We start from the raw sequence: 112351 nt of genomic DNA, 5'->3' as shown, positions 1-112351 counted from the left end.
TCATGTGGAACGGGTACACGGGCACTGAATGGAACGTGATGCTGGACGTCGCCCCCGAGAAGGGCCACCGCTTCGTGATGCAGACCTTCGCCGGCGGCATCCACAGCGGCACGGACTGGTACCTCAATGCCGCGGGACTGGTGATGGGCGAGACCACCGTGGGCCAGACGCCCTTCAACCCCGACGGCACGCCCCAGAGCAACCGCATCCGCAAGGCCGCCCAGTATGCCGGTGGCATCGACGAGGCCGCCGAAATCCTCTTCAGGCAGAACAACGGCCTCTACACCAACGACTGGACCATGGCCGACACCAAGACTGATGAAGGCGCCTGCTTCCTGCTGGGCACCGGGAAGACGCGGATGTGGCGCACCGGCGCCAAGGGCAAGGCGGCCGACACGCCCGGCCATCACCGCGAGTTCATCTGGGCCAACAACAACAACCGCGACCTGGAGGTGCGCGGTGAATACACCGGAAATCCCGACAATGCCCCCGCGGACCTGGCCTTCAACACCTGGAACCGCGACATCGCCTTCCAGGAGGCCTTCAAGACCTACGGCAAGGGCGGCTTCGACATCGACGCCTCCACGCGCCTCATGGCCAGCAGCCCCATCAACCGCCCCCACGCCTGCGACGGGAAGCTGACCACCTCAGAAATGGCCGAAAAGCTCGTGTTCATCGCCCACCAGGGCAAGACCACCCAACGTGAAAAAATGGTGGGCGGCCGCTGGATCGCGGATCTGCCGGGCGCCACGCCCCACCTGACCTATGGGTATACGGCGTTCAGTCCGATCTGGGTGACGGCCAAGCTCCAGGCCGCCAAAGCGGCCTGGAGTGACGGAAAGCCTTCGAAGGCTGCACCTTCGCCCGATGTGACGGGTGTGAAGGAGGCGTACAGCTTCACCCCGAAGGGACTTTGGACAGGGACTGTCAAGCCTGCCTCGGACGCGGACAACTGGTTCGTGAGCGCCTCCGCCGCGTACTGGCAGCAGCTGAAGCACCTGCCGCCTGTGCCCGCCAAGGCCTTCGAGGTGCAGTCCGCAGCCCTGGCGGACCTGGCCACCCGCCACCTCTGGCTGGACGCCAAGGAGGGCGTCAAGGCCCCGCTGGCCACCACGACGGACTACGACCGCTATGGCGCCTACCAGATCCCCCGCATCCGCGGCGTGTTCGCCTTGCACCAGCTGCGGCTGCACCTGGGCAATGCCGCCTTCGCCAAGGCCATGCAGGCAGCCCACAGGCGCTTCCAGGGCCAGACGGCCTCCACGGCTGAAATCCTGAAGGCCCTGTCCGAGGGCGCCGGAAGGGATGTTGCCCCCATCCTGAAACCCTGGCTCGAGCGCGCCGACCTTCCAGCACCCAAAGTCCGGGCCCGCGTCGAGAAGGCGGGCGAAGGCTATGCGGTGAAACTGGAAGTCGAACAGACGGACTTTGCCTATCCCTTCGTGGCCTTCGCGAGCCTGGAAACGGAGAAGGGCTCGAAGCTGGAACGGGTGGAGGTGACGGGCGCCAAGGCCGCTCTCACCTTCCGCAGCGAGGCGCGCCCCACGCGGTTGGTGTTCAACGCGGGGAACGACCTTCCCATGCCCCGGGCCAACTTCTGGGTGCCGGGCAACGTGCTGGATGACTGGAGTGCCACGCTGCTGGTGTTTGGCACGGCCCGCGAGGTGGAGGCCCAGCGCACCCTCGCCCTGAACTACCGCGAGGCCCTCGCGGACAACATGACGGAAGTGCTATTGCCCCTGAAGCCCGATGCGGAAGTGACCGATGCCGACCTGGCCACCCAGGATCTGCTGGTCTTCGGTGGCCCCGCCGAGAATGGCCTCACTGCCCGCTTACTGGCCGAGGGCAAGCTGCCCTTCGAAGGTGGGCCAGGCTGGTTCAAGTGGCAGGGCCGCACCTACGGACGGCCGGACGACGGTTTACTGGCGACCTTCCCCAACCCCTGGAACCCCAAGCGCATGCTGGTGCTCATGATCTCCAACAGCCGTGTCCAGGAATGGGCCATGACCAAGGCCATTCCCAGGGGGCTCCCCGGCTGGACCCTCTACCGCGGCGCTGACGTGAAGGAGAAGGGGCAGGCCCCGACCGAGGGGATGGTGGTGGACCTCAAGCCCTGAGGCTGTTCTTGCATAGGGTGCAGGTCGCCTGATGGGCGGCCCCACTGTGGTGGAAGGGGGTGCGCCCTGGCTTAGTTATCAGCAGCCGGGCGCACCCCTTCGATTCCGCTTTCTCCACGAGCCCGCCTCGGTGCTCTGGTTCATCGACCCTTCTGAGGCCGTCCTGCGCGTCGGGTTGATGCGTCAAATTGGAGGGGCATGCAATCCATTTTGATTGGATGAGCCGATTTATAGATAAATGATAATTTTGCAAACAATTAAATCCATTGGCCATAACTTGTGGCGTAGATCGTGCTCTAGATAACCAAGAGGAACTCTGAGTACTTCCATGTCAGCTGTGGGCATAAGGAGATCAGGGGATGAGGGGAGCGGATTTATCACATGTTTGCTCGAATTGCTTCGGCCAGAGTCAGCGGTGGAATTTCGCACCTCGTCCATCCGTACCCCGGCTTCATCGCCCCGCCCATTCCCTTGCCGGGATCTCGGGTAACCACGGTTAAGGGCCAGGAAATCATGTGGCGCGATTCGATTCGAAGGACCTTGGCGCTGTCCGCCGGCATTGCCCCGAGCTCCCACGGTGTGGCGGAGGCCACCCTCCGCCTCTGGGGCCAGATCGCGGTACGACTTGCCCCAGTCATCGGTGGAAAGGGCGTCGAGGCCCTCTTGGGTCGCTCATTACAGATCGCAAGTGCTACCTTCCCCTGGCTTTCAAAAGCTGGGGGGGCCGAGGACAGTGCCCACCCTCTGACGAACCTCAGAGCGAGCCTCGAGACCCTTGACCCTGAGGTCGGTACCGCAGGGAGTTTTACGTGGCTGGTGATCTTTACCGAACTGTTGGCAACGCTGATTGGAGAGTCCTTGACTGAACGCCTGTTGGAGCCGGTATGGACGCCACCAACACCTGCAGCTGAACAGGAGAACAACCCATGAGGAAAAGAGTGAATATCTCCCTGCTTGCCACTGGGGTCCCTGGTCTGGATTCGATCTTGGGTGGGGGTCTCCCGGAGTTCTCCTTCAATCTGATTGCCGGTTGCCCAGGATCCGGCAAAACGACGCTGGCCCACCAGATCATGTTCACTCTGGCGAAACCGGAGCGCCGGGCGTTGTTTTTCACTGTCCTTGGGGAACCGCCTCTGAAGATGCTTCGTTATCAACAGCAGTTCTCATTCTTCGATCCTAAAAAAATCGATAGATCGATCAAGTTCGTCAATTTGAATGACCATGTCGTGACGGGGCATTTCGACCAGGTCCTGGCACGCATCATGGAGGAGGTCCAAGCTTTCTCCCCAGGGTTTGTGTTCGTCGATTCCTTCCGTTCGCTCATGCTGGAGGCGAGCCACCACGCCAAGGAGACGCTCAGCCCGCTTCAGTTCATGCAGGAACTTGGGATCAAGCTGAGCGGATGGCAGGCGACGACCTTCCTGATCGGGGAATACACTCCCGACGAGGACGCCCACCCGGTCTTCTCGGTGGCCGATGGTCTGCTGTCACTGAATCAGAGCGTTTACCGGAACTCGATGGTGCGCAAGATCCAGATCCTGAAGATGCGTGGGCAGCAGACCAGCCCTGGGATTCATACCTTCCGCATCACCGGCGATGGCATCGAAGTCTTCCCAGCGGCCAGCATCCCCAGTGATAGCGAAACCTTGGGCCCCCCACCCGATCGCCGGCACTCCGAGCGGCGGCTGGCCATGGGCGTACCCGGCCTCGATGACATGCTGGGCGGCGGGTTGCCAGCCGGCTATTCGCTGCTGGTGGCGGGGCCGTCCGGGTCGGGGAAAACGGTCCTCGCCACGGCCTTCCTGGCCGAAGGCGTGCGCCGGGGCGAACCAGGCGTGATCGTGGCCTTCGAGCAGACCCCGAGCCAGTCGTGGACCCACACGATCGACGAGCTTGTCCGGGCCGGGAAGATCGGCCTGATCAACACCCGCCTGATGGATCTGTCCATCGACGAGATTGTCCAGCGCCTGATCGTCCTCATCCAAAAAATGAAAGCGACCCGAGTGGTGATCGACTCGCTGTCCGGGTTCGAATTGGCGGTGGCGCCGACTTTCCGGGAGGATTTCCGCGAATCGCTGTTCCGCATGATCACCGTCCTGTCCGGCCTTGGTGTGACAGTGCTGATGACTTCGGAGCTCGAAGACCGGTATACGGACCTGCGGTTCAGCTCCTATGGATCGGCGTTCCTCACCGACGCGATCATCGTCCAGCGCTACATCGAGATGAACAGCCGTCTGAAGCGCGTCATGGCTGTCGTCAAGGTGCGCGGGAGCCAGCACAGCGATCAGCTGCGCCAGTACGAGATCACAGATGAAGGCCTTGTGATCGGTGATCCGGTGGTCGAGTACGAACGGCTCCTCGGCGGCCAGCCAACCCCGACACTCGCCCGTCCACACGTAGGCAAATCACGATGAGCAACGGTGCCCGCGCCCGCCAGCCAGGCCTGGCTGAAACTCCGCCTGGGGTGGATGAACATATGCCAGGCCCGGCCCCACTTGCGGCGGATTCCATCGCCGAGCCTGGTGCGGTCAGTGACGAGCAGTTGCGAGAGGCGAATGAGCGCCTTGTCCTCGCGAGCGTCACTGCCCAGACCATGGCGGAGGCAGCGGAGCGGGCCGCTGATCAACTGCGGGAGGCGAATGAGAACCTCGTCGTCGCGACGGTCAATGCCCAAACCATGGCCCAGGTCGCCGCGGAAGCCGCAGCCCATATTTCCTACACTGCGAATCTCGAAGCCCAGCTCCTTGAGGCCCAGAAGTTGGAGACCCTCGGCGTGCTGGCTGGTGGTGTGGCCCACGACTTCAACAACCTCCTCACCGCCATTCTGGGCAATGCGAACCTGGGCACCATGTCCGCGGAGGAGGGTCGCGACGTAACACCCTACTTCGAGGCCATCGAAAAGGCGGCCATGCGGGCGGCCAGCCTCACTCGCCAACTGCTCGCCTACGCGGGGACCGGAAAACCCGTGATGGCCGAGGTCGACTTCGGCATTGTCGCCATGGAGGCGATCCAGGTCTTCACTGCCTCCCTGCCGCGGAACGTGGCCCTCCACAGCGACCTGGCAGAGGGGCTCCCGCTGGTGCACGGCGATGCCACCCAGATCTTCCAGGTCCTGATGAACCTGATCACCAATGCTGCCGAAGCATGCCCGGCAGGCGTGGTGGGCCGGATCACCATCCGGACTCGGGAAGAAACGGTGGACGAGGCAGCCCTCGGGACGGGCCACTGGGTACTGCCTTTGACGCCGGGCCGCTATGCCAGCTTGGAGGTGGCGGATACGGGCGAGGGGATGACGCCCGAGCTGGTGAAGCGGGCCTTCGAACCTTTCTTCACGACGAAATTCACGGGCCGCGGGTTGGGCCTGGCCGCCGTGATGGGAATCATCCGCAGCCATGGGGGTGGGCTTTGGGTGGGAAGCGAGCCCGACGGTGGCTCATCCTTCAAGATCTTCATGCCCGCCCTGGCGGGCTCCGCAGGGACTCCGCCCGCGGAGTCCCTGCCGCCGGTTTGGCGGGGGGAGGGCCAGATCCTGGTGGTTGATGATGAACTGACTGTGAGCACCGTGGCCCGGAGCATGGCGGAGCACTTCGGGTTCTCGGTCCTTGAAGCCAGAGATGGCCTGGAGGCTGTGGAACTCTTTCGCCTGCACCATGGGGAGCTGGCCATGGTGCTCATGGACCTCATCATGCCGGGCATGGATGGGCAGCAAGCCTTCCGGGAAATGCGGAAAATCGACCGCAGTGTCCCGGTGGTGCTCAGCAGCGGCTACAACGTTTCCAACACGGACCTGTTCGTCGAGGGGCTGGCCGGGCTCCTCAAGAAGCCTTATCGGCTCGCGGAGTTCCAGGAAGCTCTCCAGAGGGCCCTGGCGATGCGGCCTTCGCCAGGCTAGGGTCTGGGTTGAGCAGCCCTCAGATCGAGTAGCCCTGGCTATCCACTTCCAAGGCCTGGTGCCGGTCGGCCAGGTCGGCGAGGGTGGTGCCGCGGAGGACGGTACGGGCGGCTTCCGTGCTGCGGGACCAGAGTTCGCGGATGGCACGGGCGCCATAGGTCGCGTCGGCAGGTAGGCTGCCGGCGATGAAGCGGCCTTCGAGGGCCTCCAGCACGTCCAAGGCCGTGATGTGGCTGGGGTGCCGCGTCAGCTCGCAGCCGCCATTGGGGCCGCGCTGCACCTTCACCAGACCCGCGGTCTTGAGGCTGCCGAGCAGCACGCGGAGGAACTTGACGGGAAGGGCTTGGCGTTCGGCGATATCCGCCACCAGGACCGGGCCGCGGCCAGACTGGAGGGCCAGTTCCACCATGAGCAGCAACCCGTAACGTCCCTTGGCTGAACCCTTCAACATGGCGCCTCCCGACTCAGCTTAACGTAATACATAATAAAACAAATTAACAAACTTGACAATTAATCATTCCTTTCCATACTCTAGGATCCGGGCCGTGCCCGAAGGATGAAGGAGCTCTCCCTATGAGCCAGCCGACCCGTCCCACCGAACGTCCCAACCGCGTCGAGCACGCCTACGAGCTGGTGGGCTACACCCCGGTGGTGCGCTTGAACCGCCTGGTGCCCAAGGGCTCGGCCAAGGTCTACGTGAAGCTGGAGAGTGCCAATCCCGGCGGCAGCGTGAAGGATCGTATCGCCCTGAGCATGATCCAGGACGCCGAGGCCCGTGGCGTGTTGAAGCCCGGCATGACCTTGTTGGAGGCCACCAGCGGCAACACGGGCATCGGCCTGGCCTTCGTGGCGGCGGCCAAGGGCTACAAGATCACGCTGGTCATGCCTGACACCATGACGCAGGAGCGGCGCTCCCTGCTGAAGGCCTACGGCGCGCAGCTGGTGCTGACACCGGGTTCGGGCGGCATGAAGGTCGCCGTGGACAAGGCCCAGGAACTGGCGGATGGCGACCCCACCTTCTTCCTGGTGCGGCAGTTCGACAATCCGGCCAACCCCGCCGTCCACCGCCGCACCACGGCCCTGGAGATCCTCGAGCAAGTGCCTGAGCTGGACGCCTTCGTGGCGGGCGTAGGCACGGGCGGCACCGTGACGGGCGTGGGCGAGGTGCTGGCCGAGAAGAAGCCCGGAACCCTGGTGGTGGCTGTGGAACCCGAGACCTCGCCTCTGCTGAGCGAGGGGAAGGCCGGTCCGCACAAGCTTCAGGGCCTGGGGCCGAACTTCGTGCCGGGCATCCTTAACAAGAAGGCCTACCAGCGCGTCCGCCCGGTGGGCTACGACGACGCTATCGCCATTGCCCGCCGTCTGGCGCGCGAAGAAGGCCTGCTCACGGGCATCAGCACCGGCGCCATCGTATTCGCGGCATTGGAAGTGGCCAAGGAGCTGGGCGAAGGCAAGACCGTGGTGGCCGTGCTCTGCGATACCGGCGAGCGCTACCTCACGCATCCGCTCTTCGCCGAGATCGATGGACCGGCGATCTAGGATGGCGAAGCGCACAAAGTTGATTCCACAGGAGACCCGCCCGGGTCCCAGCTGTCCCATCGCTGCCGATCTCGTGGACGAAACCGCCGGGCGGATCGCCGCCTTCTTGTCGCTGGGCTTTCTGGCGCTCGTGGTCTGGCGTGGATGGGGCTGGGGTGTCCTGGCACTGGCTGGCGATTTCGCCCTCCGTGCCTCAGGTCGCCCGGCTTTCAGCCCGGTGGCGCGCACGGCGGGGGCCCTCCGCCGCCTGTCGGGTCTGTCCGCGCGAACGATCAACGCCGGTCCCAAACGCTTTGCGGCCTCGGTGGGTTTCCTGTTCTCCCTGGCCATCGGGCTGGTCTTGCTGGCCGGCCTCCGGACCCTGGGCGTGGGCTTGGCCATCGTCCTGGGCTTCTGCGCGGGGCTCGAGGCCTTCTTCGGGTTCTGCCTAGCCTGCCAGGTCCACCCCTGGCTGCCTTGGATTCGGGGCAGGGCGGTTCGGCCGCTCCCCGTCGGGATCGACGAACCAGCCATCTGAGGGAGACGGGCGGCCCGGTTCGCCTATCCTTGGGGATCTGCCTGAGGTGGCCATGAGGATCGTCGCGCTAGCTCTTGTCACGCTGCTGCTTCCGGCCCAGGCGATCCCGGGAGTGCCGGGGCGGGCCACAGCCTTCGAGCGGGCGGTGGTCCAGGAGATGAGCGATGTCCGCGTGCGGCCGAAGGCCTATGCGAAGCATCTACGGGAGCTGCGGCCCTATTTCGAGGGCAAGCTCTGGAAACGGCCTGGTCGAGTGCCATTACGCACAGAGGAAGGGGTGGCGGCGCTGGATGAAGCCATCGCCTTCCTGGAGTCCGCCCGACCGATGGGGCCCCTGCGCTTCAACGAAGGGCTGGCCCGAGCGGCCCGACTGCACGCCCAAGACATCGGCCCCCGCGGCTCGCTCGAACATGTGGGCTCGGATGGCGCCCGCCTTTCGGAGCGCTTGAACCGGCTGGGCCGGTGGCAGGGGCTGGTGGCGGAGAACATAAGCACGGGCGAGGAGGGCGCCCGCGAGGTGGTGCTGCAGTTGCTGATCGATGACGGCGTGGCCAGCCGTGGCCACCGGCACAACCTCTTCAACCCGGAACTGCATCAAGCAGGCGCCGGCTCCGCGCCGCACCGGGATTACCGGGTGGTGACAGTCATCGACTATGCGGACGGATTCGTGGCGAACCCGTAGGGGAGGCAGCATGGGGCGTGGCGGGACCCTCCTTACGCTGGCCGGACGGTGGCGAACGCTGGTGGTGGCTGGGCTCCTGGGGACCTGCCTGGAGGCGGGTCCGCCTTTCTTCACGGATGACCCGGAGCCGGTGGAACTCCACCACATGGAGCTCTACCTGAGCTGGATGGGGGCTCGGACGCCCGGTGGCGCGTCGGGCAGCCTGCCCCTGGTGGAGTTCAACGCGGGCATCCTGCCGGACACGCAGTTTCACCTCGTGGCGCCCCTCGCCTACGCCAAGCCCGCGGGCGAACCCGTGACCCGGGGCTATGGCGATACCGAGGTCGGACTCAAGGTCCGGCTCCTGCACGAAACTGAAGTTCTGCCCCAGGTGGGCATCTTCCCGCTGGTGGAGGTTCCGACGGGCTCGGCGGAGCGGGGCCTCGGCGCGGGGCACACCCAGGTGTATCTGCCGCTGTGGCTCCAGAAGAGCTGGGGGCCCTGGACCAGCTACGGCGGCTATGGCTGGTGGCGGAATCCGGGAGAAGGCCAGCGCAACTGGCACTACCTCGGCTGGCTCCTCCAGCGGGATCTGTCGGCGCGAGTCACCCTGGGTGGGGAGCTGTTTCGGCGCTCGGCGGCCACGCTGGATGGGGTGGCCTCGAGCGGGTTCAACGTCGGGGCCATCCTCAACCTGTCGGAGCGGGACCACATTCTGGTCAGCGCGGGCCGGAACCTGTCGGGCGACCGGGAGAGCCATGTCTACCTCGGTTACCAGATGACCCTGAGCCTGGAGGCGGTCTGGCCCCCGGCGTCCGGGCGCGGACCGGCCCGCCCATGAACGGTATTCTGCTAGCCTGGGAGCCAATCCTCGGGTGAATGATGGCTTTCCTTGCGCGGCTCGGCGCGCCGGTGCGCGGCTTCCTGGCGTTTCTGGGCGACCAGGCGCATCTGGTGCTGCGGACGCTCCGCGCCGGGTTTGCGCTTCGTTTGGATCAGCTGGCGGTGGTGGGCGGACAGACGAGCCTCCAGACCCGCTTCACGGGTTTGGACGCCTGGATCCTGGTCGCTGGGACGGCCCTGCTGCTGGGCGCCGTGACGCTGATCCAGGCCTTCAGTCAGCTCTCGGGATTGGGCGCGGAGAACTACATCGGCACGCTGATGGTCCTCATCATCCTGCGGGAACTGGGCCCGCTGCTCACCGCCGTGCTGGTCATCGGCCGCAGCTCCACCGCCATCGCCGCGGAACTGGGCGCCATGCAGCTCAATGGCGAAGTGGACGCGCTCGCGGCCCACGGGGTGAACCCCTACCAGTACCTGCTGCTGCCCCGGTGGCTCGGCGTGCTCGTGTCGGTCTTCGCCCTAGTCGTGTTCTTCGACGCGGCGGCCCTGGGCGGCGGTTTCCTCGTGGCGCGGCTGAAGTACGGCATCACCTGGGGATTCTTCATAGCCTCTGTGCGACAGGCTTTGTCGAATCTCGATTTCGCGGCGACCCTGCTGAAGGTCTTCTTCTTCTCTGGCGCCATCACCTTCCATGCCTGCCACTTCGGCCTCCGGGTCCAGCGCAGCCAGACGGAGATTCCACAGGCCGTCACCAAGACCGTGGTGTCCGCCCTGGTGGCGGTGTTCGCCCTCGACGGCCTCATCGCCGCGCTGCTGTACTTCTGATGATCCAAGCCCGTGGCCTTGCCTGCGCATCGCCCGAGGGGCGGCCCCTGCTGGAGGGCCTGGACCTGACCGTCAGGCCGGGCGGAAACCTGCTGGTGACGGGGTCCAGCGGCTCCGGCAAGAGCCGCCTGCTGAGGGTGCTTGCCGGCACTGAGCGTCCCCGCCGCGGGGAGGTCCGGATCGCAGGGATCGGCATCTGGCCCGGGGAGGGAGCTTTGTCCCTGGTGGGGCGGATCCGGATGGGCTTCGCCTTCGCGAGCGGTGGTCTGCTGTCGAACCTCAGCCTGGAGGACAACGTGGCCTTGCCGCTGCGGTTCCTGGGGCTGCCGAAATCCGAAGTCGCACGACGGACCGCAGGTGCTCTGGACCGGCTGGGGCTCGCATCGGTCGCGCGGCTTCGTCCCCATGCGGTGAGTGGCGCGGCGCGGAAGCACGCGAATCTGGCGCGCGTCCTGGCTCTCGAACCGGAGCTGATCCTGCTGGATGATCCCCTGGAAGGACTGGACACCGTCGACCGAGCCGTGGCCCTGGAGCTGATCGAAGGCTGGGTAGGGGATTCGCGTTGCACGCTTGTGCTGGCCTCGGAGGAGGTACAGGTCCTGTCTGAACTGGAAGTGGATCGCCTTCAGCTGGCCCCGGCACCCACGCTCATGGAGTCACCATGAACTTCGAGAAGCAGGACGCCCGCCTCGGGCTCTTTGTGCTCCTGGCCCTGGGCCTCTTCGTGGGGCTGCTGGCCTACAGGAACGCGGGCGCCGTGACCGAGAAGACCTATCCGCTGGTGGTCCGGCTCGACCGCATGGAGGGGCTGGTGGCGGGCACGGATGTGGAGCTGAAGGGCTATCGTGTGGGGACGGTGGAACGGGTGGACATGCGACGGGAGGATGCGGACTACCACTTTCTCGCCCTGCTGGCGGTGCGCTCGGATATCCAGCTGTGGCGTGGCTCCCGCGCGGTGGTGGCGCCCAAGGGAGTGGGCAGCGTGATTCTCGACCTGCGGCTGCCGCCGCCTGGCGCCCGCACGGTGCCCCTGGTGGCGGGCGACCAGATTCCCGGCGAGGAGGGGGTCTCCCTGGGCGGGGTGCTGGAGCGGGCGGACATTCTCCTGACCAACCTGAACGCCTCCCTGGGCGCGGTGCGCGAGCGCCTCCAGGCGAAGGGGCTGGGCGACCTCCTGGACCATCCCTCCGTGGCCCGGGCGCTGGGTTCGCTGGATGCCACCCTGCGCGAGTTCCAGGCCCTGGCCCGGGACGGCCGCGGCCTGGCCTCCCACGCGGACCGCAGCATGGGCGAGGCGGACAAGGCGCTGCTGGATCTGGATCGGAGTCTGGTCGTGACGCGGACCCTCCTCGAGAAGCGGGCGCCAGAACTCGATCAGGTCCTGGTGAACCTGGCGTCGGTCCTCCAACAGTCGGATGCCCTGCTGACCCGGTTCCGCGCCGAAGACCAGCCGGAGCTGGAGACCAGCCTCAAGGCGCTGCGGCGTTCCCTGGATTCCGTGGAGGAGCTGCTGCAGCTGTTGAAGCAGAAGCCCAGCCGAGCCGTGTGGGGCACGCCGGGGGAGGCGGAACGGACCAAGGCCAGGCAGGCGCTCGAAGCGGCCAAGGCAGCATCAGTACCGAAGTAAGTGGCCCTTCAGTAGATGGGCTATCAGCCTCCTGGTTCGAAATTTGCGACCTTGATTCAGGTTCAACTGAGCCCATCCTGAGGGTCTCTTTCCAGGGGGCCCCGTGGCTTGCGGAGCCCTTGTGGGTGTCCTACACGCGCTTCCCCACGGAGGCCCGAACCCCGTCCGGGCAGCGCCCGATCCATGAGGAGGATCCATGGGCAGCATCGCAACCATCCACAACGGCGTGAATGTGGATGCCCTCAACACCACCGTCTCGATGGTGAAGGCCAACCCCGCCCTCGCCAAATTCACCTTCCGATCCAGGGCCAAGTGGATCAACGGCGCCCACTCCCAGAGCACCTTTGATTCGCTCTATGGGGCTGGGATGGAGCACAAGCGGGCCACGCCGATGTTCCTGGAGGCCGATGAGCCCGAGGCCCTGCTGGGCACGGACCTGGCCCCCAATGCCGGCGAAGCGGCGCTGCACGCACTCAGTGCCTGCCTCAGCGTGACCTATGCCTACAACGCCACGGCCATGGGTCTGGACATCAGCAGCCTGAGCTTCGAGATGGAGACGGATTCCGATCTCCAGGGCTTCCTGGAATTGGACAAGAACATCCGGCCCGGACTGTCCCAGATTCGCGTGAAGGTGAATCTCGCCTGCAGTGGCACCCCAGCGCAGATCCAGGAGCTCCACGAGAAGGTGATCCGCACCTCGCCCCTGTACGACACCTTCAAGAATCCGGTGGACATCAAGATGACCCACTGAGATTGGATCCGGACCCCACCGCCCCTGGCCTTTCCCGAAGCATCTGTCTCAACCCCGCAAGGGAGTGGGGCTTCTGGATTACATGGGCGGCGGGGAATCCGGCGAGCAGAAGCTTCGGGTCGTTGTCCATGTAGCCAATGGCCACTAGGACCCGCAGGATGGGGTGGCGCTGGAGGATTCGCGGGAGGGTGTTACCACCGCGGAGCCTCGGCCTGCCGTGATCCAGGATCACGAGGTCCACCTGTAAACCTGCGTCCAGTCGGCGGAGGCCCCCACCAGCGCTGAGGGTCCGGGTCCTCCAGGGTGAGGTTGTGGAGAACAGTCACGATCCCGCCTTTGGAGGTCATGGGTGAGGGTGTGACCTGAGATGGATTGACCGATCAACGCGTCAGACCATCGGCATTGAGCGCGGAATTGGTGGAAGGGTCATGTCGACTCGTTCGCGGTGGGCGCATCTATGCCGCGGTCGATTCGGTGTGGAATTTTTTACCCTACCGATAACGACCTACCTTTATGAGGTTGACTTATTGAGCATTAGGTAGTGATTTTCGTCACGACCCTTGGGCTGGTTCGGTTAATCGTCCTATGAGTTTGAGAACATCGAATTGTAAATTTGCCCATGACATCCCAGGTACAGGGCGCGGGCGACAAATTCCTTTTTTAGGCAAGCCCCATCTTTGGAGCGTCGTTGAGGACCGATCCCTTGCTCATGCAGAAGGTGGCCCGGCGCGTGGTAATCGTGCTTTGCCTGGCGATCGTCGCATTGGCTGGTCTCGCGATTCTCGGGACGATCATAGAGGCACGGCAGCTCGCGGCTCTGGGCCGGGACAATGTTCCGATGTCGCCCTTGGGGGCTGGGCTGCTGCTGCTGCTGGCTGGCGCCATCCTGGTGGCGATGTCCCGGTTTGACCCTGCGCGAGCAAGGCGAGTGACCAGGGGGGTGGCCCTGGGTGTGTTTCTCTTGGGTCTCGGGGTGGTGGGCGGGTACCTCCTGGGCCGTCTTCCAGTCTTCGGGCGATGGGCCGCGCTAGGGAGGCAAACCTCTCTGCTCTCCGGTCTGGCCGTTTCCCTCGCTGCATTGTCCGCATTCACACGCTGGTCCGGCCCCAGGCCGCGCTGGCAAGCGCGGCAGTGGGCCGCGCTCCTGGCGCAGATACCCCTGGTGATCGGCACGGTGGTGCTGGTCAGTTATGCCTCGGGTGCCCCCTTGTTGTACGAGTCGGGGATCACGCCCATGTCCCTACCTTCTGCCTTCTGTTCGGTGGGGCTCGGTCTGGCGTTGATGATCGCTGCGGGATGCGACACCTGGCCTTTGGCGGTGTTTGGCTTCGTGCCTGGGAAGGGCCGCGACCCACAGCGCCATTGGTTCTCCACCGGTCCCCTCGCGCTGTTTCTGTTGCTCGGCGTGCTGGTGCTCAGCGGGGGTTCGTTCTTCCTGAGGGGTCAGCTCAAGACGACCCAGGCCCGCGTGCACTCCGAGCTTTCCACCATCGCGGAATTCAAGGCCCATCAGATCGAAGACTGGTTCGGGGAACGCCGCGCTGACGCTGACCGGATCTTCCGCGGGGCCATGATCCAGGGTGATCTGCGGCGGTTCCTGGCAGGAGCATCTCCAGCAACGGCAGAACCGCAGGTGCGCGCCTGGATGGAAGACCTGCAGAAGGGGACGTACCAGCAGATGGTTCTGTTCGACCGGCAGGGCCGGGTGCGGGTCGCGGTGCCTTCGGGAAGGGCTTTCAGCCCCGATGGCAGGGATGCCTCCGAACTCCAGGCCGCCCTCCGCGCCAAGGAAGTCCTGGTGCGCGATCTCCATCAAAACGCGGGGAAGACGGGTATTCAGCTGAGTCTGTGGGTCCCGATCGGGGCCAGCCCCGAGCCTTGCGCCCTGGCTGAGGGGGCGCTGTTGCTGAGGATGGACCCTCAGAATTTCCTCCTCCCCCTTGTCCAATCCTGGCCCACGGCCAGCCCCACGGCTGAGGCCCTGTTGGTCCGCCGGGAGGGTGGTGATGTCCTCTACCTGAGTGAGCTGCGGCATCGGGCCCAGCCAGCCATGAGCCTCCGGAGGCCTCTGGGGGCCGAACCCCTCATGCTTGCCCTCTTGTCCACGGGATCCCAGAAGAGCTTCGTGGCGGGCCTGGACTACCGTGGAGAGCCGGTGTTGGCCACCCTGCATCCCATCGAGGGCACGGCCTGGAGCATGGTCGCAAAGGTGGATGAGACTGAGGTGTACGGTCCCCTGCGCCAGCGGGTGTGGCTCGGTGGCATCGGTCTGCTCGGGGTGGTGGTCCTTGTCGCGGCAGGACTGGGCCTGATGGTGCGCCACCATGACGCGGAGATGATCCGCGAGCAACTCAACCTTTCTCAGCGCTTCGAATGGCTCATGCGCCAAGCCAACGACATCATCTTCCTGATGAATGAGGAAGGCTGGATCCAGGAGGCGAACGCTCAGGCCGTGGAGCACTACGGCTACACCCTTTCGGAATTGAAGGTGATGCAGATGGTGGATCTTCGTTCACCAGAGGCCCGGGATGAGGCACAGAAGCGGTTTGCCCTGTTGAGGACCATCGGCTCGATTCGGTTCGAGACTGTCCATCGCCGGAAAGATGGGTCGACGTTCCCGGTGGAGGTCAGCGCCAAGCTGGTTCACCTGGAAGGCGAGGCGATTGTGATCAGCTTCGTCCGGGATATCACCGAACAGCAGGCCCAGCAGCGTGAACTTCGGCGGATGACCCAGCTCTATGCGGCCTTGAGCCAGGTTAACCAGGCCATCGTCTGGACGGATTCACGGGAAGCCCTCTTCGCCAAGGTCTGTCGAGTGCTGGTGGAGTTTGGTCGATTCAGCATGGCTTGGGTGGGATGGAACGATCCTGCCACCCACCGGGTTGCCGTGGCCGCCCAGTACGGGGACACGATGGGCTATCTGGAGGCACTGGAGGTGCACAGCGACGACACACCCACCGGCCATGGACCCATGGGGACAGCGATCAGGGAAGGCCAGCCCAGTGTTCTCAACGACTACCTGAACCTGCCGGAATCAGACGCCTGGCGGGAAGCCGCGCTCCGATCCGGCTTCGCCTCCGCGGCGGCTTTCCCCATCCGGCAGGGCGGTGAGGTGGTCGGTGCCCTGGCGGTCTACGCCACCGAGAAGGATTTCTTCGGCACGCCGGAGGCAGCCCTTCTCATCGAGGCGGCCCTGGATGTGTCTTATGCCCTGGACCATCTGGTCAGTGAGGAGCGCCGTTGCGTAACCGAAGCGGCGCTGAAGGAGAGTGAACGGCTGCTGAGGGAGGCCCAGGAGGCCGGCGGGATCGGAACCTACACCTGGGACATCCAGCAGGATCAATGGACGAGCAGCCTTTACCTTGATCGGATCTTCGGTATCGGACCAGACCATCCCCGGACGGTGGCGGGATGGCTGAACCTCATCGCTCCGGAAGCCCGTGACCAGCTGCAGGCCTCCCTCGCCGGGGCCATCGAGCGCCGGGAGCGCTTCAACCTGGACTATCCCATCATCCGCTTCTCTGACGGGGCTCGCCGCTGGGTTCGTGACCAGGGGGAACTGCACTTGGACGCGAAAGGCCAGCCCGTGACCCTCGTTGGGGCCATCCTGGACATCACCGAGCAGAAGGAAGATGAGCTGGCCCTCCGCAAGGTCTCGGTGGCGGTAGAGCAGAGCCCGCTCTCGGTGGTGATCACGGATCGTAGCGGAACCATCGAGTACGTGAACCCGAGGTTCACCCAGGCAACCGGTTATACCTACGCCGAAGTTATCGGCGAGAATCCGCGGATCCTAAAATCGCCCTCCACCCCGCCGGAGGTCTACCGGCAGCTGTGGGACACCCTGACCCGGGGGGAGGTCTGGGTGGGCGAATTCGAGAATGTGAGAAAGGACGGCACACGCATCCATGAGCGGGCGACCATCGCTCCGGTGAGGGATGCCATCGGCACCGTGACCAGCTACATCGCTCTCGAGGAGGACATCACCGAGCAGAAACGGGCCGAAGAGAAACACCGGGCACTGGAGGCCCAGCTCCACCAGTCCCAGAAACTGGAAAGCCTTGGCAGTCTCGCCGGCGGCGTCGCTCACGACATGAACAACGTGCTGGGGGCGATCCTCGGGATGGCCTCGGCCCTGAAGGAATCCAGCGACCTTCCGGCTGCTTCGGCCAAGCGCTTGAACACCATCATCAATGCCTGCCTGCGAGGGCGCGGCGTGGTAAAGAGCCTCCTCTACTTCGCCCATAAGGACCTCCAGGAGGAGCAGCCGATCGATCTCAACCAGCTCGTCAGGGAGATGGGCCAGTTGCTGGCTCACACCACCCTGAAGCGCATCTCGCTTGATCTGGATCTCCAGGACTCGCTGGGAACCCTGCGCGGCGACGGGGGCGCCCTCAGCCATGCCCTCATGAACTTGTGCGTGAATGCTGTCGATGCCATGCCCAGTGGAGGGATTCTCCGCATCCAGACCAGGGCCACGGCCGACGGCGGGGTGGCCCTGCATGTGTCGGACACGGGCGAGGGCATGCGCCCGGAAGTGCTTGAAAGGGCCATGGAACCCTTCTTCACCACCAAGCCCCATGGGAAGGGCACCGGGCTTGGGCTGGCGATGGTCTATGCCACCATGAAGGCCCATGATGGAGTCTTCGAGTTGTGCAGCCAGGTGGGACAGGGAACAGAGGCGATACTCCAGTTTCCTGCTTCCCGGTTGGAACCCGGCGGTCAGGTCGAGAATGCTCCTCTGGTGCCCGTGGACCGTCAGGTCGGTTCGAAGATTCTGCTGGTGGATGACGATGAGCTGATCCGCGAGTCCATGACCTCCCTGCTCGAAATGCTCGGATATGAAGTGACACCGCTGCCTGGCGGAGCCTCTGCCCTGGGTCATCTTGAAGCGGGCCTGCCTGCAGACCTGGTGATCCTGGACATGAACATGCCCGGCATGACAGGCGGGGAGACGCTGCCGTACATCAAGGCGCTCCGCCCGGACCTGGCGGTCCTCATGGTCTCGGGCTACAGCGATCAGGACATCGCGCCGCTGATCAAGCAGTTTCCGCGTGTGTCCGGTCTCCAGAAACCGTACAGCATGGTGGAACTCCAGCAGAAGCTGGCCGGTTTCGGCCTTCGGCCTGTGGTGGAAACCTAGGACCTGCTTTCAAGGTGGATTGGATACAGTCCGTGGCCTACGGTGGCCGTGAAGGCCACGGGGCGGGGATCACATCCGGTCGAACGCGTCCTTTCCCGCCATCACGTTCCAGGGCAGGAGTTCGTAGTTCGCGAGACCGGCCTTGTAGAAGGGATCGCCCTCGCGCAGGACATCCAGGTCAGCGAGGGGGTTCTCGTCCTGCACCCGCACCAGCCAGGCGGCCCCGAAGCGGGGGTCGAAGGGGCCCGAAGCCAGGAGGATGCCCTGCGCCTTCAGGGTGCCGAGGTAGGCGCGATGGGCCTCGGTAACGGTTTCGACCTCGGCGAGCGGACGGCGGTAGCGGACGAGGATGAGAGCGTACATGGAGACTCCTCTGATTCAGACCTTCAATCGTGGACGATGCGCGTCCCCACGGTGGCAGGATCCTCGGTGGCCAGGGCCTCGGCCGTGGTGATGAGTACTTCGTGGCCGCCGTCTTCCAGGTAGGCCAGGGCGCTCTCGATTTTGGGGCCCATGCTGCCAGCCGGGAACTGGCCCTCGGTCAGGTGCTTTCGGGCTTCACTCGCCGTGATGCGGTCCATCCAGCGCTGGGTGGGCTTGCCGAAGTCGATGGCCACCTTGGCCACGCCCGTGAGGATGATGAAGAGGTCGGCCCCCAACTGGGCCGCCAGCAGGGCGCTGAGCCGGTCCTTGTCGATGACGGCCTCCACGCCCACCAGCAAGCCGCTGGCGTCGCGGATCACGGGGATGCCGCCCCCGCCGCCCGCGATGACCGAGCTGCCGGATTGGAGCAGGGTCTTGATGGCCTCGAGCTGGACGATCTCGATGGGTCTGGGCGAGGGCACCACCTTGCGCCAGCCGCGGCCCGAATCCTCTTTCATCTTCCAGCGCTTGGACCGCATCAGCTCCAGGGCGCGGAACTCGGGATAGAACGGTCCCACGGGCTTGGTGGGGTCCTGGAAGCCCTTGTCCTCCTTGTCCACCACCACCTCGGTGAGCACGGAGGTCACGGGCGCGTCGAGCTTCATGAAGCGCAGCCGGTTGATGAGCATGCGCTCCAGCATGTAGCCCATGGAGCCCTGGGTCATGGCGCCGCAGATATCTAGGCTGTAGGGCGGAATCTGGCCCGAGCCGGCCTCCTGCTGGATGAGCAGGTTGCCCACCTGGGGCCCATTGCCATGCACCACGCACAGCGCGTAGCCCTCCGCCACGACCCGCGCCAGCATCTCCGCCGTCTCCCGGGCGTTCTCCAGCTGCTCCTCTTGGAGCCCGCGCTCCTTCTCTTTTAGAAGCGCGTTTCCACCAATGGCCAGGAGTGCGATCTTTCGGGTCATGCAGTGCCCCGGGAAACGGGGATTCTAGCAAGGTGTTGAGCCGACGACCATCACAGTGGACGAACCATCAAGTCATGCACGAGCAACCGGTCCCGATCCACCTGCTCACCCACGCGGAAGGTGGCCTCCCCGGCGTCGCTGAACCCGGCCTTGGAATAGAACCGAATCGCGCGGGCATTCCGCTCCCAGACCTGGAGCCAGACCCCATCGTGGCCTGCCGCGGCAGCCTGGTCCAGGACAGCAGCCATGAGTTCCTGAGCGGCGCCTTGGCCATGCAGCATGGCATCCACATAGAATCGGGCCACTTCAAGCGCTTTGACGAAGTGGAAAGCGGGCTTTTCAAACTCTGGATCGCCGATCCGGAGCAGGGCATAGCCCAGCAGGGCGCCGTTGTGTTCGAGCACCAGGGTGCGACAGGCCGGATCGGCCAATTCCGCAGCCTGCTGGGTGGCCCCGAAGGTCTTCGCCAAGTGCAGCTCCAGATTCGAGGCAGGGATGAGCCCTGTGTACGTCTCACGCCAGAGGCGCTCCCCCAGGATCGCCAGATCCAGGGCATCGGCGGGAAGAGCGGCTCGGAGCACCATGCCTCCAGCTTACTAAAGTGGCGAAAACCCGCTACAATGCTCGTTTTGGCGAGCCCCCATGCACATCCAGGAACTGATCCTCCGCCTCCAGCGGTTCTGGGCCGACCGGGGCTGTCTCATTGGCCAGCCCTACGATCTGGAAAAGGGCGCGGGCACCATGAATCCGCTGACCTTCTTCGGTGCCCTGGGGAGCAAGCCTTGGAATGTAGCCTACGTGGAGCCCTCCCGCCGCCCGGCGGACGGCCGCTACGGCGAGAATCCCTTCCGCGTCTACAAGCACCTCCAGTTCCAGGTGATCCTCAAGCCCAGCCCGGCCAAGGTGCAGGACCTCTACATCGAGAGCCTCGAAGCGCTCGGGATCGACCTGTCGAAGCACGACCTCCGCTTCGAGGAAGACAACTGGGAATCCCCCACCCTCGGTGCCTGGGGCGTGGGCTGGCAGGTGGTGCTGGACGGCATGGAGATCAGCCAGTTCACCTACTTCCAGCAGGTGGGCGGCCTGGACTGCCGGCCCGTGAGTGCTGAGCTGACCTATGGCATCGAGCGCATCTGCATGTTCCTGGGCGGTTATGACAACATCTTCGACCTGGTGCATGGCGAGGTGAAGACGGACGACGGCGTCTTCCCCGTCACCTACGGCCAGATGCGCCAGCGTGAGGAATTCGAGCTGAGTGCGTACAGCTTCGAACACGCGGACATCGATCTGCACCGCACCCTCTTCGACGCTTTCGAGAAAGAGGGCTGGCGCCTGCTCAAGGACCACGGCCACTTCCTCAGCGCCTATGAGCAGGCCCTCAAGATGAGCCACACCTTCAACGTGCTGGACGCCCGCGGCGCCGTGAGCACCACCGAGCGCCCAGGCATCATCAAGCGCGTGCGCGACCTCTCCTGCGCCTGCGCTCGAGCCTACCTGGAGCACCAGGAGGGCGCCGCCGTGCCTGTGGAAGCCGCCGGGAAGGGAGGTGCGAAGTGAGCGGCACCAAAACCTTCCTGCTGGAACTGCACTGCGAGGAGATTCCGGCGCGGTTTCTCACGCCGTTGATCGAGGAATTTTCAGCGGCCTTTACCGCCTGGGCCAGTGATCAAGGTCTGGCCTCAGCCGGTCTTGAAGCCTTCTATTCCCCGCGCAAGCTGGCCTGGCGCGGGGCATCCCTTCCCGCCTCCCAGCCCGACCAGACCGATACGCAGGTGGGTCCGCCCCAGCGCATGTGTGTCGGGGAGGACGGCAAGCCCACCCTCCAGGGCCTGAAGTTCGCGGAGAAGTGGGGTGTCGATTTCAGCGCCGTGCGCTTCGAGCAGCCCGCCGGTAGGAAGGAACCTTGCGCAGTGGTGACGATCACCAAGCAGGGCCGTCCGACCGTGGACCTGCTGGCGGAAGCCCTGCCGGGGCTCATCGCCGGGCTGCATGTGCCCAAGGCCATGCGCTGGGGCACGTCCGAGTTCGAGTTCGTGCGCCCCATCCGCAACATCCTGTGCCTCTTCGGGGATCAGGTCGTGCCCATCACCGTGGATGGTGTGACGGCCACGAACACCACCTGGGGTCACCGGCTCTACCACCGCGAGCATCCCGAAGCGGTGAAGATCGCCACGACTGAAGCGTATGAGTCAGCGCTGGAGGCGGCCGGAATCGTAGTCAGTATGGAGGCCCGCCGTACCCGCATCGCCCAGCAGCTGGAGGTCCTGGCTGCTGAGGTGAAAGGCCACGTCGTCGCCGATGCCGAGCTGCTGGACACCCTCGCGGAGATCGTGGAGTTCCCCAAGATCGTGCGCGGCGAGTTCCCGGCGGATTTTCTGGAACTCCCGAAGGAGGTCCTGGTCACAAGCCTCCGCGAGCACCAGAAGAGTTTCTGCATTGAAGGCTTGGACGGGGCTCTATTGCCCTGCTTCCTCACCGCCGCCAACCGCACCGACGACCCCGCGGGTTTCGTGAAGGCTGGCAACGAATGGGTGCTGAAGGCCCGCCTCTACGACGCCCGGTTCTTCTTCGCGGAGGATCGCAAGCACCCCCTGGCGGATCGCCTGGAGAAGCTGCAGGCCCTGACCTTCCAGCGGGATCTCGGCAGCTACCACGCCAAGACGGGCCGTGTGGTGGCGCTGACGAAGAACCTGGCTACCCGGTTGTCAGACGACATGGACCATATCGACCGAGCCCTGGAAGCCGCCCGCATGGCCAAGTGCGACCTGCGCACGCTGATGGTGGGCGAGTTCCCAGAGCTTCAGGGCATCATGGGCGGCGAGTACCTCCGGTATGAAGGCGCCCACGAGGAAGTCTGGAAGGCCGTGAAGGAACACTACCGGCCTGTCGGCGCGGACGACGCCATTCCCGGCACCCCAACGGGTTGCCTCTTGTCCCTCTGTGACAAGCTCGACACGGTGGCCGGCTGCTTTGCGGTGGGCCTCATCCCCAGCGGGTCCAAGGATCCCCTCGCCCTCCGCCGGGCTGGCCAGGGCATCGTGCGCATCCTCTGGGAGCGCGGCTGGGCGTTCACCCCCGCCGATCTCATCGCCGCCGCCCTCCGCACCGTGGGAGCGAAAGCTACGAAACCCGAGGCCGAAACAACCGAAGCCCTGCTGGCCTTCTTCAAGGATCGTGTGGCCTACCAGCTGGAACTCGTCGGCTACGCAGGCTCCGTGCGCCGTTCCGCTCTGGCTGCGGGTTGGGAGGACCTGGTGGACCTCAAGGCGCGCTGCGAGGCCCTGTCCGCCTTTGCCGAGGATCCCCGCTTCGCCAGCCTGGCTCAGAGCGCCAAGCGCATCGGGAACATCCTGAAGGACGAAGCCCTCTCGACTGACTTCGATGGCAGCCTGCTGGCGCAGCCCGAGGAGAAGGTGCTGGCGACGTGCCTGAAGGAGTTGGAGTCCGCACCCGACCAGGCTTCGCTGCTCGCCGCGCTGGCGAATCTCGCCGAGCCCTTGGAGGCCTTCTTCAATGCCGTCATGGTGAAGTGCGAGGACCCGGCCCTCCGCGCCGCCCGCCTCAGCCTCCTCCATCGCCTCCGCCAGGCCTTCCTGCGCGTGGCCGATTTCAGTCTTTGGCAGTAGGGGCACCCATGCACCACGAACGCATCGCGATCATCGACTACGGCAGCCAGTACACGCGGCTCATCACGCGGCGGCTGCGCGAGCTGGGGGCTTTCGGGCTGGTCTACAACAGTGGGGCCACGGCGCAGGAGATCGCGGGATCGGACCTGAAGGGCGTGATCTTGTCAGGTGGGCCTAACTCGGTGCTGGAGGCGGGGGCGCCGGATCTGGATCCGGCCATTCTTGGCCTGGGCGTGCCCATCCTCGGCATCTGCTACGGCCAGCAGCTCCTGGCCCGGAACCTCGGTGGTCAGCTGCATCGCTCCGCGAGCCGGGAATATGGCAAGGCGGAGATCCAGGCCATGCCTGAGGGATCCATGCTCTTCGAGGGGCTGCCTCACATCCAGCAGGTGTGGATGAGCCATGGTGATCACGTGGAAGTCGCCCCGGCCGGCTTCACCGTCACGGCAACGACGCCCAGCGTGCCCGTGGCGGCCATGGAAGATCCCAAACGTGAGATCTACTGCCTCCAGTTCCACCCGGAAGTCACCCACAGCACTCAGGGCACGCCCCTGCTGCTGAACTTCCTCAAGCACTGCGGCATGGCGCTCGACTGGAACGCCGGCAACTTCATCGAGGAGAAGGTGAAGGTCATCCGGGGGCAGGTGGGGCAGGGCACGGTGGTGCTGGGGCTCAGCGGCGGTGTGGATTCCAGCGTGGCGGCCCTGCTGTTGCACAAGGCCATCGGCAAGCAGCTCACCTGCGTGTTCGTGGATCACGGCCTCATGCGCAAAGACGAGATGAAGCAGGTGCAGACCTACTTCGAGCCCTTCGAGCTCAATGTGATCTGGGTGGATGCCTCGGACGAATTCCTGGGGGCACTCAAGGACATTACCGATCCCGAACAGAAGCGGAAGATCATCGGCGGCAAGTTCATCGAAGTCTTCGAACGCGAAGCCAGCAAGGTGAAGGCAGACTTCCTTGGCCAGGGCACCACCTATCCGGACGTCATCGAATCCAGCGGCATCGGCGGCGCCATCCTGGTGAAGTCCCACCACAACGTGGGTGGCCTGCCCGAGCGCATGAAGCTCAAGCTGGTGGAACCCCTCCGCGAGTTGTTCAAGGATGAAGTCCGGGCCACGGGCCTGGCGCTCGGTCTGCCCGAGGAGATGAACCAGCGGCACCCTTTCCCGGGGCCTGGGCTGGCCGTGCGCCTCCCTGGCGCCATCACCCGCGAGCGGGCAACCATCCTGCAGAACGCCGATGCCATCTTCATGCAGGAACTGAAGGACAGCGGCTGGTACCGCAAGACCAGCCAGGCTTTTGCTGTGCTGCTGCCGGTCCAGACCGTGGGCATCATGGGCGATGAGCGCACCTTCGAGTGGATGTGCGCGCTCCGGGCCGTGACCAGCGAAGACTTCATGACCGCCGATTGGGCCCGCCTGCCCCACGAGCTGCTGGAGAAGATCGCCCAGCGCATTGTCCGCGAGGTCAAGGGCATCAACCGCGTGGTCTACGACATCACCTCGAAACCGCCCGCCACGATTGAATACGAATGAGTATTAACCGCAGATGACGCAGATTGCGCAGCTGGGGGAGGACATGGTGCAGGGGTTTATCTGCGCCCATCTGCGAGATCTCCGGTTTCAAAAACGTTCTTTTCTTTACAGGTTTCAATGGCGAAGCGACAGGAACCCGTCCGCAAGTCGGTGAAGGATGTCCTCGAGGATCTGTTGGCGGGGCACCGCGAGGCGGCCTTCAGCGGACCGGAATCCGCCCTGAAGTACCTGCGCCGCACGTTCGAAGGGCAGGCCAGCCTGCCGAACGCCGTGAAGGCCATCGCCTACGATCTGATGGCGGAGGCCCAGGCACAATGCGGATTGTGGGAAGAGTGCGCCGGCTCCGTGGCGTCAGTGCTCGGGTATCTGGGCGATCTCGAAGCGGCCTTCCCCCACGAGTACCGGCGGCTGCTGGAGGGCCTGACCTGCTTCGAGCGGGGCATCCAGGCCCACAGCGAGCTGGGGGACTTCCATGCGGCGCTGGAGCTTTGCGAACGAGCCATCGCGCTGGAATTGGGAGCCCACTACACAGCCAAGCGCGATTCCCTGGAGTGGGCCCGGTAGGGGGGGTAAAGGCCAGAGGTCCGTAGCCCAGGCAAGGAAGTTTCTTGGTTTTTTCTGGCCATGCGATCATCGATGGCGGCAGACATCCAACAGACACGCGATTGAAGTCCGATCCAGGGAAGGTCCATGGGCGAAGAAATCCAGGTGGTGCCTCAGCAGGTCAGCATCCTGATTGTGGATGACCTGCCCATCATCCGCCTCTCGCTTGAGCGGATTCTCACGAAGGCCGGCTATCGCTGCCGGGTGGCGGAGGACGTGCCGCGTGCCCTCAAGGCGTTGGAGGAAGAGCCATCGGACCTGGTGCTCAGCGACATCCAGATGCCGGGCGCCTCGGGACTTGACCTGGTGAAGGCGCTCCAGCCGCGCATCCCGGATATCTCTGTGATCATGGTGAGTTCCACGGAGGCGGCGGAGACGGCCATCGAGTGCCTCCAGCAGGGCGCCTTCGGCTACATCCTGAAGCCCTTCCAGCCCAGGGAGATCGTGGTACAGGTGAACGCGGCCCTGCGACGGCGCATGCTCGAGATCGCCTTCCGGGACCGCGAAGCCCAGCTGGCCCGAAAGGTCCGCGAACAGACCGAACAGATCCGCGCCTCTCGCGAGGAAGTGGCCCTCCGACTTATCTCCGCCAGCGAACATCGTGACCACGAAACAGGCACGCATGTCCGCCGCATCGGCCTTTACGCTGCGGAGATGGGGAAGCTGCTCGGCTGGGACCAGGAGGCCGTCGAAACCATCCGGTCCGCCGCACCCATGCACGATATCGGGAAGGTCGGGGTGCCGGATGCCATCCTCCAGAAACCCGGAACCCTCACCGAGGAGGAGTGGGTGACCATGCGACGGCATACGACCATGGGCGCCACCATCCTGAAGGGGTCGAAGGTGCCGTTCATCCAGATGGGGGCCCGCATCGCCTTCGGCCACCACGAAAAATGGGATGGCACGGGTTACCCGAAGGGCCTCAAGGGTGGGGCCATTCCTATCGAGGCCCGCATCACCACCTTGGTGGATGTGTTCGATGCGGCCAGCAGCCGGCGGCACTACAAGGACTCCTGGCCCGAGGACCAGGTTGTGGCACTCATCCAGAGGGGCCGGGGCGTCCATTTCGACCCCCACCTGGTGGATCTCTTCCTGGCGAATCTGGAACGCTTCACAGCAATCCTCGCCGCGAACCCCGATGAGGATCGCGACGAGGATCCCGGGATCTAGGCCTGTTGGGGTGGGGCTTGTTTCGGGGACCTTCCCTTGGTGATCGTGAACTCGCCCAGCATCATGGGCACCGCGGCCTTCAGCATCAGGGTGAAGACCAGGAAGCCAGTGGCGAAGATACCCGCTGCCACGGCAATCTCCGTCAACGAGGGGCGGTAGACGTAGATCTCTCCCAGCACGTCCGGGGTGAGGCCCGGGATGATGAGGCCCATGCCCTTCTCGATGTAGACACTGGCGTAGATGAGCACGCAGCCGATGTTCAGCGTCACCCAGTTGGTGCGGGTGCGCGGGACCAGGAACAGGATGAAAGCGGCCAGGCCGCAGAGGATCGAGGCCCAGGCGTAAGGCACCAGGGTGGTGTGGCCCTTGAGCCCGAAGAGCAGGTATTGGAAGTACACCATGTGCTCGGTGCCCGAGTACAGTTCCTTGAAGGCCTCGGCCGCGGTGAGGAAGAGGTTGAAGCCCATGGTGTAGGCCATGAGTTCCGCGATCTTGAAGATCGCCTCGTCCTTGATGCTCAGTTTGGTGGTCTTCCGCAGCACCTGCAGCAGGATGAGCAGGATGGCGGGGCCCGAGCAGAAGGCGGACGCCAGGAACCGGGGCGCGAGAATGGCAGAATTCCAGAAAGGCCGCGCCGCCAACCCGTTGTAAAGGTAGGCCGTGACGGTGTGGATGCTAACGGCCATCGGGATGGAGAGCAGCACCAGGGGCAGCACGAGCTTCTTCACGTAGTGCCGCTCGGTGTAGGCGCAGAAGAGCAGGTAGGTGACCACGAACCAGTTCAGCAGCAGGTAGAGGTTCAGCACGATCACGTCCCAAGCCAGCATGGACTGGGGCCAGTTGAGACGCCCCACCAGGGGGATGATGTGCCAGAACCGATCGGGTCGGCCGATGTCCACCATGACGAAGCCGAGGCACATGATGAGGGCGCTGATGGCCAGCATCTCGCCCAGGATGGTGATCTCCTTGATGGGCTCCCAGTCGTAGACGTAGGCGGGGATGACCAGCATGATGGCGGCGGCGGCGACGCCGACCAGGAAGGTGAAGTTGCCGATGTAAAAGCCCCAGGACACCTGGTCCCGCATCTTGGTGACGATGAGACCGTTATTGAGTTGGCCGATATAGGCGCCGGCCCCGATGGCGATGAGGAGCAGGAGGAAGCCGACCCAGGCGTAGTAGAGGCGCCCGCCCTTGGTGACCAGGCGGAGCGTGTCGGAGATGAATCCCGAAAAGTTTCTCAGCGTGAACATGGCCTCACACCCCGTAGAAGTAGAAGAAGTTGGGTTGGGTGTTCAGGTCTTCCTTGAACTTGAAGACGCGCTTGTTCTCGAGGATGTAGCGGATCTCGCTGTCCTTGTCGAGGAGGTTCCCGAACTTGCGGGAACCCGTGGGGCAGATCTCCACGCAGGCCGGGTACCGGCCGTTGCGGGTGCGCTGGATGCAGAAGGTGCACTTCTCCACCACGCCCTTGGGACGCGGACGGTTCCCCAGGTAGTGCGTCTTCGGGTTGACCTCGTCCGCGGGCAGGTTCGGTTCGCCCCAGTTGAAGTGCCGCGCCCCATAGGGGCAGGCGGCCATGCAGTAGCGGCAACCGATGCACCAGTTGTAGTCCACCACCACGATGCCGTCCTTCTCGCGCCAGGTGGCACCCACGGGGCAGACCTTCGTGCAGGGCGGCTTCTTGCACTGCTGGCACTGGACCGGCATGTAGAAGTGCCCTTCCTCGGGCACCTCCTCCGGGTTGTAATACTGGTCAGCATGCTGGAGGTTGACGCCCTCCTCCTTGTCCATCTGGAGCACGCGGATCCACTGGATCTGAGGATCCCTGGACTGGTTGTTCTCCTTCACGCAGGCATACACGCATCGGCGGCACCCGATGCAGCGGCTGAGGTCCAGGGCGTAGCCGAAGATCACACCCGGGATGGGCGGGGTGTTGGCGACCTTCACCTCCTTGCCGTACTTCGCCTTGTATTCCTTTTCCAAGCGGTCGATGACCGAGAGAACCTCGTCCTTCGACAGCTCCTTGAAGTTGTGCTGGAGGAACTCCTCCTTGCTGATCGTGCCGCAACCCGTGAGGGCAGCGGCCATGGCGGCTGTGGCCGCGCCGAGGAATTTGCGGCGGCTGCCGCCGGCAGACGAGGAGGCCTCACAGCCCCCAGAGGGGCACGGGGTTTTCTGGTCCGTCATCGGGCACCCCCTTTCCGGGCTTTGATCTGTTCGGGTGGCGTCGGCGCGGGCATGGGCTTCAGCGCCTTGAACCTTGGCGAGTGCGGGTTATGGCAGTTGACGCAGAGCAGATACTGCTTGAGTCCGTTCCAGTTGCCGGTGCGCTTGCCGTGGACGCCCACCCGCCAGTCGCGCAGCTTGTCCCCGTGGCACTGCCCACAGAGCAGGTAGGAGGCGGTGAACGAGACCTTTTCGCCGCTGGCGAGGTGGAGGCTGTCGCGGTTGTTGGCGTCGTGGCAGTCCAGACACCAGCGGCTCGCTGGCCCGTGGTTCAGGATGATATCCGTGTGCATGTCAGTCAGCACGCGACGCTTGAGGTTGGGCTTCATGCTCTTGCCGTCGTGGCAGGAGGTGCAGGGGAAGATGCCTTCGCTGAAGGGCGGCTTGGGTACCTGGATACCTTCCTGGGCGGGGGTGTCCACCTTGATTTCCGAGGGTTGGTTGGCGGCGGGTGGGCCCGCGAAGGCCGCCGGTCCAAGGAGGATCAGCAGACCTAGCGCCAGCGTGGACAGGGTCGGGAAGCGCATGGGTGGTTCCTTTCGTGGAACTGGGCCGCGGAGCGGCGGTGGAATCGAGCTGACACAGCTGGGCTGGTGGCGGTTCCTCATGGGCCGTCCTCCCCGTCTTCATCCGCTTCGCGGGTCGCCGGGTTGTTCAGCAGGCGCGGGGCCAGGATGAGCGTGGCCCCGAAGCCCATGAAGGCCAGGAAGAGGGTCAGGGGGCGCCCCACGGCCATGTCTTCGAACAGGAACTTGAGGGTGGTGACGGCCAGGAGGGGATAGACCATCCACCGCAGTTCCAGCACGGGCACCCGGCGCCCCAACCTGGCCAGGGCGATGGCGAGGGCGGACAGCACCAGGGTGCGAGCAAGCGCCAGACCACCGGCATCGGGCATTCTGCGGCCGCAACAGGCCCAGATCGCCAAGGCTCCGAGGCCCGCTGCCGCCAAGGCGCCCATCACTTGGATGGCCGGGCGCATCGGGACCGTGACGGGGTCTGGCGGCCGCCGGGCAAGGAAGAGTGCCAGAGTGGCAAACAGCGCGACCAGGCTGACCAGGCTTGCGGGAGAGGCTGGGGTCGTCGGAGCGGCAGGGGCCATGAACACATGGAGGGCCCAGGCACCTAGCCCGGAGGCCAGGGCGGAGGCCGTCAGGTAGATGGCGCTCTGGAAGACCAGGATTTTTCGACGCATGCGAAGGGCGGCCACCATGGCCGCCAGGCCCAGGATTCCGCTGAAGGTGGCGAACAGAGGCAATGGCAGGACGAAGGGGCCACCCAGCAGGAGGAAGACCAGCGCCAGGAAGGTGAAGAAATTGAAGTTCGCCCGGGTCTCCTCCTGGTCATCCACAAAGGGAAAGGCGGCGACATAGCAACCCATACCCGCCAAGGAAACCCCGGCGCCGAGAAGGGCCGTGCCCGAGCCGGAAGCCAAAGAGACACGCACGGCGCCTCCGAAACCCACCAGGAGGACCAGGGCGGTCTGAACGTACTCGAAGGCATTCACCACCCGGCGCCGCTGAAGCATCCTGACCGCGAAGCTGCCGATGTAAATCGCCACGAGGGCGAGGGCCAGGAACAGGGCCCGGTTCAGGGACAGGCTGCGGTAGACACCCTGGGCCCCTCCGGGCCAGGCGGCGAGGGTGGTGAGGATCAGGACGCCAGCATCGGCCGCCAGGGCCGTGGGCCAGCGGAGCCCGTGCCAGCGCCGCCCGTAGGTGAGCCACAGGGCGCCGGCGCCCAGCGCGAGAAACGTCGCAGCAAAGGGTTCGATGGCCCGCTGGGCCATCATCACGATGAAGCCGGAGCCCAGCGCTGCCAGGGTGGCCATCCAAAGAATGGCATGAAGATCCCGCCGCCAAGCCACGGCGGCATGCAGCGTTGCGGCGGCGACCAGGATGAGAGCCGCCAATCCCGGCGCCAGAATGCCGAAGTGGGTGGAGGATTCGACGATCAGCGGGTAGGCGATGAGGATGGAGGCGAGGGTGCGGAAGGAGGCATCCAGCGGGCGCTTGGCACGGTGTCCCAGGATGGCCCAGATGGCGGCATAGGCGAGCCCGCAGGCCACGCCTACCCCGTGCGGCAGAGTGCCGGCGTCCACCAGGGCCCGGATGAGGTAGGCCCCGCCAAGGATGAGGCAGACCCGGCCGATGAGGCCAAGGATCCGGGTGGGGCTGGGAAGGGCGGTGTCGACCAGGGGACCTTCTTCCACCTGGGGCCGGATCGGAGGTTCCATCGCGGGAGCCGGGATCACCTGGCTGGCGGCCTCCAGGGCTCTGACCCGGGCCTCCAGTCCCTGGACCAGTTCGGCCAGCGCTGCGAGGCGAGCTTCCACCCCGGCCGACGGGACTTCGCCCGACGAGGCCTTAACGGGTGGAACCTGCGCGGTGGACATTGACTTTCCTCCGGAGAGGTGGGACGGAATTTGAGTAAGGATTGGTTGGCTCCCATGCTCACCTCGTGGCTGGGAGCGTCAAGCGTGATGAATTCATTCCAAACGATTCATAAAGAAAACAATGAATGGTGTTATCACACATGGAACCGGGTTTGAAGGCGCCAATACAGAGAGTCCTGTGAAGAAACAGATCGCTGCACGCGTCGGGACCTTCCATGGCACTGGGAGAGCATGTGCCCGCCATCACAGAAGAGCCGGGCCTCCGTTAAGCTCGAAGCCGGAGTCTTCCATGACCACTGTCCGCTCCAGATGCTTCCTGCTCTGCCTGTTCCTGTCCGCGATGGGGCTCGCCGCCCAGGACACGACGGTGGTCCTGATCAGGCATGCGGAACGCCAGTCGATCTTTGACGGGGATTCTCCCCTGGCCGAGGCCGGCCGGCGGCGGGCTGACGGTCTGGTGCCCGTGTTGGCGGGCTATCATCCCGCGGCACTCTACACCTCGGAATTGAAGCGCACGCAGCAGACCCTCGCCCCCACCGCCTCGAAACTCGGCCTGGCCCCTTTGATCCGTCCGAAGGCTGGCAGCGAGGCGCTGGCAGCGGAGATCCTCCGGGATCTGCGCGGACACGTTGTTGTGGTTTGCTGGCACCACGACCTGATGAAGAAGGTCGTGCGCGCCTTGGGCGTGAAGGGGCCTGTGCCCTACTGGTCGCTGGACACCTACGACCGGATCTGGATCGTGACCATCCCGGCCCAGGGTGAGGCCCGGTTGGTGGTGAAGGTGCAGGAACTAACGCCAGCTCTCGCCGCGGCGTCCTGAAGCGGCCAGAACCTCTTCAGCGGCGCGGAGGCCATGATCCTGGGCCTCCTCGAAGAGAGCCAGGCCGCTGAGTTCCGTGTGGGCAAAGTGGATGCGGCCGAACGGCCGGGAGAGCGCCAGGAAGGTGGGATCCCACAACAGCCCCGGTGCCGGGCGCACCATGGCGTGGCCCCAGCGCATCACGTCGAGCCTTGTCACCAGGCCTTCCAGGTCGGGGTGGGCGGGGCGCAGATCGTCCATCACCATGCGCGCGCAGGCAGGCCAGTCCAGTGCGCGCAGGCGGGCCCGCTCGGCGTCGCAATCGGGGCCCGTGAACGGCCGGTACCAGGTCCAGACGCTGGGCCCGTAGTCGCGCAGGCTCTGGTGGGTTGCCGCCACGTAGCCCAGGGCCTCGCTGTCGCGCAACACGTTGTCCCAGGCCAGGGGGAAGGTGGGCTCCTGAGGACGTGCCCGCAAGGTGATGTTGGCCACCATCCACGGGGCGTTGCGGATGCGGACGGCTGCGGGCCGCGCCTCGGCCAGGCCCGCGATCACATGTTTCGCCACATGCTGTGGGCCGGCGAAGATCACATGCTGCGCCTTCCATCCCACCCGTTGCTGGTTCAGGTTGTCCCAGGCGGTGACAAGCAGGCTGTCCTTCTCTTCGCGGATGGCGGTGGCCATCACGCCGCAGTGCAGCCGGCCTTCGCTGGCCCGGCGCAGGTGATTGATGAGAAACCCGTTGCCCTCAGGCCAAGTGAGCAGGGGCCGGGAATCCTCACCAGGGCCCTGCTTCCGGGCTGCGAAGTAGAAGAGGCCCGCCCAGGCGCTGGTGGTGTCGAGCCGCGAGCCGTAGTCATCCCGGCAGGCGTAGTCCAGCAGCCAGCGCAGACGCTGCGAAGTGAAGCCTCGCTGATCCAGCCAGGCGGCGAAGGAGAGACGGTCCAGCGCCACCGGTTCCGGCTCACCCGAACAGCGGGAGCGTGGAATGCTGAAGGCCGGGCGGCCCTTCGCATCGCGGAAGGCGGCCCAGCGATCCACCTCGCGGAAAAAGGCGTGGTACTGGCGCTCATCTTCGGGGCTGGCGCCGGCCCGGAGGTAGAGGCCCTCCCACCACTGGCCAAAGGCGAAGATCCGCTCCTCCGGGGCTCGCACGGTGGCCTCCTCCGCGAAGAGGGGATCCCCCTTGGCGTCGAAGCCTTCCAAGACTCCGCACTCTTCCAGTAGGCGCAGTACCGCATGGTTGCCGCGATCTGGGACCGGCAGGTAGTGGGCGGCCCAGGGGAAGGCGCTCACATGATTGCGATCCGAGCGGGAGGTGCCGCCGGGTTCGCGCTCCAGTTCCAGCACGCGGAAGTCGTCCAGCCCGGCCCCCGCCAGCCGCCAGGCGGCGCTGAGGCCCGCCACTCCGCCGCCCACGATGAGCACGGAGACCGGTTCGAAGTGCTCTGGGTCAGCGAAGGCGCCCCCACGCAGCCAGTGGCCCAGGGCCAGATCCGGCCCGACCAGCTCACCCTGGAACGGGAACTCCGGTTTCCGCCGGCAGGCCAGGGCTGCCGCGGAAAGGGTGCCCGCGGCGAGGAAGTCGCGACGCTTCATGAATGGGCCTTGGGGCGAGCGCGCAGGAAAGAAAGAGGATTTGAAACCGCAGATGGCCTCAGATAAAGCAAAAGGGCTTGTTTTTCCATCTGCGTCATCTGCGGTTCCCATTTCTCACGACCACCGCCGCCACTCCCGGGCGTAGAGGTGAACGAGCACCTGGTTGTCGAGACGGTTCACTTCTGTTGGCACACGGTCCATGTCCCTTGGGAAGGCGAACATGGCGGCGGTGGCCTCATCCGACAGGTGGCGCAGCCCCGGCAGCACGTGCGTGGGGATGGCGAAATCACGCTTCGAGGCCAGGGCGAAGCCCCAGACGCCGAAGGAGGGCACGGCCAGGTGGTAGGGATGCACCTTGAAGCCTGCGGCCTCCATGGTGGTCGCGATGCACCAGAAGGATTCCCGCGCCATGAGGGGCGAGGTGCTCTGCACAGCAACCATGGCATCGTCGGTGAGACGGCGCTGGAGCAAACGGTAAAAGCGGGACGTGTAGAGCTTCCCCAAGGCGTAGGTGTTGGGGTCGGGGAAGTCCACGAAGGCGATGTCAAAGGGCGGGCCCGTGGTTTCCTGGAGCCAGACCATGGCGTCGGCGTTGATCACCTTCACGCGGGGATCTTCCAGGGCTGCACCGTTGAGCTCGCGCACCATGGGTTGGCGTAGGGCCATGTCGGTCATGGCCGGATCCAGATCCACCAAAACGATCTCCTGGACCGAGGCGTGCTTCAGTACCTCGCGCACGGCAAGCCCGTCGCCGCCACCACAGATGAGCACACGCTTCGCGTCCGGTCGCAGAGAGAAGGCGGGGTGCACCAGCGCTTCGTGGTAGCGGTATTCATCCGCGGACGAGAACTGCAGGTTGCCGTTGAGGAAGAGCTGGAAGCTGCCCCGGCCCCGGGTGAGCACGATGCGCTGGTAGGGGCTGTCCTTGGCGTAGACGATCTCGTCGGCGAAGACTTCCTCTTCCAGTACCAGTGTGAATTTTCCCGCGAACACCAGGCCCACGGCCAGCAGGGCCATGACGGCGAGGCAGCGCAGCCGGATCAGTCGGGTGGGACCCAGCTGCGAGGCCAGCAGGTAGGTGCACCACAGGCCCACGGTGGCGTTCAGCAGGCCGAAGAGGAGGCTGGTGCGCACCAGGCCCAGCTTGGGCATGAAGAGCAGGGGAAAGAGGATGGAGGCGAAGAGGGCGCCCATGTAGTCGAGGGTGAGCACGCCTGCGATGAGGTCCTTGAAGCGCACCTGGTTCTTGAGGATGCGCATGAGAATGGGGATCTCCAGGCCCACCAGCGTGCCCACCGCCATCACCACGCCGTACAGCACCACCCGGAAAGCGTGGGTGTGGGCGAAGGCCTGGAAGAGAATGGGTGCCGAAAAGCCGCCTACCAGGGCCACGCCCAGTTCCAGATCCACGAAGCGCCGCGCCAGGCCCCGCTGGATGAACTTCGAGAGGTACGACCCCAGGCCCATGGCGCTGAGGTACACCCCGATCACCGTGGAGAACTGCATGACCGAGTCGCCCAGCAGGTAGCTCGACAAGGTGCCGGCCACCAATTCGTAGATCAGCCCACAGCTGGCGATGAGCAGCACGCTGATGAACAGCAGCGGCGCCTTCAGCGTGGGCGTGGGTGATTCCAAAGATTCAGGCATGCTTGAGGTCCACGGAGAAGGGACTCATCGTCAAGGCGCCAAGCTGCCAAGACAGGCATGGGATCCGTCTTTCCTTGGTGTCTTGGCGGTGATCGGTTGTCCTTCGCAGGGACTGACCAGGCTCACCCATGGATCGCGGCGGCGATGATCAGGCTGATGCCCAGGATGATGCTGCCCAGCACGATGCCGAGGGCGATGTTCTGATCGTCCTCCATCTCCTTCCGGAGGGAGAAGGGCAGGATCTTCACAAGCACGAGCCAGACCACGCCGAGAATGACGAGGCCCAGGATGGAGAAGACGGCGGCGAGGAAGAGTTGGTGAAGCAGCTGGTTGGTGATCATCACTTGCCTCCGTGGAATCCGTTGTTGTGCAGGAAGGTGCGGTAGGCGCCTGGGGTCTGGCGCACGCTGGGCGGCAGATCGGCGCGGCGTCGGTTGCCGAAGAACTCCCGCCCGAGGAAGCCATTGGCGACCATCAAGCTGAAGCCGCCGCCGAGGAAGAGCAGGTAGAGGATCCGCATCAGTCGTCACTCCCCGAGGCGCCCACGTTCGGCGCGTACATGCTCTCCTGCCAACGGCGGCTTTCGAATGCCATCATCCGGAACAGCATGAGCAGAGGCACCAGGAGGATGGCCAGCAGGGCGAGCCCCGGGTACAGCCACCGCATCACCCCTTGGCGGAGCCGGACATCAATGACCCTGACGGGCGGCACCTTCCCATCCCATTGGGGAGCCAGGCGCAAGACATAGCTGCCGGCCGGAACGGCGCTGAGAAAGACGGTCTGGGCCTGATCGCCTTCGGACCAGGACTCGCCGCCATCGACGCCGTGATACCAACTCGACTCCACCAGGAAGAGTTCGGCCACACCCGTGGTCTCGCTCACGAGAGCCCCATCCAGACCAATCCAGCTATTGTTGACCGGGGCGCTGAGCGTGACGGCCAGGTTCTGGTGGCCGCCCTTGATCTCGATGGGATCCGAAAAGAAGACGGGTTCCTGGACCTCGGCGGCCAGACCGGCAGGAGCCTGGGCGGGCGCGGGCCTCCGTGCGGGAATGCCCCGGCGGGCTGAGTCCGCTTCTCCAGGTTGGAGCCGTGCCATGTTGTAGAGGTCCAGCTGCCGGTGGAACAGCTCTGTGTTGCGGTGGGTGATGGACTCCACCATCACCAGGACCAGCAGCAGGCCCAAGGCTCCCACGAGCCAGAGGGTGGATTTCGCCAGGGCGGTTCTGTGGGGATTGGGCTGGAAGGAGGCGATGCCGGCGGGCTCTGGAGCCGCGCCCTGGAGCTTGAAAGCAGACCAGACCTCGCCCGGTTCCAGATAGGTGGAGAGGCTCCAGTTCACCTCGCCGCCCCCGCCTGCATGGGCCTGGCGCTCTCGGGTGAAGCTGCGAGGCGGGGCCACAAACTCCGACACCTCAACCCGCTCACCCTGTTCGACAGCCCAGTAGAACTCACCCCACACACCCTCGACGACGACCTCCACATCCTGGAACCGTCGCCAGTTGTGGCCCTGGGCCCAGAGATTCTTCTGCCCGTCGCGCACCTGGGGGACTTCGCCCGGGGCCACGGCGACAGCCTGGCTCCAGTGGCCGTCACTTTGCACCAGCCACTGGAAGCCATGGTGGCTGTCCAGCAGCAGGTATTCGTTCCAGGGATAGTCCGTCCCTTCGACCTTGCAGCTGCGCCTCAGCTGACCGATGCAGGTGACGGGCTCGCCGAGCAGGGTGCCTGCCGCGCCCAGGGGGATCACCACGTCCTGGCGGGGCTGGTTCAGGCTCTTGAGGAAGGCGAGCTTGCCCCCTTCCGCCGAAAGCAGGCTGCCGCAGTTGGGACACCCCACGCGCAGAGTCTGGTCCGGCGCGTGAAGGGCCAAAGCCCCGCCGCACTTGGGGCAGTTGAGACTCTGAGTGCCCACCTTGGGTGGCTTCCGGGTGCCGCCCTGGATGCCGAGGTCAGCCAGCGAGACCTCGCGACCCAGGAAAAAGAGGGGTGGCTCCTCGCCATAATCCAGGGTTGCGAAGGCCCCGTCGCGGCCTGACAGGTCCGCGTAGCGGTAGGTGGCGCCGGGTTCCACCGCCCAGGGGATCTCGCCCTCGGCGCTGTGGAAGGCGGCTTCGCTGAGCTCGCCCACGGTCCAGAGGCCATCAGGCCCCAGGTCCGCGAGACCGCCCACCTGCAGCTCGGCGGGTGCCGGCAGCGTCCCATGGGGCGTCTGGGTGAAGGTCAGGTAGAAGCGGCCTTGGGCCTCTGCCAGCCAGCCCCAGCGGCCATCGTCCAGAGCCAGGTACCACTCGTCCCAGACGCCACCCAGGGGATGCTTCAGCTGCACCCGGCCCGCGAGGGTGAACGAGCGCCCGGTGTAGCGTCCCGTAGCCCCGAGGCCCAGCGGGGAGCCTGTATCCACCAGATCCCCCACTTTGCCGATGAGCTCGGGATCCCGGTCCCGGCGGGCGGCCAGGGCCTTGCAGTAGGAGCAGACAGCCACCATGGTCCCAGGCCGGAAGCTCAGGGAGGCACCGCAGCTGGGGCAGGAGGCGAGGGCGCTCATGGGGTCCCGGTGATTATGCAGGTCGGTCAGAGGTAGGGGAAGGTGCGGACCAGCCCATCCTGGAAGGTTTCTTCCGGTGTGAGAAGGCTCAGCACCAGGTGGCCGTCGCCGGGAAGATCGAAGAAGGAGCCCGGATGCACCAGCGTTGAGCCTTGCTCGAGCAGTCGCAGGGCGCAGACCTCATCCCCATCCACCGCAGCGCGACGGAGCAGGACGGACCAGCCGCCTTCCACCGGCAGCCGGGAAAGTCGGAGTTGGGCGGCCAGCGCGGCATCCAGGGTGGCGAGGTTGGCCCGCAGGCGGGTCAGCACTTGTTCGCGGATTCCAGGCGCCAGGGCCAGCAAAGTAGGGGCGGCGGCTTGCACGGGGGCGGACACGGACAGGTACTGGTCCGCGAGGAAGGCCAGGGCCTCCCGGTGCTCCGCTGCCTCGGGGCCGCGCACCGCGATCCAGCCGAGCTTGAGCTGAGGCAGGGCCGCCACCTTGCTGAGGCCTGACAGCAGGAAGACCGGGCAGGGCGGTTCAAGATCAAGCAAGGCGGTCGGCAGGCGGTCGGCGGGCGGTTCCAGGGCGTAGTCCGCGAAGACTTCATCCACGATGAGGGCCAGACCGCTCTTGGCGCAGAGGCTCGTGAGTCCTGTCCACTCGGTGGTCGACAGGAAATGTCCTGTGGGATTGTTGGGGTTCACCACCACGATGGCCCGGGTGCGTGGGCCTACCGCCGCTTCGAGGGCCCCTAGATCGAGGTGCCAGCGGTCGTGGAAGTACGAAGGCACAGGCGTGGCGTGCAGGCCCTCCAGGCGCGCCAGCCAGTCGAAGAGCGGATAGCTGGGGCTGGGCACCAGCACCTCGTCGCCGGGGTCGCCCAGCAGCTTGAAGAGCAGGCCGTAGCCCTCGCTGGTGGAGGCCGTGAGCAGCAGGTCATCGGCCCGAAGGTTGTGGCCGTGATAGGCCGCGATGGCTTCGCGGGCGCTCCGTGCGCCCTGCGGATCGGGATCGTAGCTGAGCACGGTGGGCCCAGACAGGGCCCCGCAAATCTCGGCCTCGGGATAGACAAACCCACAGCGAGTGGGGTTCGACCCGGTCAGGTCAAGCACCGCGCGCCCCTCCCGGCGCAGGCGCGCCAGCGCCGCCGTCAGGGCATTCGGCTCGAAGCCGTGTGGCAGGCGGGAGGACAGGCGCATTCGACAAGGGTAGACGAACTGCCGCCGGCGCTTGCCCCTCGGTGGATAATCGACCCATTCATCAGGAGGCTCCCATGGCTCAGACCCCCAAGGTCGCGGTGTTGCTGGCCGGCTGCGGCCACCTGGACGGCGCGGAGGTGCGCGAGGCGGTGCTCACGCTGCTGGCCCTGGACCAGCATGGCGCGGCCTTCCAGTGCATCGCGCCCAACGCGGACCAGCACCACGTCATCAACCACGTCACGGGCCAGCCCGTTCCGGGCGCCACCCGCAACGTCCTGGAGGAGTCCAGCCGCATCGCCCGGGTGGGCCAGTGCCTGGATCTCGCCCAGGCCAAGGCGGGCGACTACGACGCCCTGGTGATGCCCGGCGGCTACGGCGTGGCCAAGAACCACTGCAGCTTCGCCTTCAAGGGCGCCGAAGCCGATGTGCGGCCGGACGTGGCCGCCTTCGTGCGGGCCTTCTTCGACGCGAAGAAACCGGTGGGCGCCATCTGCATCGCTCCGGCCCTGGTGGCCCTGGCGCTCTCCCGCAGGGCTTCGGCGAACCTCACCCTGGGCAACGATGCGGGCTGTGCCGCGGCTGTCAACCAGCTGGGCCAGCATCACAAGGACACGCCCAATTCGCGGGAGATCGTCATCGACGAGGCTTGCAAGCTCGTCACCACGCCGGCCTACATGTTCGACGACGCGCGGCTGAGCGATGTGTGGGTGGGGATTGAGCGCTGCGTGGCCGAAGTGCTGAAGCGCTGCTGAAAAGGCCGGAGGCACCATGACCACCTTCCCGGCCGATCTGCTGGATGAGCGGACCCGAGGTCTGCGGGAGGAAGTCCGGGCCTTCGTCAAGGCCGTGCCCCGGGAGCTCCTGCTGGACATGGACGCGGAGCGGGTGCGGTATCCCAAGGATTTCCTCGTGGATGCCGGACGGCGGCGGATCCTCGGACTGCGGTTCCCGGAGGCTTACGGGGGCCGCGCGCTTCCCTGGACCGCCGAGCTGGCCGCCCTCGAGGAAGTCGGGGTCCTGGGCACGTCGCTCGGGTGCCTCTACTCGCTGGTGTCCATCGTGGGCGAGGCGCTGGTCCACTTCGGAACCGAGGAGCAGCGGCGCCGCTACCTGGCGCCCATGATCGCGGGACGGCTTGCGCCGGCGGAAGCCCTGACGGAGCCCCGGGGCGGATCGGACTTCTTCGGGGCCGCCACCCGCGCCGTCCGGGACGGGGATGCTTTCCTCCTCGAAGGCCAGAAGCGGTTCGTGGTGGGCGCCGAAGGGGCGGACTTCTTCCTGGTCTACGCCCGCACCTCGGAGGACGGCGATCCCCGCCAGTCCATCACGGCCTTCCTCGTGGACCGGGGCGAGGGCGTGACCGTGGAGCACGTCTACGGCCTCATGGGCACCCGGGGCGGCGGCACCGGCCGACTCCGGTTCCGGAACTGCCGGGTGCCTTTAGCCAATGTCCTCGGCGGCCAAGCGGGCATCGGGCAGGGTGCCGCGGTCTTCGACCAGATGATGATCCCCGAGCGCATGACCAGCGCGGGCGGCGCCCTGGGCATGGCCCGCGCGGGATTGGAGATCGCCGCGCGCTACGCGGCCAAGCGCAAGGCCTTCGGCCAGGAGATCCGGCGGTTCGAGGGCGTCTCCTTCAAGATTGCCGAGTCCCTCACGCAGCTCGAGGCGGCCCGCGCCCTGTGCCGGGAGACGGGCCGCGCCATCGACCACGGCGGCCTCGCCCCGGGGCGCGTCCGCCGCATGGTGTCCGAGTCCAAGAAGTTCGCCACGGACACAGCCTGGACCGTGGTGAACCACGCCATGCAGGTGCTGGGCGGCATCGGCTACACCAATGTCTACCCGCTGGAGCGCCTGCTCCGCGACATCCGGCTCATCCTCATCTGGACGGGCACCAACGAGATCATGGACCTCGTCATCCAGCACGAGTTCTACCGCGAGTTCCTCAAAGCGCCCCTGCCCGGCCGCGATGTGGAGGCGGATGCGGAAAACGCCGACGCGCCCGAAGAGAAGATCTTCGAGTGACCAAGCAACTGGCGCGAGCTCGAAGGCTGATTAGCTCCCCGATTCCCGCCGCGGATGCACCATCCGCCGCAGGGCGGGCGTCAGGATCCGGCTGGCGGCGAGGATGCGGGCCTCTTCATCCATGGCCTTGATCCAGGGGGCGGCATGACCCAGAGCCAGGCCTGAATCGGGAAGGGCGAGGCTGCGGTCCAGGGCCCGCAATACCTGGTCCGCCACGGGCCCGGTCTCGCGCCAGCGGGAGGCGGCCAGGGCCTCGGCCTGGGCAGGGCGGAGGGGCGGCTGGATGAGGGCCGTCAAGGCTTCCAGACCCAGCTTCGGATTCTGGAGGAAGGTGGCCAGCACCCGGGTGTCAGGGCTCCGCCATACCAGGGTCCAGAGTGGCCGGGGCGCGTGCAGGGCCAAGCTGCGGCGCTCACCCATGGTCATGATGGCCCAGAGCTGCTGCAGTTTTTCCGTGGCCTGCTGACGTGCCTGGGGATGCGCCCCCGCATCCACCGCCACCGCTGCCAGGGCCCGCCAGGGCAGACGGGCCATAAGCTCCGCCCGCAGGTGAGCCGTGGCCTTGGGATGCTGGGCGATCCAGCGCAACAGGAGCGGGCGCTTCCGCAACTCCGGTAGCGCTGCCGCAGATTCCAGCCAGCCACGGGGGGGGTCGGGATGCCGCAGCATCCGGAAAAACCGTGGCCATGGGATGTCAGGCGGCAGGGCCCATGGGACTGGGGAGGGGGGAGGCATGGCCCAAGTCTAAGGGAATTGAGTCCGGAGTCCGGAGTCTGGACTGAAGACAGAGGACTGTTTTGCGCCACACTATCCCCATGCCTCCTGAGTTCACCATCCTGGGTCGCGGCCGTGCCGGTCGCGCGCTGGCGGCGGCCTGGGGTTCGCGCGTGCAGTTGCTGGAACATGGCGCCCGGCCGGAGGGGCTGGTGCTCCTCGCCGTGCCGGACCGGGCGGTGGCCGACCTGGCTTCGGCCTTCCCCGGGCGCTGCGTGCACCTGGCCGGCAGCCTGCATCTGCCCGGCGTGCCATGCGCTCACCCCCTTACCAGCTTTGATGGTGTGGCCCGGGACTGGATGGACACGCCCTTGGCCCTCACCGGAGCGGTGCCCGATCTGTTACGTCGGGCCTTCGGTGATTTGGGCTTCGCAGCCTTCGACCTGCCCGCCGAGTTGAAGCCGCTTTACCACGCCGCGGCGGTGCTCACTTCGGGCCACGCCGCCACGCTATGGCTGGGGGCCGAGGCCCTTCTGCGCGCCAAGGGCGTGGCCTTGCCCGGCCGGGGCCTGCTTCCGCTGGCGGAGGCAACTCTGCGGAACGTAGCGGCCCGGGGCCCTTCTGGACGCACGGGACCCTTTGTCCGTGGTGACGAGGCCACCATCGCCAGGGACGCAGAAGTCCTGCCGGAACCTTGGCGCGAGATCTTCCTGAAACTGGGGCGAAGCCTCGATTGAAACCCTCGACCCTCTGCGGAGCGTCATGTCCCTGCTGCTCATCGTCTCGGTCATCTGGGCCCTGTCCTTCGGCCTCACGGCCCAGGTGAGCCATCTGGGAGCCCCTTTCGTGACGGCGGCCCGAAGCCTCTTGGCGGCCCTGGTGTTCCTGCCCTTCCTGGACGTAGAGGGGCTGTCCCGGCAGCAGGTGTTGGCCTTCGCTGGCATCGGTGCCCTGCAGTTCGGCCTCATGTACTTGTTCTACATCGCCTCCTTCCACTGGCTGCAGTCCTCGGAGGTGGCGCTGTTCACCATCTTCACGCCCCTGTTCGTGACGCTCACGGCGGATCTCATGCGAGGCAGGATTTCCTGGCTGTTCCTGGCCACCGCGGCCCTGGCGGTGGTGGGGACGGGCATCTGCGTCTGGTCAGGGCTGGGGCGGAGGGGGTTCCTCCTGGGGTTCCTGCTGATGCAGGGGGCGAACCTCTGCTTCGCCCTGGGCCAGGTCCTCTACCGGCGCTTGGCCCCGGCCTCCGGGAAGCGGGATCGCGACCTCATGGGTCTGCTCTACCTCGGTGCCTCCGTGGTGGCCGTGGCCATGGCGGCACCCTCCATCCCCTGGGCCAAGGTGCTCGCCATGACTCCGCGCCAATGGGCGGTGCTGGTCTACCTGGGTGTGGTGGCCTCGGGGCTGGGCTTCTTCCTTTTCAACGCAGGGGCCCGCCGGACGGATATCGGCACCCTGGCCATCTTCAACAACATGAAGATCCCCCTGGCCATCCTGGCCTCGGGTCTGGTGTTCCATGAAGTCGTGGATTGGCCGAGACTGGCCGCCGGCGGAGTGGTCATCGCCTGCGCCCTCGGATTGAACGGCCTCTCGGGAGCACAGCCATGACGACCTTCATGCCGCCGCTGGCCCTCCGGACTCAGACCCCGGTCGCCTGGGCCGAGGCGGCACTGGCGGATCCAGAGGCCCTGTTGTCGGACCACGCCCACTGCGAAAAGAAGGCGGCCCTCACGGCCCTGAATCTGGCCCGACACCTGGGCGACATGGCCCACGCCTCGGGTTTGCTGGCCAAGTTGGCGGACGAGGAACTGGACCACTACCGGCGCGTGCTGGAAGGCCTCCAGGGCTTCGGCTGGACCCTGCTTCCCGACCGGGGGAACCACTACGCGCAGGCCCTCCACCGTCTGGCTTCCAAGGGCCTGCTGGACCAGTTGCTGATCGCCGCGATCATCGAGGCCCGCAGCTGCGAGCGCCTCTGGCTGTTGGAGCAGGCCGCGCAGGTGCACCCGACCCTGGGATGCGCCCCCTGGCTGGCCTTCCTGCTGGAGCTTGAGCACTGCGAGGCGGGCCATGCCCAGATCTACCGGAGGTTGGCGGAGGAGCGGCACGGTCGCGAAGTCGCCCAGCAGCGCCTGGACTGGTGGCTGGACCGGGAAGCGGAGACGATCCGGGACCAGCCCTGGAAATCTGCGGTCCACTAGGTCTTTTGAATAGAGATCTGCCGTCCATTGGGTCTTCTGACCGCTGGTAGGCCATGGCATCCTGGAGTGTCCTCCGAGGCAGCCTATGTCCACTGTTCCTGACCATGGTCTCAAAGAGATGGTGCCGGTCTTCGGGCCCGACGTGCTCGGGGCCCATGCCGGCGCGAGCTTCCACCAGGCGTTGGCGCGCCTCAGCGAAGGGGGCGACCTCAAGGCCCGTCTGCTTCTGTCTGCGCTCTCCCACTTCGCGGCCAAGGGCTATGACGGCGTGCAGGTGAAGGAGGTGGCAGAGGAGGCCGGTGTTTCGAAGCCCACCCTCTATTACCACTTCGGCAGCAAGGAGGGCCTTTTCCGCCAGCTCTGCCTCGTGTCGCTCTCGGCCATGGCGGTGCGCATCCAGGCCCTGGTCGAGCCCTTCCTGGCGACCCCCATCCGAGGGGCGAAGGCCATCGATGAGGCCAGTGTGAAGCTGGTTCAGGCCTACCTCGACCTGCTCCTGGAGAGCCAGGAATTCACCGGGTTCATCCTGCGCTCCATTGCCGTGCCCTCACCGGATTCGGGCTTCCGCGACCTCATGCCCCTCGTGGAGAAGGGCTTGAGCCCGCTGGGGCTCTACATGAACCACGTCTTCGGCACGGGTCTGGAGCAGGCGCGCAAGGAGGTGCTGTTGTTCACCTCCCTGGTGGGTGCCCTCATTGAAGAGAAGCTCCGGGATCCGCAGTACCAGATCACGGGGGACGAGGTGCGATGGGTGGCTCGCCGCTGGCTCCACGGCGTGCAAGGCTGAGAGATTCAGGGAAAAACGCCATGGCCAAGCTCGCCCCGATCCGGGCCGTTCTCCGTCCGCTGGATCTGTCCCAGCATCTCTTCGAAGTGGAACTGACGCTTCCCGCGGAGGCCTTGACCTCCGGGGCGGTAGTCGCGATGGCCGCCTGGACCCCGGGGTCGTACTTGGTGCGCGACTATGCGCGCTTCGTGGACCGGGTGCGCATCCAGGACGGGCGAAAAGAACGCCCCCTGGAGAAACTGGACAAGCAGCGCTGGCAGGTGCCGGACTCCAAGCGGGACCTCACGCTCCGCTACCGCGTGTACGGGAACGACCTCACCGTGCGCACCAACCATGTGGATGCTGCCCACGCCCAGATCATCCCGGCGGCCACCTTCCTCTATTTGGAAGGCCAGCTGGACCGGCCTGTGGAAGTGCGCTTCGAGAACTTTCCCGCGGATTGGAAGGTGGCCTCCGCCCTGCCGTGGAAACAAGGCGCCCACCTGGCGAAGGACTTCGACACGCTCGTGGATTCACCCTTCGAGTTGGGCGCATTCCGGACCCGGAGCTTCAGGACTGGGGGGACGGTCTTTGGGTTGGTGTTCACCGGCCGGCATAACGGTGACGAGGGCCGCATGGCCGAAGCTACCCGGAAGATCGTCGAGGCCGCGGGTGCCATCTTTGGCGGCTTCCCCTTCAAGCGGTACGTCTTCTTCTTCACCTTCACCCCCAAGCTGCGCGGCGGCTTGGAGCACAAGGACTGCACCAGCCTCATCGCGGACAGCCACGCCTTCGACAAGCCCGATGGCTACCACGCCCTGTACCGCCTGGTGGCCCACGAGTTCTTCCACGCCTGGAACGTGAAGCGCCTGCACGATCCCGTACTGGGACCCTTCGACTACAGCCGCGAGAATCCCACGAAGATGCTCTGGTTCCACGAGGGGCTCACCTCCTATATGGAGCATGTGATCGCGCTGCGAGCCGGTGTGGTGCCCTGGAGTCATAGCTCGAAGGAGCTGGCCAAGTGCTGGAGCGAGCAGGTGCAGCGCCCCGGCCGCCTGGAGCAGAGCCTGGAGGAATCCAGCTGGGATGCCTGGATCCGCTTCTACAAGCAGCACGAGTTCAGCCCCAACAGCTCGGTCAGCTACTACGACAAGGGCGAGATGGTGGCCTGGCTCATGGATGCGGCCCTCCGCGAAGGCAGTCGGGGGAAGACCGGGCTGGTGGACCTCTTCGCACTGCTCTGGGCCCGGCATGGCGAGCACGGACTCACCGATGCGGATGTGCGTAGGGCCTTCCTGGACCTTTCAGGCCGGGATCCTGAGCCGTTCTGGGAGGCCTACCTCTCCGGTCGTGTGGAGCTGGACGCCACCCACCTGCGCCGGGCCTTCGGCCTGGCGATGGAAGCCACGGCGCCTTGGGAAGCGCTCGCTCCAGAAGAGGCGAAAGACCCTGCCATTCAGCGGCGGGCCAAGGCCTGGACGGGCCTGGTGATGGCTTCCAACGGCCCCACCATCCAGAACGTCATTCCGGACAGCCCTGCGGCCAAGGTAGGCCTCAGCTTCGGCATGGAGGTCGTTGCCGTGGACGGGTGGCGCACCACGACCGCCGCTGAAGTTCAGCGTGGCCTTGCGGAACCAGGCCCCGGCGGGAAGGTGATCGTGTTGGCCTCCGACCGTGGACGAGTCTTCGCGGTGGAAGTGCCGGTGGTCGAAAGTCCAGAACGCACCTACTGGCTGAAGGTGGATCCCCGGGCCGGGGCCGTGCAGAAGGCCGCCTTTGCCGCGTCCTATGGCCAGCCTTTCCCCTCCGCGCCAGGGCAGCGGGGCGGGCGCCGGTGAGGATCGCCGCGATTCTTGCCGCCCGCGACGAGGCGGATCATATCGGGCCGGTGCTGGGGGGATTGAAGTCCTTCGACCTCCATCGTGTGTTGGTGGTGGATGACGGTTCCACGGATCGCACAGGGGCTGTGGCCGCCTCCCATGGCGCCGAGGTGTTGCGTCTGGAACCCGGTCAGGGTGGCGGCAAGGGCCAGGCCATGCGGGCCGGGATCGCGCGCCTCCGCCCCGATGATTTTGACTTCTACCTGTTCCTGGACGCGGATGGCCAGCATGATCCGGCAGACCTGCAGCAGTTCCTTGATCACCTTGCCACTCACCCTGATGCCGACTTTGTCATCGGCTCCCGGTTCCAGGATCGGGCGAAGATCCCGGCCAAACGTTGGCGCACCAACGCGCTGGGCACCTGGACCCTGGGCCGCATCGCCGGCGTGACTTGGGAGGACAGCCAGAGCGGCTTCCGCCTGATCCGCAAGAAAGTGCTGGACCGGTTGGATCTCCGCTCGACCGGGTTCGCGATCGAGATGGAGATTGCCATGAAGGCTTCGGATTGGAAGCTGCGGTGGGCCCATGTGCCCATCCGGGCCATCTACCTTCCGGGGCCGCCGAGAAGCCATTTCAGAGGAGTGATGGATACCTGGCTCATCGCCTGGGAATCCCTGAAGTGCTAGCTGGCTTCAACCTGGTCAGGCCTTGTCGCTTGACGCTGCCCTGCAGCGCCAAGCTCGGTCTTGATCCGAGTTGACCTGGCAGATCGCCTGGGAATCACTCCGGTGCTGAGGTGGCCCGACTCAGGCTCCCCTGGCTGATCGCCGGGGAGCCTTTGATGGATTGGGTTGGCTTCAGCGGGCGGCTGTGGGCAGGGTTGGCGCGTGGGCCTGCAGCACCTGCGGTGCCTGGGCTCCGGTGGCGGGAGTGATGGCCCGGAGCAAAGCCTGGATCCGGGTCTGCATCTCCTGGTCGTCGACTTTGCCCACCCGGGCCAGATAGAGGGTGAACAGGTCCGGGCCTTCGGCAGGGGGCACACCCGGTTTGAGGAAGGCGGGGTGCACCGCTGCGATCCGGCTGGCGCCCTCCTCCTCGAAAGTGCGCTGAGTGTAGGGGTGGCGCTGCTTGGCGATCTCCTTCCACCGCTTCTGGTCGCTTTCCGGCATGCCCGGCGTGGGATGGATGTGCTTGAGCACGACGAAGTAGTTGTCCTCCTCGTCCTCCGAGATGCTCAGGCGGCGGAGATCCCAGGTGACATCCTGTCCCTTCCGGGAGAAGCCCATGTTCAGGATGAGGAAGGCCTTGGGTGACAGGTCGACCTGGGAAGGATCAAGGTTCAGTTTCGCCCAGAGGGCCTGGAGCCGAAGGGATTTGCCTTCTTTGAAATCGAAGGCCATGTCCCGGAGCGCGAAGGGGAGCTGGCTGCGGTGCTGGAGGTATTCCACCCAGTCGCTGAGCCTGCCGCCGTAGGGAACATAGGTGTAATCCAGGAACTTCTCCATGTCGTAGAGCCAGGGCATGAGGGCGGAGGAGTCCACGAACTTGACGGCCATCACCACACCCGAGGGGACGAGGGTGGTGTAGGTGAGGATGGTGCCGTCGTCATAGGGCGTGAACCAGATGGCCTGCTGCCAGGGCCGCCCAAAGCGATCCGTGTAAGGCTTGACTTGATAGGGCTCGCCGAACGAGGTCACTCGGATGTCCTGGCCGCCGACGGTGCGCGTGACCTGGGCGCCCTTGAGCAGGAGATCCATGGAGACCTTCGGTTTGCCCAGGAGGTCGCCGAGACTGACATTATCCGGGCGGCGGATCCTGAAGAGGTATACCCCGTTGGCCTGGGCGTACCGCAGGCGGCCGTTCTTCGGGAGTTCGTTGCTCTTGAATTCCAGACCGGAAAAACTCCAGGTCTTGGTGGTCTTATCGCGAAAGATGACTTCGGGATCAGCGCTGTTGGGGATGTCGCCGATGGCCGCTTCGCTGGCCTCGCCGCCGGGGAACAGTTCGGTACCGAGGCTCTTGAAGAGGTCGTCCATCGACTGCGTGTAGAACACCGACTCCCGGGCCGCGAGGACCTTGCGGAGGTCCGTGTAGGGGCGGGGCAGGGGCAGGCTGAACACCCGGTCGAGGGCCTTCGAGTTCTCCGGGAACAGCGCGAAGGCGAAGCTCATCTTGTTGAAGAAGGCCGCGGTATTGGCCTTCACGGCCTTGAGCTCCTCGGTGGGCAGGGAGTAGCAGATGTTGTCCTTCTTCCCCTGGACCAGACCCACCACACGGCCCTGCGGGTCCACCAGCGGACCGCCTGAATTCCCGGGGTTCACGCCGGCGCTGCTTTTCAGCAGGTTCCAGGCGCCGCTCATGGGTTCAGGCAGCGTGCCGATCACTTCGCCGGGACGGATCACGAGGCCCTCACCATAGGCATTGCCCACGGTGAACACGGTCTCGTTGACCTGAAAGCCAGGCCGAAGTTCGAGCCACCGGTCGAACGTCCGGCCCTTGACCGTGAACTTGATCACATCCCGCTGCTCATCGAGGGCAAGGATCTGGTCCACCTCCCAGACATGCTGCTTGGCGTCCCGGATGAAGCAGGTCTGGTAGCCCATGGAGGCGTGGACGGGCTGGAAGACATGGTGCGCGGTCACCAGTTCCGTCTTCGAAACGGCGAAGGCGGTGCCGATGGAGATGTAGCGGTCATTGCGGATGTTGAAGGGCACCAGGTCCCAGGGCAGGTCCTTCTCGTAGGAAACGGGGTCCTTGGCCGGATCAGGGCGGAGCACCACCACCTCGAAGCTGGCCTCGGTGACTCGAGCCTTGATGGCCGGGGCAAGCGAGGTCTCCTGGGCCCGGAGGGAGGGGCCGAGGAGCAGGATGGGAAGGAGGAACGAGGCGATGGATCTCATGGGGTATCCGTGAATGCGTGAGGATGGAGGGCAGGCCTTCATCCGCCCTGTGGGCGGGTTATCGGTGACTATGGACCTTGAATGTCCGCAGTGTATCCCAGTTGGGCTCAGCCAAATTCGCGGTACCTTGGGCGCATGGACAGTTTCGATTTTGAAAGTCTCCAACAAGCCGGCAGGTTGATGCTGGGTCGGGGCTTCTCTTGGATGACCCGATGAACCCCCTGGATTGGGATCTGGGCAACGTGTCTCCGGGCATGGCCTGGGGGGGGGTGGACGAAGCCGGCAGGGGCGCGTGGGCCGGCCCCGTGGTGGCTGCCTGCGCGGTGCTGGATGTGGAGACCGTGCGCCGATGGCGCCATGTGCTGAGGGGCGTCCGGGACAGCAAGCAGCTGACGCCAGAAAAGCGCGAAGTCCTGGCGGCAGAGTTGAAGGCCATCTTGCCGGCCTACGCCATCGCCGAAGTGGATTCCCTGGCCATCGACCGGGAGAACATCCTGGAGGCCACGATGATGGCCATGCGGCAAGCCGTGAAGGACCTGGCAGTCCGGCCGCGCATCCTGTTCATTGATGGCAACCGTGGGCCGAGGACGGGCCTGCTGGAGCGTCTGGTGGTGGACGGAGATGCCATCAGCTGCGCCATCGGGGCTGCCAGCATCCTGGCCAAGGCGCATCGGGACGCCCTCATGATCGCCATGGAGGAGCAGCATCCGGGCTATGGGTTCGGTCAGCACAAAGGCTACGGCACGGCCCTGCATCGCGCCCGGATCGCAGAACTGGGAGTCTCCTCCATCCACCGCATCAGCTACGCGCCGGTGGCCGCCCTTCAGCGGGTGGACGAGGACTTGCGCGAGGCACTGCACCACAGCCTGGACCGCTGCGGCAGCGTGGCGGAACTGCAGGCCTGGGTGGTCACCGATCTGCGGCCAGCTTACGGTCGCTTGAAGCTGGTGTGGGTGGAGACCCTGCGTCGTCGCTACGCGGACAGGCTGGCCCAGTTCGCGAACCAGGAAGGCCTCGCATGATCGAGGTTGCCCTGGCCTTGATCCGCGAGGAGGGGCGCTACTTCCTCCAGCGCCGGGGCGCGACGAATCCCGTGTTGCCAGGCCTCTGGGAATTCCCGGGCGGCAAGGTGGAACCTTCCGAGACACCTCTCGCAGCGCTTCGCCGGGAACTCCTGGAGGAAGTGGGCATGGACCTCGGGGAGGCCACAGCGCTGCCGGTATTGGAAGGTGCCGTGCGGCTCCACCCCTTCCTTTGTGAAGGGCCGGGGCGACCTCGCACGGAACTGGCCTGGGGTTGGTTCACGCTGAGGGAAATGGTCAAGCTGCCCATTCCGCCCGCCAATGCCGAGCTCATCCGCCACTTGAGCAGGCTCCCCTGACCGGGCGCCGGGAGACGATCTGATAGGCTGGACTCTTCCCCAGGCCCGGAGCTGTCATGTTGCGATTCCTTGTTCGGACCTTCCTGCTCACCTTCGCTGTGATGGCCCTGCAGGCCCAGCAGACCGAGGTGGTGCTGAGCGCCTCCAGCAGCGCGAAGCTGGTGTTGGGCATGGCTCCGCCCAAGTTGTCCGGCCTTGAAGAGGCTCAGGTGGCAACGGAGTTCACGGCGGTGCTCAGACGCGATCTGGACGAGACCGGGGTCTTCGCCGTACTCCAAGAGCGGCTGCCGGCCGACTCGGCCCCGGCCAAAGCCTGGAAGGAGGCCGGTGCCCAGTGGTTGCTGACCGTCCGGCTCACCCGAGGGGTGGCGGGCGACCTTCAACTCGAGGCTTCCGCTCTGGATACGGCCGCAGAAAAGGCCGTCTTCACCAAGCCCTACAAGGCCGACCGGATGGTGCCGCTCCGGCGCCTGGCCCATGCCCTCGCCGATGACCTGGTGGCCAGGCTCACCGGGGAGCGTGGCGTGGCCTCCAGTCGGGTGGTCTTCATCCGTCAGATGGCGCCGGGCGTGAAGGAACTGTTCCAGATCGACCGGGATGGCGCGAATCTGATCCAGCTTACTCGGCACGGCAGCCTGACCTTGTCGCCCACGGTGGCGGTGGATGGTCGCCTGGCTTACGTGACCTACAAGGGGGGGGCGCCCGAGATCTGGGGTCAGCGTCGACGGGACGGTCCCCACGAGAAGTTGTATCCCGCCACTGGCTCGGGGGGCATGATTTCCTCGCCAGCATGGTCTCCGGACGGCCGTCGCCTCGCGTTCGTCCAGGGCGATCGTCGCGGGAACAGCGACATCATGGTGCTGGACCTGGGAACCGGACGCGCACGGCGTTTGACCGATGGCAATGGCATCAATACCGAACCTAGCTGGAATCCCAACGGCACCCAGATCGCCTTCACATCGGATCGCGAGGGAGGGCCGCAGGTGTTTCTCATGCAGGACGACGGCTCCAACCTGCGCCGATTGACCAGCGAAGGCCAGTACAACGCCAGTCCGGCATGGAGTCCCAACGGTGCGATGATCGCTTATGTATCGCGCTTTGAGGGCAAATTCGATCTTTTTATCTATAAACTGGGCGAAGGAAAGGCCTATCAGATCACCACTGGCGTGAGCACTTCCGAATCGCCGTGCTGGTCGCCTGATGAACGGCGGCTTGTGTTTACAAGCAATCGCTTCGGTTCTATGCAAATCTTCACCACTGATCTCTCGGGCCGTCAGGTAGTACGCATGACGGAACTTCCAGGCTGCCAAAGCCCCAAGTGGACCCGAGCACGTTAAAAAATAAATGACAATTTCCTGAGTGTCATCCATCTATACTCAGGCTCATCCAGGAGGAACAATCCCATGAGATACGGAACCTACCTCGTCCCCGCTGCCATCGTGCTCACGCTCGGCAGCCTCGCTTGCAAGCCCCCCAAGACGGCGGAGCAGATCAAGCAGGAGACCCAGGCGGCCTTCAACGAGGGCTACCAGGCGTTCAAGGACGGCAAGGCCCGCGATACCAATCCATACCTGAGTGCCAAGGAAGCCAAGGAAAACCCGCACAAGATGCAGGGTTGGTACGACGGCTGGGATAAGGCCAAGGCCGACAAGGATGCCGCCGACAAGATCGCCGCCGACAAGGCTGCCGCCGACGAAGCCGCCCGCAAGGCCGCCGCTGATAAGGCCGCCGCCGACGAGGCTGCCCGCAAGGCTGCCGAGGTCGAGAAGGCCGCTGCCTATCAGAAGGCCGCTGAGGCTGCTCTCAAGACCATCCACTTCGACTTCGACAAGTCCGACATCAAGGAAGGCGATCGTCCCCTCCTGCAGGGTATCGCCGACTTCATGAAGGCTTATCCCGCTGCCAAGGTCGAGATCGAAGGCCACTGCGATGAACGCGGCACCAACGAATACAACTTGGCCCTCGGCAACCGCCGTGCCGCCGCCGCCCTGGCCTACCTGAAGACCCTGGGTGTGGACGAGGCCCGCTTTACCACCATCAGCTATGGCAAGGAAAAGCCCCTCTGCACCGAGGCCAAGGAAGCCTGCTGGAGCCAGAACCGCCGCGGCGAGTTCAAGCTCAAGTAAGCGTTCCAGAACACACGAAGCGGGGGCAGCTGCCCCCGCTTTTCGTTTAGGATAAACAGGAACTCCGGAGGCCCCATGAACGTCCGAACGCTGTTCCTTCCGGCCTTGATCGCACTGCTCGCCGTCGGGTGCAATTCCGAGGACCAGCTCCGCCGTGTGGAGCAGGAGGTGGGTGACCTCAAGCTCGAAGTCTTCAAGCTGCGCCAACAGGCCGAGGACGGGAACAAGCGCGCCGAGGCCGAGCAGAAGGCTGCCCAGGAGGCCCGGGACCAGGACCGCCGCTTCCAGGCAGATCTGCAGCAGAGCCTGCGCCAGGTGCAAGACACCACGAGAGTCCTGAACAACCGCCTGAACAGCCTGCCCAGGGGCGGAACGCGGATGGTCGCCGAGACCCAGCCGACCGCCCAGGCCTCCGAAGACGAGCGCGCCTTCAATGCGGCCGTGCTGGACTACAACCGCGGCAACTATCCTCTCGCTGCTGAAGGCCTCAACCACTTCCTGAGGGACTATCCCCAGAGCGCGAAGCGCCCGGATGCCCTCTTCTTCCTCGGTCTCTCCCACTACAACCAGAAGGCCTACGACAAGGCCCAGATGGCCTTTGACCGCATCATCAAGGACCACGCCGCTTCGCCCCAGTTCCTGCCCGCCAAGCTCAAGCGCGCCCAGTGCTTCCTCAAACAGGGACTGAAGCCTGCCGCCGTGAAGGCCTTCCGTGAACTGGTGGACGGCTTCTCGGGCAGTGCCGAGGCCCGCACGGCCCAGCAGGAATTGAGCGACCTGGGGCTCTGAGCGCATGAATCCAGAACGTTGGCGAGTTCCCGTCCGGATCGACTTCGCGGGCGGCACCCTCGATCTATGGCCCATCTACGCCATGATGGGTGGCTGCCTCACAGTGAACGCCGCCGTGGATCTTTGGATCGAGTTGGACTTGGTGCGCCAGGGCCCCGGCCACCGGTTCACCAGCCGGGATCTGGGGATCGATCTGGCCTTCGACGTTTGGCCCGCGGAGCCGCCCAAGGGGCTTTCCTGGGTTTGGCGGGTGCTTGACGCGTCGGGAGCGCCGCCGGCGGTGGTGACCCTTCACAGCCCCGTGCCCCAGGGTTCGGGCCTGGGGGTGTCCTCCTGCCTGGGTGTGGGCCTGCTGGGCAGTGTCTTGCATGAGGAGGCCGGTGAAGGTCTTGCAGGTAAGGTGCCGATTCTGCGGGACCTGGAAAGTTGTGAGCTTCAAACCCCTGCCGGCTGGCAGGACTACTATCCGGCGGCCCTGGGCGGGGCCCTGGCGCTCCACTGGGACGGCCCCGGGCCCCGCTGGGAGCACCTGGAGCCTCATCCTGGGCTCCTGGCCGACCTGGTGGTGTTCTACACAGGCAAGCCGCATCACTCCGGCATGACCAACTGGGAGGCCTACAAGCGGTTCGTCGAGGGCGACCTCCAGACCCGCCAGGCCTTGACCGATATCCGAGACATCGCCCGGGAGATGGCCCTAGCCCTGCCATCGGATCCCGCCGAAGTGGCCACCCTGCTGGAGCGTGAGGGCCAGGCCCGGGTAAGGCTCTCCCCGGCGGTGGAGACGGATGCCATGCGGGCCGTGCGGGAACGGGGCCACCGCGGCGGCTGGTACGCCGGCATGAAGCCCTGCGGCGCGGGCGGAGGCGGTTGCTGTCTCCTGGTGGTGAAGGATGGCCAGCGGGAAGCCGCGGAGGCGGCCCTGCGGGACATGGGCCTGCCGCCCCTGGATCTGCGGATTACGCCAAAGGGACTGCACAGACTCGGATGAGGGCGGTCGGATCCGGCGCCTCAATGGGCGTCTGTCCCGGGACGGCCAGCAGGTCACGCAGACGCTGATCCCTTCTCCCGAGGGGAAGGGCGGGGAGCTCAGTCCAGGGCACCCAGTGCAGGCCCACCGCCGCTTCGAAGCGTGCCTCGAGACGCAGATGCAGCGGGCTCACAACCTCGCGGCGATGGGTGTAGACCTGGGTCCAGCCGGGCCAGGCCGTGAGGGACTGGGCATTGGGAGCGACCGGCTGGGCCGGGATTGGATCCGCACTGAGTGCGGGCCAGCGCCAGAGGCCCGCGAGGAGGCCCTTGGCTGCGGGGGCATGCAGCAGCACGTGGCCCTCGGCCTCCATGGCCACCAGCCAGAGGGAAGAGACCTTCGGTTTCGCCCGTTTCGCCACAGGCGGAATCTCCGCCGTACGGTTGGAGAGGCAGGCGAGGCAGCGGTCCGCCAGGGGGCAGGCTCCGCAGTCGGGGGTGGGCGAACAGGTGGTGGCGCCCAGTTCCATGAGTGCCTGCGTCATGCGGGCGGGGCCGAGGATTTCGAGGGCTGGGGCGAGCCAGGTGCGCAGGTTCGCGGCCTGAACCTTGGGATCGCCCTCGATCACCAGCAGGCGCGCCAGCACGCGGAAGGCGTTGCCATCCAAAGCAGGGGCGGGCCATTGGAAGGCGATGGACCCCACGGCGGCGGCAGTGTACGGCCCCAGCCCCGGCAGATCGGCGAGTCCCTCGAGGTCACTGGGCCAGCCCTCGGCAGCGATGCGGCCAGCGGCGGCCTTCAGGAAGCGTGCGCGCCGATAGTAGCCGAGGCCCTCCCAGGCCTTGTGGACGCTGTCCTCGTCGGCCTCCACGAGAGTCTCGGGGCTGGGGAACCGTTCCATCCAGCGCGTGAAGTAGGGGATCACCGTGGCCACCTGGGTCTGCTGGAGCATCAGCTCGGACACCAACACCGCATAGGGATCCGGGTGGGGGACATCAAGGTCTCCGGCCCGCCAGGGCAGGTCCCGCCGTACGCTGTCGAACCAGGGCGCGAGAGGAGCGAGGAGATCGGAGGAAGCAGGCCAGGACATGGTTTGAAGCTATCAGCTATCAGCTATCAGTCACCGAGAGCTGACAACTGATGGCTGACAGCAAAAGAGCGCCGAAACCGGCGCTCTTTCGTTTGGTGCCCGCGAGCAGACTCGAACTGCTACGGCTTGTGGCCACCACCCCCTCAAGATGGCGTGTCTACCAATTTCACCACGCGGGCACGTGGAACAACCATCTTCACCCAAAGCGCGAATGCGGTCAATGCCCCGTTTCGCGCAGGGCGAGCCTACTTCTTCGCGGGAGCCGGGGTGGGTGCGTGAGCAGGCGCAGGAGCGGGTGCAGGTACGATCGGCGCCGGCACGGTGATGGTGGGCTTGTCGGAGATCTTCTCCAGCACGGAGCGGTTGCCACGGATGATCAGGACTTCGATGAGCAGCGTGGTGCCCAGGAAGCCGGCGGCCAGCCAATAGGTGGCCTTCGAGAGGAAGGGCGTGGCGCCCTGGGCGCCGAAAGCCGAGTTCGCGCCGCCGCCGCCGAAGGAGGCGCCGAGCCCCCCCTTGGTGCCGGGCTGCAGCAGGATCGTCCCGATGAGCAGGACACCGAAAAGGATCAGAAGCGCGAGGGCGAGGCCATTCATGGAAACTCCGAACCTCCTAGTCTTGCACAGGGCGGGGCCTACATCCAGAGCCCAGTGAGGCTGGGCGCCTGCAGGGCGCGATGCACGGCCTGGGCCCGTTCCACCAGGCGGATGAAGTCCGAAGGCAGCAGGGCCTGGGGGCCATCGCTCAGGGCCTTCTCGGGGTTGCAGTGGGTCTCGACCAGCAGGCCATCGGCGCCCGCGGCCACGCCCGCGAGGGCGCAGGGGATAACCAGGTCCCGCCGCCCCGTGGCGTGGCTGGGGTCGACCATGACCGGCAGATGAGTGAGGATCTTCGCCGCCGGGATCACGCTGACGTCCAGTGTGTTGCGGGCGTGATCGGACCAGGTCCGGATGCCCCGCTCGCAAAGCACCAGGTTCCGGTTGCCCTCGCCGAGCACGTACTCCGCGGCGTAGAGCCACTCCTCCAGAGTGGCCGAGGGACCCCGCTTGAGGAGCACGGGTTTTTCGCAGCGTCCGGCCCGGCGCAACAGAGCGAAGTTCTGCATGTTGCGGGCGCCGATCTGCACCATGTCGGCGCTGCGCTCTACATCGTCGAAGGTCTCGATTTCCGTGGCCTCGGTGACGATGCCGAGGCCGAACTCGGCGCGGGCCTCCTCCAGTAGCCGCAGGCCTTCCAGCCCCAAGCCCTGGAAGGCATAGGGACTGGTGCGTGGCTTGAATGCGCCAGCCCGCAACAGCTTCACGCCGGCCTCGGCCACGTAGCGGGCCACGGTGAAGAGCTGTTCCCGGCTTTCCACGCCGCAGGGCCCCCCCACCAGCACCAGGTCGGGCCCGCCGATCTTCACGCCGCGCACGTCCACCACCGTGCGCTCCGCGGCCGCGTCCGCGCTGGCCAGCTTGTAGGGGCTGGTGATGGGCACCACGCGCCGGACGCCCGCCATGGGTTCGATGCGGTCCGGCTTCAGCGCCTTGGAGGCGTTCGGCGCCACGATGCTGAGGGCCTCCGGGGTTTCGTTCACCTGGCTGCGGATGCCCGCGGATTCCAGGAGGGCCAGGACTTCGCCCACCTGGTCGCGGGTGGCGGAGGGTTCCATAAGAATGAGCATGCGGCCTCGCGAAGGAGCCTGATTCTACCGCTCAGAAAGGAAGGGCCGTCTGGACAGGGACCAGGCCCGCCCCCAGACTTGGGCCGGAGGTCACCATGCGGCGCACTCCCATCCTGCTCCTCGCCCCCCTGATGCTGGCACTGGCCTGTCAACGGCCAGAGGTGGAAGCCTTCCGGCAGCATCCCGGGCCCGTGAGCGTGTCGGTGAGCCTGCCCGCGGGCCTGGCCGATCGTGAGGGCTTCCAGAAGGAATACGCCTCGGCCCTGCGGGCCCGGCTGGCCACCCGGGTGGTGGTTGTTCCGGAAGGCGTGCAGCCACCAGTGGGGGCCGTGGAACTCCAGGTGGATATTCGGGATGTCTCCCCGGCGCCGGGCCAGCCCAGCCCCACCACCGTGGGGGTGGCTGTGGGAGCGACTGTGGGCGCCCTGAGCGCAGCTTCGGGCAACCGTGGCTGGAGCGTGGTGGATGGCCTGTTCTGGGGCCTGTGGGCCGGCTCCAACGCGGCCATGGCCCAGGAACACACTCGCGATCGGCTGGGCTACCGGCCTCAGGTGGTCCGGGCCCAGGTCCGGCTGGTCCAGCCCGGGAATCCGGAACCGCTCTGGACCGACGCCATCGAACCGTCAGAGGTGGTCGAGGCCATGGATCCCCTCCCCCCCGGATCGCGGGACGACGACGGCCGCATCCGTGAGGAGGAGGCCAAGGGCTTCGCCCGCGTCGTGGTACAGAAACTGTCTTCCGAGTTCCACTGGATGCGGCTCGCGGAGCAGCGCTTCTACCAGGAGCCCGCCGCAAAGCGGGACGAGCCGCCCCCGGCCAAGCCGGACCCGGAACCGAAGAAAGACTGATGGAAGCCCAGACCCTCCGCTGTTCCGGTTGCGGTGCTCCGGTACCTCCGGATGTGCCGCAATGTCCCTATTGCCAGGCCCAGCTGGCCACGGTGGCCTGTGCCGCCTGTTTCGCCCTGGTGCCATTGTCGGCCAGCCACTGTCCGGCCTGTGGGGCCGCCATGGCCCCGCGAGCCTCGGGCACAGCCGAAGGAGCCCCCTGTCCTGCCTGCGGGAGGCCCCTCGCCGCCAGCCGCGTGGGTGATCTTGAGACGCTGGCCTGCCTGGCCTGCGGCGGCCTATGGCTGGACCGGGCCATGTTCGAGCAGCTGGGTGCCAGCCGGGAGCGCCAGGGCGCCGTGCTGGGGGCTCTTCCGGCCCCTTGGGCCCCGCCCGTGACGGCGCTGGGGGCCGTGCAGTACCGCCCTTGTCCTGCCTGTGGGCAGCGCATGAACCGGGTGAACTACGCACGGCGATCAGGGGTGGTGCTGGATGTCTGCAAGGCCCACGGCCTTTGGTTCGACCGGGACGAGCTGCGCCGACTGCTGGGCTTCATCGCCGGTGGTGGCCTGGACCGCGCCCGGGAGCAGGAGCTCGCCGAGCTGAAGGAGGCGAAGCGCGCCACGGTCGAGATCACCGAACACCCAGCTTCTTCCTATGAATTCGGGCAGCAGCTGGGCGCACCCAATCACTGGCTCACGGCAGCGGGCTTGGTCGGGCTGGTCGTCGAAGTGGCGGATCACTTCCTGAGCCGTGACTGATCAGCCCGCCTGCTTCACCAGGGTGGCGAACTTCACGGGATCCAGGCTGGCGCCGCCCACTAGGCCGCCGGCCACCTCGGGAATGTCGAGCAGCTCGGGGAAGTTCTCGGGGGTGATGCTGCCGCCATAGAGGATGGGGACCGGACCGAAGGTCAGGTTCATGAGCGTGACGATCCTCGATTTGATGAAGGCGTGGGCTTGGCGGATCTGGCCCACGTCCGCACGCAGGCCGGTGCCGATGGCCCAGACCGGTTCGTAGGCCACCCAGAGGGGCGTGGGGCCGGTGCGGGCCAGAATGGAGAGCTGGCGGTCCAGGACCTCCAGGGTCCGGCCCTGCTGCCGCTCCTCAAGGGTCTCGCCCACGCAGAGCAGAGGAAGCAGGTTCCAGTCGCGGGCGGCCTTCACCTTCGCCACCAGAGCCTCGTCCGTTTCGCCGAAGAGCTGGCGGCGCTCGCTGTGGCCCAGGATCACGCCTGAACAGCCCGCGTCCTGGAGTTGAGCCATGGAGATCTCGCCCGTATAGGCGCCGTTCGGTTCCGCGTGGCCGTTCTGCCCGAACACGCGCACCTGGCGGCTTCGGAGGCTGTCGGCCACGGGGCGGATGAGGTGGAAGGGGGGCGCGATGGCGGCCGTCACCGAAGGCGATTGCGTGTAGTCCGCGAGGAAGGTTTCGCAAAAATCGCGGGCCTGGTCGGACAGGAAATTCATTTTCCAGTTGGCGACGACGAAGCGCATGAGGATCTCCTGGGTGGCGCAGGACCAGTCGACGGCGGGGTGGCCGGGGCAGGACCAGTGGGGGAGAAGTAGAGGCTATCAGCGATCCACCTGCCCGGCATGTCCTGCCTGGAGGCTGGTCAGCGTTGGAGGGCCGCGACGCCCGGCAGTTCGAGGCCACTGAGGAATTCCAGGCTGGCGCCGCCACCCGTGGAGACATGGCTCATCCGGGCGGCCACGCCGGCCTTGTTCACGGCTGCCACGCTGTCGCCGCCGCCCACCAGTACGAAGGCACCCCGGTCCGCGGCCTCGGCCAGTTCCTCGGCCATGCTCAGGGTGCCGGCCGCGTACGAGGCCATCTCGAAGACGCCCATGGGGCCGTTCCAGAGCAGCGTCTTCGCCGCGCGGATCTCGGCCGCGTAGGTGGCGACAGTTTCAGGGCCGATATCGAGCGCCATCCGGCCAGCGGGGATGTTCTGGTCCACCGTGATGGCGCAATCGGCGTCCTCCTTGAATTCGGAGGCGGCCAGATGATCCAGGGGCAGCAGCAGGCGAGTGCCCTTGATCCCAGCCTGCTTCAGCAGGTCCAGGGCCAGGTCCAGCTTGTCCTCCTCGCACAGGCTCTTCCCGATCTCGAAGCCCTGGGCCTTGAGGAAGGTGTAGCTCATGGCGCCACCGATGAGGATGGCGTCGGCCTTGCCGAGGAAGTTCTGGATGAGTTCGATCTTGTCGCTCACCTTGGCGCCGCCGAAGATCACCACCAGTGGCTTTTCCGGGTTCTCCGTGACTTTTCCGAGGGCCTTCAGCTCCTTCTCCATGAGGAAGCCCGCGGCCACGCGCTCCTTGGGGAAGTGGGCGACCATGCCGCTGACGGAGGCGTGGGCCCGATGCGCCGCGCCGAAGGCGTCGTTCACGTAGGTGTCCGCCAGCTTTGCCAGGCTGGTGGCGAAGTCATCGTTGTTCTTGGTCTCACCCTTCTCGAAGCGCAGGTTCTCCAGCAGGAGCACCTGGCCTGGTTTCAGGGCGGCGGCTTCGGCTTCCACGGCCGGGCCATTCACGTAGCTGGCCAGGCGGCAGTCGAAGCCCTGCTCCTTCAGCCAGGCAGCTACCGGCGCGGCGCTGAAGGCGACCTCGAAACCCTTGCCCTCGGGCCGGCCCAGATGGGAAGCCAATACCACCGAGGCCCCGCCATCCAGCAGGCACTTCAGGGTGGGAAGGGTCTCACGGATGCGGGTGGCATCCGTGATGCGGCCTTCTTTCAGCGGCACATTCAGATCAGCCCGGAGAAAGACCCGGTGGCCCTTGACGTTGAGATCCCGCACCGACTGGAAGCCCATGGCTGCTCCTTGCATTTGGAACCTTCCATTCTGACGGAGGATGGCCAGGGCGTCATCCAAACTGCTGACAGGGTTTCTCGAAGATGCCGATCCAACGGGGGCTGTCCTCGGTGAAGGCCTCCCCGGTGTAGGTGCCCATGACGCACCGCAGGCGCAGACCTGCGGTGGCAGCCATTTCCTGGAGGGCCGCGGGCTGATAGAGGCGGACGCTCTCCATGGCCTCGCGAGTCTCCCCGGTATCCAGCTGCGTGAGGGTCATGTGCTTCACGATGCGGTCCCCTTCGATGGCGCGGCGGCTCAGGACCCGCACCCCGGCGCGCTCCAGGGTGTCTTCGGGCACCAGGGTGCGTCTCACCTCCTCGGCGTTGAGGTAGTCCATCACCAGCACGCCGCCGGTGCGTAAGTGGCGCCCCAGATCCAGCATCAGCTCGCGATTCTGGTCATCAGAGAAGTAGCCAAAAGGTGTGAACCAGAGACAGATGCCGGAGAGCGAGTGCTCCTTCACGGGCAGGCGCCGCATGTCGCCCCGGAGCAGGCAGGCACGCAGGCTCGTAGGAGCCAGGCGGAGGAGTGCCGGGGAGAGGTCCATGCCGAAGGCCAGAGGATTACCCTGGCGCAGGATCTCAAGGTGGCGTCCCGCGCCGCAACCCAGATCCAGCACGGGACCCTGGCCCAGTTCCGGAGCCACCCGCAGAGCCTGGCTCACCGCCAGACGAGCCTCCTCCGCGTCCCGGTGGGCGTAGAGCAGGGCATAGTCTTCGTCGAACCACGCTTCGAACCAGTCGGTCAAGGCAGCGCCCTTTGAAAAACCCAGGGTATCCAATGGCGGAGGCCCGTGCCGCCAGAGAAGGTGAAAAGGCTGGGTGGGGTACAATGGGAACGGCAAAGGAAAACCATGCAACGCCCTGAACGCCTTGAAGACCAAGTCCACTTCCTCCTCTCGACAATCGTGCAGCGCGAGCTCCGGGATCCCGAGCTGGGTTTTGTGACGCTCACGGCCGTCCGTCTCTCACCGGACCGGAGTGTGGCCAAGGTGTACTTCACCGTGCTCCCCGCGAACGGCGGGGATCAGGAGGCCCAGGACGGCCTTACCCGCAAGGCCCTGGGGCGCGCGGCGGGCTTCCTGCGCAGTCAGCTGGCCTCGCGCCTCAAGATGAAGCGGGTACCAGAACTGCGCTTCTTCCCGGACGGCACCCTGGAAGACGGCAACCACATGGAGACCCTCCTCGCGGACATCGAGAAGGAGCGGGCCGCGCGGCCCGTGGACCCGGAAGCGGAAGAAACTTGAATGGTTGAATCCGGCATCCACCTCGTCCACAAGGCCGTGGGCCAGAGCAGCTTTGACGTGATCCGCGGCTTCAAGCGCCGGGCCTTCGAGGCAGGGCAGAAGAAGCTGGCCCTGGGCCATGGCGGCACACTGGACCCCTTTGCAGACGGCCTGCTGCTGGTGCTGGCGGGCCAGGCCACACGGCTGATGGAATTGATGCATCCGCTGCCGAAGACCTACGTGGCCGAGGTCGCCTGGGGCGTGGAAACCGATACCTGCGACCTGCACGGCAAGCCGGTTTCCGAGGCTTTTTCCACGGGCTTGACGCCGGAAGCCCTGGATGCCGCCCTGGCACCCTTTCTGGGCTGGACGGACCAGGTGCCCCCCGCCACCAGCGCCAAGAAGATCGACGGTGAGGCAGCCTACAAGAAGGCCCACCGTGGCGAAGAAGTCGTGATGAAGCCCTGCCGTGTCTTCCTGCTCTCCGCCCGCTGGATCGCCCACGATCTCACCCACGGTCGACCTCAGCGCAGCACCCTGGAACTCACCTGCCGGGGCGGCTTCTACGTGCGCAGCCTGGCCCGAGACCTGGGTCGGGCGATGGGCTACGGTGCCCACCTCACGGCCCTCCGCCGCACCGCCATCGGGCCCTGGGTCGATCCAGGCGAGGGCTCGGAGCGCCTGCTCACTGGTGCGGACCTGCTGCCGTGGTGCCCGGCGCGCCTGCTCTCGGATGAAGAAGCGGATCACCTGGCCCACGGCCGCGCCATCCCCACGGGCGAAGCCCGACCTGCCACTTGGGCCATGCCCGAGGGCTTCCCCGACCCCGGCGCGCCCCTTCGGGCCATCCACGGCGGCCGCCTCGTGGCCCTGCTCAAGCCCACCGAAGCAGGGCTGAGGACTTTCGCGAACCTGCGGGGCGGCCTGTAGCGAGGCGCAACTGCTGGGACAGGATTAACAGGATTGAAGGCTGGATTAACAGGATTAGTGCTTTTGAAATCCTGTTAATCCTTCAGTTCATCCTGTTAATCCTGTCCCCGTTTTCCCGTCTGAATTCAGTCCTGAACAGGCACCCGAGCCGCCAGCTCATCGAGGACGTTCAGCATGTGCTGACATTCCTCGCAGCTGGTGTGGGGGCTGCCGCAGGGGAAGCCGTCGCTCTGCATCCCCAGGCACCGGGGCTGCTGGATGAAGCGCACCAGGTCTTCGAAGAGGCCGGAGACCTTGGCACGGAGCGGGCTGTCCGGGATCTCCCGGAGGGCCATGACAATCTTCCATTCCTCGGCGCTGAGGGTGGTCTGGATGGCGATATCCGTCATGGCTGCCTCCTGGGGAGATGCCGGGCGTTACTTTTCGAGCGCTTCCACGGACTTGATGCCCCAGGCGAAAGCTTCTTCGTTGAGGGGGATCAGGGCGCACTTGTCCTTCAGGGCCGTGCGGATCGAGCCGAGCAGAGTGTCCTTGGGGAAGATGTTCGTGGCGGCCTGGAGGGCGCCCAGGGCCACGATGTTCTTCACCACGGCCTTGCCCAGGTCGGTGGCAATGCCCGTGAAGGGCACCGGGAACATCTTGATGCTGGGATCCAGCACGGGGGCGTCGGTCACCACGGAGCTGTCGTAGATGACGAAGCCGCCCTTGCGGACCGTGGGGCCGAACTTGGCGAGGCTCGGGGCGTTGAAGGCGATGAGCACCTGGGGATCCGGGGAGCCTGGGTTCAGCACCTCGTCCTCGGCTACATGCACATCAGCGTAGGATGTGCCTCCGCGGCTTTCGGGGCCGTAACTGGGAATGTGGGTGGCGTCAAAGCCCTCGCTGATGGCGGCGCGGGCGATGAGCATGGCGGCGGTCTGGGCGCCGTCACCACCCGAGCCGGCCAGCTTCAACGAGATGTCGTTCAGCGCCAGATGCGTGGGGAAGCCCTTGCAGAAGCGCTCGGGATGCTCGGAGGTGGCGCCAGCCAGGCTGAGGATCTTCTCGCCCTTGAAACAGGGCGGGTTCCGCTTGAACCAGGGATCGACGGTGATGTCCTTCTTCACGCCCAGGGGGTACACGGGCTCCATGCATTCCTTGACCCACTTCTCGGTCTCTTCAGGGTTCATCTTCAGGTGCGTGGGGCACTCCGCCAGCACCTCGATGAACGAGTAGCCGCGGCCTTCCACCTGGAGCTTGATGGCCTTCTGGATGGCCTTCTTGGCCTTGATTCGCTGCTTGGCATCGTAAAGGGCCACCCGCTCGACGTAGACCGGCCCATCGAGTCCGGCGATGAGCTCCGCCATCTTCATGGGCTGGCCGTTGTACTCGTTGCGACCTGCCGGGCTTGTGGAGCTGGTCTGGCCCATCAGCGTGGTCGGGGCCATCTGGCCGCCGGTCATGCCATAAATGGCGTTGTTGATGAAGATGACGGTGATGGGGGCGCCGAGCTGGGCCGTGGCCACGGTTTCCGCGAGGCCGATGGAGGCCAAGTCGCCGTCGCCCTGGTAGCTGATGACCACGCTCTCGGGGTTGGCGAACTTGTGGCCCAGGGCCACCACGGGCGCACGGCCATGGGCGGCCTGGGTGTTGCCCACATCGAAGTAGTAGTAGAGGAAGACCGAGCAGCCTACGGGGCTCACGGCCACTGTGCGGTCCTGGATGCCCAGCTCGTCGATGGCGTCGGCCAGGTACTTGTGGGCCAAGCCATGACCGCAGCCAGGGCAGTAGTGGGTGGCGTGGCCCTTCAGGCCCTCGCCGTGGGAATGGCGCTCAAACCGGTCGTAGAAGACGCTGGCCTTGCTCATGCGAGCACCTCCTTCCGACCCAGGACCCGGGTCATGATTTCGCTCTGCTGGGGCAGGACGCCGCCCATGCGGCGCACGGATTCGATCTCGGGGAACTGGTAGACGCCGGCCTTGCTGAGGGCGAGGCGGATCTCATCCTCCAGCTGCCCGGCGCTGGCCTCCACCACCACGAGGCGCTGGGCGCCATGGATGGCTGCTTTCAGCTCTTCCACGGGGAAGGGCCAGAGGGTGATGGGTCGGAAGAGGCCGGCCTTGATGCCCTGATGCCGAAGTTCCTGAACCGCGCCCTTGGCCGTGCGGGCCGGGGTGTTGCAAGCGATGAGCACCACCTCGGCGTCGTCGCAGAGGAAGGATTCACCGCGAGCCTCGACCTTCATGGCGTCGTACTTGGCGTTCAAGTGCACGTTGTGGGCCTCGAGATCGCTCTCGGTGAGGAAGATCGACGTGATGACGTTCCGGCGGTGCATGGCATCGCCGTAGACCGCCCATTTGGGGATGCCGGGTTTGATCATGGTGTCGGGTAGCTGCACCTTGCCCGTCATCTGGCCCAGGTACCCGTCTCCAAGCAGGATCACGGGATTGCGGTATTTGAAAGTGAGCTCGAAGGCCAGCATGGTGAGGTCGAGCATTTCCTGGGGGGTGGAGGGCGCCAGTACGATGGCCTGGGTGTTGCCGTGGCCGAGGCCGTGGCAGGCCAGCTTGATGTCGGACTGCTCAGGGGCGATGTTGCCGAGGCCCGGCCCGCCGCGCATGACATCCACGAAGACACCCGGCAGCTCCGCGCCGATCATGTAGGACACGCCCTCGAGCATCAGGCTGAAGCCCGGCGAGGAGGTGAAGGTCATGGTGGGCAGGCCCGCGCCGGCGGTGCCGTACATCATGTTCACGGTAGCCACTTCGCTCACAGCCTGGATGAAGGTGCCGTCGAGCTTGGGCAGGAACTTGGCCATCAGCTCGGCGCCCTCGGTGGAGGGGGTGATGGGGTAGCCGTAGACGTGGCGGCAACCTGCCAGCAATGCGCCCAGGGCCGAGGCGTACGTGCCCTTGATGACCAGGGGCTCGGTGCGGGGCAGCGGCAGCACTTCGGAGGGCAGATCCACCGGCACGGGTGCATCGCTGGGCTTCACGCCGAAGATCTTGGCCGGGTCCTCCAGTTCGAAGTCCTGGATCTCGCCTTCGTGGGCGGGTCGCAGGCCGTAGGGCTCGGGGCAGGCGTCCATGCAGAGACCGCAGGCGTTGCAGTTCGTGAGGTCCAGTTCCACCGGGACCAGGCCCGTCAGGGGGTTGATCTGGTCGCTGAGGGTGATGCAGTCCTTGGCGCAGGCGTCGAGACACCGGCCGCAGCCCTTGCAGTACTCCGGCAGCAAATAGGGTTTGGGTCGTTCTTTGAGGGCCATGGAGACTCCATGCAGGGACACAGGTCCTACTAGGTGGAAGTGTCATGCCCACCCCATGTGCGCGTGGTCACAAGCGGGCCGCAGCGCAGACTGCCGCCGACCAGATGGTCGGGAATGGCAAGGGGGCGGGGCGGTCTGCGGCGGACAGACCGGACAGAAGGCTGGAGTCTGGAGGTACTGCTTCCTGCTGCGCCGCCATGCGGCGCGCCTGATAGCCCAGTGCGGGGCTGACCCACCCGGCCGGCCCAACGGGAAAAGCCTGGTGCGGTCCGCAGGGCCGCCCAGAGAGCCGTAGCTCCAGCCTCCAATCTCCAGCCTGAATCCTACCGATCGCCCCAATGCAGCTTCTGCTGTAGCAAGGCGAAGAAGTCGAGGCCGGGTCGCTGGAGCAGGGTGATGCGGGTCTGGGCCTGGCGCAGCCGGACTTCGTCACCGGGCAGCAGCTGGTAGCCGACCTGGCCGTCCAGGGTGAGGTGGGCGTCCTCGGCTTCTTCCAAGGTGATCGAGATGGGCTGGGAGGCGGGCACCACGGACGGTCGGAGCGTCAGGGTGTGGGGGCAGATGGGGGCGATGACGAAGGCTTCGAGGCTGGGATGCAGGATGGGGCCACCTGCCGACAGGGAATAGGCGGTGGACCCGGTGGGCGTCGCCACGATGAGTCCGTCCGCCTTGATGGGTCCTGCGTCCTGGTCGCCCACCCGCAGATGCATGTCCATGATGCGGGCCAGGGCACCCTTGGCCACGACCGCGTCGTTCAGCACTGTCTGCTGGGCCAGCAGGCGGTTGCCGCGCCAGAGTTCCACCTCCAGCATGGGGCGCCGGTCCGCCACGAGCGTCCCTGCGAGGAAGGCCTGGACGGCGCTGGTGGCCTCAGAGACGGGATGGGCCGTGAGGAATCCCAGGGAGCCGAGGTTGATGCCCAGGATGGGGGTGCCTCGCATGCCCACGCGCCGGGCGGCGTGGAGCAGGGTTCCGTCGCCTCCGAGCACCAGGCACAGGTCCGGAACAGGGCCCGAGACACCCAGTTCCGGGTCGAGCGCCAGATGGGCAGGGTCCAGGCCAGCTTCAGCCCAGGCTTCAGCCAACGCCGGTTCGCTCGTCACGAGCCAGCCCCGCTCAAGGAAAGAAGGCAGCGCCTCGCGCAGGGTGGAAGCCAAGCGCGGGGATTTGATCTTGGCCACGAGAATCAGTCGCTGGGGCATGGGATCACTCTAACGCTATCCTTGGGGCATGGCTCCCACCCAGGCATCCTCCTCCACTTCTTCACGCCGGTGGTTCGGCCGAGCGCTGTGGGCCTTCCTGGCCCTGGCAGTGGTCGGGGCGGCCACTCTGGCCGTGTCCTGGTCCATCATGTCGCGGGACGCGGACAGCTTCCTGACGATGTTCGCGATTCGCGTGCCCAAGACCATCACCAAGGTGCTCGACCACGACGGCAACGTGATCGGCATCTTCGCCGAGGAGCACCGGGTGGTGATCCCCTACGGCGACATTCCCAAAGCCTTCGTGAATGCCCTGGTCGCCACGGAGGATCAGGATTTCTGGGGCCATAGCGGCGTCTCGGCCCGGGGCCTCGTGCGCTCGGGCGTGAATTTCATCACCAGCTTCGGCCGCCGCCGAGAAGGTGCCTCGACGCTGACCATGCAGCTCATCCGCACCGTCACTGCCAAGCGCCAGAAGCGACTGGACCGCAAGCTGAAAGAGATCATCCTCGCCCGCAAGCTGGAGAAGGCCTACTCCAAGAAGCAGATCATGGAGATGTACGCCAACGAGGTGTACTTCGGTGGGGGCCGCTACGGCATCGAGGCGGCCGCGGAATTCTATTTCGGGAAGAGCGCCCCCCAGCTCAACGTGGAGGAGTGCGCCCTCTTGGCTGGCCTGGTGCAGAATCCGAACTGGTACAACCCCTATAACCCCGACCCGAAAGCACGTGCTGCCGCCAAGTCCCGGCGCAACCACGTGCTGCTGCGCATGGTGAAGGAGGACTATCTCAAGCCACAGGAGGCCAGCCTACTGGTTGACAAGCCCATCCGCCTGGCCCGCGAAAACGCCCGCGAAGAGGCGGTGGCTCCCTATGTGGTGGAGGAAGTCCGCAAGTACCTCTACGAGAAGTACGGCCGCGAGCAGGTTCTGAACGGCGGTCTGGAAGTGACGACCACCGTGGATAGCTACTGGCAGGAGGCCGCCAACGAAGCCGTCCAGGCCGGGCTGAGGGTCGTGGACCGGCGCCGTGGCTTCCGGAAAGATGCCGTGCAGTTCGTGACCGATCCCGAGACCACCCAGCTCAACGGCTGGAGGCACTATTTCGAGAACGGCGACAATGTTCGTGGCGTGATCCTCGGATGGAAGGGCGGGGTGGCCCAGGTCCGCATCGCCAAGGCGACCCTGGACGTGCCGGCAAGCGCCTTCGCGTGGGCTGGCAAAGACCTCCAGAAGCTGTTGCCCAGGGGAGCTGCGCCGCTCTTCATGGTGAAGACCGCGGACGACGGTACGCCGAAGACCGTGGAGCTGGATCAGGAGCCCCAGGTCGAGGGCGCCCTCATGGCGGTGGACCCCAAGACCGGCGAAATCCGCGCCATGGTGGGCGGGTATGACTTCAACCGCTCCAAGTTCAACCGCGCCACCCAGGCCCAGCGGCAGGTGGGTTCGACCATGAAGGCCTATGTCTACGGCGCGGCCTTCACCGCCGGAAAGACGCCCGCCAGCATGGTCCTGGACGTTCCGACCCGGTTCCTCGACACCGGGGATTTCCTCACGGTCACCCAGCCGGATGGCACCACGGAATACAAGCCCCTGCGTGGCAGCGCGAAACCCTACGAGCCAAAAAACTACGAGCGGGATTTCTGGGGACCCATTCCCATCTGGGAGGCCCTGCGGGATTCCCGCAATGTGCCCGCGGTGCGCACCCTTGAGGAGACCGGGGTGCTCAACGTCATTGATTACGCCCGCAAGTGCGGCCTGACCAGCAGCATTCCGGCGTACCCCAGCCTGGCCCTGGGTTCCGCGGATCTGACCCTCAAGGAGATGGTGCGCGGGTACGCCACCATTGCCAACGACGGCCTTCAGTCGCCGCCACCCTTCTTCATCAAGAAGGTGGTGGATCGCAACGGACGCGTCCTGGAGAGCCACAACGGCGCGGCCACCGAGCAGGTACTGGATCCTCAGAGCACCTTCCAGCTCATCCAGTGCCTCCAGGGCGTGGCGACCGCTGGCACCGGCGCCCGCGCCGGAGCGGAATTGCAGTGGCCCATCGCAGGCAAGACCGGGACCACGGATGAACACACGGATGCCTGGTTCATCGGCTTCTCCACGCGTGTGGTATGCGGGGTGTGGGTGGGACTCGACGAGAAGAAGACCATCTTCCGCGGGGCCGATGGCGCCAAGGTGGCCCTGCCCATCTGGATCGATTTCATGAAGGTGGCCCTGCCCACCACCCCCCGGGAGGAGTTCCAGGTTCCCGCGGGCATGGAGTGGGCAGACATCGACCGCTACACGGGCCTGCTGGCTACCTCGGCGACTGCCGACCGGGTGCTCCATCTCGCCTTCAAGCCCGGTACCACGCCTAAATCGGGCAGCGATGCCGAGGCCATCCAGAAAGTGAAGGAAGCTCGCGACAAGGCCCCAGTGCAACCCGTGGAGGTCCACGTCTGGGGCCGTCCCAAGCCGGTGGAGGAACCCAAGCCCGTGGACCTGAACGCGACGGATCCGAATGGATGATCCGTGTTTCACTCGCTCCAAAACAGAGGGCGCCCTTCGGCGCCCTCTGTTTTGGAGATTCGAGAAGACTAAGGCTACTTCTTCTTCCACGCTTTCGTGGGCGCGGCCTTCCAGGGGCGGGGCGTGTCCTTGGCGGCGGGACGATCCTCCCAGGCCTTGCGGGGACCCGCGGCGGCGCTGGGCTTGGACTTCACATAGGGACGGGGCTTCTCGTCGAACTCGCTCCTAGGTTTGAAGCTGCCGTCGGGACGGGTCTTGGAGAAGGCGGAATCGGGGCGAGGCGAATCACCGCGGGCGGCATTGCGTTCCGCGTAGGAACGCTGGGGGCGGGGGCCGCCTTCCTTGCGTTCGCGGGTGGAGTCGAACCGGGGCTTGGCTTTGCGCTCGGGTTCGTTGGGCAGCTCGAAACCGGCAGACTGTTCGGCCTGGACGAGGCCGAGGAGACCGGCCACGAGGCGCACGGGATCGGCGTCTTTCAGTAGCTGGGCGGCCTGGGTGAGCAGGGCGGCGCTGGCGGCACCCTGGATGCCATCCAGGAGCTTGACGGTCTGGGCTTCGCGGATCTCTGCGGGGGTGGGCACGGCGCGCCAGTCGAGCTGGAGACCACCGCGGCGGCCCCAGGCCAGCAGGATGCGACTCTCCTTCCAGCCCACCAGGGCCAGGCTGGTGCCCTTGGCGCCGGCGCGACCCGTGCGGCCGCTCCGGTGGATGTAGTTCTCGAGCTGGGTGGGGATGCCCACGTGGACCACCAAGGGGAGGCCCTCGATGTCGAGGCCGCGGGCCGCCACGTCCGTGGCCACCAGGTAGCGCAACTTGCCATCCTTGAACTGGCCGAGGATGCGGGTGCGGGTGGCCTGGGCCAGATCACCGTGCAGGAAGGCCGCGGGCAGGCCCGAGACCGTCAGCTCTTCCGCGACTTCCTCGGTCTGGGCCTTGGTCTTGGTGAAGATCAGCGCGGAGCTGGGCTGGTCGCGAAGCAGCAGGTTCACGAGCGCCCGCACCTGCTGGTGATCGGGCACCAGCACGGGCGTGTGGGCGATGTCGGCATGCACGGCGTGCTCGCCGGCCTCGGCCAGCTGGATCTGGACCGGATCCTTGAGGAACCGTTTCGCCAGCTTGGCGATGGGGGCAGGCAGGGTGGCCGAGAACAGATAGGTCTGGGGCCCCGCGGGCACCTTCGCGAGAATGGTCTCCACATCCTCCAGGAAGCCCATGTTCAGCATTTCGTCGCACTCGTCGAGGACGATCATGGTCACGCGGCTCAGGTCGAGGGTGCCGCGGTCGAGGTGATCCTTCACACGTCCGGGGGTGCCCACGACCACGGGTGAACCCATCTGCAGGGCCCGGAGCTGGGGCTGGTAGGCCACGCCGCCGACGAGGTTGGCGATGGGAAGCTTGGGCACGAGGGTGTGCAACTCAGCGCCCACCTGCTGGGCCAATTCCCGCGTTGGCAGGAGGATCAGCGCCTGGGTGTGGCGATCGTCCGACAGGCGTTGCAGCAGCGGCAGGCCGTAGGCCAGGGTCTTGCCTGAGCCGGTGCGGCTCTGCACCAGCAGATCACGGCCTTCTAGGCCCGGCTGGATGGTCTGCGCCTGGACAGGCATGGGGGTCTCGAAGCCGCGCTTGGCCAGGGCGGCCAGCAGGGCTTCGCTGCAGCCGAGGGCTGCGAAGGTGGTCTCACTCACGATGTCTCCCGGGGCTATCCCTGCGCGAGTGTGCCGAATGGCAATCTCTGTTGGCGAACAGCGCCAGCCGGGAGGGGCCCAAACGATCAGCATCCCACGAAACGCCTTGATATTCCAGGGAGAATCACGGCTCGGGCATACTGGTCCATGGCTCTCCCCGAAGATCGCATCCTCACGCTCCCCCTTGGCTCCGATCCCTCTTTGCGGCGGCGCTACATGCTGTTGGACGAGGACCTCCCGGCCAACGTGCGCTTCGGCCTGATCCTTGAAGTCCTCGACAAGCTCGCGGAGGAATGCGCGCTCGAGTACGTGCGGGGAGTTCATCCCAAAGCCCGGGTGGTGACGGCGGCCATCGACACCATCTACGTGCGCCACGCCGCAGACGTCCGCCGCGACCTGGTGTTCCGCGCCCGGATCAATTTCGTGGGCCGCACCAGCCTGGAGGTGGGCATCCGCGTCGAGCAGGCCGCGGATCCCGGGGGCAGCCCAGGCGCGCACATCGCTTCCTGCTACTTCACCATGGTGGCCCGCAGTACCACGGGGGCCGGGGCGGAAAGCCTGGTCCTGCCCGCCTTCGAGCGTGACGATGCCCTGGCGGTGCGGCGCTGGGAGCGGGCCATCGCGCGGCGGGAACACTACCGCCCGCAGCTGCACCAGGCCCAGGAACCTCCCAGCCGCGAGGAATACGCCCTGCTGGCGTCCCTCCACGCGGCCCAGGACGAGCCCGACTTCCGGGGACTGATGGCTGGGGATTGCGTCACCAGCGGATGGGAGCGCACCTATCCGGAGCACGAGAACGTTCCTACCAAGATCTTCGGTGGGCACCTGATTCGCCAGGCCTATGAACAGTCCTCCATCTGCGCCGAGCAGGTGGCCCCCCATCGGCCCGTGATCGTGGCCGTGAACCGCATCAATTTCGTCCAGCCTGTGCGGATGGGCGACAAGCTGCAGCTTCTCAGCCGGGCCGTCTACTCCGGGAACACCAGCGTCTGTGTCGAGACCGACATCATCCGCGTGAGCCGCGACCGGACTCAGACGAACCTTTCCAACAGCTGTGTCTTCACCTTCACCAACGTGGATGACGAGCTGCGCCCCCAGCCGGTACCGCCCATCTATCCCACCACCTACGCTGAGGATGCCCGCTACCTGGCTGCGCATCGGCGGCGCGAAGCACGGCTGGCCTGGAAAGCCTCACGGTAGCGGTAAGATCGTGGCATGAGCACGAAGCAGGAGCGAAGAGCCACAGTGGCGAAGCCGAAGCCCGGAGGTGCCGCGTGACAACCCTGCTCCTCATCCGCCATGGCATCGCCGAGGACCCCCGGCCTGGCCAACAGGATGCGGACCGCGCCCTCACCCGAGAGGGCTGGACGAAAACCCGCGCGGCCATGAAGGGCCTCGTGGCCGGGGGCCGCCTCCCCACCCGGGGCTACAGCAGCCCCTATCGGCGTGCCATGGAAACCATGGTCTGCCTTCAGGAAGCCGCCGGAGCCTTCCCCATGGAGACCTCCCTGATGGTGTTGCCGGAAGGCCGGGTTCCCCTGGCGGACCTCTGGTTGCGCGGGCTCGCCGCAGAAGCGGATGGTGTCCTGGCCATCGTCAGCCACCAGCCTTTCCTCGGCGAGCTGATCTTCCACCTCACGGGCCGCAACCTCGAAGTGAAGAAGGCCAGCTGTACCGTCATTCGATGGGAGGGCGGCGCCTGGCGGTTCGAGCGGCAGTACCAGCCCTCCGAACTGAGGCACGGAGCATGAAGCCACAGCCCACCTTCGCGACCCTGCGCTCGGGCGTGAAGCTGCACTTTCGCGTGCAGGGGAACCCGGACGGCCCCTGGTTGGTGCTGCTGAACGGACTGCTCTCGGACACCACCATGTGGGCTGGCGTGCTGCCTGGCCTGACGGGTCGCTACCGCATCCTCACCTTCGACAGCCGGGGGCAGGGCAGATCCGACGCGCCCGAAGATGGCCCCTATCCCACGGCCCTCCTGGCCCAGGAGGCCTGGGAGCTGTTCGGCATCCTGGGCGTGGAACGCCCATGGCTGCTGGGCCTGTCCAACGGCAGCGCCATGAGCCTGGAGCTGCTGACCACCTATCCCGGCACCTTCGCAGGTGCGGTCCTCACCAGCGCCATGCCCCACATCGACTTCGCCATGGCCCTCAAGACGGAGCATTGGGCGCATTGCCTGGAGGTGGGCGGTCCCCTCATGCAGTTTGACGCCGTGGCCCCTTTCCTTTGGGGCGATGCCTTCCTGGAAGCCCGCCATGGGGTGCTTCGCGCCTACCACCAGGTGGTGACGGGTGCTGGTCGTCCTTTGCACGGCAACCTGCATCAGATCCGGGGGATCCTGGGCTGGGATATTCGAGAGCGGCTGAGTCTCATTCAGGAGACTGTGTTGGTGCTCTCCGGCGCCGAGGATCTCCTGACACCCCCTTGGAAATGCCTGGACACCGCCCGGCGTATAACCCGTAGCCGCTTCGAGATTGTCCCGGGCATCGGGCATGCCTACCCTGTGGAGGATCCCAAAGGATTCGTTGCCCGGATTCATCGATTCATGGATAAAGACGATGTTGGGTTTGGCGGATAGGGTAATCTGGCCTACCATAAAACCTTCCCCGAGCCACTTCCGACTCGCCCTGCCCCTGAGGTGACCTATGGCCACCCCTACTCAGTCTCCCGTCATCTTGAGCCTGCAAGAGCTCAAGGAGCTGTCCATCGGCAAACTGGCCGAGTTGGCGAAAGAGCTGGAGATCGAAAACCCGCTCTCCATGCGCAAGCAAGAGCTGGTGTTCCGGGTGCTCCAGGCCCAGGCCGAACGCGAGGGCCAGTTCTTCGCCGAGGGCGTGCTGGAAGTGCTGCCCGAGGGCTTCGGCTTCCTCCGCAGCCCCGATCAGAACTACCTTGCAGGCCCTGAGGACATCTACATTTCGCCCAGCCAGATCCGCAAATTCAACCTGCGCACCGGGGACACGCTCTCCGGCATGATCCGCGCGCCGAAGGAGGGCGAGAAGTTTTTCGCCATGCTGCGGGTGGACGCGGTGAATTTCGATCCACCGATGACCGCCAAGGAGCGCCTGCATTTCGATGACCTGGTGCCGTTGTATCCGAAGCACCACCTCCGCATGGAGCGGGATCCCCAGGAGCTGAGCACCCGCGTCATGGATCTGATGACGCCCCTGGGCAAGGGCCAGCGCGCCCTGATCGTGGCCCCACCGCGCACGGGCAAGACCGTCCTGCTGCAGAACATCGCCAACTCCATCACCGCCAACCATCCCGAGGTCTTCCTCATCGTCCTGCTCATCGACGAGCGGCCTGAGGAAGTGACGGACATGGAGCGCAGCGTGAAGGGCGAGGTGGTCTCAAGCACCTTCGACGAGCCCGCCACCCGCCACGTCCAGGTGGCCGAGATGGTCATCGAGAAGGCCAAGCGGCTCGTGGAGCACAAGAAGGACGTGGTGATCCTGCTGGATTCCATCACGCGCCTGGGCCGGGCCTACAACACGGTGGTGCCCCCCAGTGGCAAGGTGCTGTCCGGCGGCGTGGACTCCAATGCATTACAAAGACCGAAGCGGTTCTTCGGCGCGGCCCGCAACATCGAGGCCGGCGGCAGCCTCACCATCATCGCCACGGCCCTCATCGAGACCGGCAGCCGCATGGACGACGTGATCTTCGAGGAGTTCAAGGGCACCGGCAACAGCGAGATCGTGCTGGACCGCAAGCTCAGCGACAAGCGCATCTTCCCTGCCATGGACATCCAGAAATCCGGCACCCGCAAGGAAGATCTGCTCATCGACGCCGCCAAGCTCGCCAAGATCTGGGTGCTCCGCAAGATCCTCAGCGCCAGCGGCCCCAGCGAGAGCATGGAGTTGTTGGTTGATCGCCTGGGCAAGGCCAAGACGAACGATGAGTTCCTGGCCAATCTCCAGGAACCGCCGCCCCGCAGGTAGTGACCCTGCCCGGAATCCGGCTGCGTCGGATGTCGAGGTGTGCACCGCTTTGCGTTTCCAGAAGGCCACATGCCTTTTGGGAGGCCCAGCCTCTCTTGCCCTGAATATGGCCGCAGGTCAAATTCGGAGCCCTCGCTACACTGGAAGGTCGGACAAACCATGACCTTTCCTCACAGCCCATTCCACATCCGCGATATCGAGGTGCCCAACCGCCTCGTCATGGCGCCGCTGCACGAGATCACCGACCAGCCCTTCCGGAAGTTCATCCGGGAGATCGGCGGAGTTGGGCTCACGGTGTCGGAGATGATCAGCAGCGAGGCGCTGATCCGGCATGCCGTGAAGGCGGAGAAGATGATGGCGGCGACGGGCGAGCGGCCGCTCTCCATGCAGATTTCCGGCGGTCGTCCCGAGGCCCTGGCGGAGGGGGCGGCGTTATGCGAAGCCGCGGGTGCCGACTTGGTGGACCTGAACATGGGCTGCCCGGCCAGCAATGTGACTAAGGGCGGGGCGGGCTCAGCGCTGCTCAAGGACATCCGCCTGGCGGAGCGCTGCGTCACGGCCATGGTGAAGGCCGTGCAGGTGCCCGTGACCGTGAAGATGCGGGCCGGCTGGGACGCTTCGCAGAAGGAGCGGGGTGAGTTCCTGGACTTCCTGCGCATGTTCGAGGCCGTGGGTGTACAGGCCTTGGCCATCCACCCGCGCACCCGCGCACAGCAGTACGAGGGCCATGCGGACTGGAGCATCATCGCCCGGGCCGTGGAGGCGGGCACCGCGTATCCCATCATCGGCAACGGGGACGTGAACGCCGCCGCCGATGCTTTCCGGATGGTCGAGGAGACCGGCTGTGCCGCCGTGATGATCGGTCGTGGGGCGCTCTACAACCCCTTCCTCTTCCGCCAGATCCTGGAGCCGGAGTTCGTCGTGACGACGGAGATGCGCATCGACGCCACCCTGCGGCTCTTCCAGATCCTGCTCGATCTGTTGGAGCCCCGCGAGGCCCTGCATAAGATCAAGAAGATCGGTGCCTGGTTCACCAAGGGCGTGCCTGGCGGCCACGGCTTCCGCCAGAACCTCCACGCCGCCAGTGATCCCCAGGCCCTCATGGCCGCCATCGACGCCCTGAGGCACGCCGCGGCCTGACCATTGGTTCATCGGAAAAGCGGAACACAGAGGACGCAGAGCACCACAGGAGGCACAGAGAAAAGCAGCAATTCTCTGTGGCCTCTGTGGGCTTCTGTGAACTCTGTGTTCCTGATTTCCTAAGGTGATGGAAGGGCCTGATGATCAGCGCCGCCGTCCGCCGCCGCCGAAGATGGAGCCCATGACGCCACGGATGATCTGGCGGCCGATGGAGCTGCCGGCGGCGCGAATGACGCTCTTGCCGAAGGCCTCGACCATGGTGTCGGAGCGGCGGGCGGGTTCCTTGTTGGCCTTGGCCTCCGCCTTGGCCTGGGCCTCGGCCGCCTCCTGCTGCATGGCCACCTCGGCGCGGGCCTTCAGCTTCTCGAAGGCACTCTCCCGGTCCACGGCCTGCTCATAGTGTCCGGCCAGCAGGGAGGTCTTGATGACCTGCTGCCGCTCCTCGGGTGTGATGGGTGACAGCTGACTTTCGGGCGGGCAGACGAAGGCGCGCTCGACAACGGTGGGACGGCCCTTCTCATCCAGGAGGGATACCAGCGCCTCACCCACGGCCAGCTCGGTGATGGCCGCGGCCACGTCGAGGCCGGGATTGACGCGGAAGGTCTCGGCGGCGGCCTTCACGGCTTTCTGGTCGCGGGGGGTGAAGGCGCGGAGGGCATGCTGCACCCGGTTGCCCAGCTGGCCCAGCACCTTCTCGGGAATATCGAGCGGATTCTGGCTCACGAAATAGACGCCCACACCCTTGGAACGCACCAGGCGCACCACCTGCTCGATCTTGTCCAGCAGGGCGTCTGGCGCGTCGTTGAAGAGCAGGTGGGCCTCGTCGAAGAAAAAGGCCAGCTTGGGTTTTTCGGGATCACCCACTTCGGGCAGCCGCTCGAAAAGTTCTGACAGCAGCCAGAGGAGGAAGGTGGCGTAGAGCTTGGGGGCGTTGATGAGCTTGTCCGCCGCCAGGATGTTGATGACGCCGCGTCCCTTGGCATCGGTCTGCATGAGGTCGTCGAGATCGAGTGCCGGTTCACCGAAGAAGGCCTCGGCGCCCTGGCTCTCCAGCTCTAGCAGGCCGCGCTGGATGGCGCCGATGCTGGCGGCGGAGACATTGCCGTACTGGGTCTTGAACTCGGCGGCGTGATCACCCACGAACTGGAGCATGCTGCGCAGGTCCTTGAGGTCCAGCAGCAGCAGGCCGTTGTCGTCGGCGATCTTGAACACCAGATTCAGCACGCCGCCCTGGGTATCGTTCAGATTCAGCAGCCGCGAGAAGAGCAGGGGCCCCATGTCGCTGATGGTGGTGCGGACCGGATGACCCTGCTGGCCGTAGAGATCCCAGAAGGCCACGGGATAGCCCTTGTACTCGAAGCCTTCGAGCTTCAGCTGGTCGACGCGCTCGACCACTTTCGGGTTGTCGCCGCCGGGCTTGCAGACGCCGGGCAGGTCGCCCTTCACATCCGCCAGGAAGACCGGCACGCCGATGGCCGAGAACCGCTCGGCCATAGTGCGCAGCGTCACGGTCTTGCCCGTGCCGGTGGCGCCAGCTACCAGCCCGTGGCGATTGGCCATGCGAGGCAGCAGGACAAGTTCGGATGTGCCTTTGGCGATCAGCAGGGGCTCGGGCATGGGGGCCTCATGGCGATGATGGAACGAGGGTAGCGAAGCTCAGGCAGGCCCGGCGGCGATGGCTTCTTCAAGGATGAAGGCACCGTCAGCAGTCTTGGCCGCTTGCCTGATGGTGCAACCTTCCGCTGGACAGCGCTCGCAGTAAAGGCGCCCGCAGGGATCCACATGGGTATGAACTTCGCCTTCGATATCGGCCTCTTCCAGCGTCCGCTTGCCGAAGCCTTCGCAGAGGTCGTGGGCTAGACGCACCGGATAGTACTCGGGCACCACCATGTGCACGTCCAGATGGGTGTAGCGGCCCGAGCGGAAAGTGCGCATCTCATGGACTGCGATGATGTCCCAGGTGCGAACGCGGTTCATGGCCGCAAGTACCTTCGCCAGCACCTCGGGATCCTCCATGTCCAGCAGGGCCTGGGAGGATTCCTTCACCAGCCGGAAGCCCGTGCGGGCCAGCAGCAAGCCCACGACCATGGCCATGACCGGATCGAGCCACTTGATGCCCGTGAGCTTCACCGCGAACAGGCCGGTGACGATGCCCACGGTGGTCCAGAAATCGGAGAGGATGTGGTGCCCATCCGCTTCCAGGGCCTTCGAGCGCGTTTTGCGGCCCTGGGTAAGGAGGAACCAGCCCAGCATTCCGTTGAGGGCACCAGCCACCAGATTCACGGCCAGGCCCAGGCCCAGGTTCTTGAGTTCCACGCCGTAGATGAGGCCCTTGGCGGCCTCGAACAGGATGAAGGCGGCGGCGAGGGAAATGAGGCCGCCTTCGAAGGCCGCGCTGAAGTGCTCGATCTTGCCGTGGCCGTAAGGATGGTCCTTGTCAGCGGGCTTGCCGGCGAAGACCACCGCGCCCAAAGCGAAGATGGCGGCCACCACGTTCACAACGCTTTCAATGGCGTCCGACTTCAGGGCCACCGAGCCCGAAAGCACGAAGGACAGGTATTTCAGCCCGAGGACGACGATGCCCGCCGAAATGGACAGGAGGGCGACGCGGACCCGGGATCGCTGTTCGAGGTGTTCGGCGGACATGGTTGCTCCGGCTCCAACGGTACCAGCCAGAAGAGAAAAAAGGCGCCACTAAGAACACGAAGGGAACAACTCAGGACAGGAAGATCGAGTCTGTTCCTTCGTGTCCTTGGTGGAGAACCTTTGACTTAGTCAAAGTCCTCGAAGAGCCCGCGCTGGACGCCATTCCCGGGATCCGCGGGAAAGGGGAAAGCCGCCGGCAGGGACCAGGGACGATCAGGATCGAAGGGCGATGGCGGCGGCAGATCCGGCGGCAACCAGCGGAGCGCGGGAGAGGGCTGGATCTGGGCCAGCATCGCCAGGGCACCGGCCTCAGGCGGCACGGCAGGTACGCGCAGCAGGATGGTCGGTGGGTGATCCAGAGTGTCAGGCCACGCCGCTGGCTGGAGCGCACGGGCCTCCAGAGGCGCGGGATCTCTGGGATCCGCGGCCAGTCCGGGGGTGAAGGCGCCAGGTGCCGGGGGCAGCGGCAGGCTGGCGCGCCAGGGCAGGCCTTCTCGCAAGGCCTGACGCCCAAGGAGGGCCGCGATCCGCGGGTCGCTGCAGGCGCCCAGGTGAATGGGCGTCTTCAGCCGCTCCTGGAGCAGGGCCTTCAGGGCCCTCAGTTGGCCAAAGGCCGCAGGCCAAGCCCCGCCGGCCCGCTGGAACTCGATGCCCCCCACCAGGGCCAGCCTCCAGCCGGCGGCGCGGCGCAGGAATGGGAGGTCCACCCAGGCGCCCGCCGACATGCGCTGGGCCAGGCCCCGTTCCGCCGCGCCCTGGGCCTCGGACAGGGCGGCGATCAGGGCCTCACCCGAGGCCAGCGTGGAGAGGGCGCCGAGGGGCAGGGCCACTTCGCCCCAGAGCCAGCCGGGCGGCACTTCGTCGCCGGGGGCGGGGGTGCCCAGGTCCGGCAGGTGCCACGTCGCGCCAGTCTGCGGGACCCAGCCCAGCACGCCCTGGCGCCAGGTTTCGCCGAGGGGCCCCTCCGGCATTTCCGGGGCATGGAGCCAGCCCCGGAAGGCTCCTCCGGGGAGTTGGGCCGCGAACTCCGGCCTCAGGTGCAAGGTCAGACCAGGGACGGCGGAGATGGCCTCCCACCAGCCCTGGCGGGATTCCGCGGGAAGGGCTTCCATCCAGGCCGGGGGGTGGTCCCAGATCAGGCCGAAGCCGCCAGGGAGCAGAGCCGCCAGGTTCATGAGACGGGCCAGGGCGCGGCCCGGCGCGGCGTGGACCGAAGCCAGGCCCTCTTCGAGGAACCGCGACCCTGCCCAGCCCGCCCAGGGGCCGTCCGTCGCCGCACGCAGGATGAAACCCTTGCCTTCGTTCTCCGTCACCGGGCCCCCTTGGCGGCGGGTTCCAGGGGCACCGGCAGGGGCGCAAACATGGGCCGGCCGGCGCCACCGGGACAGAAGGCCGAGTCCCAGCGGGCCCGCAGGCGCTGGGCTGCCTCACGGGCGGCGGCGCGATCGTCCAGCCCGCGCAGGCGCAGGCCCAGCCAAGAGGCCGAGAGAAGGCAGCCCGTGCCCCTCCGCTGACCCGGCAGCCGCGGCGCTGCGTCGAGGCGCTCGGTGCCCTCGCGGGTGATCCACAGGTCCTGCACCAGGTCGCCGGGGGCATGGCCACCCTTGAGCCAGACGGCCACGGCGCCAGCCTCCAGCCAGGGCGTGGCCAGGACTTCGGGTGGGGCCGTGCGGATGGCCTCTGGCGGCAGTCCGGCGAAGGCGGCGGCCTCACCTCGGTTGGGGCTCACCACCCAACCGCCCATGGGCAGCAAGTCGGCGGCCAGGTGACGAAGATCCTCACCATCATGCAGGCCCACTCCGGCGCTGGGCGCCATGATGGGATCCCAGATGCGGACCGGTGGTGCAAGGTGGCGCAGCGTGGCGCAGAGTCGCCGGAAGGTGCTCGCCTCCAGGGCGCAGAGGCCGATCTTCACGCCCCAGCGGCCCGCCAGATGGGGAGCGAGGGTTTCGAGGCGCTGGACCGGATCCAGGCTCGGGGCCTCGATCCGTGTGCAAGCCAGACCGTTCTGGAGGGTCTCCGCCAGGCTCACCGCCATGGGTTGGCAGCCCAGCTCTGCCAGGGCCAGGGCATCGCGCAGGAGACCCGCCCCCGCAGACGGGTCCATCCCGCCCAGGCACAGGGCGACCGGCGGGGCGCTGGGGTGGGTGGCAGTCATGGCGAAGTCCCAGGATGACACAGGATGAGCGCCGGACGCTCCTCCCCTGCCGCCGCCGCATCACAAAGAAAGACGGGGTTTACGGCGGTCCATTTCTGGAAAAACCAGGAATCGGGCCCATCGGAGGTTGGCAGGGTGTTCAACTATTAATATTTAAAAAAAGGGCTTTGACATGAAACAGGACCCGCCGAAACGGGTCCCGCGATCCTGGTGTCCAGCTTGGGCTGGTCAGCCTAATCCTACTTGCGCTTCTTGCCACCCTTGCCGTTGACTTCGTCAGCCAGCTTCTTACCGGGCTTGAACTTGGCGACCTTCTTGGCAGCGATCTTGATGGGCTTGTTGTCGCGGGGGTTGCGGCCAGTGCGGGCGCCGCGGTTGGCGACGGAGAAAGTGCCGAATCCCACGAGGGTGACCTTGTCGCCAGCGCGCAGGGCGGAAGCGATGCCACCGAGCACCTGATCCAGGGCCGCAGCGGCCTGGGCCTTGGTGATGCCGGCCTTATCGGCGACGGCGCTGACCAGTTCAGCCTTGTTCATGGAAACCTCCGAATTTGGGGATCTGTATCCCCGGGTTGAGAAAAACGAAATCGGCTCCCTGTGGAGACGACCGTACCTGCTGGGTTTTCGAACATCATTGGCCCGGAAAGGCCGATGAATACTGCATTTCCTAAACTGCCAAGAAGCTACGCCGCAGATGTAGCGTGGTCAAGGTTTTTCTTTCAAAAAAAAAGGGAGATCGGCCCCCCTGGGGGCTCTGAGTCCGCATGGAACATCCAGATGGCCGGAAATGCTGGAGCCTAAGTTCCATGTATGTCGCAGATCACCGTAGAACGGGCCATTGGGGAGGAACTCCCACGCAGAAGGCCCGCAGAGGGGCAGTTCCCGACCTAGGAAGGCCCAACAAAACGCCAACCAGCTTCGTCGGGTTTTGTTCAGCGCTCTAAGATGGATCCCATGACACATCCCTTCTTCCTAACCGTGGCCTATGCGGGCGGGGGCTTTCACGGCTGGCAGATCCAGACAAGTCTGCGGAGCGGGCAGGGGGATCTCTGGAAAGCTTTGCGGGCCTTCGAGCCAGCTGCGCCCATGCCTCAGGGCACGGGGCGCACCGATGCGGGCGTGCATGCCCGCGCCCAGGGCGTGCTGATCCATACGTCTCGGGCCTGGGAGCCCTATCGCCTTTTGGCGGCACTGAACGCGCACCTGCCGAAGGACATCCGGGTGATGCAGGCGCGCCCTGCTCCCGAGGGCTTCTTCCCGCGGCAACACGCGGTGGCCAAGCGCTACATCTACCGGCTGGGCCTGGGGCCGGCCGAGGATCCCTTGATGGCTTCCTACCGTTGGCACATCCATCGGGCAGCGGCCTTGGATCTCCCGGCCATGGCGGAGGCGGTTGCCCCTCTGCTCGGCACCCACGACTTTTCCAGTTTCCGCTGTACGGAATGTGCCGCGAAGTCCCCCGTCCGGACCTTGCATGGCATTCGCATCGTGCCCGGAGACGGCGGTGTGGATCTCATTTTCGAGGGCAGCAGCTTCCTCATGCATCAGGTCCGCATCGTGACCGGCACGCTGGTGGAAGTGGGGAAAGGGCGGCGGCTCCCGGCTTCCCTCGGGAGCGTGTTGGCTGCCAGGGATCGCACCCAGGCCGGCCTCACCGCTCCGCCGGAGGGCCTATGCCTGGAGAAGGTCTGGTACGAGGCCCGCTGGGGCATGGGCGAGCCCAGTCCCTGGGGCGAGCGGACGTGACTTCAGCCTGAAACCTTCAATCGAGGTAGAACCCCACGCCCTGCCAAACCTTGAAGCGGATCTTGCCATCCTTGGAGGTAGCCGGGTCGAAGACGACCTTCTTGGCGGCCTCGACACAGGCTGCGTCCGCCTCCTTCTCATCCGGCCCATCGCCAGGGAGACCCTGGACCAGCCGGGAGGCGATCACTTCGCCCTTCTCGCTGACCAGGACGTTCACCACGACGACGCCCTTCGGACGGCTGGAGAAGAGCCCCGAGGACTTCAGCCGCGGGGTCACGCGGTTCAGGTTGAGAGGTCGGGCGGGTTGGATCTCCTCGCCCAGCACGACCAGATCCCCCTCCGCCGGGGCTGCGTTCACCTTGCTGCGGAGTTCCTGGTTCTCGGCCTTGAGCTTCGCTGCCTCCGCGGTGGCGGCTTCAGCCTCCTGCCTGGCGGCCTGCACGTCCTTCAAAATGGCATCCCCGCCCCCCTTGTTCTCCTGGAGGGTGGCGCGAAGCTCATCCGCTTCCTTGCGGGCGGCCTCTGCCTCCGCTCGGGACAAGTCCCTGGCCTTCTGGGCGGCGGCCAGTTCCTGCTGGATGTCCTCGGTGGCCGCCAAGCGCTGCTTGAGGTCGTTCCGTTCTTCCGTGAGCTGCTTGACCTGGGCCTGAAGCTGGGCCGGGGTGGGCTTCTTCGCCGCGGCGAGGGGAAGGGTGATCAGCAGTAGGGCGATGGCGATGCGCATGGCGCCTCCGGAATGGGAGGGGTCAGCGGAGGACGAGCGGCTGATCTCCCCCCTGGGCGGGTTTGGACGTCTTGAGAATCCCACGCTTGATGAGCCGCGAGAAGATGGCGAGGCATTCATCATGCTCGAAAGGGGCAATGGTGAGGATGTCGCGGATGGACCACAGGCCATTCACCCGGCTGGCCAGAAAGGCTTCGTTGGAACCGAGGTCCGTGGTCATCAATTCATCCAGGCTCACCGCCAGCTCAGGCACCAGTTCCAGGTCCAGCTTCTTGTCCTCCAGAAGATCCTGGACCACGACCATCATTTTCCCGGCATCCACATGCCTGGGCTGGTCCTTGAGGATGCGCCGGAGTTCCACCTGGGCCTCCTGCAGCTTCTGTTTCTCCACGAGGGCGCGGGCCCGCTGGAGCTGGAGGCTCGGGTTGTCACCGACGCTGCCGCCAGCGTTCACAAGACGCACCAGCCCCTTTTCGTGGAGGTCGAAGAGCAGCTTGTTGATCTTGAACTCGGGCATGCGGATGTCCAGCACCAGCTGATCCAGACGGATATGCCCGTCCAGGCGCGCGAGGAGGTCGGCGTCCTCCGTGGCCAGCGGCAGGTGCTCGGCGATGGCCTCGGAAACGGCCGCCAGGACAGCGTCGCCACCCTTGATGACCCTCCGGATGCGCTTCCAGTCGTCCATCCGACGGGCGCCCTCCAGCACGATGCCGGTGACGTCGAGACTGAGCAGCATGGATTTCTGGTGGGAGGCGGCGCCATCGTGGAATTCGAAGCTGCCCACACTCCACAGGAACGTGTCGTAGATGCTCTCCTCCACCTTCATCTGCACGATGCGCCGGACCTCGGCTTCCGTGATCAGGTGGCGGTTGATGAGGATGCGCCCCAGCAGCTGCTGTTCGTCCTCCTGAGTGGCCAGGGCGTCCCGCAACTGCTCCTCGGTGATGCGGTTGAAGGCCAGCAGATACTGGCCCAGGTACTCGCGTGGATCGGAGGACCAGACGCTGGTGATGCGGCCCTCGTGGAAGGCCACCCGTTTGGTGTGCAGGGGACCCCGAAGCTCGAGTACGCCGGACTTCTTGCCCACGGCGAGCCACTGGAAGAGGTCTTCCAGGCCCATCGTCGCGAGATCACCACTCAGTGCCAAGGCCCAGCCTCCTCTCCAGACAAGGCTACCTCGATACTTGGCCGAAACCCAGGGTGATCAGAAATCTCCAAGTCTCTGGACCACCCGTGGGACCTGGCTTCGCGTGGTCTCTCAGAGCCGAGTCAGCGTCTCGCGGATGGCCTGATTCAAAAGGTCCGGGTGATGCCGCGCCAGCGGGGCCTCAGGATCCAGCAAGGGGAAACGATGGACCGGGATGCCCAGGACTTCACTGGAGAAAGCCGAGATCGGCTCGCCACCCTCTTCCCGATAGCGGGCCAGCATCTCCGGTTGGAGGGGCGCGGAATTGGCGATCACCGCCGAGATGCCCACGCGCCCGAACGCGGCTATGGCGGCCACATGGTTCTCCAGGTCCATCCCAGAGGATTCCCCGGGTTCGGTCATGAGGTTGGCCACGTAGATCACCGGCGCCCGGGATATGGCCACGGCCTCCTGGAGTTCGGATAGCAGGAGGTTGGAGATCGTGGAGGTGTACAGGCTGCCGGGGCTGAGGAGCACGAGATCGGCCCGGAGGAGGGCGAGGACTGCCTCCGGCAACGGTTCGGCTTCGGCAGGCTCCATCCACAGGCGGGCCAAGGGCGGGTGGCAGGAGCCCACGGCTGTTTCGCCTTCGTAGCGGCGGCCGTCCATGTCTTCGGCACAGAGGGTGATGGGCACCACGGTGGAGGGAAAGAGCCGGCCCACCGTCACCAGCACGCCTGAGAGCTGTCGGATGGCGCGCACCCAGTCGCCCGTGAGGTCCGCCAGGGCCCAGAGCATGAGGTTCCCCAGGGAGTGTCCGGCCAGGCTGCCGTCCCCCTTGAAGCGGTAGTTCAGGAGGTCCGACAGCGCCGAATCCTCCAGCGTCAGGGCGGACAGACAATTGCGAAGGTCTCCCGGAGGAATGCCGCCCAGCTCGTCACGCAGGCGCCCGGAGGAACCACCGTTATCGGAGACAGTGACGATGCCGGTGAGCTTCCAGGGGTCGCGGCTGCGCCCGGCCTCGCGCTTCAACGCGCGCAACAGCGCAGCCAGTCCCGTGCCGCCACCCAGCGCCACCACCTTCAAGGGCTGGTCAGCGTGGAGACCCAGGGGGCCTATCACAGGGCGGTCCAGCGCGGGCCTAGTGGCCTTCAGTGAAGGCGAAGAGGGGAGACTTGCGAACGGAGTTGAAGTCCGGCTCCATGTGCCACTGGAAGATCAGGTCGGCATCCAGTTCCACGGCCTTCTTCAGGTTTTCCGCAGCGGCTTCGGCATTATCCGCCTGGGCGAAAGCCACGGCGCGGAGGTAGTGGAGGTTGCCCTGCGCCGAGTGCGCCTTGATGGCCTTCTCAAGCTGCTTGAGCGCGCCATCCGTATCGCGCCGGTTCAGGCTGGCCTGGATCTCGGTGATGACATCGGGGGTGCTGACTTTGGCGGGGTGCAGCTTCGATTCGGCCAGGGCGTGGTAGACCTGGGCCCGGCGCTTGATCGCCCATTCACCTGCGGCCTGGGCCTCATCGATCAGCGTGTCCAGGGCCTTGATGGCCTCGGCGTATTTGCCGCCGTCCACGAGCTTGACGGCCTTCGCGAAGGCACCGGCCAACGACGAGGGCTGGGGCTGGGCGGCCGGAGCGGGGGCGGACTTGGGAGCTTGTTCTGACTTTGCCTTCGTCGCCATGCGTGATCCTCGGGAAGCCTTGGAGAAACTATAGGATGACAGCTTTCTCCGGGCAATGTCCCCCCGGCCCCGGGGAATCCACCCTCAGGCCTTGAAGAGGGCCTTCTCCCGGTTGAGGATCCGGGTGGAAACCCAGGTCATGAGGGCCGCCAGACCCACCGTCATGGCGAAGGCCACCAGGTATTCCATCTGGTTGAACTGCTGGCTGAACAACTTGCGCAGGGCCAGACAGACGTTCACCACGGGCACGTAGGAAAGGAAGGCCATCTTGTCCACGCCCGGAGACATGGTGAAGATGCCGAGGAAGACCACCAGGAAGATGCCAGGCGTGATGGCGCTGCCGGCCTCGATGGTGTTCCGGGCCTGGATGCCCATGAGCAGGATGAAATTCGAGAAGAAGAGACCCAGCGGCACCATGATCATGAAGGTGAGACCCAGGGTCATGGGGTTGGCTACGGCCGCCAGCGCCTGCATGGAATTCGTGGAGCCCCCTCCGATGAAGGGGATGGAGAGGCTCATGCTCAACAGGTTCAGCAGCGCCGCGATCACGCCCATGCTGAAGATGTAGAGCAGCTTGCCCAGGATGATCTGGTTTCTCGGGAGGCGCGTGGCCATGAGGCTCAGCAGTGTGTGGCGCTCCTTCTCTCCGGCTGTGGCGTAGATCCCGTGCTGCATCGAGCCGGTGTACATCATGATCATCAGCAGGTAGGGGAGAATCCGGCCCAGAACCTTGCCCATTTCCAGGGTCGGGTCCGCGGCATTCTTCACCTCCAGCTTCAGAGGCTCCGCCAGCTGGGAGGAGGCTCCAAGCGTCTGCAGCCGCGCCTGGATCCAGCTCTTCTCCTGGCCTTTGAGGGCGTCTTTGACGCGCTTGAGCGCCAACTCGGAGGTGTGCTCGCTCTCATCCACGGTGACGGCCAGGGTGAAGGTCTCGGATCTCTGGAGTGACGCGGCCGCTCCCTGGTCCGCCTCCAACGCCAGGTCCAGCTTCTGATCACGGAGGGCCTGTTTGAGGTCCCCCTCGGGTTTCGGCACCAGCTCGAACTGTTTCCGGTCGGCTTGCAGCATCCCGGAGATGGCACCCGAGGGATCGGCCAGGTAGATCCGACTGGCCTTATTGCGGTTCTGGTCCTCATCCCGCTTCGCCATCTTGGCCATCATCCCGAAGATGGCGGGGTAGAGCAGGAAGGGCAGCACGAAGGCGAAGAAGAGTGTCTTCCGATCCTTCGAGAGTTCCAGGAACTCTTTCTTGGCGATGAGCAGAGCGCCGCGCATCAGTTGCCCCCTTCCGATTCGGCCGCCAGTTGGAAGAAGACTTCATCGAGGGACTTGGCACCTCGGGACCGCAGGAGCTCCAGGGGCGGGGCGTCGCCGTGCAGCTTGCCGTCGAAGATGATGCCCACGCGGTCGCAGATGTCTTCCACCATGGGCATGACATGGGTCGACACGATCACGGTGCGGCCCTCCTCCCGCATGATGCGGAGCAGGTCCAGCACGGTCTTGGCGGTGAGCACGTCCAGGCCCGTGGTGGGTTCGTCGAAGATCACGACCTTCGGATCGTGCAGCAGGGCCCGGGCAATGCTCACCTTCTGCTTCTGCCCCGAGGAGAAACCTTCCATCTTTACGTCCGCGAAATCGGCGAGCTGGAGCTTTTCCAGCAGATGCAGGCCTCGGCGCTCGGCGATCATGGGATCCACATTCTGAAATTCCCCGAAGATCCGGAGCAGCTCTCGGGGCGTGAAGCGCACGTACACGCCCATGTCCGTGCTCAGGTAGCCCAGGCAGCCGCGGACCGCCTCGGGCTTCTGGCGGGTCTCGTGGCCACAGACATGGATGGAGCCCATATCGGGCTCCATAAGACCGGCGATCATGCGCAGCGTGGTGGATTTGCCGGCGCCGTTCGGGCCCAGCAGGCCGTAGATCTCACCCGGTTTCACCTCCAGCGAGATCCCGCGCACGGCGTCGATGCGCTTGGTGACGCGAGTCTTCCGGTCCTTCACCGTGAAGGATTTGTGGACCTCATTCAGCTGGATCACCGGGCCTCCGGGCAGGAAGGTCCCAGTGTAGGGGCAAGCAGCCTTCCAGAGCGGATGGACCGGCGAACGGCGTGGACGGGCCGGTGAACGGGGGCGACCGGACTGTCAGTGATGCCCGAGAGCGCCTGTGGCGCTCAGGGCCAGCATCACCAGGCCCAGGCCCAGGCAATAAAGGGCGAAGCCGTTGAGCTTCGGCTTCCGGGTGAATCGGTCCAGGATGCCGATGGCCATGTAGCCCGAGATGGCCGCGACCAGGACACCCATCCCGCAGAGCAGGGCAGGGGAGGCCGAGCCGGCGGGGAAGGCCAGTTCTGGTGGCAGCGGCTGGTGGTGGAGCAGGGGCTTCAGCAGGCCCCGCAGTTCCACCACCGCGGCCGCGGCGATGGTGGGCACGCCCAGGAGGAAGCTGAACCGCGTCGAGACCGGGAGCCGCAGACCCTGGAACACGCCCATGGCGATGGTTGATCCCGAGCGCGACAGCCCGAAACCGCCGCCGATGCCCTGGATGGCGCCCACGGCCAGGGCATCCGCGGCCCGGAGGTCGCCGAGACCGCGCCCGGCCTGGTCATCGCCAGCCAGATTGATCCGCTCACGGCTGAGGCGATTGGCAAAGTAGAGCAAGGCGGAGGTGCAGACCAGCCCAATTCCGTAGACCCACAGATGCTCCTTCGCCACCTCTTTCACACCTTTGGTGGCCAAGCCGAAGATGCCCGTGGGGATCATGGCGATGAACAGCCACAAGGCCAGCTTCCGGCCCTCCGAATCGCGGCCCAGGCAACCCATGGCCACCTGGAACAGCTCGCGGCGGAAATAGATCGTCAAGGCGACCAGGGTGCCGACATGGAGTAGCACGTCGAAGGCCAGGGGCATGGGGCGCCCCCCGAACATCAGGTGCTCGGCCAGCGTGAGGTGCGCCGTAGAGGACACCGGCAGGAATTCCGTCAGGCCCTGGATCAGCCCCAGGAGGATGGCGTGCAGCAAGTTCATTCGGTCTCCGGCACAAAGGGATAGTGTGCCAGAGCCCTCAGGCTTCCCGGGGGAGCGCCCGCAACATCGCCAGGTATTCGCGGTGTTCGCGCCATCCGCGCACCATGGCCAAGGCCCCCCAAATCAGCACCACATAGATGAGGACAAGGATGCTGACGCCCATGACGTCACCGAAGATGCCCCAGCCGGTCTTCAAGGGCGGAGTCGGCGGCCCGAAGCTGAAGATGAAGAAGGGCAGGAGCCAAAGAATGGACTGGCCCACCAGCACGACGTAGGCGCGGGCCTCCTCGATGCCGCGAATGGCCCAGGGCATGGGCAGGAGGTAGAGGAAGGGCATCAGCAGGATCCACATGGGAGGAGGACAAAGGGCCGCCCGGGGCTGGTGCGCTTGCAGGAAGCCCGACGCGAAGGCGTACAGGCCCGCCAACAGCACTGTGATGAGGAACAACGCAAGGCCCAGGATCCAGAACCAGCGCCGGCGCTCGTAGGTGCCATCGGGCGATGCCTTCACGAGCCCGAGGCGCCGGTAAAGGATTCGGCTACCCAGCCCTTTAACGGCGAGCCAGAGGAAGGGTACCCAGACGAGATACTCGATGAAGAGGCGGTCCAAAACATGGGCCCCCATGAAGTTCGGGCTCAGCGCAGCGATGACGAAAACCACCGCCATCAGCCCCCCCAACGCCGTGGCCAGGCCGCTCTTGCGGGCCTGGAAGGCTGCATAGTCGCGGGTCAGGGCGGCCAAGGCTGCAAGGTCCGGCCCGTTGAGATCTGTCGTGGTCATGGCTTTCCTTCCTTCGGGAGCAGGGCCCGGAGCTGGTGGTGGTAGGCACGGAGGGCCGTCCGCCCGTCCTCCGTGATGCGAAAACTGGTGACGGGGATGCGGCCCTGGAAGGCCTTGACCGTCTCGAGATACCCGGCCGCTTCCAGTTTTTGCGTGTGGCTGGAGAGGTTGCCCTTGCTCAGCCCCGTGACCCGCTGGAGGAAGAGGAAGGCCACTTCCTCCGCCGAGGCCAGTACGGTGAGGATGGCCAGGCGGGCCGGCTCATGGACCATCCGATCCAGTTCGAGGATGGCCTTGGGGGTGGTTTCGTTTTTGACCATGAAACAGGTTTGCAATACAAACAGGTTTCGTCAACTGAAAAGCGAGACCCGTGATTGAATCTCCCCATGCGATCCATCGACCTCCGCTCCGACACCGTGACCCAGCCCTCGAAGGAGATGCGTGCCGCCATGGCGGCCGCGGAAGTCGGGGATGACGTGTTGGAGCACGATCCCACCATGGCCCGCCTAGAGGGCTGGGTGGCGGAGCTGCTGGGCCTGGAAACGGCCTTGTGGGTGCCTTCAGGCTGCATGGGCAACCTGATCGGCCTGATGCTGCACCTCAAGCGTGGTGACCGGTTCCTGGCGCCTGCCCAGGCCCATGTGCTGGGCGCGGAGCTGGGCACTGGTGCCTGGCTGGCGGGCGGCATGCCCGAAGCGCTGGCCTGGGAGGGCGGTCCCGGCCGGCCCACGCCGGCCCAGGTGGCCAAGGCTGCGGGGTCGCCCGGTCCCTACTACGCGCTGCGCACCACGCTGCTCTGCCTGGAGAACACCCACAACTTCGCGGGCGGCGCCGTGACACCGCTGGCCGAACATCGCGCCCTGGTGGCCGCCGCCAAAGCCGCGAAGCTGGCGGTGCACCTGGATGGCGCGCGGATCTGGCACGCCGCGACCGCGCTGGGGCTTGCGCCCTCTTCGCTCACCGAAGGCGTGGATACCGTTCAGGTTTGCCTCAGCAAGGGGCTGGGTGCGCCCATGGGCTCGCTGCTGGCTGGTACGAAGCCTGTCATCGCAGAGGCCCGGCGCCTGCGCAAGATGCTGGGTGGCGGTGTCCGCCAGGGCGGTGTCGTGGCCGCGGCGGGCCTGGTGGCGCTGGACTACCTGCCCCGGATCGCCGAGGATCACGCCAAGACCCGGCGTCTCGCCGAAGGGCTGCGCGCCTTCGGCATCGCGGCGCCCACGCCTGAGACGAACATTCTGCTGGTCCCTGTGCCCGATGCCGCCGCGGCTCTGGCGGCGCTGGAAGCCATCGGCGTTCGAGCCCTGCCGGTGGGACAGGCCGTCCGCTTCATCCCCCATCGCGACATCGAGATGGCCGACATCGAGGACGCCCTGCGCCGCATCGAACCCCAGGCCCACCTGCTGCGGTCGGCCTGATCATGAAAGCCCGCCTCATCCTTGTGGTTGTGGTGCTGCTCGCCCTGGCTGCGGGCGGGTACTGGTGGTACCAGGACACGTTGGTGCCGGTGCCGCTGGTTTCGAACGAAGCCTTGTTCGTGCCCGGCCAGCCCGAGTTCGGCGAGGACGAGGCGGTGGTGGAGGCGCTCTTGCCCCCAGGCCCCGGGGTCGAGGCCTTCCTCGTCGCCCAGTCTTCCCTCGCGCTGTTGGAGAAGGCCCCCGAAGGCGATTGGATTGGACAGTTGTTGTCCACCCTTGAGGGTTCGCGACACGGGCGCCGGTGGCGCCTAGGCGTGCGCCCAGGCTGGCGGCTGCAGGACGGAACGATGCTGGATGCCACGCGGATGGCCAAGGATCTGGCCCCCGAGCTCGGACGGCTGGGGGGAACCTCCCGCGTGATCGACGGCACCACCCTCGACCTGCGGTTCAAGCTCCGCCAGGCGAACCTGCCGACCCTACTGGTTCAGTGGCGAATTCCCGGCAGCGGGCCCTTCATGCGCCAAGGGCTGACCCTCACCCGCTTCGAGCGCTTCACCCCGGGTCGTCCGGGCCTGGCTGGGGTGAAAGTCGCCACCGATCCGGCCCTGCTGGAAAGCCGTGCCTGGGCCGAAAGCCTGGCCGCCCGCCGCTGGGCCTGGGCCGTGTTTCCAGGTCAGGTGGCGCCCGAGGATATGGCAAAGGTCCGCATCGCCCCCTACGACGAGTACCGCATGAAGGACGGCACCGTGTGGTTCCTCTCCCGCCGCATGCGGCGCCTCAGGCCCGATCCTTCGGACTGGACCCGCACCAGACTCTTCGGCACCTGGAAGAGCTCCACAGAATTGCCGTACGATCCATTAGGGTTTTGAGATCACCTGAAACCGATCGATCCTCATCTAAGATTTTTTCACCAACTTGAGTAGCAATCTTGGCCGGCGAATCGCTATCGCGTTGAACATTATTTATTCGGCGATGGTGTCACTTGAGAATGTTTGCTGAACGGTTTACCGAAATTCGGCGCGGATTTGCATCTTCATTAGGAAGCAGCAAGCTGAAGTGATGTAAGCAAGCTAATCATCTGCGGTGGGCTTTGCTTTAAAGGGATAGAACTGAGCAATGCATTAAGGTGGTTCACAAGTTCAATCGCCATAAGGATTGAATTTATCGGTATAGTTTTCTTGTGCTTCAAACGGAGTGCCTGTGGAAAAGCTGACCGTCTTGCGAAGGCTGACATTTGGAAGCCGGATTGCAGAAGAGGAAACCGATGCCTTGTCTCAATATTTTGTTGAGACTGATGCCTGGGCTCAGGTATTCGGAGGTGCAATTGATGTTGTTTATGGACCGAAGGGATCGGGGAAGAGCGCTCTATATTCTCTCCTAATTGCCAAGCGTGAGCCCCTTTTCGACAGAGGCATACTTCTGGTGGCTGGTGAGAATCCTCGCGGTGCAACAGCCTTCAAGGGAATCACAGTCGATCCGCCTCTCACCGAGCTAGAATTCACCAGCCTTTGGAAGTTGTATATCTGCTGTCTACTTCACGCGGTCCTGAACGAATACGACATCACTAACCAACCCGCAACAGAACTAGGCAGGATTCTGGCTTCAACCGGGCTCGTAAAGGGCTCAGGGTCTCTTGCCCAATTGCTTGCGAAAGTGTCTGCCTATGTGAAGCGGGTGATTCGCCCAGAGTCCGTCGAAGGGATCGTTAAATTCGACCCAAACACTCAACTTCCAGTCGGGGTTGGCGCCAAAATCAATTTTTCCCCTGACAGTCAAGGAGACGCAAGTGGAAGCACGAGTGTTGATCGACTCCTGGAACTAGCAAATGAAGCTTTTACGGAGAACGGATTTACTGTCTGGGTCTTGCTTGATCGACTAGATGTAGCCTTCGCCGAACATGAGGATCTCGAAGCAAACGCTCTCCGTGCTTTGTTCCGGGTTTATCTAGATCTAATGGCGCATCCCCAGATCAAACTCAAAATTTTCCTCCGCTCTGATATTTGGTCAAGAATTACTGAAAGTGGGTTCAGAGAAGCCAGCCATATCACCCGAACACTCACGATTGAATGGAATCAATCGTCCCTGTTGAATCTCGTTGTTCGCCGCGCAGTGTATAACAATGATCTTCGTGATTTCTATTCGGTGGCAATCACTCTTCCCACAGCGCCACTTGTTGAGCAGGAAGCTTTCTTCTATCGACTTTCCCCTGCCCAGGTTGAGGTGGGTCCCAACAAATCTCCGACGTTCGGCTGGGTGATCTCTCGGACAACAGATGGGCTTAAGGTTGTCGCCCCTAGAGAAGTCATTCACTTCTTCAACAGGCTTCGCGAAGTGCAATCACAGCGACTGGAAGTTGGGGGGGCACAACCTGAAGCAGAAGCCCTGTTTGAGCGGGGAAGCTATAAAGAAGCCCTTCCGGAAGTGTCCAAGATTCGATTAGAGCAGACGCTGTACGCGGAGTACCCGAATCTCAAACAGTGGCTTGAGAAACTCCGTGGTGCGAGAACAAAGCAGTCTGTTGCGACTCTTTCCAGCATTTGGGGGGTTTCTAGTGAGGAAGCAAATTCGATTGCTGGCAACTTAGCTCGCATTGGTTTCTTTGAAGTTCGAGGAGACCGAACCGAGCAGGTGTTTTGGGTCCCCTTTCTATACCGTGACGGCTTAGACATGAGACAAGGGACCGAGGATCTTGATTAAGTTTCCAGGTCCCGTGATTCGTACCAATACGAACCCCAAGAGGCCTTCCGGGGCTGTAATCCGAAAGTCGGGCGCTTAGAGCGGACAGGCACCTAACCAACCCCAGGAAGGGAACGTCTGCGGGGTGGGATCACCCTTATGTGGGCTAGCTAATCGTCCGCTCACTCCAAATTCGCCGACTGCTCTCTGATCTGATCCAGGGCGCCCTTGGCTTCCATGACGGCTCGGGTCATGGGGAGGCGTTTGCATTTGCTGCCGGTGGTGTTGAGTTCGCGGAGGACTTCTTGGCACCAGACGTCGATGGCTTTTCCTTCGAGGCGGCCGGTGGTGAGGCGTTCGGCGAAGTCGTCGAGGTGGGCGGCAAGGCGGGTGAGTTCTTCGCGCACGTCCTGGCGCTCGGCCAGCACGCCGGCTTCGGCCAGCAGGCGCTCGGCGGGGAGCTGGCCCGCGAGGCGGGCGTCCTCCAGGAGCTGCTCGATGCGCTGGCGGTAGAGGCCGGGGAGTTCCGCGGCCTGGAGGTCCGCCTCGGCCTGGAGGCGCTCGCACAGGGAGCACAGCCGCGCCAGCCCCTCCACGAAGAAGGGGCGCAGCCGCTCGGCCTCTCGGGCCCGGCCTTCGTTCCACGTGTCGAGCAGGGCCGCCAACGCCTCGCGCACGGGCGCCTCCATGCGCTCGCCCAGGTCCGAGGCGGGGGCCTGGAAGGCGCCGGGCAGGCGGAAGAAGGCTTCGGCGGTGAGGGGCGGCAGGTTCAGCCATTCGGCGTCCTCCTGCCAGCTCTTGGCCACGGCGCGAAGCAGGGCGCGGTTCAGGCGGGGCTCCAGCGATGGCTCATCCTGCACCTCCACCGTGAGGTCGAGCTTGCCGCGCTGGGCGGCTTCGCGCACCTGGGTGCGCAGGCCGGCCTCCAGCGGGAACAGGGCCGGGGGCAGGCGCAGACTGAGATCCAGGGCCTTGCTGTTGACGCTGCGGAGGGACAGCCGGAGCTGCCCGGCGGCCAGGGGCCGGACGACCTCGGCGAAGGCGGTCATGGATTTCATGGGCGAGACCTCGGAGGCGTGTTGGTCTTTCAGGGTAGCGCGGCGCAGGGCTCGCGTTGATTGTCGTCGGAAAGCAAAGGAACACCACCAAGACACCAAGGCACCAAGAAAAGCGAATGCAGGTCTCGGTGCCTTCTTGGTATCCGCGATGCGGATTCGCGAGACAAAATCGCATCTGGTGTCTTGGTGGTGGGAATTTTCTTACCTGCTTATCGGCGAGCCTCAGACTGAAAGCTCGAAACCGCAGATGCCGCAGATGGGCGGAGAAAAGGCATCCCTAAGCAGAGGTCGCGGAGGCCGAGGAAAGCGGAGGAAAGGAACATGCACCCGGCGCTCCAGCCAGGACATCCGGGCCTACGGTCCCAGGTCGCGCTTCGCGCGGCCTGCTTCGCGGGCGGCGGCCATGGTGGCCCCTGGAAGCCGCCCGGAGCCGTCGCCCGCGAAGGGATGTCTGCGGTGGTCCGGGCCCCTTCTGTGCCCTCTGTGGGCGCCCGGCGGGCGCTTCTATGCCTTCTGTGTTCCTGCTTTCTGGCTGAGATTCGCCGATAAGCAGGTTTTCTTAATAGCTCGTCGAGCTCAGCGGCCGCTGATGGCCAGCCAGGGTGCTTCGGCGCGGCGGCGAACCTCGTAGGCTTCGATGTCGGCCAGGTTGGCCTCGCTGCGCTTGATTTCGTCCATGCCTTCCAGGAGGGCGGCCTTGCGGGCGGGCTCGATCTGGAAGGCGAAGGTGAGGTTGCCGGCCCGCACGGCCTGGGCCGGAAGGTCCACGGTGAGGGGGCCCTCGACGGTGGCGAGCTGCGCGATGGCTTCCGCAGGCAGGACCACGGGGAGGATGCCGTTGGCGAAGCAGTTGTTGAAGAAGATGTCGGCGAAGCTCGGGGCGATGACGCAACAGATCCCAAAGTCCAGCAGGGCCCAGGGCGCATGCTCACGGCTGGAGCCGCAGCCGAAGTTTGGCCCCGACAGCAGGATGGTGGCCTTCCGGTACGGCTCGCGGTTCAGCAGGAAACCCGGCAGTTCCCGGCCCGCAGGATCGTAGCGCAACTCGTGGAAGAGGTGGCGGCCGAGGCCCGACCGCACCAGGGTCGTGAGGAACTGCTTGGGGATGATGAGGTCGGTGTCCACGTTGGCGCGGAGAAGGGGAGCGGCGACACCGGTGAGGGTGGTGAAGGGATTCATCAGCGCACCTCCATGCGGCGGACATCCGTGAAGTGGCCCGCCACGGCGGCGGCGGCAGCCATGGCCGGGCTCATGAGGTGGGTGCGGCTGCCCCGGCCCTGCCGGCCCTCAAAGTTGCGGTTGCTGGTGCTGGCGCAGCGCACGCCGGCCTCCAGCCGATCCTCGTTCATGCCGAGGCACATGCTGCACCCGGGCTGGCGCCACTCGAAGCCCGCCTCGAGGAAGATGCGGTCCAGGCCTTCCGCCTCGGCCTGCTTCTTCACGAGCCCGGAGCCGGGCACCACGAGGGCGCGCACGCCCTGAGCTACCTTGCGGCCGCGCGCGATGCTCGCAGCTGCACGCAGGTCCTCGATGCGCCCGTTGGTGCAGGAGCCGATGAACACGGCCTGGATGTCGATGGCCTCCATGGGCGTGCCTGGCTCCAGCCCCATGTACTCAAGGGCGCGGAGGATGGCGTCACGCTCCTCCGCGTTGCGGGCCTGGGCGGGGTCCGGCACGCGCCCGGTGATGTCCGTAACCCACTGGGGACTCGTGCCCCAGGTGACCTGGGGGGCCAGGTCGCGAAGTTCGACCACCACCTCCTGGTCGAAGGTGGCTTCCGGGTCCGAGGCCAGGGTGCGCCAGTGGGCCAAGGCCGCGTCCCACAGGGCGCCCTTCGGCGCGAGCGGGCGGCCTGCCACATAGGCGAAGGTGGTGTCGTCGGGGGCCACCAGACCGGCGCGGGCGCCCCCTTCGATGCTCATGTTGCAGAGGGTCATGCGGCCCTCCATGGACAGGGCGCGGACCGCGGGCCCTGTGTATTCCATCACGCTGCCGGTGCCGCCGGCGGTGCCGATCTGGCCGATGAGGCGCAAGGCCATGTCCTTGGCCCCGGTGCCTGGGGGCAGGACGCCTTCGAAGCGCACCCGCAGGTTCTTCGAGCGCCGCTGGGGCAGGGTCTGGGTGGCCATGACGTGCTCGACTTCGCTGGTGCCAATGCCGAAGGCGAGGGCCCCGAAGGCGCCGTGGGTGCTGGTGTGGCTGTCGCCGCAGACCACGGTGGTACCAGGTAGCGTGAAACCCTGCTCGGGACCCACCACGTGGACGATGCCCTGCCGGTCATCCAGGAGCGGGATGTAGGGCACGCCGTGGACCTTCACGTTGCTTTCAAGCGCCTCCACCTGGAGGCGGCAGGTCTCGTCGGCGACACCCTTCTCCCGGTCCACCGTGGGCACGTTGTGGTCGGCCACGGACAGGATGTTGCCCGGTCGCCGGAGGGTCCGGCCGGCGAGCACCAGGCCCTCGAAGGCCTGGGGGCTGGTGACTTCGTGGACCAGGTGGCGGTCGATGTAGATCAGGCTGGTGCCATCGGCGCGGGTGGCCACCAGATGCTCATCCCAGATTTTGTCATAGAGGGTTCGCGGGGTCATGGACGCTTCCTTCCTGCGGCGGGCATGGGGTGATTCAGGTCCGTGGAACGGATGAGGTCGAGGAACGCCCGGGTGGCGGGGGACAGGGCGGCTTCGCGGCGGGTGACGATGCGGATGAGCTTCTCCATCTGCAGCTCCTGCACGTTGACCTCCACCAGCCGGCCTTCTTGAACGGCTGCGAGGGTGGTCATCCGGGGCAGGATGGCCAGGCCGGCGCCCAGGGCCACGAACTCCAGGATGGTGGCGATGGAGGCGAGCTCCATCGTGAGTCGGAGGGGCGTGTCGCAACGGGCGAACAGCTCGATGATGGCGGTCCGGGTGGGGGTGGGCGCGTTGTGAGCCACGAAGCGCTCCTCGCCCAGATCGGCGATGCGGAGGTTCTTCCGCTTGGCGAAACGGTGCCCAGGCGGCACCACCAGCACCATGCGGTCCCGGTGGATGACCTCGCTTACCAGTTCGGGATGCAGGGCGTCGTAGGAGACGAATCCCACGTCCAGGCGGCGTTCCAGTACTTCATTCGGGATGCGCTCCGAGGTCTGGCGGTAGGCCTGGATCTTGATGGCCGGCCAGGCCTGCTGGTAGGCCAGCAGGAGTCGCGGGAGCAGGAACTCCGACACGCTTTCGTTCGCGCCGACGTTCAGGCGGCCCTGCTGAAGCCCCTTCAGCGCCCCGAAGGTATCGAGGATCTCCTGGCGCAGGTCGAACATGCGCTTGGCCAGGGGCAGCAACGTCGTGCCTGCGTCCGTGAGGATGCCACCTTTGGTGGTCCGATCCACGAGGGTCTCACCCAGCTCCTCTTCGAGCTTCTTCAGGGATAGACTCACGGCGGGTTGGGTGCGGAACAGACGCTCCGCCGCGCGGGAGAAACTCTTTTCGCGCGCCACCACCAGGAATGTTTCCAGCTGCCCGAGATCCATGGGCCCTCCGCGGGGAAGTGTAGAGTCTTAAGTATTACTTATGTAATCATAAAAAAAATTAAATGTATTTATGAGCTGGATTGGGTGATCTTCAGTTGATCCCACCGGCTCCGGCCGGTCCAGGAGCACCGTCATGGGCAGCGAGCGGATCGCCATCTTCGACACCACCCTCCGAGACGGAGAGCAGTCGCCCGGCTGCAGCATGAACCTGGACGAGAAGCTGCTGATGGCCCGCCAGCTGGAGGCCCTGGGCGTGGATGTCATCGAGGCCGGTTTCCCCGTGGCCTCGGACGATGACTTCGCCGCCGTGCAGGCCGTGGCCCGCGAGTGCCGGAAGCCGATCATCGCCGCCCTCTGCCGCGCCCTTCCCCGGGACATCGAGCGCGCCTGGCAGGCGGTGTCCGAGGCCGCCCGGCCGCGGATCCACACCTTCCTGGCCACCTCGGACATCCACCTGGCCTACAAGCTGCAGAAGACACGCGAAGAGGCGCTGGCCATGATCCGCGAGGGCGTGCGGACCGCCAAGGGCTTCACGCAGGATGTGGAGTTCTCCGCGGAGGACGCCACCCGCAGCGACTGGGACTTCCTCGTGGAGGTCTTCACGGTCGCCATCGAAGAAGGTGCCACGGTGCTCAACGTGCCCGATACGGTGGGCTACACCGTTCCCGACGAGTACGGCCGTCTCATCCGGCACCTGCGGGAGAAGGTGCCCGGCATTGATGGCGTCACCATCAGCGTCCACTGCCACAACGATCTGGGCCTCGCCGTGGCGAACTCCCTGGCGGCTGTGGCCGCCGGAGCGCGCCAGGTGGAATGCACGGTGAACGGCATCGGCGAGCGGGCCGGCAATGCCGCGCTCGAAGAACTGGTGATGGCGCTTTCCGTCCGCCGGGACGCGCTGCCCTTCGAGACCGGCATCCACAAGGAGGCCATCTATCGGGCCAGCCAGACCCTGGCCAACATCACTGGCGTCGAAGTGCAACCCAACAAGGCCATCGTCGGACGGAACGCCTTCGCCCACGAGAGCGGGATCCACCAGCACGGGATGCTGAGCCACCACTCCACCTACGAGATCATGACGCCTGAATCCGTGGGCGCCGGCCGCACGAACCTGGTGCTCGGCAAGCATTCCGGCCGCCACGCCCTGGCCAAGCGCTTCGAGGAACTGGGCTATCCCTTGGACAAGGCGGCCCTGGAGAAGGCCTACAAGCTCTTTACCAAGCTCAGTGATCAGAAGAAGGAGATCTTCGACGAGGATCTGCTGGCCATCGTGCGCGATGGGCTCCCGCAGATCCCCGAAACCTTCAAGCTCCGCGCGGTGCAGGCCACGGCCGGCACGGCCATGTTCGCCACCGCCCTCGTCACCCTCGGGAGCGAGGCGGGGGTGGCCACGGAGACAGCCATGGGGGATGGTCCCGTGAACGCCGTGTTCGCCGCCGTGGACAAGCTCACGGGGTTGAAGGGACGGCTGGTGGATTTTCGCGTGCATTCCATCACGGGCGGTGCGGATGCGGTGGGGGAGGTGTTCGTCCAGGTCGAGTTCGATGGCGTCATCCAAGGGGGGAAGGGCGCCAGCACGGACATCGTCGAGGCCAGCGCCCGGGCCTACCTGAACGCCTCCAACAAGGTCCTGTTCGCCCGCCGGGCCTCGGGAGCGCCCGCCGCCGCCGGCCCGGCGCCGGCCACCAAATCCAGCGGCTCCGCGGCCAAGACGGCCAAGAGGTGATGTGATGAAGGAATCCTTGCCGGAAGGCCTTGAAGTCGCTGCTGCCCGAACGGACCTTTTCGTTCCGGTCGTCGTGCTGCCCGCCACGCCCCCGGAGGACGGGGCGGATCCAGACCAGTACCTCTGGGGAGTTTGATCGTGGAAGCCCGCATCACCCTTCTTCCCGGCGATGGCGTGGGGCCTGAAGTGGTCCACGAAGCCGCCGCCTGCCTCACGGCCGTGGCTGCGGCCTACGGGCACCAGTTCCACCTTGAGGAGGCCCTCATCGGCGGCGCCGCAGTAGACGCCACCGGTGATCCGTTCCCGGCGGAGACCCTCGCCCAGTGCCAGGCCAGTCAGGCCGTCCTGCTGGGCGCCGTGGGCGGGCCCGCCTGGGATCGCCACCCCCGGGAACAGCGGCCCGAATCCGGTCTTCTGCGTCTGCGGCGGTCCCTGGGGCTCTACGCCAACCTGCGCCCCGTCAAGGTCCACCCGGCCCTGGAGGATGCCTCGCCCCTCCGTCCGGAGGTGACCCATGGCACGGATCTGATGATCGTCCGCGAACTGGGCGGCGGCCTCTACTTCGGCGAGCCGCGTTCCTTCTCGAACGAACGGGCCGTGAACACGCTGCCCTACACGCGCACCGAGATCGAACAGGTCGCCCGCGTAGCCTTCGAGCTGGCCGCTACCCGACGCCGTCGGCTGGTTTCGGTGGACAAGGCCAATGTGCTGGAGACCTCCCGCCTCTGGCGCCAGGTGGTGGACGAGCTGGCGCCTTCCTATCCGACGGTGCAGGTCACCCACGCCTACGTGGACAGCTTCGCCATGGCCCTCATCACCCGGCCCCGGGACTTTGACGTGGTGCTGACGGAAAACCTCTTCGGAGACATCCTCAGCGACGAGGCGGCGGTGCTCGCCGGCTCGCTGGGCTTGCTCCCCTCCGCCAGCCTGGGCGGACCCGTGGGCCTCTATGAACCCATCCATGGCTCCGCGCCGGACATCGCGGGCAAGGATGCCGCCAATCCCATCGGCACGATCCTTTCGGCGGCCATGCTGCTCCGCCACAGCCTCCGGCTCGACACCGAAGCCCGGGCCCTCGAAGCCGCCGTGGACCGCGTGCTCAAGGGTGGCCACGGCACGGCCGACCTGCAGGGCCTCAAGCACCACCACGGCACCCGCGCCCTGGGCACGCGGATCCGCGAGGCCATCCGTCCTCCCGGCGCCAAAGGAGCCCGGCTCGCCGACTCCGCCTATGCCTGGTGCGGTTCGCCCGAGGGCGTCCGCAACCAGCTCTGATCCTCACTCCCTTCTTCCTCCACCCGGAAACCCAACCCATGCCTCCCACCTCTGCCCGCATCGACGTGCTCCCGCTCTCCCGAGTGCGGGCTGTCGTCCTGATTACCAGGCTGCCCGGGCTGGTACTGCGGCTGACGGGCTAGGGGCGGGGACGGCACACCATCTGGATCCCGGCCCCGCACCCAGGCGGGGCCTTTTCACATCAGCCCGACCCTTTCGAAATCGATTCTCCTGAGGATTCCCATGACCCCCCGATACGGCCCGACTTCCTGGTTGACTTTTCCCACACGACCCCTGAAACTCGTTGCCCATGAGCTTCTCCCCCTTCGACCACTCGGCACCTGCGGCGATGTCGCCCGCAGTGGTGCGCCCCGTGGCCGGCCTGGTGGCCATTCCCGCCGTGCTGATTATTAGCGGCGAGGTGGGGGCCCCCTAAGTTCTCGGAACAAAACCGAAACCGGCCCCGCACCTCGAAGGATGCGGGGCCTTTTCACATCGGTCCTGCCACTCCGAGGTCGGCGGCCTTCCACTGAGGAAGACCATGACGGACGCAGGACAATCTCTCAATCGCCGCAGCCGCGTCATCACGCAAGGCCCCAGCCGCGCCCCGGCCCGGGCCATGCTCAAGGCCATCGGCTTCACGGACGAGGACCTGGCCAAGCCCATCATCGGCATTGCGAACACCTGGACCGAGATCGGCCCCTGCAACTACCACCTGCGCGAGCTGGCGGAGCGCGTGAAGGTGGGCGTGCGTGCCGCCGGCGGCACACCCATGGAGTTCTGCACGGTCTCCATCAGCGATGGCATCACCATGGGCACGGAAGGCATGAAGGCCTCCCTGGTGAGCCGCGAGGTCATCGCCGATTCCATCGAGCTGGTGGCCCGGGGCAACGCCTTCGACGGGCTGGTGTGCCTCTCCGGCTGCGATAAGACCAATCCTGGCGTGGCCATGGCCCTGGCTCGCCTGGACATCCCCGGATTGATCCTCTACGGCGGCTCCACGGCCTCCGGGCACTGCGAGGGGAAGGACCTCACCGTGCAGGATGTCTTCGAGGCCGTGGGCGCCCACAGCGCGGGCCGCCTGGACGACGCGGGCCTGAAGGAAGTCGAGGATGCCGCCTGTCCCGGCGCCGGAGCCTGTGGCGGCCAGTTCACCGCCAACACCATGTCCGCCAGCCTGGAGCTCCTCGGCCTCAGCCCCATGGGCCTCAACGGCATTCCCGCGGAGGATCCCCGCAAGGGCGAGGCCGCCGAGACCTGCGGGCGCCTCGTCATGGAGCTGCTGAAGCGCGACCTGCGCCCCAGCGCCATCCTCACCCGGGAGGCTTTCGAGAACGCCGTGGCCGCCGTGGCCGCCACGGGAGGTTCCACGAACGCCGTGCTGCACTACCTCGCCCTGGCCCGGGAGTCCGGTGTGCCCTTCACCCTGGAGGACTTCGATCGTGTGAGCGCCCGCACGCCGCTGCTGGCGGACATGAAGCCCGGCGGAAGGTTCATGGCCCCGGACCTGTACGCCGCCGGGGGCATCCGGTTGGTGGCGAACCGCCTGCTGGAGGGCGGGCTCATCCATGGCGCGGCCATGACCGTGACCGGTCGCACCCTGGGCGAAGAACTGGCTGGTGCGCCGGAGACGCCCGGGCAGGAGGTCGTGCGCCCCTTCGACAAGCCCCTGAAGGCCAGCGGCGGTCTCGTGATCCTGCGCGGCAGCCTGGCGCCGGAGGGCTGCGTCATCAAGGTGGCCGGCCACGAGCGCCTGCACCACACGGGCCCGGCCCGCGTCTTCGAGCATGAGGAGGATGCCTTCGCGGCCGTGCAGGAAGGACGTATCGACCCCGGTGACGTGGTGGTGATCCGCTACGAAGGTCCCAAGGGTGGTCCGGGCATGCGCGAGATGCTGGGCGTCACCGCGGCCCTGGTGGGCGCCGGCCTCGGCGAATCCGTCGCGCTCCTCACCGATGGCCGCTTCTCAGGCGCCACCCGCGGCTTGATGGCGGGTCACGTGGCGCCGGAGGCGGCCGTGGGTGGGCCCATCGCCCTGGTGCGCGAGGGCGACACGGTGGTCTTCGACATTCCCACCCGACGCCTGGATCTGAAGGTGCCGGAGGCGGAGCTGGCGAAGCGTCGGGCCGAGTGGAAAGCCCCCGCGCCGCGGTACCGCACAGGCGTCTTCGCGAAGTACGCCGCCACGGTGGCCAGCGCCTCCGAAGGCGCGATCACCTTGGCCCAGTGAAGGGGGAACCATGACTCTGACTGGAACGCACACGGGGGCCCAGCTCATCTGGGAATGCCTGACGCGGGAAGGCGTCACCACCGTCTTCGGCTATCCGGGCGGGGCCATCCTGCCGGCCTACGACGCCATGGTGGGTTTCGACATCCGCCACGTGCTGGTGCGCCACGAGCAGAGCGCCGTGCACATGGCGGACGGCTACGCCCGCGCCTCCGGGCGGGTGGGCGTGGTGGTGGCCACCTCGGGCCCCGGCGCCACGAACCTGGTGACGGGCTTGGCCACGGCCATGATGGACTCCACCCCACTGGTGGCCATCACGGGGCAGGTGGGCTCCGGCGTGCTGGGCACCGACGCCTTCCAGGAAGTGGATATCACCGGAATCACCCTGCCTGTCACCAAGCACAACTACCTGGTCACCCGCGCCAGCGACATCGTGCCCGCCCTGCGGGAGGCCTTCGCGGTGGCGAAGAGCGGTCGTCCCGGTCCCGTGCTGGTGGATATCACCAAGGACGCCCAGCAGGGCCGGGCGGACCTCGATTGGGAAGCGGCCCAGCCCATCCGGCACTTGCGCCACCTGCCGCCGCCCCTGGATCCGACCGCGCTGGACCGCGCGCTGGAACTGATCCGCCACGCCAAGCGGCCGCTCATCCTGGCGGGCCATGGCATCCAGCTCTCCGGCGCCCGGGCCGAGGTGCTCACCCTGGCCGAACGGGCGGACATCCCCTTCGCCTTGACCTTGCTGGGTCTGGGCGCGGTGCCCGCTACTCATCCCCTCAGCCTCGGCATGATGGGCATGCACGGCGAGGCCTGGGTCAACAAGGCCATCCAGGAGGCGGACCTCCTGCTGGCTCTGGGCATGCGCTTCGACGACCGCGTGACCGGCAAGCTCAAGGAGTACGCTCTCCACGCGAAGAAGATCCACATCGACATCGATGCCAGCGAACTGGGGAAGAACGTGCCGGTGGACGTGGCCATCGCCGGAGACCTGCGCAGCACCCTGCAGGCCCTGCTGCCCGGCGTCCCAGTGGCGGACCGCTCTGCCTGGTTGGGGAAGATCCGGGAGTGGCGCGGTGATTCCGCGGTCAGGGACATCAAGAACCTGCCGGACGACGGCCACCTCTACGCCGCCCATGTGATGCACGACCTCTGGCGCCTCACCGACGGCCAGGCCGTGGTGGCAACAGACGTGGGCCAGCACCAGATGTGGGAGGCCCAGTACTACCATCACGACGCGGAGCGCAGCCTCATCACCAGCGGGGGCGCGGGGACCATGGGCTTTGCGCTGCCGGCGGGCATTGGCGCGAAGATCGCCCGGCCCGAGGCCGAGGTCTGGGTGGTGGCCGGCGACGGCGGCTTCCAGATGACCTTCGCCGAGCTGATGACCGCGGTGCAGGAGGGGGTGAAGGTGAACATCGCCGTCATCAACAACGGCTTCCTCGGCATGGTCCGCCAGTGGCAGGCCATGTTCTACGAGGGCCGCTACGCCGCGACCCCCATCCTGTCGCCGGACTTCGTGAAGCTGGCCGAGGCCTTCGGTATCCATGGCCAACGCGTGGACACCCGGGCTGCATTGGCTGAGGCCGTGGCCGCGGCCCGGGCAGCGGCAGGTACCGCCCTCATCGAGTTCCGGGTGGAGCAGGAGGACAGCGTCTATCCCATGGTTCCTGCCGGGGCGGCGCTGCACGAGATGATCCGGCGCCCTTCTGCCAGCGTCATCGCCGAAACCGGGTCCGACCCTGTTTGAAAGGAACCCCATGCCCCATGTGCTCGTGGTCTATACCGATGATGAACCCGGCGTGCTGACGCGCGTCGCCTCGCTGTTCCGCCGCCGGGGCTTCAACATCCATTCCCTCACCGTGGGCCCCACGGAGCGGCCCCGCCAGTCCCGCATGACCATCGTTGTGGACGCAGAAGAAACCACTGTCCGGCTGGCGGTGGAGCACTTGCGAAAGCAGGTGAACGTCCTTGAGGTCCAGCAGCTGGGCGACCGTCCGAAGGTGGTGCGGGACCTGGCCCTCATCCGGGTGGCGGCGGGACTGGACGTCCGCTCCGAGATCCTCCAGCTGGCCCAGGTCTTCCGCGCCAACGTGGTGGACATCGCCGGGGACAGCCTCGCCATCGAGTGCTCTGGCGGTCCCGACAAGATCGATGCCCTGGTGGATGCGCTGCGCCCCTACGGAATCCTCGAATTGGGCCGCACGGGTGCCGTCGCCATGGCCCGGGGGCCCCGGGCCTCACCGGAAGCCCGCCCTGACCGGGTTTCCGAACCGGCCAGCAACCAAGCCATGTCCGTCTGACCCAAAACCTTCCCATCCCGACCACCAACAAGGAGCCCACCATGGCCAAGATCCACTACGACGCCGACCTCGGCCTCATCCGCGCCCGCAAGGTCGCCATCCTGGGCTACGGTTCCCAGGGCCACGCCCACGCCCTCAACCTCAAGGACAGTGGCGTCCACGTCCGGGTGGGCCTGCCGGCCAGCTCCGCCTCCCGGGCGAAGGCTGAGGCCCAGGGGCTCACCGTCATGACCCCCGCCGAGGCGTCAGCCTGGGCGGATGTGATCATGGTGCTCACGCCAGATACGGGTCAGGCCGCCCTTTACGAGGAAGCCATCGCGCCCCACCTGACTCCGGGCAAAACGCTGATGTTCGCGCACGGCTTCAACATCCGGTATGGCCTCATCAAGCCGCCCGCCGGCGTGGATGTGAGCCTGGTGGCGCCCAAGAGCCCCGGCCACCGCGTCCGTGAGGTCTTCGTCGAAGGCGGTGGCACGCCGGCCCTGGTGGCGGTCCACCAGGACGCCAGCGGGCAGGCCCAAGCCATGGCCCTGTCCTATGCGGCGGCCCTTGGCCTGACTCGGGCAGGCGTCCTGGAGACGACGTTTACGGAAGAAACAGAAACCGATCTCTTCGGTGAGAAGGCTGTACTTTGTGGCGGCACCAGCGCCCTCGTGAAAGCAGGCTTCGAGACGCTGGTGGAAGCCGGCTATCAGCCTGAGATCGCCTACTTCGAGTGCCTGCACGAGCTGAAGCTCATCGTGGACCTGATGCAGCGGGGCGGCCTCAGCTACATGCGCTACAGCATCAGCGATACGGCCGAGTACGGCGACTACACCGGCGGCCCCCGCATCGTGACCGACCAGACCAAGGCTGAAATGAAGGAGATCCTCAAGGAGATCCAGGACGGCCGCTACGCCAACGCCTGGATCGAGGAAAACCGCACGGGCCGCAAGTGGTTCGAGGCCCAGCGGGCCGCCGACCACGACCATCCCCTGGAGCAGGTGGGTCGCGAGCTGCGTCGCATGATGCCTTTCCTTGATCCCGTCGAGGTCCCGGCGCCAGCGCAGGCCCCACGCAGCTAGGAGAATCCCGGGGGAGCGGTCAAGGCTTTTGACCCAAGGTAGGAAGGTTGAACTCCGTCACAGGGGTATTGGCCTCACAATAGTCCTTGGGAGATAAGCCATTTCCGCTCCCACGGAGCCCTGCATGTCCGAGTCTGTCTTCAACACCGCGTCCCTGCCCACCCTCCAGGGCTGGCAGGCTCCCGGGTCGCTTGATTTCCAGGCCGCCTTCCTCCGGGCTGGCGGCTGGGCCTTGCCCCGCACCGAAGCTTTTCCCGATACCGCCAAGCTCCGGGAACGACTGCACGAACTGAGAGCCTCCATGCGTGATGGGGGCAAGATCGGGTTGGACCTGCGCGGCCTCCGCGACAGTGCCGACAGCGTCATGGCCGCGGCCCGCGAGGCTGGCGTGGCCTTCCTCCTGCACACGGCGGAGCTGCCCCCCACGCTGGATCTATTGCGCCAGGCGAACCTGCCCCGCATTGTGGCCGTCCAGAACGCAGAAGAAGCAGCCCAGGCGAAGGCCGGCGGCGCTTCCGCGCTATTGGCCCGGCCCGGCCTGGTCGCGGCTCTCCGTTCTCTGGGCCTGCCCGTGATGGCCACGGCCGATACCGAAGCCGAGGCGAAGCAGGCCATGGCCGACGGCGCCTTCGGCCTTCAGCCCCGCACACCCTCGATGTTGGATGCCTCGCCGCTGGCGGCCTTCCGGTCGCGCCTCATGGCCGGCCTTGATTCCATGGCTCAGGCTCTGGTGCGCAAAGGTGCCTGCACGCTGCCGCGCCTGCGGATCCGCAACCTCGACCTGGCCTATCCCATCCAACAGGGTGGCATGGGCGTGGGCATCTCCTGGGAGGGGCTCGCCGGGGCCGTCGCCCACGAGGGCTGTGTGGGCCTGGTCTCGGCCATCGGCACGGGCTATCACGGCTCGGCCAATCCGAAGATGCGCCTGGGCCGTCCCGATGGCTCCGATTCGCTGAATCCGCCGAAGGCCCTGGAGTGGATCATCCGGGAGGCCCGGGAACGTGCAGCTGGCCGCGGTGCCGTGGGCGTGAACATCCTCTGTGCCATCGAGGGCTACGAAGCCGCCGTAAAGGCTTCCCTCGCAGGTGGCGCCCAGATGATCGTGTCGGGCGCGGGTCTGCCCCTGGGCTTGCCGGGCATGGTGGGCGACGCGGACGTGGCGTTGGTGCCCATCGTGTCCTCGGGCCGGGCGCTCCAGGTGATCTGCAAGCAGTGGCAGCGGAAATACAACCGCCTGCCCGACGCGGTGGTGCTGGAAGGCCCCGAAAGCGGCGGCCACCAGGGCTTCAGCCACGAGGGCTGCGCCGATCCGGCCCACACCCTGGAGAACATCCTGCCCGAGGTCATCGCGGAGCGGGACAAGTGGGGCGACTTCCCCATCCTGGTGGCCGGCGGCGTCTGGGATCACGCGGACATCCAGCGCTTCCTGGCTCTGGGTGCCTCCGGCGTGCAGATGGGCACCCGCTTCATCGGCACCTTCGAGTGCGATGCTTCCCCGATCTTCAAGGAGGTCATCCTCCGTGCCAAGGCTGAGGACATCGGCCTCATGAAGTCTCCCGTGGGCCTGCCCGCCCGCGGCGTGCGCACCTCCCTGCAGGCGCGCATCGAGGCCGGCACCGCGCCCCAGATCCGCTGCGTCAGCAACTGCCTGTCGCCCTGCGGCCACGGCAAGGGCGCCGCGGCCGTGGGCTACTGCATCGCCGACCGTCTGGCTGATGCCATGCAAGGCGACGAAGAGAACGGCCTCTTCTTCACCGGCAGCAACGGCGCCAAGCTCCGTGACCTGATCAGCGTCCGCGACCTCATCGAGGAACTGACCCAGGATCCGGGGCTCCAGCGCGTCTACGCCTGAGCCGGCCTGCCTTCATAAATATAGAAACACAACCAAGACCACCCAGAACCGCAAAGGCAATCTGTCTTCGGTTTTCTTGGTGGTCTTAGTGCCTTGGCGGTTGGTCAGGCTTTCCTTCTGAAGAGGGCGGTGGCTGACAGAAGGCCACCCCGCCGCTCAACCACGATCTCCTCCCGGTGGAGCTCGGGAGGTCGTCGTTTCGCTCCTGACCTCCCTCCGGTCCCTGCCGACATGCTGCGCGGCGGGCCACCGGAGGACCGGGCGCAGAGACAGGAATAGGCCTGGATGTTTCATTGTCGTTAGAAAAAAATATCGATAAAAAACTATTGATCATGGGTCTCAGTAGCCCAACATGAAGGGCCACTCCATTCTTTGCTTTTCCACCGTTGCCCTTGCACCCGGAGGACAGACATGACCACTGACTCGCGTGCGACGGCACTTGCCTCGCGCCACGGCCTCTACACCTTCGGCGCCTGGGCCATCGTCGGCCTCGTGCTCCTGGGGTTCGCCAAGACCTACTATCTAAAGGTGGCCTTCGGCACGCCCACGCTCCCGCCCCTGCTACATCTGCACGGCCTGATCATGAGCCTCTGGTTCGGCCTGTTTGTCGTGCAGACGCGGCTGGTGGCTGTGCGCCGGCTGGATCTCCATCGTCAGCTCGGGATGCTCGGAGCCTTCCTGGCCGTGGCGGTGCTGGTGGTCGGTACGGTGACGGCCATCAATGCCGCCCACTCGGGGCGCTCCCCGGGACCGCCGCCCCTGATCTTCCTGGTGGTGCCCTTGGGGGACATGGTGGTGTTCGGAACCATGGTCGGCGCGGGCCTTGGCCTCAGGGCCCGGGGAGACTACCACAAGCGGTTCATGCTGCTCTCCTGCGTGGGCATCCTCGCGGCGGCCATCGCGCGGATCCCGCTGGATGCCATCGCCAAGGCGGGCCCCTTGGCCTACTTCGGGCTGACGGATCTCGCGGTGATCGGCTGTGCGATCTACGATCGCCGCCACACGGGCCGCCTCCATCCGGCTTTCCTGTGGGGCGGGCTCTTCATCATCCTGTCGCACTGGCTGCGCCTGGCCCTGGCCGGCACCGGGCTCTGGATGACTTTCGCCACCTGGGTGACGCGCTAGCTCAGCTGGCGGTCATCCGCTCGCATTGGGGTGCCGCTCCAGCAGCTGGCGCAGGGGCGCGTTGCGCTTCACGGTGTCCTGGCGGCGGAGGTGGGCGATGAGCTGGGGCGGCGTGGCGCTCCAGCGGCCCAGGTTCTGGATGAGCAGGGTAGAGACGTAGGTGCGGCGGCAGAGCAGGGCGGTGGCGTGGCCGTCGAGGGTGAGACCCACCAGGCTGGCGAGGCAGCGGCCTTCGGTGGTGAAGATGAGCTCGGCCTTCTCCTCGCCCGTGCGCTGGGTGAAGCTGGCGCGGAGGAGATCACGGGCCATGGCGCGCACCTGCTCGGGTGCATCGCGCGAGGTGGCCACGAGGTACTGCTCAAGCAGGCGCCGGGAGGACCAGAGCCGGCGGTAGAGGCTGGCCGGGAGCAGCGGGTTCTGGAGGAGGGCTCGGCGCACGCCAGGGTCGTTCGTAAAGGCCGCGCGGCCGCCCAGGGCCTCCAGGCCCGCAGAGGTCCGGTGGTGCGCCGCGAGAAGGCGGGCGTGGACGGGGCCCACCCGGGGGTTCTCCAGCACGGCGCGGATCACCTCGGCCGTAGGATCGAAGCAGAAGGCGCTCAGTTCGGGTTCCACGGCCGCGTGCGCCAGGGCCACGCGCTCATCCACCGGCCGGGCGTGCAGCTGATGCTCGAACAACTGGCGGTGGGTTGCCGCCCGGGCGGCGACGAGGGGGGCATCCTCGTCCGCCTCCTCGCCTCGGGGTTCGCTCTCCCCGGGATTGGGTTCGATGGCCGGATGAGGTGCCACCGGGGCGGAGGGTTCCTCAACGGCCACGGCGCCCAGGGCCACCAGTTCGTGCAGCATCCCAGCCAGCTCACCTTCCTCCAGGCCGGTGAGCGCCGCGAGGGTGGGCAGGTCTAGGGTCCCATCCAGGCGCGACAGCAAGTAGCCCTGGCGGGGATCAAGGGGCAGGGCGCGGGAATCCACGTCCACCCGGGGAATGGGTCGCCAGGTCATGAGGCGATCATAAAGCGGAATGAGGAGACTGGCCTCCCAGAGACCCCGTTCATTCTTCCACGACCCCCTTCAGCCACGCCTTCCCCCGCAGGCGTTCAACGCTGGTCTCGGGGAAGAGATCAAGGGGGCTTTTCCCTTCCAGACCGAGGCGGGGCACGGCAGCCGAGGCGAACCCCAGGCGCGCTCCCTCCTGGAGCCGCAAGGGAAGTTGGGCCACGGGTCGCACTTCGCCGGTCAGCCCCACTTCGCCCATGAAGAGGCACTTCTCGGCCAGCAGACGCCCTCCCGCACTGCTGCAGAGGGCGGCGATCACGGCGAGATCGGCGGCGGGGTCTTCGATCTCCAGGCCTCCTGCCACGTTGACGTAGATGTCCCGGTCATGGAGTTGCACGCCGCCCCGGCGCTCCGCCACGGCGCAGAGCATGGCCAGCCGTGGTCCATCGATGCCCAGGGCCGTGCGGCGGGGGATGCCCAGGCCCGCGGCGGCGACCAGAGCCTGGATCTCCACCACCATGGGCCGGGTGCCGCTGAGCACCACCGTGGCGGCGCAACCCGGCCGGGGTTCGGCGTCGAGGAAGAAGGGGTTGCCCTCGGCGGGCACCAGGCCCTTCTCGGTCATGGCGAAGACGCCCAGCTCGAAGGCCGCGCCGAAGCGGTTTTTCAGCG

General features: G+C 65.9%; 104 protein-coding genes and 1 tRNA gene (2 of these 105 cut by a window edge). 57 read left to right on the top strand and 48 right to left on the bottom strand.

Translation table 11 applies throughout. From position 1 onward, the window contains the following. The 4 genes from NOV74_RS04410 to NOV74_RS04395 form a co-directional block, all read left to right on the top strand. Positions 1–2117, top strand: partial view of a C45 family autoproteolytic acyltransferase/hydrolase gene (locus tag NOV74_RS04410; protein ID WP_257309603.1) — the 3' portion only. The gene continues 1000 nt to the left of window position 1, outside the view; only the last 2117 of its 3117 coding nucleotides appear in the window; its start codon lies beyond the left edge, outside the window; it ends in the stop codon at positions 2115–2117. A 381-nt stretch (positions 2118–2498) separates the two neighbouring features. After that, entirely contained in the window at positions 2499–3047 is a 549-nt protein-coding gene (locus NOV74_RS04405; protein WP_257309602.1) for a hypothetical protein, read from the top strand. Continuing rightward, positions 3044–4531, top strand: a complete 1488-nt coding sequence (locus tag NOV74_RS04400; protein WP_306672276.1) for an ATPase domain-containing protein — start codon at positions 3044–3046, stop codon at positions 4529–4531. Before NOV74_RS04405 ends, NOV74_RS04400 begins: the two co-directional genes overlap by 4 nt. 62 nt (positions 4532–4593) lie before the next feature. Further along, the gene (locus NOV74_RS04395) at positions 4594–6009 is read left to right on the top strand and encodes a hybrid sensor histidine kinase/response regulator (RefSeq protein WP_257309599.1); all 1416 of its coding nucleotides are present in this window, start codon (positions 4594–4596) and stop codon (positions 6007–6009) included. A gap of 19 nt (positions 6010–6028) precedes the next feature. On the opposite strand, the gene NOV74_RS04390 is transcribed toward NOV74_RS04395, so the two are convergent. Beyond that, a complete protein-coding gene (locus NOV74_RS04390) occupies positions 6029–6460 on the bottom strand; it encodes an RrF2 family transcriptional regulator (RefSeq protein ID WP_257309597.1) in 432 nt (143 codons plus the stop codon). Between the two features lie 122 nt (positions 6461–6582). On the opposite strand from NOV74_RS04390, the gene cysK reads away from it, so the two are divergent. From cysK to NOV74_RS04345, 9 genes are all read left to right on the top strand, one after another. Then, positions 6583–7548, top strand: a complete 966-nt coding sequence (gene cysK / locus NOV74_RS04385) for a cysteine synthase A (protein ID WP_257309594.1) — start codon at positions 6583–6585, stop codon at positions 7546–7548. A 1-nt stretch (position 7549) separates the two neighbouring features. After that, positions 7550–8065: a DUF4395 domain-containing protein gene (locus NOV74_RS04380; RefSeq protein ID WP_257309592.1), complete on the top strand. Its 516-nt coding sequence runs from the start codon at positions 7550–7552 to the stop codon at positions 8063–8065. A gap of 52 nt (positions 8066–8117) precedes the next feature. Beyond that, complete coding sequence (locus NOV74_RS04375) at positions 8118–8747, top strand: CAP domain-containing protein (RefSeq protein ID WP_257309590.1); 630 nt, start codon at positions 8118–8120, stop codon at positions 8745–8747. A gap of 10 nt (positions 8748–8757) precedes the next feature. Continuing rightward, positions 8758–9567, top strand: a complete 810-nt coding sequence (locus NOV74_RS04370; RefSeq protein ID WP_257309589.1) for a transporter — start codon at positions 8758–8760, stop codon at positions 9565–9567. Positions 9568–9608: 41 nt separating this feature from the next. Continuing rightward, positions 9609–10394, top strand: a complete 786-nt coding sequence (locus tag NOV74_RS04365; RefSeq protein WP_257309587.1) for an MlaE family ABC transporter permease — start codon at positions 9609–9611, stop codon at positions 10392–10394. Continuing rightward, positions 10394–11059, top strand: coding sequence for an ATP-binding cassette domain-containing protein (locus tag NOV74_RS04360; RefSeq protein WP_257309585.1), 666 nt, complete (start codon positions 10394–10396; stop codon positions 11057–11059). Before NOV74_RS04365 ends, NOV74_RS04360 begins: the two co-directional genes overlap by 1 nt. Beyond that, complete coding sequence (locus NOV74_RS04355; RefSeq protein ID WP_257309583.1) at positions 11056–12021, top strand: MlaD family protein; 966 nt, start codon at positions 11056–11058, stop codon at positions 12019–12021. Before NOV74_RS04360 ends, NOV74_RS04355 begins: the two co-directional genes overlap by 4 nt. A 196-nt stretch (positions 12022–12217) precedes the next feature. Continuing rightward, positions 12218–12772 carry an OsmC family protein gene (locus NOV74_RS04350; protein WP_257309582.1) on the top strand — a complete coding sequence of 185 codons (555 nt, stop codon included), beginning with the start codon at positions 12218–12220 and terminating at the stop codon, positions 12770–12772. A gap of 688 nt (positions 12773–13460) precedes the next feature. Further along, a complete protein-coding gene (locus NOV74_RS04345; RefSeq protein WP_257309580.1) occupies positions 13461–17912 on the top strand; it encodes a PAS domain S-box protein in 4452 nt (1483 codons plus the stop codon). 69 nt (positions 17913–17981) lie between these two features. Here NOV74_RS04345 and NOV74_RS04340 read toward each other — a convergent pair whose 3' ends face one another. Genes NOV74_RS04340 through NOV74_RS04330 form a run of 3 tightly spaced genes read right to left on the bottom strand, consistent with a single transcriptional unit; the run spans position 17982 to position 19830 of the window. Then, a complete protein-coding gene (locus tag NOV74_RS04340; RefSeq protein WP_257309578.1) occupies positions 17982–18275 on the bottom strand; it encodes a YciI family protein in 294 nt (97 codons plus the stop codon). Positions 18276–18298: 23 nt separating this feature from the next. After that, a complete protein-coding gene (locus NOV74_RS04335) occupies positions 18299–19246 on the bottom strand; it encodes a carbamate kinase (protein ID WP_257309576.1) in 948 nt (315 codons plus the stop codon). Between the two features lie 50 nt (positions 19247–19296). After that, positions 19297–19830, bottom strand: a complete 534-nt coding sequence (locus NOV74_RS04330; RefSeq protein WP_257309575.1) for a GNAT family N-acetyltransferase — start codon at positions 19828–19830, stop codon at positions 19297–19299. 58 nt (positions 19831–19888) lie between these two features. Between NOV74_RS04330 and NOV74_RS04325 the strand changes: the two genes are divergently transcribed. The 5 genes from NOV74_RS04325 (at position 19889) to NOV74_RS04305 (ending at position 26183) form a co-directional block, all read left to right on the top strand. Then, entirely contained in the window at positions 19889–20803 is a 915-nt protein-coding gene (locus NOV74_RS04325) for a glycine--tRNA ligase subunit alpha (RefSeq protein WP_257309574.1), read from the top strand. Continuing rightward, complete coding sequence (gene glyS, locus NOV74_RS04320; protein WP_257309572.1) at positions 20800–22872, top strand: glycine--tRNA ligase subunit beta; 2073 nt, start codon at positions 20800–20802, stop codon at positions 22870–22872. The genes NOV74_RS04325 and glyS overlap by 4 nt, the downstream gene beginning before the upstream one ends. A gap of 8 nt (positions 22873–22880) precedes the next feature. Then, positions 22881–24410 carry a glutamine-hydrolyzing GMP synthase gene (guaA, locus tag NOV74_RS04315; RefSeq protein WP_257309570.1) on the top strand — a complete coding sequence of 510 codons (1530 nt, stop codon included), beginning with the start codon at positions 22881–22883 and terminating at the stop codon, positions 24408–24410. A 117-nt stretch (positions 24411–24527) separates the two neighbouring features. After that, on the top strand, positions 24528–24974 hold the full coding sequence (locus NOV74_RS04310) for a hypothetical protein (RefSeq protein ID WP_257309568.1): 447 nt from the start codon (positions 24528–24530) through the stop codon (positions 24972–24974). Between the two features lie 126 nt (positions 24975–25100). Then, complete coding sequence (locus tag NOV74_RS04305; protein ID WP_257309567.1) at positions 25101–26183, top strand: HD domain-containing phosphohydrolase; 1083 nt, start codon at positions 25101–25103, stop codon at positions 26181–26183. Here NOV74_RS04305 and dsrP read toward each other — a convergent pair. The 4 genes from dsrP to NOV74_RS04285 form a co-directional block, all read right to left on the bottom strand. Next, the gene (gene dsrP / locus NOV74_RS04300) at positions 26180–27433 is read right to left on the bottom strand and encodes a sulfate reduction electron transfer complex DsrMKJOP subunit DsrP (RefSeq protein ID WP_257309566.1); all 1254 of its coding nucleotides are present in this window, start codon (positions 27431–27433) and stop codon (positions 26180–26182) included. The genes NOV74_RS04305 and dsrP overlap by 4 nt on opposite strands. 4 nt (positions 27434–27437) lie before the next feature. Beyond that, positions 27438–28370 (bottom strand): 4Fe-4S dicluster domain-containing protein, encoded by a 933-nt coding sequence (locus NOV74_RS04295; protein ID WP_257309565.1) that lies wholly within the window; start codon positions 28368–28370, stop codon positions 27438–27440. Further along, on the bottom strand, positions 28367–28936 hold the full coding sequence (locus tag NOV74_RS04290) for a cytochrome c3 family protein (RefSeq protein WP_257309564.1): 570 nt from the start codon (positions 28934–28936) through the stop codon (positions 28367–28369). Before NOV74_RS04290 ends, NOV74_RS04295 begins: the two co-directional genes overlap by 4 nt. Before the next feature lie 77 nt (positions 28937–29013). Then, positions 29014–30801 (bottom strand): DUF2339 domain-containing protein, encoded by a 1788-nt coding sequence (locus NOV74_RS04285; protein ID WP_257309562.1) that lies wholly within the window; start codon positions 30799–30801, stop codon positions 29014–29016. Between the two features lie 289 nt (positions 30802–31090). Here NOV74_RS04285 and NOV74_RS04280 point away from each other — a divergent pair, with 289 nt between their 5' ends. Next, on the top strand, positions 31091–31621 hold the full coding sequence (locus tag NOV74_RS04280) for a histidine phosphatase family protein (protein WP_257309561.1): 531 nt from the start codon (positions 31091–31093) through the stop codon (positions 31619–31621). Here NOV74_RS04280 and NOV74_RS04275 read toward each other — a convergent pair. From NOV74_RS04275 to NOV74_RS04250, 6 genes are all read right to left on the bottom strand, one after another. Further along, on the bottom strand, positions 31592–33199 hold the full coding sequence (locus NOV74_RS04275; RefSeq protein ID WP_257309560.1) for an FAD-dependent oxidoreductase: 1608 nt from the start codon (positions 33197–33199) through the stop codon (positions 31592–31594). The genes NOV74_RS04280 and NOV74_RS04275 overlap by 30 nt on opposite strands. Before the next feature lie 114 nt (positions 33200–33313). Then, on the bottom strand, positions 33314–34846 hold the full coding sequence (locus tag NOV74_RS04270) for a polyamine aminopropyltransferase (RefSeq protein WP_257309558.1): 1533 nt from the start codon (positions 34844–34846) through the stop codon (positions 33314–33316). Between the two features lie 122 nt (positions 34847–34968). Beyond that, positions 34969–35187, bottom strand: a complete 219-nt coding sequence (locus tag NOV74_RS04265; protein ID WP_257309557.1) for a DUF350 domain-containing protein — start codon at positions 35185–35187, stop codon at positions 34969–34971. Further along, positions 35187–35366 carry a hypothetical protein gene (locus tag NOV74_RS04260; RefSeq protein ID WP_243300654.1) on the bottom strand — a complete coding sequence of 60 codons (180 nt, stop codon included), beginning with the start codon at positions 35364–35366 and terminating at the stop codon, positions 35187–35189. The genes NOV74_RS04265 and NOV74_RS04260 overlap by 1 nt, the downstream gene beginning before the upstream one ends. Continuing rightward, on the bottom strand, positions 35366–37393 hold the full coding sequence (locus NOV74_RS04255; protein ID WP_257309556.1) for a DUF4178 domain-containing protein: 2028 nt from the start codon (positions 37391–37393) through the stop codon (positions 35366–35368). Before NOV74_RS04255 ends, NOV74_RS04260 begins: the two co-directional genes overlap by 1 nt. A 26-nt stretch (positions 37394–37419) precedes the next feature. Further along, positions 37420–38577: a pyridoxal phosphate-dependent aminotransferase gene (locus tag NOV74_RS04250; RefSeq protein WP_257309554.1), complete on the bottom strand. Its 1158-nt coding sequence runs from the start codon at positions 38575–38577 to the stop codon at positions 37420–37422. A gap of 74 nt (positions 38578–38651) precedes the next feature. Here NOV74_RS04250 and elbB point away from each other — a divergent pair, with 74 nt between their 5' ends. Both elbB and NOV74_RS04240 read left to right on the top strand, forming a co-directional pair. Further along, the gene (gene elbB, locus NOV74_RS04245; RefSeq protein ID WP_257309552.1) at positions 38652–39329 is read left to right on the top strand and encodes an isoprenoid biosynthesis glyoxalase ElbB; all 678 of its coding nucleotides are present in this window, start codon (positions 38652–38654) and stop codon (positions 39327–39329) included. A 16-nt stretch (positions 39330–39345) separates the two neighbouring features. Next, positions 39346–40602 (top strand): acyl-CoA dehydrogenase family protein, encoded by a 1257-nt coding sequence (locus NOV74_RS04240; RefSeq protein ID WP_257309550.1) that lies wholly within the window; start codon positions 39346–39348, stop codon positions 40600–40602. 30 nt (positions 40603–40632) lie between these two features. Here the strand turns inward: NOV74_RS04240 and NOV74_RS04235 are convergent, their stop codons facing one another. Next, positions 40633–41271 (bottom strand): hypothetical protein, encoded by a 639-nt coding sequence (locus NOV74_RS04235; protein WP_257309549.1) that lies wholly within the window; start codon positions 41269–41271, stop codon positions 40633–40635. A gap of 128 nt (positions 41272–41399) precedes the next feature. Here NOV74_RS04235 and NOV74_RS04230 point away from each other — a divergent pair, with 128 nt between their 5' ends. From NOV74_RS04230 to NOV74_RS04205, 6 genes are all read left to right on the top strand, one after another. Continuing rightward, positions 41400–42053: a DUF2520 domain-containing protein gene (locus tag NOV74_RS04230; RefSeq protein ID WP_257309548.1), complete on the top strand. Its 654-nt coding sequence runs from the start codon at positions 41400–41402 to the stop codon at positions 42051–42053. A 25-nt stretch (positions 42054–42078) separates the two neighbouring features. Further along, positions 42079–42927 carry an EamA family transporter gene (locus tag NOV74_RS04225; protein WP_257309547.1) on the top strand — a complete coding sequence of 283 codons (849 nt, stop codon included), beginning with the start codon at positions 42079–42081 and terminating at the stop codon, positions 42925–42927. Further along, positions 42924–43520 carry a tRNA isopentenyl-2-thiomethyl-A-37 hydroxylase MiaE gene (gene miaE / locus NOV74_RS04220; protein WP_257309545.1) on the top strand — a complete coding sequence of 199 codons (597 nt, stop codon included), beginning with the start codon at positions 42924–42926 and terminating at the stop codon, positions 43518–43520. The genes NOV74_RS04225 and miaE overlap by 4 nt, the downstream gene beginning before the upstream one ends. A gap of 85 nt (positions 43521–43605) precedes the next feature. Continuing rightward, the gene (locus tag NOV74_RS04215) at positions 43606–44307 is read left to right on the top strand and encodes a TetR/AcrR family transcriptional regulator (RefSeq protein WP_257309543.1); all 702 of its coding nucleotides are present in this window, start codon (positions 43606–43608) and stop codon (positions 44305–44307) included. Between the two features lie 20 nt (positions 44308–44327). Beyond that, positions 44328–46127, top strand: coding sequence for a M61 family metallopeptidase (locus tag NOV74_RS04210; protein WP_257309541.1), 1800 nt, complete (start codon positions 44328–44330; stop codon positions 46125–46127). Next, positions 46124–46795, top strand: a complete 672-nt coding sequence (locus NOV74_RS04205) for a glycosyltransferase family 2 protein (RefSeq protein WP_257309540.1) — start codon at positions 46124–46126, stop codon at positions 46793–46795. Before NOV74_RS04210 ends, NOV74_RS04205 begins: the two co-directional genes overlap by 4 nt. Positions 46796–46966: 171 nt before the next feature. Here the strand turns inward: NOV74_RS04205 and NOV74_RS04200 are convergent, their stop codons facing one another. After that, positions 46967–49009, bottom strand: coding sequence for a S1 family peptidase (locus NOV74_RS04200; protein ID WP_257309539.1), 2043 nt, complete (start codon positions 49007–49009; stop codon positions 46967–46969). A gap of 212 nt (positions 49010–49221) precedes the next feature. Between NOV74_RS04200 and rnhB the strand changes: the two genes are divergently transcribed. From rnhB to NOV74_RS04170, 6 genes are all read left to right on the top strand, one after another. Then, entirely contained in the window at positions 49222–50031 is an 810-nt protein-coding gene (gene rnhB, locus NOV74_RS04195; RefSeq protein WP_257309537.1) for a ribonuclease HII, read from the top strand. Beyond that, entirely contained in the window at positions 50028–50390 is a 363-nt protein-coding gene (locus NOV74_RS04190) for an NUDIX domain-containing protein (protein ID WP_257309535.1), read from the top strand. Before rnhB ends, NOV74_RS04190 begins: the two co-directional genes overlap by 4 nt. A 56-nt stretch (positions 50391–50446) precedes the next feature. After that, positions 50447–51727: a beta-propeller domain-containing protein gene (locus tag NOV74_RS04185; RefSeq protein ID WP_257309534.1), complete on the top strand. Its 1281-nt coding sequence runs from the start codon at positions 50447–50449 to the stop codon at positions 51725–51727. Between the two features lie 66 nt (positions 51728–51793). Beyond that, entirely contained in the window at positions 51794–52516 is a 723-nt protein-coding gene (gene pal, locus NOV74_RS04180) for a peptidoglycan-associated lipoprotein Pal (RefSeq protein ID WP_257309532.1), read from the top strand. Positions 52517–52591: 75 nt separating this feature from the next. Next, positions 52592–53305 carry a tetratricopeptide repeat protein gene (locus NOV74_RS04175; protein WP_257309530.1) on the top strand — a complete coding sequence of 238 codons (714 nt, stop codon included), beginning with the start codon at positions 52592–52594 and terminating at the stop codon, positions 53303–53305. Positions 53306–53309: 4 nt separating this feature from the next. Further along, positions 53310–54293, top strand: a complete 984-nt coding sequence (locus NOV74_RS04170) for a GHMP family kinase ATP-binding protein (protein WP_257309529.1) — start codon at positions 53310–53312, stop codon at positions 54291–54293. Here NOV74_RS04170 and NOV74_RS04165 read toward each other — a convergent pair. The 4 genes from NOV74_RS04165 to aroF all read right to left on the bottom strand — a co-directional run bounded on the left by NOV74_RS04165 (position 54262) and on the right by aroF (position 57028). Further along, the gene (locus NOV74_RS04165) at positions 54262–55362 is read right to left on the bottom strand and encodes an A/G-specific adenine glycosylase (protein ID WP_257309527.1); all 1101 of its coding nucleotides are present in this window, start codon (positions 55360–55362) and stop codon (positions 54262–54264) included. The genes NOV74_RS04170 and NOV74_RS04165 overlap by 32 nt on opposite strands. 93 nt (positions 55363–55455) lie before the next feature. Then, positions 55456–55541, bottom strand: a tRNA-Leu gene (locus NOV74_RS04160). A 66-nt stretch (positions 55542–55607) separates the two neighbouring features. Further along, positions 55608–55958, bottom strand: coding sequence for a preprotein translocase subunit SecG (gene secG, locus NOV74_RS04155; RefSeq protein ID WP_257309525.1), 351 nt, complete (start codon positions 55956–55958; stop codon positions 55608–55610). Between the two features lie 38 nt (positions 55959–55996). Then, positions 55997–57028, bottom strand: coding sequence for a 3-deoxy-7-phosphoheptulonate synthase (gene aroF, locus NOV74_RS04150; RefSeq protein ID WP_257309523.1), 1032 nt, complete (start codon positions 57026–57028; stop codon positions 55997–55999). 95 nt (positions 57029–57123) lie between these two features. Between aroF and NOV74_RS04145 the strand changes: the two genes are divergently transcribed. Beyond that, positions 57124–57876 carry a hypothetical protein gene (locus NOV74_RS04145; protein WP_257309521.1) on the top strand — a complete coding sequence of 251 codons (753 nt, stop codon included), beginning with the start codon at positions 57124–57126 and terminating at the stop codon, positions 57874–57876. Further along, complete coding sequence (locus NOV74_RS04140) at positions 57876–58616, top strand: zf-TFIIB domain-containing protein (RefSeq protein WP_257309519.1); 741 nt, start codon at positions 57876–57878, stop codon at positions 58614–58616. Before NOV74_RS04145 ends, NOV74_RS04140 begins: the two co-directional genes overlap by 1 nt. Here NOV74_RS04140 and tpiA read toward each other — a convergent pair whose 3' ends face one another. From tpiA to NOV74_RS04125, 3 genes are all read right to left on the bottom strand, one after another. Next, entirely contained in the window at positions 58617–59351 is a 735-nt protein-coding gene (tpiA, locus tag NOV74_RS04135) for a triose-phosphate isomerase (RefSeq protein ID WP_257309517.1), read from the bottom strand. Between the two features lie 119 nt (positions 59352–59470). After that, positions 59471–60667, bottom strand: coding sequence for a phosphoglycerate kinase (locus NOV74_RS04130; RefSeq protein ID WP_257309515.1), 1197 nt, complete (start codon positions 60665–60667; stop codon positions 59471–59473). A 52-nt stretch (positions 60668–60719) separates the two neighbouring features. Next, a complete protein-coding gene (locus tag NOV74_RS04125) occupies positions 60720–61457 on the bottom strand; it encodes a class I SAM-dependent DNA methyltransferase (protein ID WP_257309513.1) in 738 nt (245 codons plus the stop codon). Positions 61458–61562: 105 nt separating this feature from the next. Here NOV74_RS04125 and rbfA point away from each other — a divergent pair, with 105 nt between their 5' ends. Both rbfA and truB read left to right on the top strand, forming a co-directional pair. After that, the gene (gene rbfA / locus NOV74_RS04120; RefSeq protein ID WP_257309511.1) at positions 61563–61955 is read left to right on the top strand and encodes a 30S ribosome-binding factor RbfA; all 393 of its coding nucleotides are present in this window, start codon (positions 61563–61565) and stop codon (positions 61953–61955) included. Continuing rightward, entirely contained in the window at positions 61956–62864 is a 909-nt protein-coding gene (gene truB / locus NOV74_RS04115; protein WP_257309509.1) for a tRNA pseudouridine(55) synthase TruB, read from the top strand. A gap of 125 nt (positions 62865–62989) precedes the next feature. On the opposite strand, the gene NOV74_RS04110 is transcribed toward truB, so the two are convergent. From NOV74_RS04110 to NOV74_RS04095, 4 genes are all read right to left on the bottom strand, one after another. Then, positions 62990–63253 carry a hypothetical protein gene (locus NOV74_RS04110; protein ID WP_257309507.1) on the bottom strand — a complete coding sequence of 88 codons (264 nt, stop codon included), beginning with the start codon at positions 63251–63253 and terminating at the stop codon, positions 62990–62992. A gap of 27 nt (positions 63254–63280) precedes the next feature. After that, the gene (locus NOV74_RS04105; protein ID WP_257309505.1) at positions 63281–64711 is read right to left on the bottom strand and encodes a 2-oxoacid:acceptor oxidoreductase family protein; all 1431 of its coding nucleotides are present in this window, start codon (positions 64709–64711) and stop codon (positions 63281–63283) included. After that, positions 64708–66108 carry a 3-methyl-2-oxobutanoate dehydrogenase subunit VorB gene (gene vorB / locus NOV74_RS04100; RefSeq protein ID WP_257309504.1) on the bottom strand — a complete coding sequence of 467 codons (1401 nt, stop codon included), beginning with the start codon at positions 66106–66108 and terminating at the stop codon, positions 64708–64710. Before vorB ends, NOV74_RS04105 begins: the two co-directional genes overlap by 4 nt. 323 nt (positions 66109–66431) lie before the next feature. Continuing rightward, a complete protein-coding gene (locus tag NOV74_RS04095; protein WP_257309502.1) occupies positions 66432–67310 on the bottom strand; it encodes an NAD(+)/NADH kinase in 879 nt (292 codons plus the stop codon). Between the two features lie 28 nt (positions 67311–67338). Here NOV74_RS04095 and NOV74_RS04090 point away from each other — a divergent pair, with 28 nt between their 5' ends. Then, positions 67339–69822, top strand: coding sequence for a penicillin-binding protein 1A (locus NOV74_RS04090; RefSeq protein ID WP_257309500.1), 2484 nt, complete (start codon positions 67339–67341; stop codon positions 69820–69822). Between the two features lie 74 nt (positions 69823–69896). Here NOV74_RS04090 and NOV74_RS04085 read toward each other — a convergent pair whose 3' ends face one another. After that, a complete protein-coding gene (locus tag NOV74_RS04085; protein WP_257309499.1) occupies positions 69897–71507 on the bottom strand; it encodes a DEAD/DEAH box helicase in 1611 nt (536 codons plus the stop codon). A gap of 147 nt (positions 71508–71654) precedes the next feature. Here NOV74_RS04085 and NOV74_RS04080 point away from each other — a divergent pair, with 147 nt between their 5' ends. The 5 genes from NOV74_RS04080 (at position 71655) to dusB (ending at position 76588) form a co-directional block, all read left to right on the top strand. Continuing rightward, complete coding sequence (locus tag NOV74_RS04080; protein ID WP_257309497.1) at positions 71655–72707, top strand: acyl-CoA thioesterase; 1053 nt, start codon at positions 71655–71657, stop codon at positions 72705–72707. A gap of 74 nt (positions 72708–72781) precedes the next feature. Further along, positions 72782–73258 (top strand): SixA phosphatase family protein, encoded by a 477-nt coding sequence (locus NOV74_RS04075; RefSeq protein WP_257309495.1) that lies wholly within the window; start codon positions 72782–72784, stop codon positions 73256–73258. After that, positions 73255–74088 (top strand): alpha/beta fold hydrolase, encoded by an 834-nt coding sequence (locus NOV74_RS04070; RefSeq protein ID WP_257309493.1) that lies wholly within the window; start codon positions 73255–73257, stop codon positions 74086–74088. The genes NOV74_RS04075 and NOV74_RS04070 overlap by 4 nt, the downstream gene beginning before the upstream one ends. A 97-nt stretch (positions 74089–74185) precedes the next feature. Next, positions 74186–75448 carry a transcription termination factor Rho gene (gene rho / locus NOV74_RS04065; RefSeq protein WP_257310557.1) on the top strand — a complete coding sequence of 421 codons (1263 nt, stop codon included), beginning with the start codon at positions 74186–74188 and terminating at the stop codon, positions 75446–75448. A 159-nt stretch (positions 75449–75607) separates the two neighbouring features. Continuing rightward, complete coding sequence (gene dusB / locus NOV74_RS04060) at positions 75608–76588, top strand: tRNA dihydrouridine synthase DusB (RefSeq protein ID WP_257309491.1); 981 nt, start codon at positions 75608–75610, stop codon at positions 76586–76588. Between the two features lie 144 nt (positions 76589–76732). Here dusB and NOV74_RS04055 read toward each other — a convergent pair whose 3' ends face one another. From NOV74_RS04055 to NOV74_RS04035, 5 genes are all read right to left on the bottom strand, one after another. Then, positions 76733–78205: a helicase HerA-like domain-containing protein gene (locus tag NOV74_RS04055; protein ID WP_257309490.1), complete on the bottom strand. Its 1473-nt coding sequence runs from the start codon at positions 78203–78205 to the stop codon at positions 76733–76735. A 39-nt stretch (positions 78206–78244) separates the two neighbouring features. Next, on the bottom strand, positions 78245–79234 hold the full coding sequence (locus tag NOV74_RS04050; RefSeq protein ID WP_257309489.1) for a cation diffusion facilitator family transporter: 990 nt from the start codon (positions 79232–79234) through the stop codon (positions 78245–78247). Between the two features lie 125 nt (positions 79235–79359). Beyond that, on the bottom strand, positions 79360–80547 hold the full coding sequence (locus tag NOV74_RS04045) for a hypothetical protein (protein WP_257309487.1): 1188 nt from the start codon (positions 80545–80547) through the stop codon (positions 79360–79362). After that, positions 80544–81392 carry a bifunctional hydroxymethylpyrimidine kinase/phosphomethylpyrimidine kinase gene (locus tag NOV74_RS04040; RefSeq protein WP_257309485.1) on the bottom strand — a complete coding sequence of 283 codons (849 nt, stop codon included), beginning with the start codon at positions 81390–81392 and terminating at the stop codon, positions 80544–80546. Before NOV74_RS04040 ends, NOV74_RS04045 begins: the two co-directional genes overlap by 4 nt. Before the next feature lie 239 nt (positions 81393–81631). Further along, positions 81632–81979 (bottom strand): HU family DNA-binding protein, encoded by a 348-nt coding sequence (locus NOV74_RS04035; protein WP_503473175.1) that lies wholly within the window; start codon positions 81977–81979, stop codon positions 81632–81634. 366 nt (positions 81980–82345) lie between these two features. On the opposite strand from NOV74_RS04035, the gene truA reads away from it, so the two are divergent. Then, positions 82346–83137 carry a tRNA pseudouridine(38-40) synthase TruA gene (gene truA / locus NOV74_RS04030; RefSeq protein ID WP_257309483.1) on the top strand — a complete coding sequence of 264 codons (792 nt, stop codon included), beginning with the start codon at positions 82346–82348 and terminating at the stop codon, positions 83135–83137. 16 nt (positions 83138–83153) lie between these two features. Here the strand turns inward: truA and NOV74_RS04025 are convergent, their stop codons facing one another. The 9 genes from NOV74_RS04025 to NOV74_RS03985 all read right to left on the bottom strand — a co-directional run bounded on the left by NOV74_RS04025 (position 83154) and on the right by NOV74_RS03985 (position 90789). Continuing rightward, a complete protein-coding gene (locus tag NOV74_RS04025) occupies positions 83154–83861 on the bottom strand; it encodes a hypothetical protein (protein WP_257309481.1) in 708 nt (235 codons plus the stop codon). 22 nt (positions 83862–83883) lie between these two features. Then, complete coding sequence (locus tag NOV74_RS04020) at positions 83884–85008, bottom strand: DUF4388 domain-containing protein (protein WP_257309479.1); 1125 nt, start codon at positions 85006–85008, stop codon at positions 83884–83886. A 111-nt stretch (positions 85009–85119) separates the two neighbouring features. Continuing rightward, positions 85120–86109: a gluconeogenesis factor YvcK family protein gene (locus tag NOV74_RS04015; protein ID WP_257309477.1), complete on the bottom strand. Its 990-nt coding sequence runs from the start codon at positions 86107–86109 to the stop codon at positions 85120–85122. A gap of 19 nt (positions 86110–86128) precedes the next feature. Then, positions 86129–86665, bottom strand: a complete 537-nt coding sequence (locus NOV74_RS04010; RefSeq protein ID WP_257309475.1) for a TPR end-of-group domain-containing protein — start codon at positions 86663–86665, stop codon at positions 86129–86131. 84 nt (positions 86666–86749) lie between these two features. Beyond that, a complete protein-coding gene (locus tag NOV74_RS04005) occupies positions 86750–87940 on the bottom strand; it encodes an ABC transporter permease (protein ID WP_257309473.1) in 1191 nt (396 codons plus the stop codon). Next, positions 87940–88701 (bottom strand): ABC transporter ATP-binding protein, encoded by a 762-nt coding sequence (locus NOV74_RS04000; protein ID WP_257309471.1) that lies wholly within the window; start codon positions 88699–88701, stop codon positions 87940–87942. Before NOV74_RS04000 ends, NOV74_RS04005 begins: the two co-directional genes overlap by 1 nt. Before the next feature lie 105 nt (positions 88702–88806). Further along, positions 88807–89688 carry an undecaprenyl-diphosphate phosphatase gene (locus NOV74_RS03995; RefSeq protein WP_257309469.1) on the bottom strand — a complete coding sequence of 294 codons (882 nt, stop codon included), beginning with the start codon at positions 89686–89688 and terminating at the stop codon, positions 88807–88809. A gap of 37 nt (positions 89689–89725) precedes the next feature. Continuing rightward, positions 89726–90469, bottom strand: coding sequence for a hypothetical protein (locus NOV74_RS03990; protein WP_257309468.1), 744 nt, complete (start codon positions 90467–90469; stop codon positions 89726–89728). Further along, the gene (locus NOV74_RS03985; RefSeq protein ID WP_257309466.1) at positions 90466–90789 is read right to left on the bottom strand and encodes a winged helix-turn-helix domain-containing protein; all 324 of its coding nucleotides are present in this window, start codon (positions 90787–90789) and stop codon (positions 90466–90468) included. The genes NOV74_RS03990 and NOV74_RS03985 overlap by 4 nt, the downstream gene beginning before the upstream one ends. Positions 90790–90855: 66 nt before the next feature. Here NOV74_RS03985 and NOV74_RS03980 point away from each other — a divergent pair, with 66 nt between their 5' ends. The 3 genes from NOV74_RS03980 to NOV74_RS03970 all read left to right on the top strand — a co-directional run bounded on the left by NOV74_RS03980 (position 90856) and on the right by NOV74_RS03970 (position 94581). Then, on the top strand, positions 90856–91884 hold the full coding sequence (locus tag NOV74_RS03980) for a GntG family PLP-dependent aldolase (protein ID WP_257309464.1): 1029 nt from the start codon (positions 90856–90858) through the stop codon (positions 91882–91884). A 2-nt stretch (positions 91885–91886) separates the two neighbouring features. Next, a complete protein-coding gene (locus tag NOV74_RS03975; RefSeq protein ID WP_257309463.1) occupies positions 91887–92753 on the top strand; it encodes a periplasmic substrate-binding domain-containing protein in 867 nt (288 codons plus the stop codon). A gap of 331 nt (positions 92754–93084) precedes the next feature. Next, on the top strand, positions 93085–94581 hold the full coding sequence (locus tag NOV74_RS03970; protein ID WP_257309461.1) for a P-loop ATPase, Sll1717 family: 1497 nt from the start codon (positions 93085–93087) through the stop codon (positions 94579–94581). Between the two features lie 161 nt (positions 94582–94742). Here NOV74_RS03970 and NOV74_RS03965 read toward each other — a convergent pair whose 3' ends face one another. From NOV74_RS03965 to NOV74_RS03950, 4 genes are all read right to left on the bottom strand, one after another. Then, positions 94743–95618, bottom strand: a complete 876-nt coding sequence (locus tag NOV74_RS03965; RefSeq protein ID WP_257309459.1) for a YicC family protein — start codon at positions 95616–95618, stop codon at positions 94743–94745. Positions 95619–96194: 576 nt separating this feature from the next. Beyond that, entirely contained in the window at positions 96195–96797 is a 603-nt protein-coding gene (leuD, locus tag NOV74_RS03960; protein WP_257309457.1) for a 3-isopropylmalate dehydratase small subunit, read from the bottom strand. Further along, positions 96797–98206 (bottom strand): 3-isopropylmalate dehydratase large subunit, encoded by a 1410-nt coding sequence (gene leuC, locus NOV74_RS03955; protein WP_257309455.1) that lies wholly within the window; start codon positions 98204–98206, stop codon positions 96797–96799. The genes leuD and leuC overlap by 1 nt, the downstream gene beginning before the upstream one ends. Further along, positions 98203–99123, bottom strand: coding sequence for a LysR family transcriptional regulator (locus NOV74_RS03950; RefSeq protein ID WP_257309453.1), 921 nt, complete (start codon positions 99121–99123; stop codon positions 98203–98205). The genes leuC and NOV74_RS03950 overlap by 4 nt, the downstream gene beginning before the upstream one ends. Before the next feature lie 133 nt (positions 99124–99256). Between NOV74_RS03950 and NOV74_RS03945 the strand changes: the two genes are divergently transcribed. The 10 genes from NOV74_RS03945 to NOV74_RS03900 all read left to right on the top strand — a co-directional run bounded on the left by NOV74_RS03945 (position 99257) and on the right by NOV74_RS03900 (position 110689). Then, complete coding sequence (locus NOV74_RS03945) at positions 99257–100849, top strand: 2-isopropylmalate synthase (protein WP_257309451.1); 1593 nt, start codon at positions 99257–99259, stop codon at positions 100847–100849. 4 nt (positions 100850–100853) lie between these two features. Further along, a complete protein-coding gene (locus NOV74_RS03940) occupies positions 100854–100985 on the top strand; it encodes a hypothetical protein (protein WP_257309449.1) in 132 nt (43 codons plus the stop codon). Between the two features lie 2 nt (positions 100986–100987). Beyond that, entirely contained in the window at positions 100988–102124 is a 1137-nt protein-coding gene (gene leuB, locus NOV74_RS03935) for a 3-isopropylmalate dehydrogenase (protein ID WP_257309446.1), read from the top strand. Between the two features lie 310 nt (positions 102125–102434). After that, entirely contained in the window at positions 102435–102560 is a 126-nt protein-coding gene (locus NOV74_RS03930) for a hypothetical protein (protein ID WP_257309444.1), read from the top strand. Positions 102561–102665: 105 nt separating this feature from the next. Beyond that, positions 102666–104354 (top strand): dihydroxy-acid dehydratase, encoded by a 1689-nt coding sequence (gene ilvD, locus NOV74_RS03925; protein ID WP_257309442.1) that lies wholly within the window; start codon positions 102666–102668, stop codon positions 104352–104354. Between the two features lie 10 nt (positions 104355–104364). After that, entirely contained in the window at positions 104365–106095 is a 1731-nt protein-coding gene (gene ilvB / locus NOV74_RS03920) for a biosynthetic-type acetolactate synthase large subunit (RefSeq protein ID WP_257309440.1), read from the top strand. Between the two features lie 10 nt (positions 106096–106105). After that, positions 106106–106648 (top strand): acetolactate synthase small subunit, encoded by a 543-nt coding sequence (gene ilvN / locus NOV74_RS03915; protein ID WP_257309439.1) that lies wholly within the window; start codon positions 106106–106108, stop codon positions 106646–106648. Between the two features lie 41 nt (positions 106649–106689). Next, on the top strand, positions 106690–107712 hold the full coding sequence (gene ilvC / locus NOV74_RS03910) for a ketol-acid reductoisomerase (RefSeq protein WP_257309437.1): 1023 nt from the start codon (positions 106690–106692) through the stop codon (positions 107710–107712). Between the two features lie 124 nt (positions 107713–107836). Beyond that, a complete protein-coding gene (locus NOV74_RS03905; protein WP_257309435.1) occupies positions 107837–109564 on the top strand; it encodes an NAD(P)H-dependent flavin oxidoreductase in 1728 nt (575 codons plus the stop codon). Between the two features lie 411 nt (positions 109565–109975). Further along, complete coding sequence (locus NOV74_RS03900) at positions 109976–110689, top strand: hypothetical protein (protein ID WP_257309434.1); 714 nt, start codon at positions 109976–109978, stop codon at positions 110687–110689. Positions 110690–110701: 12 nt separating this feature from the next. On the opposite strand, the gene NOV74_RS03895 is transcribed toward NOV74_RS03900, so the two are convergent. Together NOV74_RS03895 and radA are read right to left on the bottom strand one after the other, a co-directional pair. Next, on the bottom strand, positions 110702–111685 hold the full coding sequence (locus NOV74_RS03895; RefSeq protein ID WP_257309432.1) for a hypothetical protein: 984 nt from the start codon (positions 111683–111685) through the stop codon (positions 110702–110704). A gap of 49 nt (positions 111686–111734) precedes the next feature. Beyond that, positions 111735–112351, bottom strand: the 3' portion of a protein-coding gene (gene radA / locus NOV74_RS03890) for a DNA repair protein RadA (protein ID WP_257309430.1). The gene runs 748 nt beyond the window's last position; only the last 617 of its 1365 coding nucleotides appear in the window; its start codon lies off the right edge, out of view; the stop codon is at positions 111735–111737.

Origin of the sequence: Geothrix fuzhouensis (genome assembly GCF_024609325.1) — a bacterium.
GTDB classification, from domain to species: Bacteria; Acidobacteriota; Holophagae; order Holophagales; family Holophagaceae; genus Geothrix; species Geothrix fuzhouensis.
The sequence above is the reverse complement of the archived record's forward strand: the minus strand, read 5'-3'. Positions and strand labels throughout refer to the sequence as shown.

What these genes read in the sequence shown, in the direction of transcription:
- NOV74_RS04405 (WP_257309602.1), top strand. Translation starts at nt 2,499, where the DNA reads ATGTTTGCTCGAATTGCTTCGGCCAGAGTCAGCGGTGGAATTTCGCAC.
- NOV74_RS04400 (WP_306672276.1), top strand. Translation starts at nt 3,044, where the DNA reads ATGAGGAAAAGAGTGAATATCTCCCTGCTTGCCACTGGGGTCCCTGGT.
- NOV74_RS04395 (WP_257309599.1), top strand. Translation starts at nt 4,594, where the DNA reads ATGCCAGGCCCGGCCCCACTTGCGGCGGATTCCATCGCCGAGCCTGGT.
- NOV74_RS04390 (WP_257309597.1), bottom strand. Translation starts at nt 6,460, where the DNA reads ATGTTGAAGGGTTCAGCCAAGGGACGTTACGGGTTGCTGCTCATGGTG.
- cysK (WP_257309594.1), top strand. Translation starts at nt 6,583, where the DNA reads ATGAGCCAGCCGACCCGTCCCACCGAACGTCCCAACCGCGTCGAGCAC.
- NOV74_RS04380 (WP_257309592.1), top strand. Translation starts at nt 7,550, where the DNA reads ATGGCGAAGCGCACAAAGTTGATTCCACAGGAGACCCGCCCGGGTCCC.
- NOV74_RS04375 (WP_257309590.1), top strand. Translation starts at nt 8,118, where the DNA reads ATGAGGATCGTCGCGCTAGCTCTTGTCACGCTGCTGCTTCCGGCCCAG.
- NOV74_RS04370 (WP_257309589.1), top strand. Translation starts at nt 8,758, where the DNA reads ATGGGGCGTGGCGGGACCCTCCTTACGCTGGCCGGACGGTGGCGAACG.
- NOV74_RS04365 (WP_257309587.1), top strand. Translation starts at nt 9,609, where the DNA reads ATGGCTTTCCTTGCGCGGCTCGGCGCGCCGGTGCGCGGCTTCCTGGCG.
- NOV74_RS04360 (WP_257309585.1), top strand. Translation starts at nt 10,394, where the DNA reads ATGATCCAAGCCCGTGGCCTTGCCTGCGCATCGCCCGAGGGGCGGCCC.
- NOV74_RS04355 (WP_257309583.1), top strand. Translation starts at nt 11,056, where the DNA reads ATGAACTTCGAGAAGCAGGACGCCCGCCTCGGGCTCTTTGTGCTCCTG.
- NOV74_RS04350 (WP_257309582.1), top strand. Translation starts at nt 12,218, where the DNA reads ATGGGCAGCATCGCAACCATCCACAACGGCGTGAATGTGGATGCCCTC.
- NOV74_RS04340 (WP_257309578.1), bottom strand. Translation starts at nt 18,275, where the DNA reads ATGTACGCTCTCATCCTCGTCCGCTACCGCCGTCCGCTCGCCGAGGTC.
- NOV74_RS04335 (WP_257309576.1), bottom strand. Translation starts at nt 19,246, where the DNA reads ATGACCCGAAAGATCGCACTCCTGGCCATTGGTGGAAACGCGCTTCTA.
- NOV74_RS04330 (WP_257309575.1), bottom strand. Translation starts at nt 19,830, where the DNA reads ATGGTGCTCCGAGCCGCTCTTCCCGCCGATGCCCTGGATCTGGCGATC.
- NOV74_RS04325 (WP_257309574.1), top strand. Translation starts at nt 19,889, where the DNA reads ATGCACATCCAGGAACTGATCCTCCGCCTCCAGCGGTTCTGGGCCGAC.
- guaA (WP_257309570.1), top strand. Translation starts at nt 22,881, where the DNA reads ATGCACCACGAACGCATCGCGATCATCGACTACGGCAGCCAGTACACG.
- NOV74_RS04310 (WP_257309568.1), top strand. Translation starts at nt 24,528, where the DNA reads ATGGCGAAGCGACAGGAACCCGTCCGCAAGTCGGTGAAGGATGTCCTC.
- NOV74_RS04305 (WP_257309567.1), top strand. Translation starts at nt 25,101, where the DNA reads ATGGGCGAAGAAATCCAGGTGGTGCCTCAGCAGGTCAGCATCCTGATT.
- dsrP (WP_257309566.1), bottom strand. Translation starts at nt 27,433, where the DNA reads ATGTTCACGCTGAGAAACTTTTCGGGATTCATCTCCGACACGCTCCGC.
- NOV74_RS04295 (WP_257309565.1), bottom strand. Translation starts at nt 28,370, where the DNA reads ATGACGGACCAGAAAACCCCGTGCCCCTCTGGGGGCTGTGAGGCCTCC.
- NOV74_RS04290 (WP_257309564.1), bottom strand. Translation starts at nt 28,936, where the DNA reads ATGCGCTTCCCGACCCTGTCCACGCTGGCGCTAGGTCTGCTGATCCTC.
- NOV74_RS04285 (WP_257309562.1), bottom strand. Translation starts at nt 30,801, where the DNA reads ATGTCCACCGCGCAGGTTCCACCCGTTAAGGCCTCGTCGGGCGAAGTC.
- NOV74_RS04280 (WP_257309561.1), top strand. Translation starts at nt 31,091, where the DNA reads ATGACCACTGTCCGCTCCAGATGCTTCCTGCTCTGCCTGTTCCTGTCC.
- NOV74_RS04275 (WP_257309560.1), bottom strand. Translation starts at nt 33,199, where the DNA reads ATGAAGCGTCGCGACTTCCTCGCCGCGGGCACCCTTTCCGCGGCAGCC.
- NOV74_RS04270 (WP_257309558.1), bottom strand. Translation starts at nt 34,846, where the DNA reads ATGCCTGAATCTTTGGAATCACCCACGCCCACGCTGAAGGCGCCGCTG.
- NOV74_RS04265 (WP_257309557.1), bottom strand. Translation starts at nt 35,187, where the DNA reads ATGATCACCAACCAGCTGCTTCACCAACTCTTCCTCGCCGCCGTCTTC.
- NOV74_RS04260 (WP_243300654.1), bottom strand. Translation starts at nt 35,366, where the DNA reads ATGCGGATCCTCTACCTGCTCTTCCTCGGCGGCGGCTTCAGCTTGATG.
- NOV74_RS04255 (WP_257309556.1), bottom strand. Translation starts at nt 37,393, where the DNA reads ATGAGCGCCCTCGCCTCCTGCCCCAGCTGCGGTGCCTCCCTGAGCTTC.
- NOV74_RS04250 (WP_257309554.1), bottom strand. Translation starts at nt 38,577, where the DNA reads ATGCGCCTGTCCTCCCGCCTGCCACACGGCTTCGAGCCGAATGCCCTG.
- elbB (WP_257309552.1), top strand. Translation starts at nt 38,652, where the DNA reads ATGGCTCAGACCCCCAAGGTCGCGGTGTTGCTGGCCGGCTGCGGCCAC.
- NOV74_RS04240 (WP_257309550.1), top strand. Translation starts at nt 39,346, where the DNA reads ATGACCACCTTCCCGGCCGATCTGCTGGATGAGCGGACCCGAGGTCTG.
- NOV74_RS04235 (WP_257309549.1), bottom strand. Translation starts at nt 41,271, where the DNA reads ATGCTGCGGCATCCCGACCCCCCCCGTGGCTGGCTGGAATCTGCGGCA.
- NOV74_RS04225 (WP_257309547.1), top strand. Translation starts at nt 42,079, where the DNA reads ATGTCCCTGCTGCTCATCGTCTCGGTCATCTGGGCCCTGTCCTTCGGC.
- miaE (WP_257309545.1), top strand. Translation starts at nt 42,924, where the DNA reads ATGACGACCTTCATGCCGCCGCTGGCCCTCCGGACTCAGACCCCGGTC.
- NOV74_RS04215 (WP_257309543.1), top strand. Translation starts at nt 43,606, where the DNA reads ATGTCCACTGTTCCTGACCATGGTCTCAAAGAGATGGTGCCGGTCTTC.
- NOV74_RS04210 (WP_257309541.1), top strand. Translation starts at nt 44,328, where the DNA reads ATGGCCAAGCTCGCCCCGATCCGGGCCGTTCTCCGTCCGCTGGATCTG.
- NOV74_RS04200 (WP_257309539.1), bottom strand. Translation starts at nt 49,009, where the DNA reads ATGAGATCCATCGCCTCGTTCCTCCTTCCCATCCTGCTCCTCGGCCCC.
- rnhB (WP_257309537.1), top strand. Translation starts at nt 49,222, where the DNA reads ATGAACCCCCTGGATTGGGATCTGGGCAACGTGTCTCCGGGCATGGCC.
- NOV74_RS04190 (WP_257309535.1), top strand. Translation starts at nt 50,028, where the DNA reads ATGATCGAGGTTGCCCTGGCCTTGATCCGCGAGGAGGGGCGCTACTTC.
- NOV74_RS04185 (WP_257309534.1), top strand. Translation starts at nt 50,447, where the DNA reads ATGTTGCGATTCCTTGTTCGGACCTTCCTGCTCACCTTCGCTGTGATG.
- pal (WP_257309532.1), top strand. Translation starts at nt 51,794, where the DNA reads ATGAGATACGGAACCTACCTCGTCCCCGCTGCCATCGTGCTCACGCTC.
- NOV74_RS04175 (WP_257309530.1), top strand. Translation starts at nt 52,592, where the DNA reads ATGAACGTCCGAACGCTGTTCCTTCCGGCCTTGATCGCACTGCTCGCC.
- NOV74_RS04170 (WP_257309529.1), top strand. Translation starts at nt 53,310, where the DNA reads ATGAATCCAGAACGTTGGCGAGTTCCCGTCCGGATCGACTTCGCGGGC.
- NOV74_RS04165 (WP_257309527.1), bottom strand. Translation starts at nt 55,362, where the DNA reads ATGTCCTGGCCTGCTTCCTCCGATCTCCTCGCTCCTCTCGCGCCCTGG.
- secG (WP_257309525.1), bottom strand. Translation starts at nt 55,958, where the DNA reads ATGAATGGCCTCGCCCTCGCGCTTCTGATCCTTTTCGGTGTCCTGCTC.
- aroF (WP_257309523.1), bottom strand. Translation starts at nt 57,028, where the DNA reads ATGCTCATTCTTATGGAACCCTCCGCCACCCGCGACCAGGTGGGCGAA.
- NOV74_RS04145 (WP_257309521.1), top strand. Translation starts at nt 57,124, where the DNA reads ATGCGGCGCACTCCCATCCTGCTCCTCGCCCCCCTGATGCTGGCACTG.
- NOV74_RS04140 (WP_257309519.1), top strand. Translation starts at nt 57,876, where the DNA reads ATGGAAGCCCAGACCCTCCGCTGTTCCGGTTGCGGTGCTCCGGTACCT.
- tpiA (WP_257309517.1), bottom strand. Translation starts at nt 59,351, where the DNA reads ATGCGCTTCGTCGTCGCCAACTGGAAAATGAATTTCCTGTCCGACCAG.
- NOV74_RS04130 (WP_257309515.1), bottom strand. Translation starts at nt 60,667, where the DNA reads ATGGGCTTCCAGTCGGTGCGGGATCTCAACGTCAAGGGCCACCGGGTC.
- rbfA (WP_257309511.1), top strand. Translation starts at nt 61,563, where the DNA reads ATGCAACGCCCTGAACGCCTTGAAGACCAAGTCCACTTCCTCCTCTCG.
- truB (WP_257309509.1), top strand. Translation starts at nt 61,956, where the DNA reads ATGGTTGAATCCGGCATCCACCTCGTCCACAAGGCCGTGGGCCAGAGC.
- NOV74_RS04110 (WP_257309507.1), bottom strand. Translation starts at nt 63,253, where the DNA reads ATGACGGATATCGCCATCCAGACCACCCTCAGCGCCGAGGAATGGAAG.
- NOV74_RS04105 (WP_257309505.1), bottom strand. Translation starts at nt 64,711, where the DNA reads ATGAGCAAGGCCAGCGTCTTCTACGACCGGTTTGAGCGCCATTCCCAC.
- vorB (WP_257309504.1), bottom strand. Translation starts at nt 66,108, where the DNA reads ATGGCCCTCAAAGAACGACCCAAACCCTATTTGCTGCCGGAGTACTGC.
- NOV74_RS04095 (WP_257309502.1), bottom strand. Translation starts at nt 67,310, where the DNA reads ATGCCCCAGCGACTGATTCTCGTGGCCAAGATCAAATCCCCGCGCTTG.
- NOV74_RS04090 (WP_257309500.1), top strand. Translation starts at nt 67,339, where the DNA reads ATGGCTCCCACCCAGGCATCCTCCTCCACTTCTTCACGCCGGTGGTTC.
- NOV74_RS04080 (WP_257309497.1), top strand. Translation starts at nt 71,655, where the DNA reads ATGGCTCTCCCCGAAGATCGCATCCTCACGCTCCCCCTTGGCTCCGAT.
- NOV74_RS04070 (WP_257309493.1), top strand. Translation starts at nt 73,255, where the DNA reads ATGAAGCCACAGCCCACCTTCGCGACCCTGCGCTCGGGCGTGAAGCTG.
- dusB (WP_257309491.1), top strand. Translation starts at nt 75,608, where the DNA reads ATGACCTTTCCTCACAGCCCATTCCACATCCGCGATATCGAGGTGCCC.
- NOV74_RS04055 (WP_257309490.1), bottom strand. Translation starts at nt 78,205, where the DNA reads ATGCCCGAGCCCCTGCTGATCGCCAAAGGCACATCCGAACTTGTCCTG.
- NOV74_RS04050 (WP_257309489.1), bottom strand. Translation starts at nt 79,234, where the DNA reads ATGTCCGCCGAACACCTCGAACAGCGATCCCGGGTCCGCGTCGCCCTC.
- NOV74_RS04040 (WP_257309485.1), bottom strand. Translation starts at nt 81,392, where the DNA reads ATGACTGCCACCCACCCCAGCGCCCCGCCGGTCGCCCTGTGCCTGGGC.
- truA (WP_257309483.1), top strand. Translation starts at nt 82,346, where the DNA reads ATGACACATCCCTTCTTCCTAACCGTGGCCTATGCGGGCGGGGGCTTT.
- NOV74_RS04025 (WP_257309481.1), bottom strand. Translation starts at nt 83,861, where the DNA reads ATGCGCATCGCCATCGCCCTACTGCTGATCACCCTTCCCCTCGCCGCG.
- NOV74_RS04010 (WP_257309475.1), bottom strand. Translation starts at nt 86,665, where the DNA reads ATGGCGACGAAGGCAAAGTCAGAACAAGCTCCCAAGTCCGCCCCCGCT.
- NOV74_RS04005 (WP_257309473.1), bottom strand. Translation starts at nt 87,940, where the DNA reads ATGCGCGGCGCTCTGCTCATCGCCAAGAAAGAGTTCCTGGAACTCTCG.
- NOV74_RS03995 (WP_257309469.1), bottom strand. Translation starts at nt 89,688, where the DNA reads ATGAACTTGCTGCACGCCATCCTCCTGGGGCTGATCCAGGGCCTGACG.
- NOV74_RS03990 (WP_257309468.1), bottom strand. Translation starts at nt 90,469, where the DNA reads ATGACCACGACAGATCTCAACGGGCCGGACCTTGCAGCCTTGGCCGCC.
- NOV74_RS03985 (WP_257309466.1), bottom strand. Translation starts at nt 90,789, where the DNA reads ATGGTCAAAAACGAAACCACCCCCAAGGCCATCCTCGAACTGGATCGG.
- NOV74_RS03980 (WP_257309464.1), top strand. Translation starts at nt 90,856, where the DNA reads ATGCGATCCATCGACCTCCGCTCCGACACCGTGACCCAGCCCTCGAAG.
- NOV74_RS03975 (WP_257309463.1), top strand. Translation starts at nt 91,887, where the DNA reads ATGAAAGCCCGCCTCATCCTTGTGGTTGTGGTGCTGCTCGCCCTGGCT.
- NOV74_RS03965 (WP_257309459.1), bottom strand. Translation starts at nt 95,618, where the DNA reads ATGAAATCCATGACCGCCTTCGCCGAGGTCGTCCGGCCCCTGGCCGCC.
- leuD (WP_257309457.1), bottom strand. Translation starts at nt 96,797, where the DNA reads ATGAATCCCTTCACCACCCTCACCGGTGTCGCCGCTCCCCTTCTCCGC.
- leuC (WP_257309455.1), bottom strand. Translation starts at nt 98,206, where the DNA reads ATGACCCCGCGAACCCTCTATGACAAAATCTGGGATGAGCATCTGGTG.
- NOV74_RS03950 (WP_257309453.1), bottom strand. Translation starts at nt 99,123, where the DNA reads ATGGATCTCGGGCAGCTGGAAACATTCCTGGTGGTGGCGCGCGAAAAG.
- NOV74_RS03945 (WP_257309451.1), top strand. Translation starts at nt 99,257, where the DNA reads ATGGGCAGCGAGCGGATCGCCATCTTCGACACCACCCTCCGAGACGGA.
- NOV74_RS03940 (WP_257309449.1), top strand. Translation starts at nt 100,854, where the DNA reads ATGAAGGAATCCTTGCCGGAAGGCCTTGAAGTCGCTGCTGCCCGAACG.
- NOV74_RS03930 (WP_257309444.1), top strand. Translation starts at nt 102,435, where the DNA reads ATGAGCTTCTCCCCCTTCGACCACTCGGCACCTGCGGCGATGTCGCCC.
- ilvD (WP_257309442.1), top strand. Translation starts at nt 102,666, where the DNA reads ATGACGGACGCAGGACAATCTCTCAATCGCCGCAGCCGCGTCATCACG.
- ilvB (WP_257309440.1), top strand. Translation starts at nt 104,365, where the DNA reads ATGACTCTGACTGGAACGCACACGGGGGCCCAGCTCATCTGGGAATGC.
- ilvN (WP_257309439.1), top strand. Translation starts at nt 106,106, where the DNA reads ATGCCCCATGTGCTCGTGGTCTATACCGATGATGAACCCGGCGTGCTG.
- ilvC (WP_257309437.1), top strand. Translation starts at nt 106,690, where the DNA reads ATGGCCAAGATCCACTACGACGCCGACCTCGGCCTCATCCGCGCCCGC.
- NOV74_RS03905 (WP_257309435.1), top strand. Translation starts at nt 107,837, where the DNA reads ATGTCCGAGTCTGTCTTCAACACCGCGTCCCTGCCCACCCTCCAGGGC.
- NOV74_RS03900 (WP_257309434.1), top strand. Translation starts at nt 109,976, where the DNA reads ATGACCACTGACTCGCGTGCGACGGCACTTGCCTCGCGCCACGGCCTC.
- NOV74_RS03895 (WP_257309432.1), bottom strand. Translation starts at nt 111,685, where the DNA reads ATGACCTGGCGACCCATTCCCCGGGTGGACGTGGATTCCCGCGCCCTG.